This window comes from Kiloniella spongiae, from assembly GCF_001026905.1.
Classification (GTDB): domain Bacteria; phylum Pseudomonadota; class Alphaproteobacteria; order Kiloniellales; family Kiloniellaceae; genus Kiloniella; species Kiloniella spongiae.
In genome coordinates this window covers 287,791-403,133 of the sequence record NZ_LAQL01000003.1, presented here as the reverse complement: position 1 = coordinate 403,133, position 115,343 = coordinate 287,791, and the positions used below count along the sequence as shown (strand labels likewise).

114 protein-coding genes, 3 pseudogenes and 1 riboswitch are annotated in these 115,343 nt (G+C 45.0%); of the genes and pseudogenes, 60 read left to right on the top strand and 57 right to left on the bottom strand.

Translation table 11 applies throughout. The annotated features are described in order from the left end of the window. Nucleotides 1-80: 80 nt before the first annotated feature. Complete coding sequence (locus tag WH96_RS05840) at nt 81-500, bottom strand: VOC family protein (protein ID WP_047763147.1); 420 nt, start codon at nt 498-500, stop codon at nt 81-83. 124 nt (nt 501-624) lie between these two features. Beyond that, nucleotides 625-1,302 (bottom strand): helix-turn-helix transcriptional regulator, encoded by a 678-nt coding sequence (locus WH96_RS05835; RefSeq protein WP_047763344.1) that lies wholly within the window; start codon nt 1,300-1,302, stop codon nt 625-627. A 156-nt stretch (nt 1,303-1,458) separates the two neighbouring features. On the opposite strand from WH96_RS05835, the gene WH96_RS05830 reads away from it, so the two are divergent. Beyond that, on the top strand, nt 1,459-2,097 hold the full coding sequence (locus WH96_RS05830) for a hypothetical protein (RefSeq protein WP_047763146.1): 639 nt from the start codon (nt 1,459-1,461) through the stop codon (nt 2,095-2,097). A 121-nt stretch (nt 2,098-2,218) separates the two neighbouring features. Here WH96_RS05830 and WH96_RS05825 read toward each other — a convergent pair whose 3' ends face one another. From WH96_RS05825 to cuyA, 5 genes are all read right to left on the bottom strand, one after another. Next, nucleotides 2,219-3,703 (bottom strand): ABC transporter permease, encoded by a 1,485-nt coding sequence (locus WH96_RS05825; RefSeq protein WP_047763145.1) that lies wholly within the window; start codon nt 3,701-3,703, stop codon nt 2,219-2,221. Beyond that, nucleotides 3,700-4,758, bottom strand: coding sequence for a quaternary amine ABC transporter ATP-binding protein (locus WH96_RS05820; protein ID WP_245629445.1), 1,059 nt, complete (start codon nt 4,756-4,758; stop codon nt 3,700-3,702). The genes WH96_RS05825 and WH96_RS05820 overlap by 4 nt, the downstream gene beginning before the upstream one ends. Before the next feature lie 73 nt (nt 4,759-4,831). Beyond that, entirely contained in the window at nt 4,832-5,794 is a 963-nt protein-coding gene (locus tag WH96_RS05815; protein WP_047763144.1) for an ABC transporter substrate-binding protein, read from the bottom strand. A 98-nt stretch (nt 5,795-5,892) separates the two neighbouring features. Next, nucleotides 5,893-6,681, bottom strand: a complete 789-nt coding sequence (locus WH96_RS05810) for an alpha/beta fold hydrolase (RefSeq protein WP_047763143.1) — start codon at nt 6,679-6,681, stop codon at nt 5,893-5,895. Nucleotides 6,682-6,698: 17 nt separating this feature from the next. Beyond that, a complete protein-coding gene (gene cuyA / locus WH96_RS05805; RefSeq protein WP_047763142.1) occupies nt 6,699-7,709 on the bottom strand; it encodes a D-cysteate sulfo-lyase in 1,011 nt (336 codons plus the stop codon). A 157-nt stretch (nt 7,710-7,866) separates the two neighbouring features. Here cuyA and WH96_RS05800 point away from each other — a divergent pair, with 157 nt between their 5' ends. From WH96_RS05800 to WH96_RS05790, 3 genes are all read left to right on the top strand, one after another. Continuing rightward, the gene (locus tag WH96_RS05800) at nt 7,867-8,751 is read left to right on the top strand and encodes a LysR family transcriptional regulator (RefSeq protein WP_047763141.1); all 885 of its coding nucleotides are present in this window, start codon (nt 7,867-7,869) and stop codon (nt 8,749-8,751) included. 151 nt (nt 8,752-8,902) lie between these two features. Next, nucleotides 8,903-9,538 (top strand): thiopurine S-methyltransferase, encoded by a 636-nt coding sequence (tmpT, locus tag WH96_RS05795; protein ID WP_047763140.1) that lies wholly within the window; start codon nt 8,903-8,905, stop codon nt 9,536-9,538. Between the two features lie 385 nt (nt 9,539-9,923). Continuing rightward, the gene (locus WH96_RS05790) at nt 9,924-10,742 is read left to right on the top strand and encodes an RDD family protein (protein ID WP_047763139.1); all 819 of its coding nucleotides are present in this window, start codon (nt 9,924-9,926) and stop codon (nt 10,740-10,742) included. Between the two features lie 46 nt (nt 10,743-10,788). On the opposite strand, the gene WH96_RS05785 is transcribed toward WH96_RS05790, so the two are convergent. After that, nucleotides 10,789-11,280, bottom strand: a complete 492-nt coding sequence (locus tag WH96_RS05785) for an AAA family ATPase (RefSeq protein ID WP_047763138.1) — start codon at nt 11,278-11,280, stop codon at nt 10,789-10,791. A gap of 245 nt (nt 11,281-11,525) precedes the next feature. On the opposite strand from WH96_RS05785, the gene WH96_RS21185 reads away from it, so the two are divergent. The 4 genes from WH96_RS21185 (at nt 11,526) to WH96_RS05765 (ending at nt 15,359) form a co-directional block, all read left to right on the top strand. Further along, nucleotides 11,526-12,629, top strand: a complete 1,104-nt coding sequence (locus WH96_RS21185) for a DUF2157 domain-containing protein (RefSeq protein WP_053005723.1) — start codon at nt 11,526-11,528, stop codon at nt 12,627-12,629. After that, a complete protein-coding gene (locus WH96_RS05775) occupies nt 12,622-13,791 on the top strand; it encodes a DUF4401 domain-containing protein (protein WP_047763137.1) in 1,170 nt (389 codons plus the stop codon). The genes WH96_RS21185 and WH96_RS05775 overlap by 8 nt, the downstream gene beginning before the upstream one ends. Next, nucleotides 13,782-14,249, top strand: a complete 468-nt coding sequence (locus WH96_RS05770; protein ID WP_053005722.1) for a GDYXXLXY domain-containing protein — start codon at nt 13,782-13,784, stop codon at nt 14,247-14,249. The genes WH96_RS05775 and WH96_RS05770 overlap by 10 nt, the downstream gene beginning before the upstream one ends. A 213-nt stretch (nt 14,250-14,462) precedes the next feature. Then, nucleotides 14,463-15,359: a tetratricopeptide repeat protein gene (locus tag WH96_RS05765; RefSeq protein ID WP_156176709.1), complete on the top strand. Its 897-nt coding sequence runs from the start codon at nt 14,463-14,465 to the stop codon at nt 15,357-15,359. Nucleotides 15,360-15,444: 85 nt separating this feature from the next. Here the strand turns inward: WH96_RS05765 and WH96_RS05760 are convergent, their stop codons facing one another. Further along, nucleotides 15,445-16,581, bottom strand: a complete 1,137-nt coding sequence (locus WH96_RS05760; protein ID WP_047763134.1) for an alpha-hydroxy acid oxidase — start codon at nt 16,579-16,581, stop codon at nt 15,445-15,447. A gap of 121 nt (nt 16,582-16,702) precedes the next feature. On the opposite strand from WH96_RS05760, the gene WH96_RS05755 reads away from it, so the two are divergent. Beyond that, nucleotides 16,703-17,491, top strand: coding sequence for an FCD domain-containing protein (locus tag WH96_RS05755; RefSeq protein WP_047763133.1), 789 nt, complete (start codon nt 16,703-16,705; stop codon nt 17,489-17,491). Between the two features lie 28 nt (nt 17,492-17,519). Here WH96_RS05755 and WH96_RS05750 read toward each other — a convergent pair whose 3' ends face one another. The 7 genes from WH96_RS05750 to WH96_RS05720 form a co-directional block, all read right to left on the bottom strand. Continuing rightward, nucleotides 17,520-18,872 carry an HlyD family type I secretion periplasmic adaptor subunit gene (locus tag WH96_RS05750; RefSeq protein ID WP_047763132.1) on the bottom strand — a complete coding sequence of 451 codons (1,353 nt, stop codon included), beginning with the start codon at nt 18,870-18,872 and terminating at the stop codon, nt 17,520-17,522. A gap of 261 nt (nt 18,873-19,133) precedes the next feature. Then, nucleotides 19,134-19,664, bottom strand: a complete 531-nt coding sequence (locus WH96_RS05745) for a hypothetical protein (RefSeq protein ID WP_047763131.1) — start codon at nt 19,662-19,664, stop codon at nt 19,134-19,136. A gap of 110 nt (nt 19,665-19,774) precedes the next feature. Further along, nucleotides 19,775-21,295 (bottom strand): ABC-F family ATP-binding cassette domain-containing protein, encoded by a 1,521-nt coding sequence (locus WH96_RS05740; RefSeq protein WP_047763130.1) that lies wholly within the window; start codon nt 21,293-21,295, stop codon nt 19,775-19,777. 200 nt (nt 21,296-21,495) lie between these two features. Next, nucleotides 21,496-22,458: a Rossmann-fold NAD(P)-binding domain-containing protein gene (locus WH96_RS05735; protein WP_047763129.1), complete on the bottom strand. Its 963-nt coding sequence runs from the start codon at nt 22,456-22,458 to the stop codon at nt 21,496-21,498. Then, complete coding sequence (locus WH96_RS05730; RefSeq protein WP_047763128.1) at nt 22,455-23,579, bottom strand: aminotransferase class I/II-fold pyridoxal phosphate-dependent enzyme; 1,125 nt, start codon at nt 23,577-23,579, stop codon at nt 22,455-22,457. Before WH96_RS05730 ends, WH96_RS05735 begins: the two co-directional genes overlap by 4 nt. Beyond that, nucleotides 23,572-24,576 carry a threonine/serine dehydratase gene (locus WH96_RS05725; RefSeq protein WP_047763127.1) on the bottom strand — a complete coding sequence of 335 codons (1,005 nt, stop codon included), beginning with the start codon at nt 24,574-24,576 and terminating at the stop codon, nt 23,572-23,574. Before WH96_RS05725 ends, WH96_RS05730 begins: the two co-directional genes overlap by 8 nt. Then, complete coding sequence (locus WH96_RS05720; protein WP_047763126.1) at nt 24,573-25,217, bottom strand: helix-turn-helix transcriptional regulator; 645 nt, start codon at nt 25,215-25,217, stop codon at nt 24,573-24,575. The genes WH96_RS05725 and WH96_RS05720 overlap by 4 nt, the downstream gene beginning before the upstream one ends. Nucleotides 25,218-25,521: 304 nt before the next feature. On the opposite strand from WH96_RS05720, the gene WH96_RS05715 reads away from it, so the two are divergent. Both WH96_RS05715 and WH96_RS05710 read left to right on the top strand, forming a co-directional pair. After that, nucleotides 25,522-28,530: a hypothetical protein gene (locus tag WH96_RS05715; protein WP_047763125.1), complete on the top strand. Its 3,009-nt coding sequence runs from the start codon at nt 25,522-25,524 to the stop codon at nt 28,528-28,530. 380 nt (nt 28,531-28,910) lie between these two features. Further along, nucleotides 28,911-29,291 (top strand): helix-turn-helix domain-containing protein, encoded by a 381-nt coding sequence (locus tag WH96_RS05710; RefSeq protein ID WP_047763124.1) that lies wholly within the window; start codon nt 28,911-28,913, stop codon nt 29,289-29,291. Between the two features lie 33 nt (nt 29,292-29,324). Here the strand turns inward: WH96_RS05710 and WH96_RS05705 are convergent, their stop codons facing one another. The 3 genes from WH96_RS05705 to WH96_RS05695 form a co-directional block, all read right to left on the bottom strand. Further along, entirely contained in the window at nt 29,325-30,026 is a 702-nt protein-coding gene (locus WH96_RS05705; RefSeq protein ID WP_047763123.1) for a helix-turn-helix domain-containing protein, read from the bottom strand. 8 nt (nt 30,027-30,034) lie between these two features. Further along, a complete protein-coding gene (locus tag WH96_RS05700; protein WP_047763122.1) occupies nt 30,035-30,589 on the bottom strand; it encodes a GNAT family N-acetyltransferase in 555 nt (184 codons plus the stop codon). Nucleotides 30,590-30,787: 198 nt separating this feature from the next. Next, entirely contained in the window at nt 30,788-31,138 is a 351-nt protein-coding gene (locus WH96_RS05695) for a VOC family protein (RefSeq protein ID WP_047763121.1), read from the bottom strand. Between the two features lie 115 nt (nt 31,139-31,253). Between WH96_RS05695 and WH96_RS05690 the strand changes: the two genes are divergently transcribed. Next, nucleotides 31,254-32,165: a LysR family transcriptional regulator gene (locus tag WH96_RS05690; RefSeq protein ID WP_047763120.1), complete on the top strand. Its 912-nt coding sequence runs from the start codon at nt 31,254-31,256 to the stop codon at nt 32,163-32,165. Nucleotides 32,166-32,505: 340 nt separating this feature from the next. On the opposite strand, the gene WH96_RS21910 is transcribed toward WH96_RS05690, so the two are convergent. Then, nucleotides 32,506-32,667, bottom strand: a complete 162-nt coding sequence (locus tag WH96_RS21910; RefSeq protein ID WP_156176708.1) for a hypothetical protein — start codon at nt 32,665-32,667, stop codon at nt 32,506-32,508. A gap of 184 nt (nt 32,668-32,851) precedes the next feature. Here WH96_RS21910 and WH96_RS05685 point away from each other — a divergent pair, with 184 nt between their 5' ends. After that, complete coding sequence (locus WH96_RS05685) at nt 32,852-33,433, top strand: DUF6151 family protein (protein ID WP_047763119.1); 582 nt, start codon at nt 32,852-32,854, stop codon at nt 33,431-33,433. 397 nt (nt 33,434-33,830) lie between these two features. Here WH96_RS05685 and WH96_RS05680 read toward each other — a convergent pair whose 3' ends face one another. Beyond that, on the bottom strand, nt 33,831-34,370 hold the full coding sequence (locus tag WH96_RS05680; RefSeq protein ID WP_047763118.1) for a DUF1499 domain-containing protein: 540 nt from the start codon (nt 34,368-34,370) through the stop codon (nt 33,831-33,833). Nucleotides 34,371-34,555: 185 nt separating this feature from the next. Between WH96_RS05680 and WH96_RS05675 the strand changes: the two genes are divergently transcribed. Then, nucleotides 34,556-34,951, top strand: a complete 396-nt coding sequence (locus tag WH96_RS05675) for a hypothetical protein (protein WP_047763117.1) — start codon at nt 34,556-34,558, stop codon at nt 34,949-34,951. A gap of 80 nt (nt 34,952-35,031) precedes the next feature. On the opposite strand, the gene WH96_RS05670 is transcribed toward WH96_RS05675, so the two are convergent. Then, nucleotides 35,032-36,171 (bottom strand): DmpA family aminopeptidase, encoded by a 1,140-nt coding sequence (locus tag WH96_RS05670; protein WP_218045011.1) that lies wholly within the window; start codon nt 36,169-36,171, stop codon nt 35,032-35,034. Between the two features lie 37 nt (nt 36,172-36,208). After that, the gene (locus WH96_RS05665) at nt 36,209-37,009 is read right to left on the bottom strand and encodes a phytanoyl-CoA dioxygenase family protein (protein ID WP_204248134.1); all 801 of its coding nucleotides are present in this window, start codon (nt 37,007-37,009) and stop codon (nt 36,209-36,211) included. 121 nt (nt 37,010-37,130) lie between these two features. On the opposite strand from WH96_RS05665, the gene WH96_RS05660 reads away from it, so the two are divergent. From WH96_RS05660 to WH96_RS05630, 7 genes are all read left to right on the top strand, one after another. After that, nucleotides 37,131-38,033 (top strand): LysR family transcriptional regulator, encoded by a 903-nt coding sequence (locus tag WH96_RS05660; protein ID WP_047763116.1) that lies wholly within the window; start codon nt 37,131-37,133, stop codon nt 38,031-38,033. Between the two features lie 102 nt (nt 38,034-38,135). Next, nucleotides 38,136-38,990: a helix-turn-helix transcriptional regulator gene (locus WH96_RS05655; RefSeq protein ID WP_047763115.1), complete on the top strand. Its 855-nt coding sequence runs from the start codon at nt 38,136-38,138 to the stop codon at nt 38,988-38,990. A 124-nt stretch (nt 38,991-39,114) separates the two neighbouring features. Then, entirely contained in the window at nt 39,115-40,377 is a 1,263-nt protein-coding gene (locus tag WH96_RS05650) for a cysteine desulfurase-like protein (protein ID WP_047763114.1), read from the top strand. 391 nt (nt 40,378-40,768) lie between these two features. Then, on the top strand, nt 40,769-41,416 hold the full coding sequence (locus WH96_RS05645; RefSeq protein WP_047763113.1) for a hypothetical protein: 648 nt from the start codon (nt 40,769-40,771) through the stop codon (nt 41,414-41,416). A gap of 181 nt (nt 41,417-41,597) precedes the next feature. Continuing rightward, the gene (locus WH96_RS05640; protein ID WP_047763112.1) at nt 41,598-41,993 is read left to right on the top strand and encodes a hypothetical protein; all 396 of its coding nucleotides are present in this window, start codon (nt 41,598-41,600) and stop codon (nt 41,991-41,993) included. A 221-nt stretch (nt 41,994-42,214) separates the two neighbouring features. After that, nucleotides 42,215-42,766, top strand: a complete 552-nt coding sequence (locus WH96_RS05635; RefSeq protein WP_053005720.1) for a superoxide dismutase family protein — start codon at nt 42,215-42,217, stop codon at nt 42,764-42,766. A 223-nt stretch (nt 42,767-42,989) separates the two neighbouring features. Further along, a complete protein-coding gene (locus WH96_RS05630) occupies nt 42,990-43,571 on the top strand; it encodes an NAD(P)H-dependent oxidoreductase (RefSeq protein WP_047763111.1) in 582 nt (193 codons plus the stop codon). A 112-nt stretch (nt 43,572-43,683) separates the two neighbouring features. Here the strand turns inward: WH96_RS05630 and WH96_RS05625 are convergent, their stop codons facing one another. After that, on the bottom strand, nt 43,684-44,076 hold the full coding sequence (locus WH96_RS05625; RefSeq protein WP_047763110.1) for a helix-turn-helix domain-containing protein: 393 nt from the start codon (nt 44,074-44,076) through the stop codon (nt 43,684-43,686). Between the two features lie 484 nt (nt 44,077-44,560). On the opposite strand from WH96_RS05625, the gene WH96_RS05620 reads away from it, so the two are divergent. The 5 genes from WH96_RS05620 (at nt 44,561) to WH96_RS05595 (ending at nt 50,280) form a co-directional block, all read left to right on the top strand. Beyond that, nucleotides 44,561-46,042 (top strand): DEAD/DEAH box helicase, encoded by a 1,482-nt coding sequence (locus WH96_RS05620; RefSeq protein ID WP_047763109.1) that lies wholly within the window; start codon nt 44,561-44,563, stop codon nt 46,040-46,042. 82 nt (nt 46,043-46,124) lie between these two features. Then, entirely contained in the window at nt 46,125-46,691 is a 567-nt protein-coding gene (locus WH96_RS05615) for a Rossmann-fold NAD(P)-binding domain-containing protein (RefSeq protein ID WP_156176707.1), read from the top strand. 332 nt (nt 46,692-47,023) lie between these two features. After that, a complete protein-coding gene (locus tag WH96_RS05605; RefSeq protein ID WP_047763106.1) occupies nt 47,024-48,043 on the top strand; it encodes a hypothetical protein in 1,020 nt (339 codons plus the stop codon). Between the two features lie 72 nt (nt 48,044-48,115). Continuing rightward, nucleotides 48,116-49,354 (top strand): MFS transporter, encoded by a 1,239-nt coding sequence (locus WH96_RS05600; protein ID WP_047763105.1) that lies wholly within the window; start codon nt 48,116-48,118, stop codon nt 49,352-49,354. A gap of 149 nt (nt 49,355-49,503) precedes the next feature. Then, nucleotides 49,504-50,280: a hypothetical protein gene (locus WH96_RS05595; RefSeq protein WP_047763104.1), complete on the top strand. Its 777-nt coding sequence runs from the start codon at nt 49,504-49,506 to the stop codon at nt 50,278-50,280. Nucleotides 50,281-50,294: 14 nt separating this feature from the next. Here WH96_RS05595 and WH96_RS05590 read toward each other — a convergent pair whose 3' ends face one another. From WH96_RS05590 to WH96_RS21180, 4 genes are all read right to left on the bottom strand, one after another. Further along, nucleotides 50,295-50,528, bottom strand: coding sequence for a hypothetical protein (locus WH96_RS05590; protein ID WP_047763103.1), 234 nt, complete (start codon nt 50,526-50,528; stop codon nt 50,295-50,297). 72 nt (nt 50,529-50,600) lie between these two features. Beyond that, on the bottom strand, nt 50,601-52,088 hold the full coding sequence (locus WH96_RS05585; RefSeq protein WP_047763102.1) for an FAD-binding oxidoreductase: 1,488 nt from the start codon (nt 52,086-52,088) through the stop codon (nt 50,601-50,603). 132 nt (nt 52,089-52,220) lie between these two features. Next, the gene (hglS, locus tag WH96_RS05580; RefSeq protein WP_204248133.1) at nt 52,221-53,660 is read right to left on the bottom strand and encodes a 2-oxoadipate dioxygenase/decarboxylase HglS; all 1,440 of its coding nucleotides are present in this window, start codon (nt 53,658-53,660) and stop codon (nt 52,221-52,223) included. Nucleotides 53,661-53,831: 171 nt separating this feature from the next. Continuing rightward, nucleotides 53,832-54,956 (bottom strand): adenylate/guanylate cyclase domain-containing protein, encoded by a 1,125-nt coding sequence (locus WH96_RS21180; RefSeq protein WP_053005719.1) that lies wholly within the window; start codon nt 54,954-54,956, stop codon nt 53,832-53,834. A 184-nt stretch (nt 54,957-55,140) separates the two neighbouring features. On the opposite strand from WH96_RS21180, the gene WH96_RS05570 reads away from it, so the two are divergent. Further along, nucleotides 55,141-55,548 (top strand): hypothetical protein, encoded by a 408-nt coding sequence (locus WH96_RS05570; RefSeq protein ID WP_047763101.1) that lies wholly within the window; start codon nt 55,141-55,143, stop codon nt 55,546-55,548. Nucleotides 55,549-55,631: 83 nt separating this feature from the next. Next, nucleotides 55,632-55,873: pseudogene (locus tag WH96_RS21725) on the top strand (DUF6434 domain-containing protein). 112 nt (nt 55,874-55,985) lie between these two features. On the opposite strand, the gene WH96_RS21905 reads toward WH96_RS21725, so the two are convergent. Next, nucleotides 55,986-56,123 (bottom strand): hypothetical protein, encoded by a 138-nt coding sequence (locus tag WH96_RS21905; protein ID WP_156176706.1) that lies wholly within the window; start codon nt 56,121-56,123, stop codon nt 55,986-55,988. Nucleotides 56,124-56,792: 669 nt separating this feature from the next. Here WH96_RS21905 and WH96_RS05560 point away from each other — a divergent pair. Next, the gene (locus tag WH96_RS05560; protein WP_047763099.1) at nt 56,793-57,026 is read left to right on the top strand and encodes a hypothetical protein; all 234 of its coding nucleotides are present in this window, start codon (nt 56,793-56,795) and stop codon (nt 57,024-57,026) included. A gap of 184 nt (nt 57,027-57,210) precedes the next feature. Here WH96_RS05560 and WH96_RS05555 read toward each other — a convergent pair whose 3' ends face one another. From WH96_RS05555 to WH96_RS05540, 4 genes are all read right to left on the bottom strand, one after another. Continuing rightward, the gene (locus WH96_RS05555; RefSeq protein WP_162200124.1) at nt 57,211-57,840 is read right to left on the bottom strand and encodes a recombinase family protein; all 630 of its coding nucleotides are present in this window, start codon (nt 57,838-57,840) and stop codon (nt 57,211-57,213) included. A gap of 104 nt (nt 57,841-57,944) precedes the next feature. Beyond that, a complete protein-coding gene (locus tag WH96_RS05550) occupies nt 57,945-58,496 on the bottom strand; it encodes a cytochrome b (RefSeq protein WP_204248131.1) in 552 nt (183 codons plus the stop codon). Nucleotides 58,497-58,507: 11 nt separating this feature from the next. Further along, nucleotides 58,508-59,278, bottom strand: a complete 771-nt coding sequence (locus WH96_RS22310; RefSeq protein ID WP_156176705.1) for an antibiotic biosynthesis monooxygenase — start codon at nt 59,276-59,278, stop codon at nt 58,508-58,510. Nucleotides 59,279-59,306: 28 nt separating this feature from the next. Next, entirely contained in the window at nt 59,307-59,678 is a 372-nt protein-coding gene (locus WH96_RS05540; protein ID WP_047763098.1) for an antibiotic biosynthesis monooxygenase family protein, read from the bottom strand. Between the two features lie 76 nt (nt 59,679-59,754). Here WH96_RS05540 and WH96_RS05535 point away from each other — a divergent pair, with 76 nt between their 5' ends. From WH96_RS05535 to WH96_RS05515, 5 genes are all read left to right on the top strand, one after another. Beyond that, a complete protein-coding gene (locus WH96_RS05535; protein WP_047763097.1) occupies nt 59,755-60,192 on the top strand; it encodes a MarR family winged helix-turn-helix transcriptional regulator in 438 nt (145 codons plus the stop codon). A gap of 109 nt (nt 60,193-60,301) precedes the next feature. Beyond that, a complete protein-coding gene (locus WH96_RS05530; RefSeq protein WP_047763096.1) occupies nt 60,302-61,375 on the top strand; it encodes a hypothetical protein in 1,074 nt (357 codons plus the stop codon). 3 nt (nt 61,376-61,378) lie between these two features. Continuing rightward, nucleotides 61,379-62,032 carry a histidine phosphatase family protein gene (locus tag WH96_RS05525; RefSeq protein ID WP_047763095.1) on the top strand — a complete coding sequence of 218 codons (654 nt, stop codon included), beginning with the start codon at nt 61,379-61,381 and terminating at the stop codon, nt 62,030-62,032. Then, nucleotides 62,025-62,339: a hypothetical protein gene (locus WH96_RS05520; RefSeq protein ID WP_047763094.1), complete on the top strand. Its 315-nt coding sequence runs from the start codon at nt 62,025-62,027 to the stop codon at nt 62,337-62,339. The genes WH96_RS05525 and WH96_RS05520 overlap by 8 nt, the downstream gene beginning before the upstream one ends. Nucleotides 62,340-62,360: 21 nt before the next feature. Continuing rightward, on the top strand, nt 62,361-63,131 hold the full coding sequence (locus WH96_RS05515) for a hypothetical protein (protein WP_047763093.1): 771 nt from the start codon (nt 62,361-62,363) through the stop codon (nt 63,129-63,131). A 5-nt stretch (nt 63,132-63,136) separates the two neighbouring features. Here the strand turns inward: WH96_RS05515 and WH96_RS05510 are convergent, their stop codons facing one another. Then, nucleotides 63,137-63,685: a helix-turn-helix domain-containing protein gene (locus tag WH96_RS05510; protein WP_047763092.1), complete on the bottom strand. Its 549-nt coding sequence runs from the start codon at nt 63,683-63,685 to the stop codon at nt 63,137-63,139. A gap of 241 nt (nt 63,686-63,926) precedes the next feature. On the opposite strand from WH96_RS05510, the gene WH96_RS05505 reads away from it, so the two are divergent. Both WH96_RS05505 and WH96_RS05500 read left to right on the top strand, forming a co-directional pair. After that, nucleotides 63,927-64,745 (top strand): AzlC family ABC transporter permease, encoded by an 819-nt coding sequence (locus tag WH96_RS05505; RefSeq protein ID WP_204248130.1) that lies wholly within the window; start codon nt 63,927-63,929, stop codon nt 64,743-64,745. After that, entirely contained in the window at nt 64,738-65,037 is a 300-nt protein-coding gene (locus WH96_RS05500) for an AzlD family protein (RefSeq protein ID WP_047763091.1), read from the top strand. The genes WH96_RS05505 and WH96_RS05500 overlap by 8 nt, the downstream gene beginning before the upstream one ends. On the opposite strand, the gene WH96_RS05495 is transcribed toward WH96_RS05500, so the two are convergent. Beyond that, nucleotides 65,034-67,001: a PAS domain-containing sensor histidine kinase gene (locus WH96_RS05495; RefSeq protein WP_047763090.1), complete on the bottom strand. Its 1,968-nt coding sequence runs from the start codon at nt 66,999-67,001 to the stop codon at nt 65,034-65,036. The two genes, WH96_RS05500 and WH96_RS05495, sit on opposite strands and share 4 nt — an antisense overlap. 342 nt (nt 67,002-67,343) lie before the next feature. Here WH96_RS05495 and WH96_RS05490 point away from each other — a divergent pair, with 342 nt between their 5' ends. From WH96_RS05490 to WH96_RS05475, 4 genes are all read left to right on the top strand, one after another. Beyond that, on the top strand, nt 67,344-67,754 hold the full coding sequence (locus WH96_RS05490) for a hypothetical protein (RefSeq protein ID WP_047763089.1): 411 nt from the start codon (nt 67,344-67,346) through the stop codon (nt 67,752-67,754). Between the two features lie 148 nt (nt 67,755-67,902). Then, nucleotides 67,903-68,769 carry a hypothetical protein gene (locus WH96_RS05485; protein ID WP_047763088.1) on the top strand — a complete coding sequence of 289 codons (867 nt, stop codon included), beginning with the start codon at nt 67,903-67,905 and terminating at the stop codon, nt 68,767-68,769. Nucleotides 68,770-69,017: 248 nt separating this feature from the next. Next, on the top strand, nt 69,018-69,914 hold the full coding sequence (locus WH96_RS05480; protein WP_047763087.1) for a LysR substrate-binding domain-containing protein: 897 nt from the start codon (nt 69,018-69,020) through the stop codon (nt 69,912-69,914). A gap of 16 nt (nt 69,915-69,930) precedes the next feature. Beyond that, on the top strand, nt 69,931-70,809 hold the full coding sequence (locus WH96_RS05475) for an NAD-dependent epimerase/dehydratase family protein (RefSeq protein ID WP_053005716.1): 879 nt from the start codon (nt 69,931-69,933) through the stop codon (nt 70,807-70,809). 56 nt (nt 70,810-70,865) lie between these two features. On the opposite strand, the gene WH96_RS05470 is transcribed toward WH96_RS05475, so the two are convergent. The 5 genes from WH96_RS05470 to WH96_RS05450 form a co-directional block, all read right to left on the bottom strand. Continuing rightward, a complete protein-coding gene (locus WH96_RS05470; RefSeq protein ID WP_047763086.1) occupies nt 70,866-71,510 on the bottom strand; it encodes a LysE family translocator in 645 nt (214 codons plus the stop codon). Between the two features lie 126 nt (nt 71,511-71,636). Beyond that, the gene (locus tag WH96_RS05465; RefSeq protein WP_047763085.1) at nt 71,637-72,449 is read right to left on the bottom strand and encodes a tetratricopeptide repeat protein; all 813 of its coding nucleotides are present in this window, start codon (nt 72,447-72,449) and stop codon (nt 71,637-71,639) included. Nucleotides 72,450-72,549: 100 nt separating this feature from the next. Beyond that, a complete protein-coding gene (locus WH96_RS05460; protein ID WP_082130353.1) occupies nt 72,550-73,422 on the bottom strand; it encodes an ABC transporter permease in 873 nt (290 codons plus the stop codon). Beyond that, on the bottom strand, nt 73,415-74,182 hold the full coding sequence (locus WH96_RS05455) for an ABC transporter ATP-binding protein (protein ID WP_047763084.1): 768 nt from the start codon (nt 74,180-74,182) through the stop codon (nt 73,415-73,417). The genes WH96_RS05460 and WH96_RS05455 overlap by 8 nt, the downstream gene beginning before the upstream one ends. A 131-nt stretch (nt 74,183-74,313) precedes the next feature. After that, entirely contained in the window at nt 74,314-75,342 is a 1,029-nt protein-coding gene (locus tag WH96_RS05450; protein ID WP_047763330.1) for an ABC transporter substrate-binding protein, read from the bottom strand. A gap of 364 nt (nt 75,343-75,706) precedes the next feature. On the opposite strand from WH96_RS05450, the gene WH96_RS05445 reads away from it, so the two are divergent. Then, nucleotides 75,707-76,363, top strand: coding sequence for a DUF6058 family natural product biosynthesis protein (locus WH96_RS05445; protein WP_047763083.1), 657 nt, complete (start codon nt 75,707-75,709; stop codon nt 76,361-76,363). A gap of 124 nt (nt 76,364-76,487) precedes the next feature. Next, nucleotides 76,488-77,372 (top strand): NAD(P)-dependent oxidoreductase, encoded by an 885-nt coding sequence (locus WH96_RS05440; protein WP_047763082.1) that lies wholly within the window; start codon nt 76,488-76,490, stop codon nt 77,370-77,372. Nucleotides 77,373-77,475: 103 nt separating this feature from the next. Here the strand turns inward: WH96_RS05440 and WH96_RS05435 are convergent, their stop codons facing one another. Continuing rightward, complete coding sequence (locus tag WH96_RS05435; RefSeq protein WP_047763081.1) at nt 77,476-80,709, bottom strand: transporter substrate-binding domain-containing protein; 3,234 nt, start codon at nt 80,707-80,709, stop codon at nt 77,476-77,478. Nucleotides 80,710-80,921: 212 nt separating this feature from the next. Continuing rightward, entirely contained in the window at nt 80,922-83,693 is a 2,772-nt protein-coding gene (locus tag WH96_RS05430) for an SEL1-like repeat protein (protein WP_047763080.1), read from the bottom strand. A gap of 127 nt (nt 83,694-83,820) precedes the next feature. Further along, nucleotides 83,821-84,040: riboswitch (cobalamin riboswitch) on the top strand. Nucleotides 84,041-84,146: 106 nt separating this feature from the next. Between WH96_RS05430 and WH96_RS21895 the strand changes: the two genes are divergently transcribed. The 4 genes from WH96_RS21895 (at nt 84,147) to WH96_RS05415 (ending at nt 87,388) form a co-directional block, all read left to right on the top strand. Then, complete coding sequence (locus WH96_RS21895) at nt 84,147-84,359, top strand: hypothetical protein (RefSeq protein ID WP_156176704.1); 213 nt, start codon at nt 84,147-84,149, stop codon at nt 84,357-84,359. Between the two features lie 57 nt (nt 84,360-84,416). After that, complete coding sequence (locus WH96_RS05425) at nt 84,417-85,214, top strand: ABC transporter ATP-binding protein (RefSeq protein WP_047763079.1); 798 nt, start codon at nt 84,417-84,419, stop codon at nt 85,212-85,214. A gap of 25 nt (nt 85,215-85,239) precedes the next feature. After that, entirely contained in the window at nt 85,240-86,235 is a 996-nt protein-coding gene (locus WH96_RS05420) for an ABC transporter substrate-binding protein (protein WP_047763078.1), read from the top strand. A 61-nt stretch (nt 86,236-86,296) separates the two neighbouring features. Continuing rightward, the gene (locus tag WH96_RS05415; RefSeq protein WP_082130351.1) at nt 86,297-87,388 is read left to right on the top strand and encodes a FecCD family ABC transporter permease; all 1,092 of its coding nucleotides are present in this window, start codon (nt 86,297-86,299) and stop codon (nt 87,386-87,388) included. 44 nt (nt 87,389-87,432) lie between these two features. Here the strand turns inward: WH96_RS05415 and WH96_RS05410 are convergent, their stop codons facing one another. Then, nucleotides 87,433-88,236, bottom strand: coding sequence for a VOC family protein (locus WH96_RS05410; RefSeq protein ID WP_053005715.1), 804 nt, complete (start codon nt 88,234-88,236; stop codon nt 87,433-87,435). Between the two features lie 126 nt (nt 88,237-88,362). On the opposite strand from WH96_RS05410, the gene WH96_RS21175 reads away from it, so the two are divergent. Beyond that, on the top strand, nt 88,363-90,210 hold the full coding sequence (locus WH96_RS21175; protein WP_053005714.1) for an ATP-binding protein: 1,848 nt from the start codon (nt 88,363-88,365) through the stop codon (nt 90,208-90,210). A gap of 126 nt (nt 90,211-90,336) precedes the next feature. On the opposite strand, the gene WH96_RS05400 is transcribed toward WH96_RS21175, so the two are convergent. Then, complete coding sequence (locus WH96_RS05400; protein WP_047763077.1) at nt 90,337-90,702, bottom strand: DUF4440 domain-containing protein; 366 nt, start codon at nt 90,700-90,702, stop codon at nt 90,337-90,339. 128 nt (nt 90,703-90,830) lie between these two features. Between WH96_RS05400 and WH96_RS05395 the strand changes: the two genes are divergently transcribed. Continuing rightward, nucleotides 90,831-91,700, top strand: a complete 870-nt coding sequence (locus WH96_RS05395) for a LysR family transcriptional regulator (protein WP_047763076.1) — start codon at nt 90,831-90,833, stop codon at nt 91,698-91,700. 24 nt (nt 91,701-91,724) lie between these two features. Continuing rightward, on the top strand, nt 91,725-92,093 hold the full coding sequence (locus tag WH96_RS05390; RefSeq protein WP_047763075.1) for a hypothetical protein: 369 nt from the start codon (nt 91,725-91,727) through the stop codon (nt 92,091-92,093). Between the two features lie 26 nt (nt 92,094-92,119). Here the strand turns inward: WH96_RS05390 and WH96_RS05385 are convergent, their stop codons facing one another. From WH96_RS05385 to WH96_RS05350, 8 genes are all read right to left on the bottom strand, one after another. After that, on the bottom strand, nt 92,120-92,578 hold the full coding sequence (locus tag WH96_RS05385) for a GNAT family N-acetyltransferase (RefSeq protein ID WP_047763074.1): 459 nt from the start codon (nt 92,576-92,578) through the stop codon (nt 92,120-92,122). Nucleotides 92,579-92,597: 19 nt separating this feature from the next. Continuing rightward, complete coding sequence (locus tag WH96_RS05380) at nt 92,598-93,023, bottom strand: gamma-glutamylcyclotransferase family protein (RefSeq protein ID WP_156176703.1); 426 nt, start codon at nt 93,021-93,023, stop codon at nt 92,598-92,600. A gap of 158 nt (nt 93,024-93,181) precedes the next feature. Further along, a complete protein-coding gene (locus tag WH96_RS05375; protein WP_047763072.1) occupies nt 93,182-94,618 on the bottom strand; it encodes an IS1182 family transposase in 1,437 nt (478 codons plus the stop codon). Nucleotides 94,619-94,678: 60 nt separating this feature from the next. Beyond that, nucleotides 94,679-95,251 carry a recombinase family protein gene (locus WH96_RS05370; RefSeq protein ID WP_047763071.1) on the bottom strand — a complete coding sequence of 191 codons (573 nt, stop codon included), beginning with the start codon at nt 95,249-95,251 and terminating at the stop codon, nt 94,679-94,681. A 214-nt stretch (nt 95,252-95,465) separates the two neighbouring features. Continuing rightward, nucleotides 95,466-96,053 carry a sarcosine oxidase subunit gamma gene (locus tag WH96_RS05365; RefSeq protein ID WP_047763070.1) on the bottom strand — a complete coding sequence of 196 codons (588 nt, stop codon included), beginning with the start codon at nt 96,051-96,053 and terminating at the stop codon, nt 95,466-95,468. Further along, complete coding sequence (locus tag WH96_RS05360) at nt 96,046-99,024, bottom strand: sarcosine oxidase subunit alpha family protein (RefSeq protein WP_047763069.1); 2,979 nt, start codon at nt 99,022-99,024, stop codon at nt 96,046-96,048. Before WH96_RS05360 ends, WH96_RS05365 begins: the two co-directional genes overlap by 8 nt. After that, nucleotides 99,021-99,287 (bottom strand): sarcosine oxidase subunit delta, encoded by a 267-nt coding sequence (locus WH96_RS05355; RefSeq protein ID WP_156176702.1) that lies wholly within the window; start codon nt 99,285-99,287, stop codon nt 99,021-99,023. Before WH96_RS05355 ends, WH96_RS05360 begins: the two co-directional genes overlap by 4 nt. A gap of 10 nt (nt 99,288-99,297) precedes the next feature. Continuing rightward, nucleotides 99,298-100,554 carry a sarcosine oxidase subunit beta family protein gene (locus WH96_RS05350; RefSeq protein ID WP_047763068.1) on the bottom strand — a complete coding sequence of 419 codons (1,257 nt, stop codon included), beginning with the start codon at nt 100,552-100,554 and terminating at the stop codon, nt 99,298-99,300. A 142-nt stretch (nt 100,555-100,696) separates the two neighbouring features. On the opposite strand from WH96_RS05350, the gene WH96_RS05345 reads away from it, so the two are divergent. Then, nucleotides 100,697-101,551: a MurR/RpiR family transcriptional regulator gene (locus tag WH96_RS05345; protein WP_047763067.1), complete on the top strand. Its 855-nt coding sequence runs from the start codon at nt 100,697-100,699 to the stop codon at nt 101,549-101,551. A 17-nt stretch (nt 101,552-101,568) separates the two neighbouring features. On the opposite strand, the pseudogene WH96_RS05340 reads toward WH96_RS05345, so the two are convergent. Next, a pseudogene (locus WH96_RS05340) lies at nt 101,569-101,904 on the bottom strand (hypothetical protein); the annotation flags it as partial. A 214-nt stretch (nt 101,905-102,118) separates the two neighbouring features. Between WH96_RS05340 and WH96_RS05335 the strand changes: the two are divergent. From WH96_RS05335 to WH96_RS05315, 5 genes are all read left to right on the top strand, one after another. Further along, the gene (locus tag WH96_RS05335; RefSeq protein WP_162200123.1) at nt 102,119-103,471 is read left to right on the top strand and encodes an MmgE/PrpD family protein; all 1,353 of its coding nucleotides are present in this window, start codon (nt 102,119-102,121) and stop codon (nt 103,469-103,471) included. A 33-nt stretch (nt 103,472-103,504) separates the two neighbouring features. After that, nucleotides 103,505-104,503 carry a TRAP transporter substrate-binding protein DctP gene (gene dctP, locus WH96_RS05330; RefSeq protein ID WP_047763065.1) on the top strand — a complete coding sequence of 333 codons (999 nt, stop codon included), beginning with the start codon at nt 103,505-103,507 and terminating at the stop codon, nt 104,501-104,503. A 116-nt stretch (nt 104,504-104,619) separates the two neighbouring features. Continuing rightward, nucleotides 104,620-105,135 (top strand): TRAP transporter small permease, encoded by a 516-nt coding sequence (locus tag WH96_RS05325; RefSeq protein ID WP_047763324.1) that lies wholly within the window; start codon nt 104,620-104,622, stop codon nt 105,133-105,135. 1 nt (nt 105,136) lies between these two features. After that, a complete protein-coding gene (locus WH96_RS05320) occupies nt 105,137-106,438 on the top strand; it encodes a TRAP transporter large permease (RefSeq protein WP_047763064.1) in 1,302 nt (433 codons plus the stop codon). A gap of 11 nt (nt 106,439-106,449) precedes the next feature. Then, a complete protein-coding gene (locus tag WH96_RS05315; protein ID WP_162200122.1) occupies nt 106,450-107,202 on the top strand; it encodes an alpha/beta fold hydrolase in 753 nt (250 codons plus the stop codon). A gap of 239 nt (nt 107,203-107,441) precedes the next feature. Here WH96_RS05315 and WH96_RS05310 read toward each other — a convergent pair. Beyond that, nucleotides 107,442-108,101 (bottom strand): annotated as a pseudogene (locus tag WH96_RS05310) (IS6 family transposase); the annotation flags it as partial. 593 nt (nt 108,102-108,694) lie between these two features. Here WH96_RS05310 and WH96_RS05305 point away from each other — a divergent pair. Then, complete coding sequence (locus tag WH96_RS05305; RefSeq protein WP_082130349.1) at nt 108,695-109,507, top strand: DUF2189 domain-containing protein; 813 nt, start codon at nt 108,695-108,697, stop codon at nt 109,505-109,507. A gap of 106 nt (nt 109,508-109,613) precedes the next feature. Here WH96_RS05305 and WH96_RS05300 read toward each other — a convergent pair whose 3' ends face one another. Both WH96_RS05300 and WH96_RS05295 read right to left on the bottom strand, forming a co-directional pair. Further along, a complete protein-coding gene (locus WH96_RS05300; protein WP_053005712.1) occupies nt 109,614-110,066 on the bottom strand; it encodes a cupredoxin domain-containing protein in 453 nt (150 codons plus the stop codon). 51 nt (nt 110,067-110,117) lie between these two features. Then, entirely contained in the window at nt 110,118-110,687 is a 570-nt protein-coding gene (locus WH96_RS05295; RefSeq protein ID WP_053005711.1) for a DUF4142 domain-containing protein, read from the bottom strand. Between the two features lie 86 nt (nt 110,688-110,773). Between WH96_RS05295 and WH96_RS05290 the strand changes: the two genes are divergently transcribed. Next, nucleotides 110,774-111,829, top strand: coding sequence for an AraC family transcriptional regulator (locus WH96_RS05290; RefSeq protein ID WP_218045010.1), 1,056 nt, complete (start codon nt 110,774-110,776; stop codon nt 111,827-111,829). Nucleotides 111,830-111,993: 164 nt separating this feature from the next. After that, on the top strand, nt 111,994-112,362 hold the full coding sequence (locus tag WH96_RS05285) for an SPW repeat domain-containing protein (protein WP_047763062.1): 369 nt from the start codon (nt 111,994-111,996) through the stop codon (nt 112,360-112,362). Nucleotides 112,363-112,474: 112 nt separating this feature from the next. Here WH96_RS05285 and WH96_RS05280 read toward each other — a convergent pair whose 3' ends face one another. Further along, nucleotides 112,475-113,521, bottom strand: a complete 1,047-nt coding sequence (locus WH96_RS05280; protein ID WP_047763061.1) for a LacI family DNA-binding transcriptional regulator — start codon at nt 113,519-113,521, stop codon at nt 112,475-112,477. A 394-nt stretch (nt 113,522-113,915) separates the two neighbouring features. Between WH96_RS05280 and WH96_RS05275 the strand changes: the two genes are divergently transcribed. Further along, nucleotides 113,916-114,578 (top strand): amino acid ABC transporter permease, encoded by a 663-nt coding sequence (locus tag WH96_RS05275; RefSeq protein WP_047763319.1) that lies wholly within the window; start codon nt 113,916-113,918, stop codon nt 114,576-114,578. 12 nt (nt 114,579-114,590) lie between these two features. After that, a complete protein-coding gene (locus WH96_RS05270; protein WP_047763060.1) occupies nt 114,591-115,241 on the top strand; it encodes an amino acid ABC transporter permease in 651 nt (216 codons plus the stop codon). Nucleotides 115,242-115,343: the final 102 nt, after the last annotated feature.

Below are 115,343 nucleotides of genomic sequence, written 5' to 3'. Positions count from 1 at the left end.
TGGCAACCTACCCGCAAATAAAAAGCCCCATATCAGGGCTTTTTGAAAAGGTCTTAAGTGTCTTTCTGATTAAATTTGACTTACCAGCTTCCAATATTTTCCATTGACGCCCAAGGCTCCTGAACGGGCAGAGATCCATCAGTGTGTAAAAGCTCGATGGAAATGCCGTCAGGTGATTTGATAAAAGCCATACGTCCATCCCGTGGCGGACGATTGATTGTCACGCCCTGATCCATAAGCTTTTGACAGAATTCATAGATATTATCGACGGCATAGGCCAGGTGACCAAAATTTCTGTCACCTGACAGTTCTTCAGGATCATAGTTATAAGTCAGCTCTAACTCTGCTTCCGGCTGACCCGGCGCAGCCAACATAACAATCGTAAACCGCCCTTCCGGATTATCAAAGCGTCGGGCCTCGACAAGGCCCAGTTTGTTACAATAAAAGTCCATTGACGCCTCAAGGTCAGAGACCCGGACCATGGTGTGTAAATATTTCATCCCTGCTTCTTTCACTTATAGTCACGCAACATTTCGAGTTATTTCACATGCTACCCATAAAAATCTCTTTTGGAAACAGAGAGATAATCACTAAAGCGAGAGCTATAAATGCCCGTTTTAATAATCATAAACTCTTGAGGTAATCACGAAACTCCTTACCAGCTTCCCTGCGAAAACTCTCTCCCGTTCGTTGGACACTTTGCAGACGGTCAATGCGAAACGATCTGAAATCATCACTTTTTTCACACCACGCGGTCAACAGCCATACCTTCTCAAAAGCCGTAAGGCCAAGAGGACGAATAACACGTTCACTCGGCTGATCTTTCAGATTCAAATAGTGGATTTCTATAAAAGCCCGATCGCGAACTGCTGTCCTGACCGGAGAGAGAAAATCAATGGTTTCTTCTTCGGACTTTGGCTGAACGGAATAGGCCAACAGAGGCGCATCGTAATAGCTGTCTTCCATATCTTCTGGCAGGACAGCCGATATTTTGGCTGATGCGCGTGTTGCAGCATCCGCCAGCGGCTTGTCCCCACGCGCAGCAACCAGTCGCATTCCGATAATGATGGCATCCAGTTCATCCGCATCAAAATGCAGAGGCGGCAGGAAATATCCCTTTTCTATCTGGTAACCGATGCCTCCTTCCCCGCGCACAGGCGCGCCCATGGACTGTAAGGTTACCATGTCGCGGTAGATCGTCCGCAATGAAACGCCGAGTTCTTCCGCAAGACTTTCGGCCGAGACAGGCTGTCGCCTTGCCCGTAAACGATCGAGAATAAAGAAGAGTCTTTGAACACGCATCATTTTACCAAGTTAGAGAAACTACCCTGACATAAATTGTCAGGGGTATCCAGTATAACTCTATTCCCAAGTCCATGTGACAAGCTCTGTGAGAGCATGGCAACAATCAAATCAGATTATTAAACCACTGATATTTATAGAAATGGAAGTACAGGTATGTTTGAAAAAAATTTTGATTCTCTAAAGACAATGGGTTTTGCCCGTTATGAAAAACGTGATGATGTCGAAACCGCTGATATCATAGAAGCAGCCCTGAACTGGCGGCATGATTTCCTGTCCACACAGGAAGGCATTGCCATGCATTGTTTACTGGGGAATGACAAAGGCCATTTTGCTGATGCCATTATGGCTACTAGCCAACAATCTTTTATGACGATGTGCGAAAATCATCCCAAAGCCAAGAGCTCCCAAGAGTTCATGGCGTTGCTAAAGCCAGATAGCATTCGCCTGACTGCCAATACTATCCTCAAAGAAAATGCGGCTGTTCCGACAGATTTTTCCTGTATTGAATTTGGTACCTTTAACCCGAAATCACCTGACCAGTTTGACGAAAAGGTAATGTTGGAAATATCAGACAGGATTGAGCAAAAATACCTGAGTAAATTTACCGAACCCCGTGCCCACTTCATGGGTAAAGTTGATGATGCCACCTATTCCGAAATTGCCTTTGTCGAAAACCTTGGCATGGCACGCAGAATTTGTAATGGCTATGTCCAGGATGATACCTGTCTGGAACTTTTGAGTATCTTCGATCCAGAAAGCGTTGATCTAGACTTCTGGTTTAAACTCGCCTGATTTATACACACAAAAGATAACGCCCCAAAGAAGACCTTACTGACAGGGATGCAAGTTTCTTAGGGGCGTTTCATATAATCTTCGGCAATAACACCAATACTAATAGGGTATTACCAAAAGATTATTCTCGTTTTCCCTGAACAACCCGATCTAAGATCATCGCACAGAAAAGAATAGCAAAACCAGCCAGTATCCCCTGACCAACGGACGCATATTGAAGCGCTTCGAGCACATCTTCCCCAAGCCCCTTTGCACCAATCAGCGAAGCAACAACAACCATTGCCAAACTTAACATAATTGTCTGGTTCACCCCGGCAAGGATAGAAGGAGCAGCCAATGGTAAATCCACTTTGGTCAATAAATACCATTTGGTTGCGCCATAGGCGATTGCAGCTTCACGAATTGTCTCTGGTACACCACGAAGTCCCAATACAGTTAAACGAACCACAGGCGTACCACCAAAAATCATTGTCGTGACAACCGCAGCAGGTTTTCCCGTACCGAAGAAAGCAATCACAGGAATCATGAAAACAAAAGCAGGCATCGTTTGCATAAAATCCATAATCGGCCTAATGACAGCATAAAGTCTGGGGCGACGGGCGCAAAACAATCCGATAGGGATGCCGATTACAATTGAAATACACGCCGCAGTACCGAGAAGAGCAAGCGTTGTCATCGCTTTTTCCCAAAACCCGAGGAACCCCATGTAAGCCAGAAATCCTGCGACATAGATTGCGGCACTTGACCCGGCAGAAAGCCACGTCAATAACAAGATAAAGCTGGCAATGACAATCCATGGTGTATCAACAAACAGAACTTCCAACCCATCAAGTACTGTACGGATACCAAACGTGATAATATCAAAGAACCATTGCCCCGACACAATGATGAAGTCAAAGAATTGTTCGACTTTGTCAATCGCATCAAGCCTGATTTGAGGATCTGTAGGAAACTTTGAAAACCACCCCGTAATCTCGGGAAAACTATAGTGTACAACACTGATTGAAAAAACAAGACTTACAAACCCGATACTGATACATGTACGAAAAGCCCCTAATCCTGACGCAATCGTATTGTCAGAAAGCCACTCGGAAAAACGACGTTCCAATGCTGAGTTGGCAATTACCCCTTGGGCAATTTTAACAAAAATCAAAACCGCTAAACCTAAAAGAGCAACCCAGATTGCACTTGCTTCTGCTAATGCAGCCTCTGCCTGAATATCATTGATCGCTTTTTCCAATGACTCGATATTTCGTTGAAAAACATCAACATTATCTGCCTGTTTATTGATCGCGGCTTCCAGTTGTTGGCGACGAAAATTCAACGTCCCTTCTATCTGAGCAATACGGTCGTTTGCCTCTGCCCCAAGATCACCAAACAAACCGCGCCCGAGTTGAATTAAAGCAAAGGTTTCAACAATGATGAAGGGAAGTGCCCAGTTCCATAAACCACGCATACCAAACCAGATTGGCCCTAACAGCGCAGCAACCACATTAAATGTCCAACAAAAGCCGGACTTCGCACCAATCTTTTCGAAGTTTTCTTTATAATATTTTGTGTTTGTTACGACGAATTCAGTTAACAGAGTTTCATTATTACTGCTCATGACGTTTCCGTTCCTTCAATCACTGTACGTAATAAATCCGCACGTGTAACAACACCAATTCGCTTCCCGGCTTGATCAACAATTGCCGCAGGGTTTTCTGTCTCGATTGCAGCTTCGATCAATACGCCAAGGTCAGCATCTTCAGAAAACTCTTTTGCATTTTCGCTAAGGCTTCCATTTTTACCTTCATAGTCTGAAAGCGCTTGCATAACTGCGTGCGCTCGCACAACTTTCAACCTTGAAATACCTGCAACAAAGTCCGAGACATAATCATCCACGGGATTCATGACAATATCTTCTGGTGTTCCTATTTGAATAACCATGCCATCGCGCATAATTGCGATACGGTCACCGATACGAACGGCTTCATCCAGATCATGCGTAATGAAGACTGTCGTTTTGTTCATCTGGGCTGCCAGTTTCATGAACTCATCTTGCAACTGACGTCTAATAAGCGGATCAAGTGCTGAAAAAGGCTCATCCATCAATAAAATTTCTGGATCTGCCGCGAGAGCACGCGCTAATCCGACACGCTGTTGCATACCACCGGAAAGTTCATGGGCAAATTTATTACCCCATGGCGTCAAATCAACCATATCAATGGCTTTCATAGCCGCTTCCATCCGCTGATTTTTATTTATGCCTCTTATCTCCAAGGGCAAAGCGACATTATCCAAGACTGAACGATGTGGCATAAGGGCGAAATTTTGAAACACCATCGCGATATGTTCATTGCGATATTGCCGCAAAGTATTTGGATCCATGGCCATAATATTTTGACCATTTACATTGATTGAACCTGCTGTGGGTTCCAACAATCGGTTGATGTGGCGAACAAGAGTGGACTTGCCAGATCCCGACAGCCCCATAATACAAAAAATTTCACCAGGGCGTATATCCATTGTGGCATTCGCAACACCCACAACACAGTTGTACTTTTCTAAAACTTGCTTTTTGCTGATATTATTGACTTCAACGTCAGCCAAAGCTTCTTTTTCCCGTGCGCCAAAAATTTTCCATACGCCGGAAATTTCGATTGCATTTGATTGTGACACCATATCCCCCATCAATTTTCTTATAGTGTCATGCTGCCCACCAGCATGACACTATATACGTCAACCAAAGGGATTACAGGCCCAACCAGCTATCAACACGATCAGAATTTTCTGCTACCCAGCTTTTGACGACGTCTGCAGGATCGTCACCACCTTCTATTTGATAAGCAAACTCGGATACGGTTGCATCATCGAGTTGAATGTTCTGTAATAAATCCGCAATTGCAGGAGAGCGTTCAATCAACGACTTGGAATAAGCAATTTGCACCTTTTTAAGCGCATCTGCGGACATCACTTTAGACTTGGAAAACCAGTCGGGATCATCAGACGGCTGAATAGCGATATATTTTGCAGGATCGTGCTCGGGCTCTGTTAGAGGCACAATATCAAACTGATACCAAATTGCATGAGGCGCATAGCAATAAAAAGCATACCCAATGCCTTTGCGAACACTATCGCCAACTGTTGCTGTCATCACTGCCTGATCAGCACGAATTGGTTCCATAAAAGGCATTAATCCGTAATCACGAACCTTTATTTCATTTACATTAGCAGAGGCCCAGCCAGGTGCACCGATCCAAATCTCGCCCTTGCCATTGCCATCACTGTCCATCAAAGATGCTATTTCCGGGCGGGCCAAATCAAAAATTGATGTTACGTTATTTGCTTCAGAAAATTCTTTGGAAACACAAAAACTTTGGCGACCCTCATATGGCTTTTTGGACAAAGCTACTGTGCCTGCCTCGTCTACGTACTTCTTGGTAAAACTTTCCTGATTTGGCAACCAAACATCCGGGTGGACATCAATATCACCTTTACCTTGATGCATTGCCTGAAAAATACTCGCATTATTACCTGGAACCAGTTCAGCTTGGCCGCCAATTCTTGTTTCCACTACTTCAGCAATCAAATGTGCTATAGCCTGAGCACCTGTCCATGCTGGTGCACCAATTTTTACCTTTTCACTTGCCATCGCCATTGACGATGAAGCCAGTATTGTTGCGGCAAAAGCGGCTCCGAGAATTTTGTGCTTCATATTATTCTCCACTGTTCTATATGGTCTCAAGCACCGGAAGCCATTGACCATTTTATGATTGATTATACGTCATTGTAAGGCAATAAAGCCTCCGTCTTTCATTTCCTCTCCGGTAAAAACTTTCTCAGGATTGAATTAAAAAGCTCAGGATTTTCCATATGGGCGTTGTGCCCACAATCAGGCATAACAGCCAAACTACTCTCTTTAATTCCTGTCCATAGTGATTCAGGTTGTGTCCAATCATAGGATTGATCTCGATCCCCCCACAAAACCAAGGTTTTCTGGCTAATAGATGACATGGCATCACGTCCATCCCATGTTTCCATAGCCCTTAGTCCTGCCAAGGCTGTTTCAGTCGTGACATTATCGTTCAACGACGCACATTCCTGATAGCGCAGAGCATCTTTTCCATTCGTAAACCATGTTGATGCAATACGTTCTGCTGTGGCCTTTACACCATCACTTCGCAATCTTTTTCGCGACTGATCAAGCGTCTCAAATCGATTAGGCATCATTCCCAAAGGGCCTGTACCATAGCAAACCAGATAGTCCACTCTCTCCGAGGCTAATTTAGCAATTTGCTGTGCAATCATCCCCCCCATTGAATGGCCAATCAGATGGAATTTCTGTATGCCAATTTGGGAAAGGAAATTAATAATTTGGTTTGCATACTCTTCTATACTAGAGCCGGCTTTTTTATGATAACTGGCCCCGTATCCGGGAAGTTCTGGTGCAATAACATCAAATTCAGGTTTAAACGCCTGTACCTGATCTTCCCAGGCTTTTGCTCCCCCTAGATAACCGTGAATGAAAACCAGTGGAAACCCGCTACCGGCCCTGAGATGAGTGAGTAAATTGTCGTCTGATTTATTTTTAACACCGAGCACGATATTATCCCTCGCGCCTAAGCTGCTTTTTGACCTGAAAATAAATGCTGGTAAGCAAACAAGGACGCCGAACCACCAGTGTGAATAAAGACAACATTCTCATCTTTTTTCAAAACGCCTTGGCGGATCAATCCAATCATTCCAGCCATCCCTTTGCCAGAATAAACAGGATCAAGGAAAATACCCTCTTGTTGCGCAACAATAGAAATAGCTTCAACCATGCTATCTGTTGGCTGCCCATAACCAGATCCAACATAATCATCATGCGCTTTCACCACATCGATTGATAATTCTGTTTTAGTTCCAATAAGTTCAGAAGTTGCAGCAGCCAATTTATGAACATTTGCAATCTGTGCTTCACGTTTAGCACGAACAGAAATACCAATAACATCAATCGGAGCGCTCATTGCATGAAGGCCAGCCAGAATTCCCGCTTGCGTTCCTGCGCTACCTGTTGCGTGAACAATCTTATCAATCTTTAAACCTGTCGTATCTGCCTGATAAATCAGCTCTTCCATCGCATTCGCGTACCCCAGTGCTCCGATAGTGTTTGAGCCTCCACCGGGAATAAAATACGGTTTTTTGCCCTTTTCACGTAGGTTGTCGGCTAGAGCTTGAGCTTCAGCATTCATATCTGCACCATTAGGGCGGAAGTCATACTCACACTTCAAGATATCATCCAATAAAACGTTACCCGCCGCTTCATAGCCATCCCCCATGTTTTCAACTCGGCGTTCCAAAAGAGCGTGACATTCCATACCAACAACCCTTGCTGCAGCAGCTGTTTGACGGACATGGTTAGATTGCGTTGCCCCCTGCGTAACCAATGTATCTGCCCCCTTAGCAAGCGCATCAGCAACGAGAAATTCTAACTTACGTGTTTTATTACCGCCAGTTGCCAACCCAGTACAATCATCTCGCTTGATGTAAATATTGGGACCATCTAATGCGCGTGTCAGATTTTCGAGCTTTTCAAGCGGTGTGGGAAAGTGACCAAGTTTAATCCGGGGAAAGCGGGCGAGATGCATTGTAGTACCGTTCTATTTTTGATGTTGAGGTAATTAAGAAGTCATCAAATGATAGGACGATGTTTAAAAAAATCTCCAATTCAAAGATTTCATTGAATTATTCCATTATTGCATAACTCAATAATTTCAATTAGATTGCCCACTTGAAAGGCAAAAAATGGATATAAATTGGCTACGAGATTTTGTTTGTTTGGGCCGTACACTTAACTTCACTCGTGCAGCAGATGAGCGGAACATCACCCAATCGGCATTCAGCAGACGCATCAAATCTCTTGAGAGTTGGATTGGCGTTCCCTTGGTTGATCGTGCAAATTTTCCTATCCGTTTATCTCATGCTGGCGAACAGTTTTTACCTGTTGCAAAAGAAGCCATCGCACGCCTTAGTGAAGCCAGACAATCAATACGGGATCAAGATCAAGGGAACATCAAGTTTGTCCGTTTTGCTGTTCTTCATACTATTTCTGTTCATTACTTGGCCCCACGCATTGAAAAACTTGAACAATCTACAAAGGATTTACGGATCCGCGTCATCTCCGACAGCTTAAGTACCTGCTGTCAGCTTCTTGATGAAGCAGCATGCGAGTTTTTACTTTGTTATCGCCATGCAGAGGTAAATCCCGTTTTGGACGAAGCAAACTTTGCCCGCAAGGATATTCTTATCGATCAATTGATACCAGTAGCCGAAAAGAAAACAGCTGAGTTAAATCAATGGGTACTACCTGGTAGCCGTATGAAACCTATTCCATATCTAGCATATGAAAGCAGTTCTTTTTTGGGAGAAGTCGTCGAACACATTATTGGTAATAAATCGGCCCACCTGGATATACGATATATGGACGGACTGGTAGAAGCATTAAAACGCCGTTTAATAACTGGCGGAGGCATCGCCTGGATGCCTTATTCTGCAATTAAAACTGAATTAGAAAATGGTACATTGGTTTCTGTTGGGGGCGAAAAATGGGAAACGCCTCTTATACTATCACTCTATTGCGCACCTGATAAAATAGACACGATTGCAAAAGAGGTATGGAAACAATTCTAAAGTCAGTGTTTTAATAACGCATTTTAATAGCTTTCAGTTTTATCAATCAAAAAGATCATAGTTTACGCTATCAACTCAACTCTCTACTTGACCTCAAGTTAACTTGAGGGAGTAGAAGTTATGTGTATCGAATATCTAACGGACACCTACAATGGAAGAAGACTTTTGGCATTACAGATGGCAAAATAATCAAATAGGGTTTCATGAACCAAAACCCAATCCAAGATTGATCGACTATTTTCACGAACTGGGCCTAAAAAACAAAAGTCGTATTTTTGTTCCCCTGTGCGGTAAAACGCTTGATATTCAATGGTTATTATCCAAAGAACATCAGGTCGTTGGTGTAGAGTTAAGCGATCTCGCAATCGCCCAGCTTTTCGACAGTTTAAGTCTGGAGCCCGAAGTAACACAATTGGGAAAGCTGAAACATTATTATGCAAAAAACATTGATATCTTTGTCGGCAACTTTTTTGACCTCACAGGGTCAATCCTTGGACAGGTTGACGCGATATATGACAGGGCGGCCCTTGTCGCCCTGCCAGAAGACATGCGGCAGAAATACACAAAGCATCTGATAGAAATTACGAATGAAGCACCACATCTATTGTTAACCTATCGCTATGATCAAAGCCTGACTAACGGGCCGCCTTTTTCCGTTGATCAGGATATGGTTCAAACCTACTATAACGACCATTATTCTATAAACCTTCTTGGCTCAGAGCCTGTTCCAAACGGGTTACGTGGTCAATTTCCGTCAACACAAAGTGTATGGATACTAAAACCATGATTGCCCGTATCTAGACTGCGCGTTTCGATCTTGGAAAAGCTCGTGTTTTAAAAGCTTACGCAGGCAAAAAATCGCTGCCATTTCTTAGTAATGTCAAAGGTAATTGCGGCGTTCTCTTTCTAACCCTCGACGACGAATGGCAAACCATTACCTTTTGGCACGATGAAGCCGATTATCTGGCGATGGAGGCTGATCCGGCCTACCAAGCACTCAATCAGGGAATCTTGAACATCGATGCAATCAGGGACGTCGTTAGCGTCAAAATATTTAATGTTGATGCTTCCAAAGCCGTTGCCGACCTCTAACTCTGGTCAAAACAGATATTATCCGTCATAAATCGACCAAATGACCAACAGGTCCTATTCCTTTAAAGATCAGGCAGCTTATGGAAACGTGGTATTATTGGGCAGATAATCAGGAATGCGGCCCTGTTACAAAACTGGAACTCTACAAACTCTTCAAAGCTAATGTTATTGCCGGCTATAGCTTTATCCGTCCCCAAGACAGTGACGAATGGCTTGCCTATAAAGAACTCAAAATTCGCAGAAGTGATTTCACCTGGGATGAATTAAACGGGCCCGAATTAGACCAAGAGAAATTCGACGAAGCTGCCCCTTCGGTAACAACATCAGCGGACGTTCGTAATACTGTCCCTGACGGCGTGTTACAAGACAATGTCTGGAACGACGTCTCACCACATCCCTGGAGAAGACATTTTGCCCGCTGGATTGATATATCAATTTATGGAAATTTGATTTTCTATCCTCTTATAGCGCCCTACAGCCCCGAGCAGCTGACAAATTTATTACCGCTACTTTCTCTTACCCAGCTATTAGCGATCTCTTGCTTAGTACCTATGATTTTATTTGGCGCGGTTGTTTTATTCAATACCGCCTTGTCTGGCGTAACAGGAACAACTGTTGGTAAATACCTGCTTGGCATCAAAATACTTAATAAAGATCATTCCCCCCTCAGTATTCTTCAAACACTCAAACGCGAGGTTTTAGTCTTCATCAAAGGCTTTGCACTCGGCTTGCCTGTTTTATCAATTATTACCCAGATGTACGGGTACTTTGACCTCACAATGGATAAAGCGACATCATGGGATAAAAGCATGAACACGGTTATTGTTCACCGAGAAAATAACGGCCTTCAATTTCTGATCTGCATTATCTCAATCAGTTTATATCTCTATTTTGCCTAAAGCCCTTACTTACTTATCTTATCTTGCCTGGTTCTATTCACTTCATTCAAGCAACAATAACAGCTGTCTTGCGCTCATCGTCATCCATAGGCTCGAAAATCGTTTCGCAGAAATCAAAAATCTCGCGAGAGACTTCGAATTGAAAGGTTTCCGTCTGCGCTTCGTTACGATGGCGAACACGGTCCCAACGGGTTTCTTTATCCACATCCAAATAATGTACCTGATAGTCACGGCCATGATCCCGAAGAAAACCAACTACTCGTTCCCGTTGGCTTTTAGCAAAGAAGCCCAAGTCCAGAATAACCGAAATTCCCTTGTCCGTGACTTTCAGCGTCTCGGCAAGTTGCTGTTTTTCACACCGCTGCGTCCGTTCAAGCGCCCATGAATAAAGTGGTGGATCAGGCATATCCATATTGAAAAGCGTTTTCATCCATTCATCGACAGAAAAGACAATCGCGTTTTCCCGTGCAGCCAGCTGCGCTGCATAGGTGCTTTTCCCCGCACCCGTATTTCCGACAATCAAATAAACACGCGCCAACTCTCAGGCTCCTTAATGAAAATGTTGAATTTTGGAAGGGTACGCTTTGGTGTTTGTAACGCTGATCGAAACAACTGACAACATTGATACAAAAAGAAAATTGACCTTCGTTCTCCAACCAAGGATGATAAAAGAGCTATCTGTATACGCTGTTATCATTAGATTATAATTTCTGAGAAGCTTGTACAAAAAGAATACTGCATACAGCCCTTGATAGATTATCCAAGTTTGAGAAGCATATGAGTATGACAGATCAAATTGAACCATCCCCACGATCACTGGATCAAATTCCGGCAAATCGTGCCCTTGTTGATCAACTCTACAGTCGTGGCAAAATCAATCGGCAGGCCCGGAACGAAGCATTAAAACTGCTTATTCCTCATACTCAATGGGGTGTTTGGGCGTCGCGATTACTTCTCGGGCTTGGGGTCTGTTTGGTTCTGTCCGGCATTGTTTATTTCTTTGCCTTTAACTGGGCGAAGCTATTACCGGCCCATAAACTCGGCGGTATCCAGTTTGCGATCATTGCCAGTATTATCAGCGCCTGTGTCTGTGGCTTGAGCCGTCTTTCCGGGCAACTATCCCTGATTGCTGCCAGTGTTTTTGTCGGTGTATTCCTTGCTGTCTTTGGACAAATATATCAGACCGGGGCAGATGCCTATCAACTTTTTATGGTCTGGTCTTTGTTGATACTGGGTTGGACAATCTTGTCCAACTTTGCGGCGCATTGGGTTCTGTGGCTCGTGATAAGTAATGTCTTTTTTGTCCTTTGGTGGGATCAGATTGCTCTCGGTAGATCACTGGTAGGACACGACTGGGCACTTCTGATCTTGCCGTTTCTTGCTTTTTTCAACGGTCTGGCTCTCTGTATACGAGAATTTTTATCCAACAAACCTTCGTACTCTTGGCTGGTAGCAAAATGGACCCGTTGGATTATTCTTATCCCGATCCTGACGACACTGAACATCCCCATTGTCCTGTTAATCGTCGATCTGGATCAGGCTTATGACAGTGCTTTTATAGGATCTTTTATAGGCATACTTGGTCATATCGGCGTGTACTTTTATTATCGCAAGATAGTGAAAGATATTTGGTCATTGGCGGCAATCACTATTTCAACTTTGATCATCGTTGAAACACTTGCCATCAAAATTCTGTACGAAGCTCTCAGGGATGAAGATGAATTAGGCCTATTGCTGATGGGGATAGTTACAATTGGTATTATCACTGGCTTTACCATGTATCTCCGAGGATTGACACACACCCTGCACAAAGAAGTAACAGAAGTCGAGAAAGTGAAAAAAGAAGATACGGGGCCAAACAAAGAAACGGGAACCGCAGATGCCTAATCCAAATACAGTGCGTTCTAAAAAACAGATCTCTGCAGCAGACCTCGTTGAACATCTTGCAACCAAAAATCTGATTACCGATCGCGATGACATAAACAGCTTTATTCAGGATCAGGAACAGAAGCCGGACATTCCAATCTATCTGAAAATTCTATCAGGCATCGGCGCCTTTATCGCCGCGATCTGTTTTATCGGCTTTTTGATGCTGATTGAGATCATCAGCTTTAACAATACAGAGACTGCACTAATTACCAGTATTATATTTATTGCAGCGGCAATAGGGCTATATGCCTTCACAGCCGAAGATAGTTCAACTGGGAAAAACTTTTTTCTACAGGTTTCTTTTGCTCTGATGGGAACAGGTAAATTCCTTTTTATTTTTGCAACGGTTGAATGGTTCGGGGAAAGTCTGCTTGCCATTGCTTTGTCTTCATTTTTTATAACAACTCTGACCTATCCATTCTATCGGCTCAACGTAGAACGCTTTATGTCATCTAGTGGGGTGTTGATCGTTATTCTGCTTAATATTCTGTGGGAAAATGACATTGTCCTGCCGCCAGACATCGCCTTTAACCTTTTTGTGCTGCTCCAGCTTATGGTTGCCGGTTTCCTTCTTCTCCATCCAAGGGTTCCAGCTCTTTTTCAGCCGCTATCACAAGCACTGATTGTCAGTCTTTCAATCTCGGTTCTCTTTCTGTCATCGCACAACGAATTTAACTATCTGGATAGTCCACTCTTTATCTCTCCCCTCATCAGCAACATCCTGTTTGCCATTGCCTTAGTTCTATTGATTATCTGGGCCGCTGGCGGGAAAGAATACGTAAAACACGAAGCTGTTATTGTCGGGATTATCGGCAGTATCTTTCTTGCCATTCTTTCTGCCCCCGGCATTCTCTTGTCGCTTAGCCTGATGATTTTTGGCTACGCCCGCCACGACAGGCTCTTTACCTTGCTTGGCTTCCTGCTTCTGCCCGTCTTTCTCTGGCTTTATTACTACAATCTCGACATTACCCTGCTGCAGAAATCAATCGTACTAGTCACCAGTGGGGGCGTCATGATTGCCGGAAAGTTCTATCTGAAACTCCGGGGGTGGGATCGAACAGATCCCCCGTCTCCAAATGCGAGTGAAGCTCCAGGTAAAGGAGACACATCATGCGTCTGAAAATCATGATTGGCCTGACGGTTCTTGTTCTTATTGTGTTGAATTACAGCATTTATCAAAAGGAAGAGATTATTGACAAGGGCGAGACCGTCTTACTGGAACTGGCCCCGGTTGACCCGCGCTCCCTCATACAGGGGGATTATATGCGCCTGCGTTATGCTATTGAAGACGATGCTTTTAAAACAGCTTCATCCGTAGATATAAAAAGCGGGTATATGGTTATTAGTGTCAACGCACAACAAATTGCCAGCTTTGTCAGGCTCGAGGACGAAACCCCACTGGCGGATGATGAAAAACGCCTCTACTACCATAAAACCTACGGCGGCGTGAGAATTGTCCCGGACTCTTTCTTCTTTCAGGAAGGACATGCGGATAAATATCAGAATGCAAAATATGGTGTTTTTAAATTCGATGACAGCGGCAACCACATCCTGACCGATCTTGCAGATCAACCTTAATCAAAAACTAAATCCTTAAATGCACGTCTTTATCGCTGTCTCAAGTCCAGCTTTGGAAATCTGTGACTTTTTTGAACCTTTTCAAACCTGCATCCGACGTAACGATTATGAAACCTTATATAATCAGGAAACAAGCGTGTGAAAAACTCTAGAAAAATCTCCAAATTAGTTCCGACAAACGTTCTGCGTTCCTGCTTAATTGGATTTACCATTATGACAACTTCCCCCACTTTGGCAGACGCGCCAAAGCACGAACAGGCATATCAACAAGGCACCCAAGCTTACGATAGTCAAGATTATGAAACTGCCTTCAAATTATTGCTACCGCTAGCAGAGCAAGGTGATGCACGTGCCCAATACCAAATTGGCGTTATGTATCGGTTTAGCGAAGGCGTTAAATTAAAGGAAGGCGAAGCTGCTATTGTACATCAGGAAAAGGCGAAAGAATGGTTCACAGCTGCTGCCAAACAGGGAAACCCAGACGCACAGGTCAAGTTGGCAGACCATATTCTTCTCTTTTTTGAAAATCCCAAAAAAGCAACCGAAGCATTGGCTTGGTTGGAAAAAGCCGTTGCTCAAGACCATGCTTTTGCAAAGTGTGAGCTTGCTGACATTTACTTCGAAGGCATCACAGATGATATTGCCTCGGGTACGCCTGTTGATAAGGAAATTAAACCTGATCCTGACAAGGCAATCGAATTGTTAAATTCCGCAGCAGAACAAAACAGTATATGTGCATTAAACAAACTCAGCAGAATACACCAAAAGGGAAAATACGGCATTCCTGTTAATTTAACCGAAGCTCATAAATGGCTTGTGAAAACAGCCGAGCTCGGAAATACAGATTCAATGACGATGGTTGGCGATAACTATGCCAACGGTCACGGTGTAGAACAAAGCGATTTACACGCTTATATGTGGTATCACACTGCTTCTGAGATCACAGGAGATTCAAACAAACCAACACCTGAGATGATTGCATATGGTATTGTTTATGTCGATCATAACGCTGAACGCCTCAAGCCGTTAGACGAAAGAATGCCCTCTGACAAAATCACAGAAGCAAAGAATCTATCCCGACTTTGGATTGACGAACACAAACCCAAGTAAGGTCATTATTATCCACGATTTTTATTATTCCCCTACTAAGGATTATGTCTAACGACATAATCCTTTTTCTTAAGCAGCAAGAAAACTATTCCCTTAAAATAGATCGATCCACATCCTTGATATCGCGTTTACCACACAGGGCCATGGTGATATCCATTTCATTGCGGATAATCTCTATCGATTTAGTCACGCCCTCTTTTCCCATGGCCCCCAATCCATAGAGAAAAGGCCGCCCGATATAGGTTCCCTTTGCCCCAAGTGCGACGGCTTTCAGCACATCCTGTCCAGAACGAATACCACCGTCCATATGGACTTCAACTTTATCGCCAACGGCCTCAACAATTTCTGGCAAGGCTTCAATTGACGAAATTGCTCCGTCCAATTGGCGCCCGCCATGGTTAGAAACAATGATAGCATCCGCTCCGGTTTTGAGAGACATTCGGGCATCTTCGGGGTCAAGAATACCTTTGAGGATCAGCTTGCCGCCCCAGCGCTCCTTGATCCACGCCACATCATCCCACGAAAGCTTGGGATCAAACTGTTCAGCTGTCCAAGACGATAGGGAGCTAAGATCTTCAACGCCCTGTGCGTGCCCCACGATATTGCCAAAGGTACGGTTCTTCGTACCCAGCATTCCAAGGCACCAGCCCGGGCGTGTTGCCATCTGCCAGATATGATGTGGTGTAAACTTTGGCGGTGTGGAAAGTCCATTGCGTAAATCTTTATGACGCTGCCCCAGAATTTGCAGATCGAGGGTAAGAACCAGCGCAGAACAACCCGCGGCTTTGGCGCGATCAATCAACCGCCCGGCAAAGTCCTTGTCCCGCATAACATAAAGCTGAAACCAAAAGGGCTTACTTGTTTTTGCTGCTACAGCCTCAATAGAACAGACAGACATCGTCGACAGCGTAAAAGGCACCCCCGCCTCTTCACAGGCTTGCGCCGCCAGAATTTCGCCGTCTGCGCGCTGCATGCCCGTCAATCCTGTCGGCGCGATTGCAACCGGCATGGAAACATTTTGCCCAACCATTTGACTGGCAAGGGTCCGATTGGTCATATCCACCGCAACCCGTTGGCGGAATTTAATTTTCTGAAAATCACTTTCGTTGGCGCGATAGGTTCCTTCGGTCCAGGACCCGGAATCAGCGTAATCAAAAAACATCTTTGGCACCCGACGTTGTGCCATTTTTTTCAAATCAGCAATTTCCAGAACCTGTGCCATAACATGCCTTCCTTGTTCTTCCGACAGATGAGATATTGACATATTGGATAAATAATTTTACCAATTATGTAAAGTGGTAAAATATTATTACCAAAATGACCATAACAATCGTTCGAGCAAAATGGCGCTTAGAAAAATACGTTCTGAAAAACTGTCAGATACCGTCGCAAAACAGTTGGAAAGCTATATTCTAGAAGGTGTTTTGCCACCGGGTGAATACTTACCGGCAGAGCGTGATCTTGCCCAACAGCTTGATGTGTCTCGTCCATCCTTGCGCGATGCCTTGCAGAAACTCGAAGCTCAGGGATTATTGGAAACTCATCAGGGCGGCGGTACGTTGGTCAAAAATTTCTTGGGTCCGTCCCTCACCAACCCTTTGACCGCAATTTTTCAAAACCACCCTGATACCGTAAATGATTTTATGGAATTTCGGGCCATATCTGAAGGAAACGCCGCCTATTACGCGGCCCAACGTGCTACGGATGCTGATCGGGAAATACTCACCGCCTGTATAACAGCCATGGATGCCGCACATGAAAAAGGCAACCTGGAACTGGAAGCCAGTATCGACGCAGATTTTCACATGAACATCGCCGAAGCCGCCCACAACGTCGTTCTGCTGCACGTCATCCGTTCTTTGGTAGAAGTCCTGAAAAAAGGTGTCTTTCTAAGCCGCAAACAACTCTATACCCATCAAGGATCACGAGACCGCCTGCTTGCCCAGCATCACGCCATATATGACGCCGTGATTGCCGGAAAACCCGACGAAGCCCGTCAAGCGTCACAAGATCACCTCGCCTACGTCCAGCAAGCGATCCGCGATCTGGAGCGTGAAGACCACCGCATCGAAGTTTCAAAGCGACGTCTGGAGCGCTTTATGGAAAAGCAACGGAAAGTTAAAAAAAACTAAGTCCCATCGTTTTGTAAGCGCGTATTATTTACCCCGCCGTTGCCTCTTTAGTCTGCACGTCTTCTTCTCTCGACTGTCTTGCCTTGAATATTGGCTTCAACAGATAATCCAGAATAGTTTTCTTGCCTGTTAATATTTCCACATTGGCGGTCATACCCGGAATAATTTCCAGCTCTTTGCCTTTACTGACAATTTTATTGTCATCAGTGCGCAGATAGATCCGGTAAAAACTTTCGCCCTCTTCATCTTTGATCGTACTTGCCGATATGCGTTCCAGCTTGGCTTTCATCCCGCCATAAACAGAAAAATCATAGGCAGAAACTTTGATCGTTGCAGCTTGCCCCTTCTTTAAAAAGGCCCGGTCAGATGGGCGGATTTTGGCTTCAACGATCAGCGTATCGTCCAAAGGAACGATTTCAACAATATCTTCGCCACCCCGGATGACACCGCCAACCGTATTTCGCTTCAACTCTTTGACAATACCATGTACCGGCGATTTCACATCCGTACGCCTAACGGTATCTGCCCCGGCCTCCATACTCTCGGTGACTGATTTCAACTCTGATCGCGCCCTGTTCAGTTCATCAGACAGTTCAGCTTTGGTCGTGAGGATCATTTCCTCTATGCGCTGTTTAGATTCCAGAACCGCATCCCGTAATCGAGGCAAACTAACACCAAGGGTTTTGATTTCCCCCTCCAGATCCACAGTTTCCCGGTTCAGGCGAATAAGTTGAAGGCGCGGTAGAACACCTTTATCAACCAAAGGCTTGGTAATATTATATTCTTGTCGTGCAAGGCTAAGAGAGTTTTTCAGTTGCCCGATACGGCTGTTAGCTTCGGAAATCTCTTGTTCTCTCTGTCTTGTCTGGTTCTCAATCACCTGGATCTGTGAAGATTGCTGATTATTTCGCGCAGCATAAAGTGCCATCTGGTCATCAACTTCATCAGCCGATATCTCCATTTGCTCTGCGCTATAGGTCAATGGTACGCCATTCAGTTCGGCCGTCATGCGTATAACCGATACTGAAAGTATTCTCCGCTGACCTTCCAGATCATCGGCGCTTGCCTGTGCCGACGAATTGTTGATCCTGACCAGAACACTACCCTTTTCAACAGTATCTCCCTCTTTCACCAGAATTTCAGAGATAATCCCGCCTTCAAGGTTCTGAATAATCTGTGTTTTTTGGGCAGGTGTAAAATTTCCTTCCCCTCGGGTAACCTCATCCAGTTCGGTCAAAGATGCCCAGACAAAAAAAATGATAAAAAAGAAAAAAGTCAGAAACGTTAATACATAGGCAACTTTGCGCCCCTTGCGAAGCTCGGCAGATTGCAAATCTGACATAAAGAGCAGATCTTCCTCTGTTCTGGACATGGAAGACATAATCGTCTTTCCCTTCTGTCATCTAATTTTATTAAGAGGATCTGCTACAATTTTTAAATGGCGCAGGACGTATAGTCGGCGTGTAGTCGGCGAGTTCTGTGCGCCCAAATATCTCCCCAAAGGCTATACCCCTTCTGCCTGAAAGGCGAGACATTAATATAAACCAACCACATAACTATGAAGAATTAGATAAGGGATCATCATGAAACATGGATTGAAACGGAGTAAAAAACTGTTACTTACCAGAGTTGAAAACCCATTTCAGTCCACAACAAAGCTATTGATAAGCTGATCAAATCCCTGTTGAACCAGATGTTTATCTTGGTCAGATACCTGGGTAAAAATAATCACATAATCTCTATCAGTTTTCATTTCATAGAAGTCAGAGGTATGGGGAACCTCGACACTGGCCAAAGTAATCGCAAACTGATTGCGAATAGCCCTCGCAATATTCTCTGTATTGTCAGGTGTAAATTCAAACACCTCTCCCCTGTTTCGCGAACCGACGGGCAACTCGTCATTGAAACTTTCAATAATCAAATCAATATAATCTTCAAGTTCGATCCTTACCCCATTATAAAATAGCGAGATCCCCGCAACAGCATCCCCGGATGATTCTATGCTGATGTAGCGAAAGTTTTCTTCGACAATGTCCTCCACAACGGTCCAGTTTCCGGGTAGCGTAAAACTAACACCATCTTTAGTGTAGGCTTGACTGTTCGATAAGTCAGCTTGCTCTTCACAAGAGAATAGAGCGAAAGCCAATAACAGCGTACAAATATTTTTCCACATATAAGCAATTCTCTTTATCAAAATTATTCTAAATTAAACCGGCAGATTAGAGCCCCCCTTCAGCATCACTCGCTCAGTCTACCCAACTCCCTAACTGTACTTCTTCACCCCTAAAGTTGCTCATCCAACGAAGCTGCGAAGAAATCTTCCGGGCCATCAACTTCTTTCAGCCGCTTGTTTTCAATCAACCAGTATCTGGTGCCTGTGTTTCGGACAAAGGCCCTGTCGTGGCTGACCAGAAGACAGCTTGCGTTATGGGCTTGAAGCTCTTCTTCCAATGCTTCCTGCCCTTCGATATCCAAGTGGTTTGTCGGCTCATCCAATAGATAAAAATTCGGATTGCGAAGCCTTAGATCCAGCATCGCCAAACGCGATTTTTGTCCGCCGGATAGTGCACCGATGGGCTTGCTTTGCATATCCAGATTAATGCCCGCACCGGCCAGCAATGCAATGGCCCGCTGATCACCGACATCAAAGCGTTCCGTAATCACCTCTGTTGGCGTTGCTTTATCGTCCAGTTGGGACAATGCCTGATCGGAATATCCCATCACAACGCTTGGGGTAGATTTGATCGTCGGATGTTCCCCCATGACAGCCTGTTGCACCATACGGATCAATTGTGTTTTCCCTGTCCCGTTTCGGCCAAGCAAAACAATACGGTCCCCCCGCTTAATCCAAAGAGGCGGTATCTTAAATAACACTTTCCCATCGGGTGCCGTGACCTCCCCCTCTTCCAATGTAATCAAAGCCTTGGCATGGGTATCGGAATTGACAAGTTTAATAGCACCGGCTGACTTATCCTTATAAGCGGCTTGGGATTGCTGCTCTATTTTATCCGCACGCTCTTTGAGTTGCTTGGTTTTGGTGATCAGCAAATCACTACCGGAATTGACACCGATATTCTTGAGCTTCGCGGCCTGCCGTCGAAGCTGTTGTGCCTTGCGACTATCGTTTTCAAACTGACGCTCTTTTGCGGCATCACTTTCATCCAATGCAACCCGGGCCTGACTATAGGACAGCGCAAAACTTTGCGACTGATCTTCCCGCAGAAACAGCGTTCGGTTGGTCACCGCATCCAAAAAAGCACGGTCGTGACTGGCTACCAAAACAGGCGTATCCCGAGCCACAGTCCCTAACCAGTTCTGAAGGAACCCAATACGCGAAAGATCAAGATGGTTGGTCGGTTCATCCATCAACAAGAGATCAGGCTCACTTACCCATACCCGGGCAAGTAACATCACACGCTGCCAGCCACCGGACAACTCTTGGACCAAGCGACTGTGTAATTCCACAGGAACCGCTAAATCATCCAGTACAACATCCACGCGCCAACTTTCGTATTCTGCCTGCTCTGAGGGCAAAGCCGAAAGCACTGCGTCGTAAAGACTTTTGTCCATAAGTTCGCCGGGAACATTTTGTTCCACATAGCCGACTTTAAGTCCTCTTGCGCGGGTAATATCTCCCTCGCTCGGTTCCAACCAGCCTGCAAGGCAACTCAACAGCGTGGATTTCCCGCGTCCATTGGCAGCGACCAAACCGATATGATCACCCTTGTTGATGGAAAAATTCAGGTTAGTAAAAAGCGGCATACCAAGGGTAATGCCCAGATCTTTGGCATTTAAAAGCGTCATGGTTGTCTCGAGAAGCGCAACAGAAAGAATTGTAGCACTACCTTTACAACATAAGCCCTTCGCCCGTGAGATAGCCCCCATAAAAGATTGGGAAAGGCTGGGAAAGGTAGAATTATACGGCGATCATGCAACCATAACTCCAACTTTTCAAGTGTTTAATACACTTGCAACTTAAATTCCTTGCACCTAGAACCAAGGGCTTAACGACCTTTCTTCCGCTCCCAGACCAGTGATGCCACGGCGATGTCTTCGGCGGCAATTCCGGTCAGGTCAGCGATAGTAATGTCATTGGGACTTAACCGCCCCTTCTGCTCCCCCGCGAGAACCTGCCCCAATGAAACAGCGCGATCTTGCGAGATTAAACCACTACGCACTGCATGCCCCAGATCACCGTGATGGACACATTGGGCAAGGTCATCGACCATAATGACGGCAGCCTGTTCAAACAACGCCGCATCCAGTTCTTGTTTGCCCGGATTATCCGTTCCCATGGCAACGATATGAGTACCCGGTTGTACCTCGTCTTTCAGCACCAATGCTTTTGGCGACGGGGTCGTTGTAATGATGAGGTTACACTGCTTCAGGAGATCTTTTACTTCTGGGGCAATGCTGACTTCATACCCTTGCGCGGTCATGTCATTGACGTACTTGGCTACCTGTTCAGGGTTACGGCCATAAACCACAATAGATTTCACACCCAACAGACGGCATGTCCAATGTGCCTGTAACCGCGCCTGTTCTCCTGTACCAATAACCCCTAACACCTTCACTTTATCCGGCGCGCCCGCCTGTGCTGCCAAAGCCCCCGCTGCTGCAGTGCGAACATCCGTAAGCCAGCCTTTGTCATCCAACACACAAACAGGCGCACCCGTTTGTGCACTCAGAACCAGCATCATACCGCTATTGGGGGACAGGCCAAGCTTTCCATTATCCCGAAAACCACTCGCGATTTTTACAACAAAAGTATCGGCCCCTTTTTGATGGCCATATTTGATGTGGCACTCCCCAACCGTCGGGTTATTAAGTTGCAAAATACCCGGCGGCGGCGAGTTCACGTCCCCGCGCCCATGGGAAATAAGAGCTGCTTTTACAGCAGAGAGGATATCATCCTCACTCAGACAGGTTTGAATTTCATCCAGCGTTATGATCGGTAATGTGTTCATGTGTTACTCTTGAGATAAGCACGGAAAGCTGCCAGACCTTCATCTATATTTTTGCGTCCGAAGCCAATGCGAAAACGGTTCCAGGTGACAGGCAACAGATCAGATTTATAAATCCGTGGCGGCAATAGCAGCACACCGGATTTATTGATCAGATTTTCACAAAAATCATCCGTTGTGCCCGGCCCCTTATAAACGGGGAAACCAACACAACCGCCATCTGGTACCTGCCAGTCAAACAGATCGGGAAACTCATCAAAAAAGGCCGTCAACTTGTCCGCGTTTTCTTTCACCAGCTTGCGGTTGGTCGCAAGGATCTGTTCGCGAGACCGCAGAGCAATGATAGACAACCACTCGCTCGGCCCGGAATTACAAATGGACAAGTAATGCTTGTAACATTCCATTTGTTTCAAGAGATCCCGATCCTGACAGGCAATCCAGCCCACCCGCAATCCTGGCAAGCCATAGGCTTTCGACATTACATTTAATGACAGTGCTTTTTCATAGACATCTGCGGCGTGCGGTAACCGTAAACTCTCGTCACGTTCAATGCCTCGGTAAACCTCGTCACTGAACAGGTAAATGCCATGCTCGCGGCAAAGTTCAATCAGGCGATCAAAAGAGCTGCGCTTTAGAATGGCACCCGTCGGGTTGTTGGGGAAATTAATGGAAACCAGCTTTGTATTGGGTCGGATTGCGTCTTCCAATGCATCCATATCCAGTGACCAGTGATCATTCGGATCAAGAGGAACACCCGTCACTTTGCAGATATCAAGAGGGATTGTTTCCGCCGCCTGATAATTGGGCACGACAACAATGGCATGATCTTCTGGCTTCAACAGAACCCGCATGGCCACATAGACACCTTCTTCAGCCCCCGCAAAGCATAGGATGTCTTCCGGCGCTAATCCGTTATAAGTATTGGCAACCTCTTGTCGTAATAGCGGATGCCCAAAGGTTTCTGTATAGCTCAATGGCAGATCATAAAACGCCTCGCGATCTTCTTCACTTGCCATTGCTAAAAGCTCATTGATGGTCATGCTCTGAATATCAGATGCCGTCATGTGATATCTGGCTTTAAACTCCCAATCGGAAAAGAAGGTTTCCAGTGAAAAATTACGCATTGTTTTTGCCTTCCCCAACTGAGTTAAGCACATCACAAAATGTTTCGTAGCCGATATTTCGTCCACAAATCACAACCGCGATCTTCTTTCCCTGATAATCGCTTCCGGTTTTAAGGGCCGCAGCAACGGCAACACCAGCAGAACCCTCAATAATAAAGCGTTCATTGGCAGCGACATCGCGCATGGCCTGTGCGATGTCGTCTTCGCTTACCAACACATGACGATCAATAACTTTCTGACAGATTGGAAAGGTAACCGTGCCCTCTTCAACACCCCCTGCAGAGCCATCGGCAAGTGTATCGGCTTCCCACGCATCATAAATCTCGCCTTTTTCCAGACAGTGATGCATAGACGCCGCGTTTTCAGCCCAACACCCGATAATATCAACATCAGGCAGACGTGATTTGAGATAACTTCCCACACCGGAAATAAGCCCGCCGCCACCAACACAGATATAAACAGCCGCAAGGTCAGGACATTGCGCGGCAAGTTCCAGACCAATTGTTCCCTGCCCGGCAATGACATCCAAATCAGCATAGGCGGAAACATAGGTAATGCCCTGCTCTGTCGCCGCCGCTCTTGCGGTGCGCTCACTATCCACACAGGTGCCGTTGACCAAAACGGTCTTCGCCCCCATTCGGGTGATGTTCCCATGCTTCAAAGGAGACACGGTATCAGGTAAATAGATCGTGGCTTCCACATCACCAACACGGGCCGCTTGGGCTGTTGCCATCCCGTGGTTCCCAGTTGATGCCGTTGTGATTCCCTTTTCCCTTTGTTCATCAGACAGTGTCAGAACCTTGTTCATCGCCCCGCGCATTTTGAAAGACCCGGTGCGCTGTAAATGCTCGCCCTTGAGCAAAAATGTTGTCCCTGTACGTTCACTAAAGGATGGCGCTTCGTCCAGTGGCGTTTCCCGCACACCGCCATCCACAGCCTTAATACGCTGATTAGCCGCAGTAATTTCCTCAACCAGGTTACGATCATTTATGATCATGCCGATCTCCTTTGTTCTTTTAGATATTTGTAAACCGTGGCGCGCCCAAGCCCCAGACAACGGGCGACATAATTGGCTGATCCCTGCCCCTGAAAAGCCCCTTTGGCTTCCAAAGCAATGACCAGATCTCGCTTTTCACTTCGCCCAAGTCCTTGCAGGCTTAGCCTGTTTTCCTGTAGCCAATCCTGAATAGAAATATTGATCCGCTCATGCCAGTCATCACGAAAGAGTGCGTCAATCTTTTCGCTTTCTTTTTCACCATTTCCTTCTACTTGACGGCCTTCTTCCGGTGCACCCAGCATCATCCCAAGAACCTGATACATCCGGTTCATTTCCGACATGTCCAGATTTATACAGATCATGGCTTCGGCCTGACCGTTATTATTGCGCATGACAACACTGATAGATTTGAGGATCTTACCGTCCCAATTCACCTTGCGGTACGGACCTAACACACGATCCCCCTCGGCAAATTCCACCTCGTCCATATGGGACGGAGATCCAATTTCCCGGTTGGAATAGTTGTTCGCCAGATAAACAATCTCTTGGCGTTGCAAATCATGTATGACGACTTCGGCATGGGGAAACATTAATGCCGCCACCCCATCTGCCATAGATTTATAGTTATCAAAATTTTCCATGAATAGACATATAGTCTATATTAAGAATATGAGTCTATAGTTTTTTACAAAACTTATTTCATAGTCGTATTTCGGGTCTAAAACCTGGTCACATACCCACCGATTTCCGCGTAAAAACATTGGACCGTTCTGATACAAACTTTGCCCCTCATGAGCGACGATTACAACTTAATCCAGTCACAAAAAACCCGCATTTCAATCCCGTTATCTGGCGCTTTAATAACACAGCATTACAACACGCCATTTCGACCATCATGTCATAGCATTACCCTAATGAAGTTTAATAAATTCAAAAGGATAATTAATGAGTACCAAAGGATCATACGACGCATTCAGAACAGCTCTTCTCGCTTTTGAATCAGGATGGGATCGGGTGCGCTACGATGCCGGTATAATCACGGATGCACAGCTGGACCAATGGGCCCGCGGACCTGTCGAACAGTTCTATCCGCAATACGATAAATGGTCCGAGTTAAATAATCAGGAATGGGAAACCATGTCCTATCGTTCCATGAACACACTGGGCTTTGTCGGGTATCAGTTCGGCGAAGCTCTACTGATTGATTTGGGTTATTATGATGACGACGTATTCTACGGGGCTGGTGCAGCGACAAACACCTGGGATGGAACATGGACAGGTAAAAACGGTGTAACATCCCTCCGGGATTTCACCACCAAGGAAGCGCAAGAAATCGCCATACGCGAAGCCTTTGGCCACAACCTGAAAATTATCCAGGACGGCCTGTCAAACAAAGGCGAAAATTTGGACGATTATATCGGCACGACGCGAAGCTATGTGCAAAACGGGGAAACGGTGGAAGTCACTCTGACCATGACAGGGATCATGGCAGCCGCTCATCTACGCGGAGCTTATGGCACCTTGGCTCTCTTGCAAGGTGGAAATGTATCCACGGATGAATTTGGCACCTCTATTCTACGCTACATTGAACAGTTTGGCGGATATGACGCCCCGACGACTCAAGAAGCCATTGCCTACTATACAGATCGTCTGACGGGCGATGAAGGATTGGGCATTCCCGGGGAAACACCATCCGGGGGAAATACCAATACCCCCAATGGCTCTGATAATTATGGCGACGCAGACACATCCAAAGAAGATGCTGATGTCGTCATTACCTGGAACTGGGGGCAAAACATACTGGTCACTAATTTCAACCCTGAGAACGATCGTATTTTCATTGACTGGATTGGTGCAGATGCAATTGATGTTAGAGAAGAAAATGGAAACACCGTTTTCTCTGTTCCATCCAACAATCAAAGCATTACATTACAGGGCATTGGCCTTACCGATCTTTCCTCAAAAAACTTCACCATTCTGGATAAAACCGCTGCGGATGAAATTTTAGATCTGATCAAGAAAGACACAGGTACTCCCGGTAATGGTGATAATGGTAATGGTGATACCACTCCTCCGACAGACAATACCAATGGCGATCATACACACCACCCCGCTCAAATGGTTATGATCGGCCTGGAAAGCGAAAGCCGCATTATTGCTGATTTCGCCCCCAACAAAGATATGCTTCATATTCTTGAAGGTGTCACAGGAGACCGTTTCGAGATTTCCGAACTGACTGGACAAGGTGTACAGATCGTAATTCTTACACCTGGTGGGGATGTCTCCAGCACAACTGTACTACAAAATATTACGCTTCAAGATCTTAAAATAAGTAATTTTTCAGTCGCCGAACAAACCACATTCAACGAAGTTGTTACAGCAATCAATGCTGTGATCTCTACCCCCGGCGAACCTGTTGATATAATCCCGGATACGGACGGATCTCATCCCCCTGTTATTCTGGGGAGAAGTGAATTGGGGGGACGTCGGTTTGAAGTAAATGCCTTTGCCGACGACATCGTTGGTTTCAATCCGGATAAAGACACTCTGGATTTTGTGAACCTGTCCGTGCACGGGATGATTGTTACAAAAACACCGGATGGACAGGTTGCCCTGGATAATCCCTGGAACCACGACCTGCAAATCTTGCAAGGTATCTCTTTCCAAAACCTTGACGTTAAAAACTTTGGTATTGTCGGGAATGAACATTTACGACAAGACATTGGTGGTGTTTTGTCCTGGGAAAAGGGACTGGGTCCACGTGAAGCCAATACTGTGTACATTCGTTCTCATGAGTATGGCGCAAACCAGATCATAAATGACTTTGATCCTGACACCATGAAAATCAGCTTCCTCTATTATGGCACCCGTGAGCGATTAAGCGTTCAGGACACCAAAGATGGTCTGGTTATTAAAACCCTGCCAAGTGGTCAGGCTTTTACCTTTACCGACGTCAAGCTTGCTGAACTGGCGCCTGGGCGTGTGGAATTCCATTTTGATCAAGTTCACGAGGACAACCTCGAAACACCTTTTGGCTTTCGACAAGAAGATGTCACATTGGTTGACCGAACCGTTCTCTTAACGCCGCAGGCTCCCACAGGGGAAACAACAGATGGCTTCCAGACACGTGAAGGCATCATGACGCCGCCTGCACCCAATCCTGATACAAACATTCCAAATCCGGATGAGCCAGATATCAGTGAGCCGGACAATACGCCTCGAAACGGAACTGCGAATGTTACAAAGGAAGCTGCAGATATTGTCATCACCTGGCAATGGGGACAAAGAGAAAACATCGAAGATTTTGATCCGGCAACAGACACGATATTTATCGACTGGATTGGTGTGGAAGATTTGACGGTTGAACAGGCCGGAAACGACACTGTCTTTTCTCTTCCACTCAACAATCAAAGCGTCACACTCAAAGGTGTTTCACTCGTAGATTTATCAGAGAAAAACTTCACTATTCTTGATAACGATACAGCAAAGGAAGTATTGCAAACGATAAAAGCCGCCCCGACGAATGAACAGGAGAATGAACAGGCCAATGAACAGGCCATACCTGAAGATCATAATCCCCAAGACACAACGGCTGCATCTCAACCACCGGAGCCAACCCCGAGTTCTCTTACAGAACCTGACAATGAAGGTGACCAGATAGAAATTGGCTGGAAATGGGGCGCAAAGGAACTTATTTCAGATTTCAATCCAGCAACTGATACGATTGATTTCGGCAACATGAGCCTAAGCCATCTTGATATTCTCGAAGATGGAGACGATCTTGTGATCAATGTTCAGGGGAATGGCGGGCAAAGCTATCGATTGGAAGGAATACAGGCTGAAGACCTGACAGCGAACAACCTGGAAGCTGCGCCGTACAATACCATAATCACCAGTAGTAACGGCATTATTGATCAGCTCACTTCGCTTGGTTTTGACGACTCAATAACTTAGTTTTTGGGGTTGTAAAACGCGCAATCCTTTCAAACTCACACCACGCTAAATCATCAGAAACAATTTTGCGTGGTGTGTCTTAGACAAGATGGTATCGCCGGGTTATTACAATTGCGAAAGAGCAACGTTCGCCCAACTTTCCCACCAATAACCAATGCAGATCAACCGGTCCCTTTAAACTGGCTCTTTGCATCTGTTGGTTAAAATTTTAAGTTGTTTATCTTATGAATAAAAAATATACTCGTTCTCATATTGTTATGTGAAAGCCTCACAATAACAATCCGTCGGCTCAACCTTCGGCTTCATCAAATTATTTACCACTGATCACCCTGACGAATTATAACCGCTGGGGATCGATAGATGACCGCTGGGATTTTTAGGTGCCGATAATAAATAATATCCACACGAGTAATGTCACGATCGGTGTAAATATTCGCTACGCGCGGCTATTGAAAAACCTGTCTAAATCAGATCTGGCATACAAAGTCGGCGTTAAAGATCACTATATTCAGCAATGCGAAGCCGGTGAAACCGAAATTCCTCCGCCCCTTTTACAAGACATCGCGAATGCTCTCGGCGTTACTCTTTCTGCTTTTATAAATACACCAAAACGAGCTCCGGCCAGTAAAGAGAGTTATCTGTCAAAAGCACTCAAAGCCATTAATGAGCTAGAAGATTCAATCGCACAAAACCGGGAAAACCACGAGCACAAATTAGCCAAAACATCGAATTCAAATACCCGGTCAAACGATCCTATCTAAAGTTCTGACTTTAAATTTAAAAGTTACAGTAGATTAATCCGAAGTATTTTTGTGAAGTTGTTTAATTATTGCACCGGTAAAAGTGGTGACACCTTCCTTTTTCGCAATTTTCTTATGATGGGAAAACAACGTATTCACGGAAATCCCCAACATTTCAGCCATTGCCGCATTAGAGAGTTCAGGCTGATTAATCTGCAGCTTCAGAATTTTTTGCTGGATAGGAGAAAGCGTTATGTTTTCTCTGCTCAATTGCCGCAATAACGTATGTCCCGGATAAAGTTGCTTATCCAGTTTATCCGCCGCCAAGGCCAAAACACCAGAATATTTTTGATACAACTCTTCGACAGGACGATCCGTTGTCAGAATTAAGGCTGATTTAAGATTACAACGCCCTGAGAATACAACAACACCATCCTCCATTCCAAAAAATTTCCATAAACTATCCGCGAGTTTTGCTTGTTCATTTCCCACAAGAATGGAACGACGAGCCTCAGCAAAAGTATAGTTTCGATGCCATTGATGAATAGCTCGAGCAACAGGACAAAAACGATATATCTGTGCTGCGTAGTAGTGCTCTTGAAATCCTTCGGCAAGATGACCTTCCCAGTTATCCATAATATCGGGATACCACCGTTGAAAGAACAAGCCATTAAAACCCACATTTAAAATAAGATCACTCGTTTCTCCAGGCGTTTCCGCCTGGAGAATATCTTGTACAAATTTTAGCTCTTTCACACTTATGTTTATCCTTGCGCTTGAGCAAAAACATCTGGAAAAGCACGAACAGCCTGTCGCAGAGAAACTTCCTCCCTTACTTTAACCTTGCCCTTTATTGTCTCCAAAGACAATTTAATCGGCACATATTCATGTCCGCGATAATTAAGAGGCTCTTCCCCGGTTGGCTTAAAACCATACAGCTTCCAAAACCGCATTAGCTTTGGATCTTCGACAATACCAATCACAGTTTTTAGGCCCATCATTTCTGTGTATCTCTTTGCGTTTAAAAGCAAAGATCGAAAAATCCAGGGATTTTTCTCTCTAGCCTCCTTCAACACAGAAAGGCGTTCCCAAATTACCGTACCACCTTCGTCCATAGAGATAATCCGAATTCGCATCGTGCCACAAATTCTCTCGTTCCATCGCGCAATTAAATGGACAGAACACAAATCATTTCCATCAAATTGTTCATCTTCCGGCTCTCCCCCTTCAGCCATAAAAACTTCACGCCTTATATCGTAGGCACACTCTAACTCTTCCAAGGTCTTAACAATAGAAACATCAATAGCGGATTTAGTCATCATTTTATCCTAACGTTTAAGTGAACAAACACTCGTTAGAATAAGGCGTGAAATTAATTTCTTTAGCTACACATCATGTTTTATTCGCACTGGTCGTATAATCAGAAAAATCTCCCTATTCACATCAAGAATTCACGGAATCTTTTCCTTATGAAACAGGATGACTTAATAAATTGACGGAAATAAAAAACGCCCTAATTACCCATCTGACCAGATCGCAAGTTCATTGCCGTTTGGATCTTCAAAGTGAAATCGCTTGCCGCCGGGAAACTCATAAATACTCTGTTTAATAGCACCACCAGCCTGTTTCACCTTGGCAAAAATCAGATCCAGATCATCGCTGTACAGGACAACCAACACGCCGGGGTCTGTAACCGAACGCTTGCTTTCACCGTTAAAACCACCCTCGATACCGGCACCGGAAAAGCTGATATAATCCGGTCCCCAATCCTGAAACACCCACCCGAAACAAGCCTCATAAAACGCTTTTGTTTTGGATACATCCCGTAAAGGGAACTCAATATAATTAATATGGTTGTTATTGTTCATGGCAATATACCTTCATTGATAAAGTAATTTTTTTACCTCTCAATAATTATTATCAAGTTTTTTATTTTGGAATAAAGATGTATATTTGAAAGACATCTTCCATATATGGTATAATATGATGCGCTACAACGCGATGGCAGTTTTCGTTCACGTCGTTCAAACCAAAAGCTTCACCAAGGCCGCAAAAGAACTTTCCCTTCCCCTCTCCACAGTAAGCCGGAAGATCACTGAGCTTGAAAAATCTCTTGAGACAAAATTACTGATGCGAACAACACGTACCGTTGAATTAACAGATATCGGCAAGATTTATTATCAACACTGTCACGAAGGCTTAGCACTATTCAATTTTGCAAATCAAACACTTCGCCAACAAAGGTCAACCGAACAAGGGCAACTTCATATATCTGTTCCTCCCAACCTAGCTGAACCGCTATTCCTTCCAATTGTCAAAAAATTTCAAAACCAATACAAACAGGCAATGGTAAATGTTTCCATTTCAGAACGGTTGTTAAACTTTGAGGATGACAAGCTTGATTTATCTTTTCGGGTAGCCCTACCAGACAAACACGATCATGTTTTCGTGTCACTACTAAAATATCGCCACATCCTGATCGCAGCACCAAGCTATCTCGCTGTTAAATCCTCTATAAAACAACCAAATGATCTAAAAAAGCATTCGCTAATCGGCTTTGGGTTTCATAATAAACCAGAGCTAACCTGGCGATTGCAGAATAGCCAAAACACCTATGAGCACTCTTTCTCTCCCAATTTATCAATAAACGATTACATGGGGGTTATTGAAGCAGCAAAACTTGGGATGGGTATTGCCGAAGCACCATCAATCTTGTGTTCAGAAAAAATTGACGCAGGAGAGCTCGCCAAACTATTACCTTCATGGCTTTTCCCTGAAATAACACTTTTTGCTGTTCATCAGGGGCCGCAAAGTCTTTCTCGCCTTGCAAGGTTATTTCTAAACCTTTGTAAAGACCAATTTCAGATTAAAAGACATGAACTAACCGTTGGATAGGTGTTTGATATTGTGCATTACCAAAAAAACATACACCATAACACTTCAACCTTTTGACGTTTTTCCACGAAAATCCACAATAGTGTAACGTACTACAAAACACACAGAATACCCCAAATATAGCCCTCAAGAACCTACTGATATACAACCACTATTACACTTATATAAAATTCCGCTTCTCAAAAGAAGTATTTTCAGGTTATAGTATATGGAAAGTTGTTGACGTGAGTGCGTTACCTGAGTGTTTAACGAAACCACTAGGGGGACAACAAGATGACTGATCATACAGAGGGTAACGGCCTCATAGATCAGAATTCCATCTCTACCAGTACCAGCCCATTCAGGCTTTGCTTTTCTTCCCCGATTTTTCAAGAACGCGCATCACTCCCCTTATCTCTCTTTGCTCTTCGTTTGTTCCATCATAACGGCGAAAATTCTTGCCGGTTTTTTCAATATTTTCGAGACACCGTCCCCAAGAATTATATTCATTACTTTGTTTCACGACTTAAAACCTCCCTACCCTGAGCAAGTATAGTTTGTGTCAACTTGCTAACTTCCCCGGCTTCCCTTAGCCGGGGATTTTTTTGTCATAACGGTCATATCAAGCTCTCTAAAACTATTGTTCTTATTCGATAAATCATTACTATCTCTATTCATAAATGAGATAATATTTCATAGGTAAAACCATGACTGATATCGCGCTTGAATGTTCTTGCGGCAAGGTAAAAGGAGTGGCGCATAAGATCTCTCCGACAACTGGACGGCGCGTGATTTGTTATTGCAAGGATTGTCAAAATTTTGCCAGAGAAATCGGTCGCGAAGGGGATGTACTCAACGCCCACGGTGGCACCGATATTTTTCAGATCACGCCTTCTCAAGTGGAAATTACAGAAGGGCAGGATCAGCTGCGTTATTTGAAGTTATCGGAAAAAGGTATCTACCGCTGGTATACCGACTGTTGCAAGACACCCGCAGGGAACATGGTTGGGCCGAAACTCCCCTTTGTGGGCATCGCTCATAATTTTATCAGCTGCGGTAATGATCGTGACAAAATTCTGGGACCTGTTCGCTATTCAGTTATGGAGCAAGGTGCTGTTAAACCCGAGGGCACTGAAATTAAAACAATGCCACCAGCCGAAAAGTCAGCAGAGAAATTCCCGATTGGCCTGATGATTAAAATTTTCACACGACTATTCATTGATAAAGTCCGGGGAAAGAACAGGCCAAATGCCTTTTTCAAACCCGATGGAACGCCGATTTCAGAATAACATCAGCACATTGTATTGCATCTATTAGCGGTTAGATAACAAGAAAAACCGTTATAAAATTCAGTCTTGCAAGTGACCGGATACAACTAAACCGAATAAACGGAACACACAGATTATTTTTGTTTCTGACGACCCACTTTAACAGAAATACGGCAAGGTACCTCAGGTTTCGGTCCGACAGAAATCTGGTTTAAATTTGATAAAAGAGAAAATAGCGATTTTAAAAATACCATTGTGATCTTCCTTATTACTTTGCGAATTAATTATTCCGAACTTTGTACTGTAAAGTCACAGGCCTCATAATCTTGCGAGCAAATTACCAAGGAGCACACCCTCGTTTAGAGATTTCAGTATTTTAGAAAAATTTTAAAATAGCTTTAACAGAGGCGTAAATAATTCAACCCGACATCTGAGAGAGCCAGTTTGTAATTCGCTGTTCGTTGACCCCAAAGTCGCTTTTCCCATAGTGGGAACGGCTATAGATCGCCAGTGTCGAGGTTGTTGATCCCAGCGGAATAAAGCGAATTGTAATACTATCAGGATAGCGCATCCATTCACTACGCTGAATAAAATCGTACTGTAGGTTTTCATCGTCCACCACAGTCTCAAGATCCCCCAGTTCCGCACTCGGCGCTATCCAGGGTTCCGTACGGGGCTGCTTCTTGATAAATGCCAGCCACTCGGCCTTTAACTCGTCAACAGATAGATTGTAAACTGGGCTTTCGCGATGGGCTGATGCCTGACAGAGTTTTTTTGGGCAGACCAGAAACTGATTTGGTGTTGGTGCCAACGACAAGGTTGCAAAATCAACCTTCTTTTCTTCAACCGGACCGAAGACAAGTTCAAGACCGCGATCACGCCCAATAAAAATCAATCCCACTACTATGAGAAAACAAATCCCTACCAATAGCCCCATAAAAACTTTTAGAAACATCATGCCCGTTTTCCTTGTCCAAACTTTCCTATCCTGGCTTTTTCGCAAAGCATCGAGATGGGTTGTTAAGATGGCATTAAATAAGAATTGAGTTCTCCTTAACACTTTACAGCTATTCTATTGCTGAAAAGAAAAAGTAATAACTAAAAATATAATAATTCAAACTGGATAGCGAGGAAAACAAACCAATGTCACTAAAATTTTCTTCGGCCTGTTCACCAGACAACACCGCCCGCTATTCAAACAATGCACCCGATGTTTTTAGTCGCGGAAGCCTGATGTTCACCTATGAGCTTTTACGCAAACACAACCCTGAACTAGCGTTAACCATACGCAATATTGTCCATGGGACGCCTCTGGACAAATCCGATCAGGACATCGACAGTCAAAACACGGACCACTTTACGGTAGATATCAGCACGCTTCAGGTCCGGGCCATCGTCGAAGGTCTTGTTGCTCAGGATATCCCATCGCCCTCACCAGAAAACATGGGAAAAGTGATCATGGCTAAGGCATTGATCGATGAATGGGCTAAACTTGCCCGAAAAATGCTGCAGGAACGTCCCGAAGAACAAGGCAGTTAATCATCTGCTCACCCCACTTGTCACTTAATAAACAGGCAGAAAATCCCATTCATCTAAGCCCTATAATTTAATTTTCTCGTTCAAGTTTTCATCAAATTTTTAAGAGCAGAATGCGGTAGTGCTGGGACGAAGTTCCCGTCACGACCTTCCATACCTTCATTGGCAACCATTGAATTGATTATCGCTTCTTCAGTTGAACGGATAACAGCTTCAAACAGGAAATCCAGATCAGCATCCGGAATAAAGGCGGCCTTTTGAACCGCTGGTTTCGTGTCCCCCAAAACATCACCATTGGCTGTTGAAAAGGCCAGGAAGATATCACCGGAGCCATGCGCACCGATCCCGCCGGTTTTCCCCATACCCAAAGCCGCCCGACGCGCCAAGCGTTTGAGTTGATGGGGAAGCAACGGCGCATCCGTCGCAATAATACCGATAATAGAACTCAGCTCTGTGTTGACAGTATTTTCAATCATCTCTGGTTCTGACAGAACTTTACCAATAGGATGTCCCAGAATTGTCAGATCATCTCGTTTGCCAAAATTGGATTGTACAAATGTGCCGACAATATAATCCTGTCCCGCATATTCAACCCGACGCGAAGCCGTACCGGACCCGGCCTTAAAACCAAAACTCTTCATACCCGTACCACCGCCGACACTACCCTCTTCTATCGGACCGGATGTGGCGGATTCAATGGCCTCGAACACGTGCTCGTTCGTGACATGAAACCCGTTGATATCATTTAAAAACCCGTCATAGGTTTCTGCGGCGACAGGCAATCCAAAATCATCCAGAAATTCAGCAGGGTAATTCTGACTGGCCCAGCGCAACGTGGCATCACGGGTCAAGCCACAGGCATGGGTGTTGGTGATGGTAATCGGCAAGGTCAACAAGCCGACTTCTTCCAGATAGTGCGAAGACGTCAGCTCACCATTGCCATTAAAGGAAAAACATCCTGCAAAAACAGGTGTACAGGCCTCTGATTTCGGACGTGGCAGAATGGCCGTCACACCCGTTCGCACAGGGCCTTTTCCAACCTTCAAGGCTCCCTGTCCTTTTATCAGGGTTGCATAACCGACACTGACACCGGTGACATCAGTGATCGAATTGTGCTGGCCTGGTATTCCCGGAAACTGCAAACCAAGCCCCGCTGCCCTCATTTTCCCCGAAGGTGTCATCGTCTTACTGTCAAAGGCATTATCAGACGGGGTATTTGGCATGGCAGACCTTTATATTTTGACCTGAGATTGAAAGTTCTTAGCCATTCAGTATCGTTGGAAACCAATCTTCACGCAACTTTTCACCCGCTTTCATACCGTGTCCGGGAAAAGGCGGTGATGTTGGACCGGCCCGTTCAACATAGCGAGCATCATCCCCAAGCAACCTGAGGGAAAAAGCCCGACGACGACAGGGCGCATTATTTCCGCGCGCGCCATGCAAAATTTTATAATTAAAAGCAACGGCATCGCCCGGCTCCATGGCCCATTCAACAACCTTCATGTTTTCTGCATCGGGGTCCGGCACCGGCATATAGATATCCTCACCGGCATAAAAATCTTCTTCAGACAACCATCGTGTCGGTAAAACAGGTTTTTCCCATTGATGAGAGCCAGCAACGCACCGCAATGAAGCCTCGGTCACCGGGTCTAAAGGTGCCCAAAAGCTCACCGTCTGTTGCCCTTCGACAAAATAGTAAGGTCCGTCCTGATGCCACGGGGTTGGTTTCGATGTTCCCGGTTCTTTCACCAGAACATGATCGTGAAAAACCTGAACACTTTTAGACTGCATCAAATCAGCAGCAACCGCCGCGACTGGGGAATGCCGGATCACATTTTCAAATTCAGGAATACGGGTCCAATTGCAATAATCATCAAAAAACCGCCCCTGCTCTCCTTCTTTAAGGTTTTCAGCGGCATAAGGTCCGGGATCCGCCATATTGGTTTCAACCCCCGCCCTGAGCTCTTCAACATGATCTTTGAAAAGACCTTTGATGAGAACAACACCATCGTGTTGATAGTCATCAACATGCTTTTGTGTGATTAATGGATGTACCATCATCTTAACTCCCCAAACAGTTATGCCTTTAGATTTAGTAAATTTGGCCTGTTTTTCTGGAAAGAAGAATGAAAGACTTATATAATAATTTCAAATAATGATTACTTAAGATTAACATAACCTCATGTTATATATTACACTTCGCCAAATGGAATACATCGTCGCGATCGCAAAGGCAGGCAGCCTCACAGAAGCCGCCCAGTTCCTCAATGTATCCCAACCCGCGCTCTCTGTCGCGATAACACAGGTAGAAACACGTCAAAGGCAAAAAATCTTTATTCGCCGCAAAGGTTCCCCCATTACCCTGACGACCTATGGTAAATCCTATGTCAAAAGCGCAGAAAAACTGCTGACAGAAGCGGCCCGTCTGGAAGATCCCGATGCCCATACCTTCCATGATCTTTTGCCTATAACAGTCGGCTGTTTCGAAGATTTAGCACCAAGGTATCTGGCCCCGATACTGACAAACCTGAAACAACATTTCCCCGAATTAAAGATCACGCCGCAGGTTGGAAACTTTGATACGCTGGCCAACAATATGCAGAACGGTAGTATTGAATTTGCCCTGTCTTACGATTTGGGCCTAGATGCCAGCTTTGACAAAACAATCATAACGACCTTGTCTCCACATGCTCTGATAGCACCCGATCATCCTCTGGCAAAGGCATCCGCGCTTAATCTGGTAAATCTAGCCGATACGCCCTTGGTTCTGACTGATCAGGGACTTTCTATCCACCATATGATCCGGCTTTTTCAAAATCAGGGGCTTTTGCCAAAAGTCGCCCACAGGGCCGCCTCACTGGAAGTTATGCGCTCACTCGCAGCAAACGGCGAAGGGATCGGTATCAGCTATACAGTCCCACCTACGAACCAGAGCTATGACGGCAAGCCCCTGAAAGCGATCCCCATCACCGACCCGGAAGCCAAAGAGCCCATCGTACTCGTGCGCTCAGCCCTAAACCCCTTAATTTCACCTGTACCAGCCGTCATGGAATCAGTTCTCGCATCAATCAAAGATGTTACATGAAACTTGTCTCTCATGCCGATAGACAGCCTCAAAGATCTTGATATACTTTCGATACGATAACAAACAGGTATCAAAACAAACTACGCGCTGGGGAGGTCATAGATGTCAGATGAAATTGTACAATCAACAGGCTTCAAACCTGACCCTGGCTATGCACATTTCAACACCTCTCTTTGGGTAAGCGCACTTATTGATAACATCGGAAAAACGAATTTCTTCCCGTGGGTCGCAGAGCAGTTAAAACATGTTATCCCCTATGAATTCTGCATGATCTTCCAATATGAAAAAGAACAGCGGCCACAGGTTCTCTATGACGGTTTAAGTCCGCTGGGATATCGCGATGGCCTAAAAAACTTCCTGCAAAGCACCTGGCAGATCAACCCATTTTACCACGCCTGTCGCGAAGGTCTGAAGCCCGGCCTGCATACGATGGAAGCCCTGTCACGGGAAATTTCGTCACGCTCTTATGCAGAAAAATCCAAAAGCCCTGACGATTACAAAATGCGCCCTGATCAGATGGAGGAAATCGGCTATGTTACCGATGGCTGGCCGATGGGTATGCAGGAATTAATGCTGGCTATTCCCCTGCCCGGTGACGATGTGATTGAAATATCCCTGTCGCAAAAGGTCGATCACAGAGATAAAAACGCCCCCTTGCTTGAACGCTCACAAGAGCTGGTGCCCATTATCATCAGCGCGATCAAAAAACACTGTGAAGCTCTGGGCCTAACAAAAGAGACCACGCAACAAGCTTTGATACCGGAACTCTGTGATCTTACCCCCCGTGAAGCTAGCATCATGGATCTCATTCTCTCTGGCCACGGATCAGAAGCCATTGGCTTAAAACTTGGCATTGCCTTACCAACGGTCAAAACACACAGACGTAATCTCTACCGCAAACTCGGCATCTCATCACAAGCAGAGCTTTTTGCGTTAAGGTTACCCAGGCCTCACTAAGAACTGGCCCCGCTAAGAACTAAATGACCGAAACATCCCAAACTCATCCTTTAGGATGATTGTTTGATCCCGAAAGGCCTGACAACAATCCTTCCAGAATAATGTGGTTTCTGAGGATTAAAACATGACCTTCCCGATTGAAAACGTTCGCGCGCAATTTCCCTCTCTGTCCCTGACCGATAACATAAACGGTAAAGAGCAAAGGCGGATTTATCTGGATAACCCTGCCGGGACACAGGTAACATCGCGCGTTATCGAGGCCGTTTCCGACTGTTTTCTCAACGCCAATGCCAATCTTGGCGGATACTTTCCAACATCAATTGCCGCAGAAAAAGTTGTTGATGATTGTCATCTCGCCATGGGGGATTTCATGGGCACCGATGATCCCGGTGAAATCATTATCGGTGCTACCATGACAACACTGACCATGCACATGTCGCGTAGTATCTGTCGTGATTTCAATCCGGGAGATGAAATCATCGTTACCCGTATGGATCACGAAGGCAATGTCGCTGCTTGGCTCGAGATTGCGCAAGATCTGGATCTGGTCATTAAATGGGCCGACTTTGACAAGGCTAGCTGGAAGATCGAACCCGAACACATCAAAAGCCTGATCACCGATAAAACAAAGCTTCTCGCCCTGAACTATGCCAGCAATCTGACCGGGGCCATTAACGACGTTAAATCCATTATTGCAGAGGCCCATAAATCAGATGTGCTGGTTTATGTTGATGCCGTTCAACTGGCCCCGCATCACCAGATTGACGTCAAAGATCTCGACTGTGATTTCCTGATCTGTTCGCCCTATAAGTTCTTTGGCCCTCATATCGGGGTCCTCTGGGGCAAGCGATCCTTGCTTGAAAAAATGCACGCCTATAAATGTCGCTGTGTGCCCGAAACGCTGGCGACCAAGTATGAAACCGGCACCCCCGCCATTGAATTGTTGGCTGGCTTGACCGCCGCCATAGATTATTACGCCTGGTTGGGTGGCGAACTGGGCCAAACCGGATCTCGCAGAACCCAGATGGCGGCGGCCTTTAACGCCGCAATAGAATACGAAGAAAACCTGACCAGCCAGCTTATCGAAGGCTTGCAAAAAATTGACGGCATCGAGATCTTTGGCCCTACGGCACAGAACCAGATGAAGGCGCGGGTACCCACAGTTTCTATCCGCCATAACAAGGTAAAGCCGGATCCTCTGGCAAAAGCGTTAAGTGAAGAAAACATCTTCGTCTGGAGCGGCCATAACTATGCCATTGGTGTTGTTGAAAGCCTCGGCATTCCAATGGACGAAGGTATTTTGCGCATTGGCATCGCCCATTACAACACTGCCGAAGAAGTACAGACCATCCTTGATTCTATCGAAAACATCGTGACCAACGTCTAACGCTTTACGGCATCCGACCGCAAAATATAAAGCCCTCATACCTTCTGCCTCCCCTACGATATATGGTAGATGTATTATGAGGGCTTTTCGTTATGAATTTTTTCCGGATTATTCTCATCTGGACCTGCTCTCATTAAAGTGAAGGCAAGTCAAATCCCGTGACTGGCCCCATGACTGATTTATAGGCCATACTCATCGCCCAAGAGAATGACACACCTGTTTCAGTTTTTTACGCCAACGTTTTTTAGCTCAATAATTATAGTTATTCAGATTAACTTTGCTCAAGGCGTGAAGAGAAAAGTGTAGTTTTAACCTACATGAAAGATCAAACAACTATCAGAAAAGTTAATATGAACGACTATAAACCGCATAAAACGGAGATATTCATACCATGACAATATCAAAAACCTTCGCCGTCGCCGGAACACTCTTCCTGATGGCAATGCCACAGGCAATAGCAGCCGAAGATCACCCTATGGGCTTCTTTGTGACATCTGTCGGATCTGGACAAGGCGCTAATCTCGGTGGTCTGGAAGGGGCAGATGCCCACTGTGCCAAGCTTGCAGAAGCTGCGGGTTCAAAAGGTCGTACATGGCGGGCCTATCTGGGCACACAGGAAGAAGGCAAACGCGGTGTCTCACCACGTGATCGCATCGGCCTCGGCCCTTGGTATAATGCTCACGGTGTCCTGATTGCCAGTGACGTGGACGAGTTACACCTCAATCCCAATATCATCAAACGCACCGCCGTTGATGAAAACGGTAACAGGGTCAACGGGCGTGGCGACAAGCCAAACCAGCACGACATTCTCACCGGGGCCATGTCAGACGGTACAGCCTATTTCCCACGGGATAAAAATGATCACACCTGCAGCAACTGGACTAGTTCCGGCGAAGGTGCCGCAACTGTCGGGCATCATGATCGCCACGGCGGCGGCAACATATCTTGGAACGCCGCCCACGACAGCCGCGGTTGCAGCCAAAGTGACTTGACCAAGACGGGTGGTTCCGGTCTGTTCTACTGCTTTGCAGCGGACTAGAAGAAATTTGGTAAGACAGGCCCAGAAGGAACTTATCCCGATGGGTCTGTTTTTACACCTAATAAATCGCCGAGAAATAACCTGATAACCATCAAGCGAACTTCACGTATATGTGTTTTGTTTTAAATCCCTAAAACAAACAATAGTAGTTTTCGGTTTAGTCTATAGCAGGAAACTTATAATGAAATGGATCATGGCTTTGTTTGCCCTCTCCGGGATATTACTTTCCGGACAAACAGCAATGGCGGAAGAGACAGCCCTTAATACCGCACAGATCAAAGAACTTCTTGTCGGGAAAACTGTTGAAGGCATTCATTTTGGATCTCACACCAGACAGTATTTTTCCAAATCCGGATTAACACTTTGGATAAAGAATGGAGACGCCGAACCTTCCGAAGCACGCTACAAGGTTGAGAATGATAAATACTGTTCCAGTTGGACGGGCCTTTGGGCAGAGCCTGAATGGGGATGTTTTTCTATTCATCACGATAAAGATCAGGGACTTTACTACTACATTTCTGACGATTTCCGTGCGCCATTTATTATCGGGAAAACATTTTCTCTCGATGCAAATTAATCAATCAATTTAAAGTTGAAGGTTCAGCCTGGCCTTATTTGATCATTTTGCCTCTTCACGAAAGCCAAGATAATTACTCAACATGATGCCCCCAATAAACGCAGAACATATGGGACCTCGCATTCTTCATTGGGTTATTCAGCCACGGGATTAGAAATATCTGAATATTTTTGATCCTGTGGTGTTAATCAGGTATCTCAATTTCAAAGGATCCCTGTTTGATGCAAAAAATAATCTACTCCCCAATAGTAATGACTTTACTAACCTCTGTTGCACTTTTTTCATTAGCCTTCTTCTTGTCCATCCCTCCATCGTACGGGAATGAGACAATTACTGCGACAGCAAAACTTAATACTGCCGATGGAAAAGGCGCAGGTTCCGTTAGGCTTGTTGAGCTACATGACAGAGTACTTTTACAAGTTGATATTAAAGGAATCACCCCAGGCACACACGGCTTTCATATCCATGAAACCGCAAGCTGTTCAGATAACTTTAAGGCAGCCGGCGGCCATTTTAATCCTTTTGATAAAGGACATGGTTTTGCTGGGAACGGCAGCCATGCTGGCGATCTCTCCAACATTATTGCAGATACAAATGGTATCGTAAAAACCGACGTTTTTGCCCAAGCGGTTACCTTGAAAGAAGGGTTAATTAACAGTCTTATGGATAATGATGGTTCTGCAATCGTCGTTCATGAAAAAGCAGATACTTACGGCGATGCAGCTGGCGCAGGCTCGCGCGTCGCATGCGGTATCATCAAGAAAGTATCCTGATTTTTCTGATCAAGAAGTTGCCGTAGCAGTCAAAGCGACCTGGCTAAAACCAGCGGTTCCGATCTATTTTAGTGCTACATAGCGAATTAGAAGAGTTTTAAAAGGCAGGCCTATTAATAATCTCAACCTGATGGGTCTGTCTTTTTAATTTATGACATATTGCTTCTACGTCATAAGACATTCAAAATCTAAAATAATACTTTTCTAATCCGGAGAAAAAACTGTGAAGTGCCTGGTTGTTATAGCGCATCCGTTAGAGGATAGTTTGTGCAAACATCTTGCAAACGAGACAATCGCGCATTTGGAAACCAAGGGGAATGAGATCACGGTAAAGGATCTCTATACAGAACGCTTTGCGCCACCCCTCACTCATGCCGAACGACAGAGTTATTTTGCCGAAAGCTTTGATAGCACTGCATTGGAACAGGACCTTACACAGCTAAAAGAAACACAGAGCCTTGTGCTGATCTTTCCGACCTGGTGGTTTGGTTTTCCCGCGATACTCAAAGGCTGGTTTGATCGGGTATGGGCGCCGGGGCATGCTTATGACCATGCAGATAACAACAAGGCTATTTTGCCAAAACTCGATAATCTGGTTGAGATGAAGGTCATAACTACCCTTGGCTCACCTAGATGGGTTGATCTGTTGATTTTACGCCAACCTGTACGGCGGGTTCTTAAAACTGCAATCCGTGGTACCTGTGCGCCCAAATGCCGTTTCCAAATGCTTTCCCTTTACGGTAGCGAAAGCCTGAGTAAAGAAAAAGTGGATCGTTTTATCCAGAAAATCAGAAAACGGTTTTAACCAAACACTTCTGAAATCTAGATGACAAAACAATCCACTTTAGAAAAAAAGTTCTGAGAATAATTTAAAACTGGCAACCGATTAAATACCGATGCCGAAATTATAACCCAAATTATACTTGGGCAGCGTCCTGTTCTGCCTGATCATCTTTAATGCCACGTTGAACGCGGTTTACTTCGCTGGAAATTTCAAAAAGAAGTTGCACCATACGCTCGTGCATGGATTGCAGGCGGGTAATTTTGCTTTGCAGGTCAGCCGTTTCAATAACTTCAACATTCGGCGGCAGGCTGGTATTGTCTTCAGACCCTTCCAGCAACCAAATCATATTCACACTCAATACACCGGCCAGCGCCACAAGCTTGTTGGCACGCGGCTCCGAACGGTCACTTTCCCAATTATTCATGGTCGAAACTTTAACACCGACACGGCGCGCAAGCTGGGATGCACTCAATCCCTTACTCTTACGTGCTGCCTCGATACGTTCGCCCATTGTGATATATGTCATAAAAATTTCCTAATATAATTCAACTAAACATTCATTAAAGAACCTAGGGGACGATCACTCATATGATAAGAACAACACAGAGTGTATCCCTTTAGCACTACCCAAAGGGATACACTCTCACCCCCCTCACCACAAGAGTAACTTTCAAATAAAAAGGGAAATCCCCCCTAATCAATTGATTTTAAGTATTTATTTTTAATGTTTTCCTTTAAAATCATATCAACACCGAAGATCAATCTTTCACTCAACAATCAGCCTGCATCTTTTTCTTTTCTTTACCTATCCGGTTTATTCTTGCCGCTTGAAAACAGACATCATGCAAACATTGATACATACATGAACCCTGAACACAGCCCCTGAATACGTCACAAAAAACAACACCCAAATACTGCTTTGGCATGGCTGCCCCGCAGTATCGTTGATTGACAGAGAGGCTATTCAGCTATAGTGAAACCGCACTCTTTTAATTTGAAATTTGGCGATAATGAGCAATTTTTCCGATCTAGGTCTTCGTGACCCTATTCTCCGTGCAATCAAGGAAGGCGGTTATGAACAGATGACGCCTATCCAGTCACGGGCTATTCCCAACATTCTGGAGGGAAAAGATCTGATTGGTGTCGCCCAGACCGGAACCGGAAAAACCGCGGCCTTTTCATTACCGCTGATACAATATCTGCTCAAAGGCGAAGGCAAACGCAAGGCCAAAACAGCAAGATCACTGATCCTTGCACCAACACGTGAGCTTGCCATCCAGATTTCTGATAACGTCCGTGACTATTCCAAATATCTGCACTTGCGCAGCACCATCGTTTTTGGTGGCGCGTCAGAGAAACCACAGATCAAGGCAATGGCCCCCGGTGTTGATATTTTGATCGCAACACCCGGTCGTTTGCTTGATCTGATGTCTCAGGGCCATATCAAGCTGAACGAAGTTGAATTCCTAGTCCTTGATGAAGCTGACCGGATGCTCGACATGGGCTTTATCCGCGACATCAAAAAGATCATCAAGGAACTGCCTGATAAACGTCAAACCGTCCTGCTTTCTGCCACCATGCCAAAGTCTGTCACAACATTGGCCAACACTATTCTAATCAACCCCGTCCGTGTTGAGGTTGCCCCTGCGGCCACCACAGCTGAAAAGGTTGAACAACATGTGATGATGGTGCCCAAAAGCCGCAAACGTGACTTGCTGGGACATGTACTCAAGGACGACGCAATCAAACGGGTTCTGATTTTTACCAGAACTAAACACGGCGCGAACCGTGTTTCTGAATTTTTGGAAAAACTGGGTATTACATCTGCCGCTATTCACGGCAATAAGTCTCAAAATGCCCGTCAACGCGCACTGGCCGATTTCCGTGATGGCGCGATCCGTGCGCTTGTTGCCACCGATGTTGCCGCACGTGGTATTGATGTGGATGGGGTGACTCACGTCATCAACTTCGAACTTCCGAACGAACCGGACAGCTATGTTCACCGTATTGGTCGCACAGCGCGTGCTGGTGCCACAGGTATCTCCTATTCCTTCTGCGATCACGAAGAACGTGCTTATCTGAAAGATATCGAAAAGAACATCCGCCAAAGCGTGCCAGTTTTTGAAGATCATCCTTATCACGAAGAAGGCATTGCCGCAGCCCCTGCTGGCAGCTCAAAAGACGGTAAGAATGGTGGACGACCAAACCGGAACGCCCGTAACGGTAAACCCAGTAACGGTAAGCCAGGCAACAAAAGTCGCCGTGGAAACAGCTCAAAACCAACTGGTAAATCAAAGCCAACTGCCGGAAGGCAAGATGCTAAACCGAACCAAGACAAATCGGGTCAAGGTAAGTCAGGTAGTAAGCCCAATAATAACGCCGATAACAAATCAGGTAATCGGGCAAACAACCGTCCAGGTAACAGACCAAGCAACCGATCTGCCAACAAATCCAGAAACAGACCCGGCAATAAGAGCTCTAACGCTGCTTAGCGTTTAAAAAATTATTTTACTCAACAAAAGCGTTAACAGCCTATAACCTAAATATTATTTTAAATATTTAGGTTATAGGCTGTTGCACTTTCAAAACACACTACAAATAGGCACCACAGGTATGTTGTCTGCCGCAGGTCTGTGGTTGGCTGAACATTCCGAGCAAACAACGATTATCTCTAGAAATCCAGCCCCCTTTGTAAACCAACTAAGAGATCAAGGTTATCAGGCCAAAGGTACGAGCTGTAATTACAAAATACCCCAGCAACGACAAAATTTATCCAAAACTCTCAACCCAAATAAATATGATCTGATCCTGCTCTGGATACACCAGGATGGCGCATCACTGCTGGAAGAACTATCCACTAGCTGCTGCTCTGACATCGCACGCATCATATGGGTCGTTGGCAGTGATTTTCAAAACCTTGAAAAAGAACATGCCAATAAAAAATTCGAGCGTTCGACCTTGCCGGATAATGTATCTCTCCAAATCGTCATCCTCGGTTTTCAGGTGGAATTGGGCAAAAGCCGATGGCTTTCTCATCAAGAAATTAGCCAAGGGGTAATTAGAGTAATAAAAGCGCCTCAGGAAAAAGAAAGCACTATCGGTCAAACTGAATCGTTATTGGCCCCAAATCAGGATAAGTAAAGTCTTCATTTTTACAATCACGGTCTTATGATTTATCCTGATCAGCCAATGATATACGAACATACTGATAAAAACCGGCATAAGAACGATCTGATAGATTATTCTGACAACTGCCATTCTGATAACGGACCAGAAAGCAACCATTACAATCAGAAACAGGGCTGCAACAATTCCTTCCAAACTTGATCCCTTTCTATAAGCCTTATAATAAAGTGGCCTTGATTTTTTTAATTTCAAACCAAACAACACACGCAAGGCTTGCAAAGCCTATTTTTTAAGTGTCTCATTCCAACCCGCTTTATTTTTCAAAGTTTTCCTTGAAAGCATATTCCATGATTATCAAAGCAGCTCTTGTAGGCCTTGGTTCGGTAAATCAAAATCTTTTGACAATCCTGATCAACAAGCAAGAAAGATTACAACGCGATCATGGTATCTGCTTTCAGATTGTCTGTATTTCCGATAGCTCGGGCGTCGCAGTCAACATCGATGGTTTTGGCGCACAGGATATTATTGACAGAAAACATGCCGGTGAAGGTGCCTCAGCCTTTCAGGGTTTTAGAAAAGATGCCAACATTCAAAATGTTTTAGCGGACACAGAAATTGATCTGGTTTTCGAAGCTTCCCCCGTCAATCTAAAAACAGGTGAACCCGGCCTTGGCATCACACGCACAGCTTTGTCCATGGGGGTTTCAGTCGTGCTTGCCAACAAAGGCCCTGTCGCACTTGCCTATGAAGAGCTACAGAACCTCGCGAAAGAAACCGGTGCGTCGTTGGAAATGAGTGCCACAGTCTGCGGCGGCTTGCCAATCCTCAATATCGGCAGACGTGATCTGATCGCTGGTGATATCAACAAGCTCCAGGGTATCTTTAATTCCACCAGTAACTTTATTCTGGATGAAATGGCAACCGGGCGTTCTTATGATGATGCCCTGGCAGAAGCACAGGAACGCGGCATTGCCGAAACCGACCCCAGCCTTGATGTTGGTGGCTGGGATACCGCAAACAAGCTCGTCATTATTGCCAATACTATTTTAGGACAGGCTGTTACTCTCGAGGATGTTGATGTCACAGGCATCGAAAATATTACCGAATCTGACCTGAAAGCCGCTCAGACTGAAAACAAACAAATCAAGCTGGTTGCTACATATGAAAATGGCAAACTATCAGTTAAGCCCCTCGCCTTGCCACAAGACAGCTTCCTCGCCCATTGTACAGGCTGGGAAATGGCGGTGGAACTCCACACCGACATCTACGGCATCATGTACCACAAGCTATGGGAGCGCGAACCAGTACCCACTGCGGCATCCATGTTGCGCGATGCTGTGAACATATTTGCAAAAAAAGCTTTTTAAACCTCTCCCCTGTGCGTTTCTCTTAGTGTGCTTCAACAGAAAATTAAACTTTTTACAGAAAACGACTAAATAATGCCCCGCCCCCAAAAGCCACATGCCGAAAAAGCATCCTTAGAAAATGCATCGCTAAACAGGCAAGCTTATCTTATTTTACTTCTGCTTTTTACCGGGGTCTTTTGTAATGCCATGATCGTGCCCTTTATGGGCTTTTTCATCATTGATGAACTGGGTCGTGATCCTTGGGAAATCAGTATCTATGTTGGCCTTGTCAGCGTCCTGTCTCTATTAATGAACCGGCAGTTCGGAGAACGCTTTGACAAAGGTGCGCGGGTACGTCCACTGATTGCCATATCTGCAATCGCTTTTCTAACTGCAACGACAACGCTTTCTCTTTCTCCTTCCTATGGGGTGATCATCGGCTTTATCAGCATTTGTTTTAGCTTCTCAAATGCTTCGACATCTCTGATGTATAGCTTTGGTAGAGCTTATGCAGAGCAACAGGGTATTGCCATTACCACCTATAACTCATATCTGCGCAGCATGACCTCGTCTGCCTGGATGATAGCCCCTGCACTTTCTTTTTTCATTGCAGGACAATGGGGCAATAGCTTTGTTTTTTATACCGCGGTCTCTCTCGCATTTTTGTGGGTTATCCTATGGTTCTTTGTCGTGCCATCAGATTTTACTGCCGCAGCTAAAGAGCCCTCATCAGAACAAAATTCTTCCGAACACAAATCTCTCAATCAGGGTTTATGGCTGGCTGCAGCCGCTTGTCTCTTTATTTCCGGCGCACACATTCTGACCAGCGCTGCCTTACCGCTCTACTTCACACAAGAGGCAAACCTTCCAACCTATGCCCCGGGTCTTGCATTTACCCTCAAGTGTCTGACCGAAGTTGCCGTTATTTTGCTGATCCCCTATGCCATGCAAAAATTCAGCGCCAGAACCGCACTCTATGCCGCAACACTGATCGCCATGCCGACCTTCTATATTCTCTCACAGGTAGATAGCTTACCCCAACTCGTCCTAGGGGCCGTGTTGGAAGGACTGTACTACGGCATTTTTGCCGGTGTCAGTATTACTTTCGTCCAAAGCTTCGCTAATGGTCGTCTGGGTCGTGCCACCTCGCTTTATATGAACAGCCTCTTTCTCGGCGGTATGATGGGCAATGTATCTATGGGCTTGATCGCCAGTGCCTATAGCTATCAAACAGCAATCCAGCTATCACTCGTGATCATCACCATTGCACTAGTAATCTTAATCGCATCCCGACGCAGTGATCGGGTTGTGGACAGAGGCCTGAGTGTGTAAATCGCTTAAAAAAGTAAAACTCTACTCCTAAGTCTTCTCTCTAACGAACTCTTCAAAACGTCTCAACTTGCCTCATTATTAAATCACTAAGGATTTCCCTGTATCCTGACCAATATTGCATTCATTAGATATTATTGTTCAGGGAAGAGATGAAGAAGTTATTTGTAGTATCTATCGCACTAGCCTTGTCCCTGACATTTGGTACATCTTCTTCATATGCAAAAAACTACAGTGTTTGCACCGTTGAAATTCCGGGCGGTATGACAGAGGATAAAGAAGGCCCACAGCCGTTGTTTAATTTCTATCAGGAAATTATCAAACGGGTTTCCGACAAAACAGGACACGCATTCGAACTGCAATTCGCACCGGCCTTGCGGTGTCAGAACCTGTTTTTCAAGCGGGAAATAGACATTATCTGGCCCTATATTATCAGTGGCGATACAGACCGATTTAAAGAAGCCGGATATACATTTTTGCCCATCTATTCCATGCCAATCATCATGGGCGGGTATCATATTTTCACGAGAAAAGAAGACCCTGTTGCCCACCAGATTGCTGATTTGGAAGGTAAAAGTGTTGTAAGCGCCAGAGGTTATGGCATTCCTGTCGAATTGGAAAATAATGAAAAAATAACAAAATCAATCACGAATGGTAACGAGCTTATTCCCAAAATGATCCTTGGTGAAAGGGTCGATGCCGGTATTATCCAGACAGGCTGGATACCAACACTCAGGGAACAGGGGCTGTTGGAAGGGCTTCACCACAGCGACGTGATTGATTTTTGGGGTGGCTCTTTTACCTTTTATCCAGACGAAGAAGGCGTGGAACTTATGAATACCTTCTCGACCACCATTCTCGAATTGGTTACAGAGGGAAAATACCGGAACATGATGACAGGTGCGCCCTATTATATTCCCAATTATTAGGTTTAACGGGTACTTTAACTATTTCCATAATTCGCACCTAAAATAAAAATCCAAAGAAGGGGATGAGAGACAAAGCCAAGTATGCGCCCCCAAAATATTGCCCAGTCAGCACCATCAGGCACGTTTGCCAGCATATTTTCCATGAACTTGGTCGTAACGGTAAACCAGCCGACTATCAAAAACCGTAAAATAGAAACATACACGATTTTTGCTGCAGCGAATATCACAACAAGTAAAATAGCTTTCATCGTCCCCCCAATCAGCAATCATAAGCTGCAGATTAATAGAGGTTGAGATGACGAGACAAGAGCTAAAACCTTCTAACCCAATTTCACATCGCCCAGTTCACCGGGAGACAGGGCGCCCTTTATTTTCCCAGCCAGCTCTTTCACTTTTTCAGGGGTATAGAGATCATAAAAACCCTGGTTACTGCGTCCTATGGCGTGTTCGGCAGAGAAACTGCCATTGTATTTTTCCACAACGATCTTCACGACCCATTCGCGTAAAGACGGCATAAAAGCCGTGTCATTCAAGCGAGGATCATCCTGTGGTATCGAGAGATTAAAGTGCAGACCACCATCCCCCACATGACCAAAATCACAGATCCATACATTCGGAAACTTTTCCGGTAGCTCCTGTGCCATAAAGGCCCGGAACCTCATCAGGTCGCCACGTCGGAATGACACGTCAAAAGCCACCAGTTTACCCGCGTGTTTCACGCCTTCGGATAGGGCATGCCGCAAGGCCCACATTTCTTCAGGGCGTCCAATAAAGGCATTTTCTAACGGTGCCTCTTCATCTTCCCAGATTTCAGCCAACACCACTTCCATTAATTCGTCCAGGTTCTGTTCACTTTCACGCTTGGCCCAGGTCCGGGACAATTCAACCAGCAACACATAATCAGGAACGTCGCCACCCGGGAAAGGATTACGCAAAGACGGCACATGATCAAAGGCGGCACGGATTGCGTTTGCTGACATGCCTTCGAAAGCAGTCAGATTGGTATCACAGCGTTGCTCCATTTCCAGTAATAGCTTGAGAACTGCCGCTTCATCACGAGGCACCAACAGTGCAGCCGTGGATTGTTGCGGCAACCTGACGACATTCAATACGGCTTCTGTAACCACGCCCAAAACACCCGTTGTACCAATAAACAGATGCTTCCAGTCGATGCCCGTATTGTCCTTGCGCAAGCCGGACATAAAATCTAGTTCGGTCCCAGCCTCGTCGGCCAAGACAACCTTCACCCCCAAGGTGTTCTGGCGCACATCACCATACCGCAAAAAACGGGCTCCGCCTGTATTGGTGGCGATCATACCGCCTATGCGCGGATCAGCACCGAGATCTATGGGGAAAACATAGCCCTTGGGCTCGAGAAAAGCATTCAAGTCAGACAGACGGACACCTGCGCCCACCATGACCGAACGGTTTTCTTCGTCAAAGATAATCTGGTCTGAACTATCCGTTCCCATCTCAGAAGTCCTGATCAGGCGATCAAAACTGAGAACACCTTGTGTTCCCGAACTATCAGGTGTCGAGGCCCCGACCAGCCCACTGTTGCCAGATTGCGGAATAAGGGTAATCCCCCGCCCGTAACAATAGGCTAACACCCGGGATGTTTCTTTACTGTTCGCCGGGCGCACAACAAAAGCTGCCTTTCCCGCGCCATAACGCACACAGGTTTCATAAACGGCAAAATCATCCCCGCCATGACCGTCTGGCCACATCAGTCCTTTTTCACCAACAATGTCTTTCAGGGCGTCAAAGTCTTGTGAAGCCACAAAACTTTTCTGGGACAAGGATGTCATTTTAATAAACTCTGACTTTTAATAAACAGTTGGGGTGCCCCTAACTCGACAGCTACAGGGCACCCGTTAAGATGTAGAACCATGTTATAGGCAAAGGTATTTTACATAGCCATGATTGATTATGCCGCTACTTTACGCTGCGACCGGGGTTCCGCTCTTCAGAGATTTCTCTGATAGCTTTTCAAGACAGCGGTTCAAAGATGCCTGCTCCAACTCGGCATAGAGAGCCAGTTCGTCCAGTACCCTTGCACCCAGTGCCTTTTCGAAAGCCTCCTGACTTGGGTTGCTGTAAACGACCTCTGCCCCACCATCGCCGAGATTGGATTGAAAAATACCCGCGGCTGACACTGGCAGAAAATCTTCATAAACAATAGGATCCATACGCAAGATGCCTGCTTCCAGCAAGCCATCAACCGTGCCGGACACCCCCACAGATTTAGCAATAGTCGCGCCCTTATCAGTCAGAGAATATCGGAAGAACGCCAAACCTTCGGCGCGCAGTTCCTCGTAGCTATCAGGGAAAGCCGAAAAGTTTTTAACCAAAAGGTCTTGGTAAGTCCCCTCACCAGCGCGCACACCTGCACGGGTTTTGTCCAGCAACTCGTCATACAGCGCCCGACCTTTCGGGGTCAGGGCAGTACCGCGTTGTTCAATCTCGCCAAAACGGGCGGTGTGTGATCCCTCTTCCCATTTGACCTCTGTCCCTTTTCCGCCAACCTGCTTGAAAAATACCTTTTCTTCCAAGGCCTTGAATGATGTCTGGCGTAGCAGGATCGGGCAGTTACGTTGCGGTGGCCCTTCGATAACAGCTTTGGGATCAATTCCCCGTTCAGGCATGCCGACCTGAACCGCATCGATATCCAGCGTCCGTGGCGTCAAATGGTTGATATGGGGGCCATGAAAGCTAACGATATCTGCAATCAGGCGGTGTTCGTCATGCAGTTTATTATAAAACTCCTTGTCGATATTTGCCTTGCTATGCCAGCGGAATGTTTCCAGGGCCTCAGTAACAAACTGTGTCGCATCTTCAGCATCCAACCCGCCCTGTGTTTCGGCACGATCAATCAGGTTTAATGCCGCAGTCGTAAATATTTCACGGTTATCCAGAACCTCTTGCGCCGCTGCGCGCAGTGCTTCGTCTTCGATAAGTTCCAGACGCAACAAGGATGTAAAAATTCTGAAGGGGTTCCGGTTCAGATCAGCCTCGTCAACCGGGCGAAAAGCAGTGGAATGCACGGGGATACCCGCAACAGACAAATCGTAGTAACTGACTGGCTCCATCCCCATCACAGCAAAAAGACGACGCAGAGTAAAAAGCTCTTTTTCAGTTCCAACACGAATAGCACCATGACGTTCTTCGGTAATACGATCCAGCCCGTCTGTATGGGTTAGTTGTTCGTGGAGACCTTTGTCTTGTTCCAGAACAGCCGCATTGACATCTGCGACAAGATCCATCAGCTCGCCATAAGCAGGAACTTCTTCCTTGTACATTGTTGACATTGCTTGCGAGAACTGAGCACGAATTTCATTTTTTGCTAAAAAGATGTCGGCCTGGATATTATCATTTGTCATTACTTTATCTCCGAACACAACTATTGTTGCCTTTGCTCGCTTAACGAGCCTTAACCTATATTCTGGTCAGGAGATAGCATTTGTGCAGATGCGAAGAAAAACGATATCTTTTCATTACTTCATGAGTTTTATGAATAAATACACAAAAGAAACGGCGCGACAGTCGATTGCCTAATCAGGATCAATTCCACCATACACGCTAATGGCTTCTTCTCGCCCCCTGACCTTGTGCGTACCTTCATGACAATAGTAATCGCGCCAGCTTTTAAGTCCCTCGGTTTCAGCTTGCTTGAGAACATCTTCACTGACCAGAACCCGTTTGTCGAACTTGCGGCACAGTTCCTGAAGCCGGCTCGTTGTGTTGACTGTATCGCCAATCACCGTGAAACTCATGGACTCTCGAACACCGATGTCCCCCAAGACCACTTCACCGTAATGAACCGAGATATCAGCGACAATTTTTTGGCGACCTTGTTCAATACGTTTCTGATTCCAGCGGTCCAGCTCTTCCGTCATGTCATAAGAACATTTCAGGGCATTGACCGCATCTTTGTTTCCTGCTTCAGGCATCCCAAAGATTGCCAGTAATGAGTCCCCCGCGAAATGTTCTATCGAACCGTTATAAGAAAAAATTACTTTGGCCATTCTGCTATAGAAAGATTGCAAAATAGCCACTACGCGTTCTGGGTCCAGCTTTTCTGCAATGGTTGTAGAACCCTGAATATCAATAAACAACACCGCCACATTCTGACGGCGCATCTGTCCCAACGGATTATCATGATCAGATAGATGCTCTGCAGTTTGCGGTGAAAAATATCGGGCGAGATTGATCCGCTTTCGATTTGCCTCAGCTGTATCCTGCCGGGCTTGTATCAACTTGTTCTCTGTTTCAACGCGCTTTGTGATATCGCGCTGTACGGCGACACAACAATTTGCCTTCCCATCCTGCCCAAAGGATCCTTTTCGTTCTGGAACGAGGGAAATACACCATTCCATCATGAACTCAGACCCATTCTTGCGATAGTTGATGGTCTGGCCTTGCCAGATCTCACCCGCGGCAAGGACTTCTCTCATATTATCAAAAATGCGATGGTCCGTTTTCTCGCCCTGTAAAATCCTAGGGGATTTGCCCAGAATTTCGGCACGAGACCAGCCTGTCATTTTTTCAAAAGACTGATTTACATAAATAATTTTTGGTCCGGGAGTATCCAAATTGCAATCGGTAACAAGAATACTGTCCGTGGCGTATTCAAGAACGTCATCAGCATTAAACTCTGCCGTTACAGACTCTGTCATTCACCTCACCTATTGGGAGAACTGGAATACCTATGCGCGTAACTCAGTGAGAAAAGAATATTTTCTTTTATAATAGATATCAATTTAGTCTATTGTCATGATCCTGTCTTAAAAAAATTAAATCCTTTCACCTATATGCCAGATGCCTCTTGTCATTGACGACATAATTTTTTGAGAAATAATCATGCCTGAATCATTCGATACACTTAACAACCCCATTGGTGCAGTTACCTATACGCCTGTTAATGCAACTGATAATATCGCTAGAAACCCAAACGGTACTCTACTTGCCCACTGGGCATTCAGTGCTCAGGAAGGCATTGATGTTGTTTGCAAGGGTATTGCTGTTCCATATGTTACTGAGAAGCACGATGCCGGGGACGACGCCCCTGAAAACGACCCCTTTATTGGGGATTATAAAATTACATATGCTGGCCCGGATGGACAAGAGAGCGATCCGTGGGATTTGGTAATCACACGGGAAGGCGAGATCTATCATGCAATCTGGTCAAAAAATGACGTCGCGCATTACCATGGCATTGGCTTTATTTCACAGGAAAATCTAATCTGTGGGTGGCGACCAGTCACATAATTACACTCGGTTACATACCCAATATGGGCAGTCAAACAAGGATTACTACACGATAGAGACAATTTGATAGCCGGGAAAAGCAAATGAGCAAAACCGAAAAAAAATCACCAAAAAATATTGTAGAAAATATTAATTGGCATTCATCCCAATTAACCCGTGAGACACCAATCACTGAAAGCTACAAACACACCCAGAATGTGAGACGCTTTATGAAATCGCAATGCGGGAGGATTTTAAATTCAACAGAACATTTATGAGTTGGATTAAAAACGGAGATCCTAAAACACTCGGAGATGTCGCCGATAAATGGTTACGCCAGAACTAAACACACACTAAGTCGGAACTAATTCAGATTACATCAAGAAAAGATGTCGCAGATCAATCCTTTCCCAAACTACGGTTCGTTCAGTTCAAGTTCCAGCAATCCCACTTTTTGGTTAATCAAGCTTTCTGGTTGGTTTTCTGTCGTGCCCTCTAAAGCCCGCGCTTAGCTTTGACCAAAACCTTGCCAGACGAATGCGTAGAGATAAGAACGGCACCAATGCCGCATTATCAGATGTCTCATCCCAGAACATTGCGTCCTCCCCGACTTTATTCTGAATAATTCATATTGCTTGTTTTAGTTTATTTAAAAACATTACGCCTGTTATGTGACTCTAATGTTGCACTTTTATGAATTCGCCTTCAATCAGGCAGGCAAAAAAGATAAAATTGTGCTATAGTAATCTTGTGTTTTTGATTGAATTCATCAAAAACATGCAAAAACAAATACTTGTTTCTCTGCTCTGAACAATTCTGAGAGACGATGTAGAAGAAGCTCAAAAACCCTAAGTTTTTTTTGTTAATCTTCTACTGACGACACTTAATACCTGGTTTTTATAATGTCTGGTTTTTATCAATCGGTGAAATCACAAAAAATTACGTCATAACAATTACACCATAATAAAATCAGTCGGACAGGAGGTTATCAAGATGTTTCCTTCAAGGTTAAATGCCTTTAAAGCATCTCTTTTTACGTTTATTTTGGCATATTCTGGTACTCCACAAACACATTGAGCACCCTGTTCACAAGGCTTGGAAAGACATTTGTTACTTTCGTGACTTCGGAAGATATCCAGAGCCTCTTTTTGTGCGGTTTCTTTCACTAACGTTTTCAGAGCGGTTTTATTTGTTGTTGCCTTGCAAGTATTTAATCTCACTCCCAAAGGGGTAGAGGTTTATAAGGGCTTAAAGGAGTTCAAATCGTGACCTACAGTGCAAAAAATCTTAGTGAAGCTTTGGGAAAAGAAATGGCACATGGCTACCGTGCGCGTAAAATTGCAAAGCTCGCGGGCAAAATCCACCATAATCATCGTAGTGAGCTTTCCCGCTATCTCGATTGCAAGTTGATGCAACTTACAGCGATGGAAGAAGGACCGGAATTCGAGTTTTCAGAAGGCGAAATGCAGCATCTTATATCTGAATTGCGAAGTCATTAAGCACTGCCTGAGTATCCTTGAGCAAATATCCAAGAGATTTTTCAAGTCACAAGGTAAAATAGCTCCCTAAACGGGCTTCGTGTGACCTAACTCGGGATGATTTATCCCAGTGTGTATTAATCAGGGTACATTAATCAGTATGAGTTGACCTATATGATCTTCCCACGCCGTTGATCTTTTCTGATCAAATCGACAAGGCTTTATCCAACTCAAGCTCTTTAAGGCGGTGCGACAGGGCATTTGTGCTAACATTCAAAGCTTCTGCTACAGCAGATAATGTTGGTTTTGCACCAAATGAACTTGATGGCGACAAAAGCACAAGTGCTGCTTCGATATCCTGTCTAGAAAGCTCTTTTGACTTGTCTTCTTTACAAGGTTTAATTTTTTGTTTTTTTAGATTTCCCGATTTGGTGTTTCGGGGTTTGGCACTTGCCATAACTTTAAGCGTTCGCTCTATGGACAAATCTCTCTCGTTATCAGCCAGAGCCGCAATAAAACCATGAAACATCTTTCCCAGCGGTGTGCCGGAATTCAACCCCTCGCATAACGATTGAAAATAAATCTCCCGTGATTGTAATTCCTGAAGAAAAGTTATCAAATCAACCGTGCGACGTCCAAGCCTATCCAACCGCCAGACCACAAGACTATCCCCCGCCCCAAGTTCGGCCAGAGCATCTTCTAACGCAGGACAGATGACCCGATTGGACGACAGAATTTCAGAAAACACCTTGTCACAGCCCTCGGCCTTCAGGGCTGCAATCTGCTGCTCTAAATTCTGCCCTTCCCCGGACGTCCGTGCATAACCGATTTTCATCTCGCCACTCATTAAACCCATACTGAACAGGATGAGTTTATATTATGAAACAGGCGTTTGAAACAAATTGAAATCGGCAGCTAAAAACGAACAGCATCACGCGTCTAGTTGCTATCTGTATTTTTGCCAAACCACATTCTACGGAGCGTAATATCGCGCTTGATAAAATGATGATAAAGGGCTGCACCAGCGTGCAAAACAAACAGAACGATTATTAGGCGTGCACCAATACCGTGCGGGATACGAGGTGGATACCGTGTGAAATCAGGTAAAACCCCACCTTCACCACCAAAAATCACAGATCCAGCGCCCGATAAGACAAACATTCCGATGCCGCTAAAGGCCATGCCAAAAATGAGAAGATAAAACAGAAGATGTACACCCTTTGCCAATTTCTCTTTCAAGCTCCGATCATTTCCAAGGGCAGCCGGTTTCGTATCAAAAAACCACCACCAGAAAACACGTAATAGTGTCAGCAAGAAGACCGTTATTCCAAGTGGCACATGGGCACTAAGGATCTCGGCTTTTATATCCAAATCAAGTGTGTTAGCTGCCTTAAAACCAGTCCCAACCAAAGCGAGAATTAATAGTGCCGATAACCAATGAATGGATACCGCAACAAGGCCGTAATTCGAATTGGTACTTTGAATAGACATACTCTCTCTCCTTAATCGGCACGGATTACTTTGTAGAGCGAAGGATTAGGAACAAGGCCTTCCAGTGGCTTAATTCCACTTTCGGTACCCAGTGCCTTGCTGGCTGCTTTGAATGCGTCAACACTCTCCCATTGTGCCACGTTAATAAGCATATATTTGGCATCAGGAAGGATTGATTGATGCAACGCCGTGGAAACATACCCCGGTTGACCGCGCATGAAATCAGCCGCTTTGTCCCAAAACTTTACAGCTTCGGCTTCTTTGCCAACTGGCACGATGAATGCGTTAATCAGTGTAACGTGTTCATCCTCTGTAACCGTCTCATTCATTGCGAGAATAATACGCAAACGGGACATAAACTGTTTTAGGTTAAGGGGCTTTGCCAGATCTTGCTGTCCAACATGAAAGTCACGCTCTGGAGAAAGCTTTTGTTCTTCCAGAGACAACGCCCCATCATTGTTACGATCCCAGGTTTTAAATATACTTTCCCGGGCAGTTTGATATTCAACGAGTTTATTTCGGCTTTTCGCTAACTCGTCCCATCCCATATCCCAGACAAGATACTCTTTAAGAGTAACGACACCATCATCGTTACTATCCATAGACAGCATGACAATATCTTGAAAAAGCTCAATTTCTCGTAAGGAAGCCCTGCCATCATGATTTGCGTCGACAGAATCAAACGTTGTTTGATTTAAATCCTCTAGCTCCTTATCAACAGCAAAAGCAGATGTAGAAACAAAGCTGGCAAAAATAATACTGACTAAAAATAGAGTTCTCATAACCTTTTCCTCTTTTCTTTAAGGATAATCAGGCAACACAATGACCGCCAACCGCGATTTTTTTGAATAGATGGGGCGCAGCAACTGCGCTGGCCGGATACTCTGCGATACGTCTTTGGAATTCAGGCTGGGTAAAGGCATTTCTGAAACTCTCAACGTCTTTCCAAATCGCATAATTTACAAAGGTCGAGCTACCGGCGATCCCCTTGTGCATTTGTGTAGAGATATACCCAGGCTGATCTTTCATAAAATCTGCATCATAAGACCATGCCTTTAACAAAGCGCTCTCATCCGCAGGATCAACGGTGAACACATTAATGAGTACAATCGGTCCTTCTTCTGATCCCATCTGATCAGCAAGGGTGACGATATTGTCGAGTTCTTTGAATTTTGCAGTCATTTGCTTCTCCAATTTATATAGCGTACTATGTTTATGTAACACTACATAGCATGCTATTCAAGTATAAAGATTCATTATGACAAATTGGAAAATGAAATCAGCGGGTTACTTGACCAATCATATGACGAGACTGTTCTTTCAGGGGTTGCGAGATGAAATCGCTCCGCTGGGAATTGCCCCTGCTCAATTCATGACTTTGCTGGAAGTGTGGAAAGCAGATGACCTGACCCAGAAAGATCTTGTCGAAAGATTAGATGTAGAACAGGCAACAATGGCGAATACGATCACCAGAATGGAACGTGACGGATTAATCGAACGCAGACCAATGCCCAGCGATAAAAGAGCGAAAGCAATTGTCGCTACTGAAAAAGCAAAGGCAATTCAAAAAGATGCAATCGACGCAGCTATGAGAGTTAACCGTTCATTTCTCGAAGTCCTAAGTCCTGACGAACAAACACAGTTACTTGACCTGATGCGCAGAATTGTCGAAAACAAGACACAGTCAAAGGGTTGAATTTCATTATGAAACAGAATTCTGAAGTGAAGTTTGTTTATTTGTGAAAATCAAATTATCCACCTAAACTACAGATAGCCTAGAACTTAGATATTGAGCCATTAAATCTATGAAAAAACTTCTTATCGCTCTCTTTATTCTCGCCTCAATCGCCAAAAACTCCGCACATGCCGTGGAGCTTGACGGAGCCAATGCTCCCCAATTTAAAGAGGCCATCAAGGCTTGGCTGGATGATGATGATAAAACCTCTCTTCCACTTCTCGCTGAACTGGCAAAAAACGGAAATGTCGCAGCACGATTAACACTATCAGGGATAGAGCGCATACAGGTTCAAAGCATTTCAAAATACTTCAAGTCTTTAAATCGTAAAGAACAAAGATCTCTGATGCGATCAGAAAAAGGCTTATCCGGAACTTCGTGGGAAAGAGTAGAGGCTGAAAAAGGCAATTCATTCGCAATAACCATGCGAAAAATTCAAGAGCCACTTGTACAAGAAAGCACTATCAGAGAATTAATAAATATTGGCGAACATGAAGCCGCCTCAAAAGCGATCTCACGTATGCCAGGATATGGTACAACAAAAGAAATAATATCTCTGGCAAATGATAATCTCGTATCTTACGAAAGACGACACTTAATCTGGCAATCAGCAGTTTTGACGTCTGATAAGAAATATATAAACGAAGCCAAACAAGAACTCAAAAGAGGAAACCCACTTGCTTTAATGAGCGTGCCGTACAAAACAAAAGACCAACGTTTTGAACAACTAAGGAAAGCTATATATCACGGATATTTTGTTTCACCTTTTATTAAACAAAAACAAGCAAAAGAGTTAAAAAACTGGACAATGGCAACCCCAGTTTTCAGACCTATTAAATCTCTATGTCGTGCAGAATGTCCATCCCAATACAAATCTTGTACGATTATGGCGAATCAATTAATCAGCAGTTACGATGTCATTGCGGGCCATGATACACCTTTAGAATCTGTTATTTCGCAAAATACGTATTTAAAGAGTAAACGCTCAAGAAACACTTTATTACGCTACATCCTACAACGCAGAATATATAAAGATCTAGAAGGTAATGTTCTTTATAACTCACACCATCAACCAACATCACCGGAAGATATTCGTGCCGCCAGTAGTTGTTTAGCAGATAAACTTACCGCGCTAGAACATTAAACCATGACAGAATTAACATTGATCAGGCACGGACAGGCTCACTCCAGTGCGAGGGATGAAAAGAGCTATGATGCGCTAAGTGAACTGGGATATGCCCAAGCCAGATGTTTAGGATACTTTATAAGCCAATCCCACCAATTTGATCGCATCATCTCAGGCACTATGAACAGGCAAATTGAGACAGCAAAATCACTGGCATTATCTAGTATTCCCCACCATATCGATAAAAGATTGAACGAATTTGATTTTTTCGGGATCGCCAAACATCTGGAAGACAAACATGGCTTAGTCAAACCCGACACTGATATTGCCTTCCAAGCTTATATTCCCGTTTTACTCACAAAGTGGAAAAATAATAGTATCAGCAGCAATGTAGAATCTTATGTCGATTTTCGTACTCGTATATTGGAAGCCCTAAAAGAAATAGCCGAACAATCTGACAGTGCTTTAATAGTAACATCAACAGGCGTCATTTCTACACTAACTGCCGTCGCTTTGAATTTAGATATCGAGGCAAAAAGCAAAATATTCTTAAACGTATCTCACACATCTATGCACAAATTTTCATTTCGTAACAATGAATTACATCTGCATCAATTTGGGGCAACACCCCATCTTGACGTGCATGACACACTTCGAGAAAAAACCTATGCTTAATTTTGATGCAAAAATTAAATTCTTAACGGCATCAGAAGGAGGACGCGGATATCATGAAGGGAAAGATGCTCCTTTGGCATCAGGGGCTTGGCAACATGTAAGTCTCAGTTGTGGCATTAACGGATGCAAAGTGCATTCTCTAGAAGGGTACACCGAATATAAACCGGGAAAGACATATCTTGTGAATATGGATTTCTATTGCGTTAAACACGATCATGCACCTGAAATAACAGAAGGGCGCCATTTCTTTATCCAGGAGGCATCCCGTGTTACCGGGTCGGGCGTTGTAACCAAGGTTAATGATTGAGCACAGAATTAAGAGACTTAAATGATTAACGTACGTAAGCGTATAAAATTATGGTTGTTTTTGTGGGTGCTTTTTACATCTTCGTTTCTTCTTTCTGGCTATGCACAAGCTAGAGATGTAGATCAAATAGGCTATCCTGACCTTGAATATAATACACTAGAGAGCTTCTATGAAAGATATCGAAACGATGAACGTTATAAACTCTTAAGACAGTATTATTTGACAATCTATAACAGTGTTCGTTCTGTCGGGCTGTCCCCAAAAGAGATTTCTTTACCCAGGCCTACTTTAATTAAAGTTAGTGATAGTCACAAAGGCATCATCTTGCCTCTCATACAAGTCACTCAACGTGAAAAGCAGCGACACATCATCTTGAATATCACACAGGCACGGACTCTTGCTGAGGCATGGCATCAAAAGTTTCCACAAGGACCGTCAGAAGTGCTTGGCACTTATGTGATAAATGCTAAAGAGTTCGGAGAAATGGCTTATGGTTACGATAGATTATTCGCAGTTAAGCCTGATTTGGCAAAAGCTGAAACTGATAAATTCAGGAATAATATACCAAAGCATTTAGTGTTCGTGTCTAAGTTAGTTGGGCCAACCACTCGAAACGAGATAATGCCTCCGACTGTTTTAGCTAGATATCGTATTGAGAAGTGTGTTGGGAACACACTTCCTTTTTTGGATCTTTTTCTCAAGGATGCCTTTAATGCATTTTTGAAAAATCAGATTCAACAAGACCCAGAACCTACTTTAATCAAGTTTATTCCAGAGTGCGTAAAACAATAAATACTTCACCCCGGGTTTTCCATAATCAGGACGAGCATTGCCTTATCTGACAGGGCTTCGTAGGAGTGCTTTACATCCGCAGGATAGCGGAAATAATCGCCTTCGGACAGTTCCTGTAAATTGTCCTCGGGGCCAAGGCGGACCTTTCCACGGCAGATAAAGGCATGTTCTACTGTGCTTTGTGTATGGGCCGCAGCCTCTCTTACCGATCCGCTTTTAAGATAAACCCGATAAAAATCCCGTCGGCAAGATTTGGGGCAATCGGCCAACAAGGTAGAAGAAAGCCCGGATAGATCAGACGACAATTGATCTTCTTCATCGGCCCTGATAATTCTGAAATCTGATTTTGGTGTCTCGAACAGAAAGCTCAGCGGTATATTCAACGCAGAAGCGATAGCCCATAGAGTTTCAAGGCTGGGATTTCCTTGCCCTCCTTCCAGCTGAGACAGGGTTGATTTAGCAACACCCGCCTGAGAAGCCAAGGCAGACAAGCTCATCTTGGCACGTGTACGTTCTCGTTGTATCGCCTGCGCAATTAGAGATACCGGGGTCATGCTTTACCTTTGCTCCCTCAATTTTGTTCCGTATAAAAAACAAACGTTCTATTTGACGAACGACATATTATTGTTCATTATACAGAACAATATTCTTGTTTAACGAACAAAAGTCAAGGTTTTCGACCTTTATCCCGACCAAGCTATTTGGAGCATCCGTGATCAAGCGCGAGAACAGTTACAATAAATCAGGCCAATAAACTTTGATCAGTGAATTTGGCTTTTGTTAAGAGGAAGTCATATGAGTGATAAAACATATGCGTCAGAGGTCATGGTTCCCCCCGATGAAACACAGGAAACAAACCCAGAAAAGAAACCAGAAAAAAAATCAGAAACACACCTTGAAATAAGCATGGCATCGGACATAAAGGATGGCATCAAAGATGTCTCTCCCATTCTGTTTGCCATTGTTCCCTTTGCCGCCGTTTTTGGTGCGGTCGCCATTGAAAGCGGATTGAGTTTTGGGGAAACTATGCTGACCTCGTTGTCAATCTATGCCGCGGCCAGTCAATACGTCATGATAGATCTGATGGGTCAAAATGTGCCCGTCTGGTCCATTGTTCTAGCGGTCTTCGCCGTAAATTTCAGACACGTACTCTACTCGGCATCAATCGGGCGAACAATGGGGGCTTTTTCAACGCTTCAAAAGGCATTGGCTTTTTTCCTGCTGGTTGATCCCCAATTTGCCTCTTCTGAATCTCGCGCCGCAAAATCGGGCCTTAGACCTGCTTATTATTTTGCCTATGCAGCGATGATTTATTCCACATGGATCGCGGCCAATTGCGTTGGCGCACTGTTTGGTTCGCTGATTGACTCACCCGCAACCTATGGGCTGGATTTCATCTTGCCCCTTTATTTTACAGGCCTTGTCGCAGGCTTTCACAAACGCCCGAACTTCGTCCCCGTTCTTGCCATTAGTGCAAGTGTCTCATTACTTGCATGGTTCACGATCGGAAGCCCCTGGCATATTACTCTTGGCGGCATCGCCGGATTAATAACCGCAGCAGCGTTAAGCAAACCAGTTAAACACAAGATGGAAGAGGAAACAGCAAATGCATGATACTACGATTTTCTTAATCCTGGCCTGTGCCCTTGCTACCTATGCGACCCGAACAGGTGGTCACTTGGTCCTTTCACGCTTTGGTACCACACATCACCGTCTTGAAGCCGCACTAGAGGCCGTACCTACTGCTGTTTTGGCCGCACTGGTTGCACCATCAATGGTTATCAACGGTCCTGCCGAAGCTATTGCCATTGCTCTCGCGGGCCTCATCGCCCTGCGATATTCACTGGTGCTTAGCGTCCTGTCAGGTATCGTCTGTCTAATAGTGTTACGGGGTGTCCTGATTTAGGCATAGGCAACCATCTGGCCATCTTCGATTTTTATTCGGCAGGTTACAGGGAGGCTGAACTTTACAGTTGTTCCCTCACCCAATTGACTTTCGATGATGAAGCCCCCCTCGTGCAAATCGATCAAAGCGGCTGAAATCGCAAGACCCAAACCTGTTCCTTCGTGGCTGCGTGTGATCTGTCCATTGGCTTGCTGAAAGGGCTTTAATACTCCGGATAAATCTTTTTCAGCAATACCAATCCCTGTATCCCTAACTTCAAAACAGATATCTCCTGTCTCTTCTTCAAGAATACTAAATTGCATCTCTCCGCCTTCTTTGTTGAATTTCACTGCATTGGACAAAAGGTTGCGTAGAACCTGTTTAAGTTTTTTTGCATCAGCATTTAAGTAAATATCATCTTGCAGATCCGCAGGTATAAACCTGATATCTTTCTTTCGGACCTCTTTTTCAAAGGTACCCGTCATTTCCTTGTTACAGAACGTAATCAGGGATTTCACATCAAAAGCATCTTCACTTAATTCCATCGCATCGGCTTCTATGCGCGAAAGATCCAGGATATCGTTCAGGATTTCCAAGAGCCGATTACCGGACTGGTAAATATCCTGCGCAAAATCAGCGTAGTGTTTATCCTCATCCTTTTGCAGAGCCGTCTGAATGATTACTTCGGAAAATCCATTGATCGCATTCAAAGGGGTACGTAACTCATGGCTCATATTCGTTAGAAATTGCGATTTTGCTTTGTTAGCTTCTTCCGCAACAATCTGTGCTTTTTCGGCCTGCATCTTGGCTTCACGCAACTTCTTTTCAGCAATATAACTTATCGATATATCACGTCCTGTCCCTCGATAGCCGGCAAAGCTGCCGTCATTGTTATAGTACGGGTTTGCGGAAAGCGATTGATAGTGTTGGCGATCTTCCTTGCAGATATAGCTAAATTCCATATCGCGGAAACAGCCTTGTTGGGTCATAACCACCAGATAGTCATCGAGGTTTTCAACACGGATACGGTCATGTTTCAGCGCGGTCCAGTTTTTTCCAACCATGTCTTTGGTTGAAACACCTGGAATATCCGGAAAACCATCAGACACCATCGTAATGTTTAAATCCTGATCCGTTTCCCAAAACCAGTCCGATGCCGAGTTGGCAAAATCGGTAAAGCGCTGTTCGTTCATTGCCCGTTCTGCCACGCGAAGATCAGAAACCCGAGACAGAAGAACATTCAGAGCCGTAACCATTTCCCCGAATTCATTTTTAATCTGGGATCCTGACATCGCAACACGATCCGTATTCCCCGGATCTTCTTGCGCCCTGACAAGATGGCTTCGTAATTCCAAAAGCGGGTTAAGAACCATACGACCAAGGAAAACAAGGGCTACAACAGATATTGATATAGAAAGAAGAAGAACCAATCCGATTATACGCCACGTAAAGGCAGTCAGCTCAGCCGCTATCCAGCTCGCATCCAGACGGCTTATCACAACAAACGGTAATCCGGTTTCTTGCGGTAACCACACTGTATCATAGCGGGTTTCATCACTGTTCAAGCGGGCCCTTTCCTGATTTTGCATATAATCGGTTAAGCTCAATTCCGGTATTTCACCGAATGAACCAATCTTTTCACCACCTTCATCATAAAGAGTGCCGCCTTTGAAACGCGTAATTCGGGAAATTTTCTCACCCGTGATCAGGGGATTTTCCTGTTCAGCACCACCTGTTCCCAGAATGGATCGCACGTGATTCTGAAAACCGGTAATAACCGCCGTTTGTCCTGTGTCAGCCAAACGGGCGAGGAGATCACGTTTAAAATTATTATAGGAAGGAACCAGAATAACTGCTTCAACGATCAGAATGCTCATAAAAATGGTAATCGCAATTCTTGTCGTCAGCTTGCTCCGGCTAAGTGCCAGAAAGCCGTTCGTTACGCTAGTTTTTTTCACGGCAGGTGCCTGTTCCGCCTTACTCATTATTCGGCCTTATTTCTTTTATCTATATTTTGCGTACCTTTGACAAATCACCCTCACCATAAAACCTCCGTTGCACTGATGGGGCATGACATGTCACAGGACGTAGATTCAGTATGGTTGGCGACACACTGATGCGAGGCATTTAATATAGGGATTAATGATTAATCTTTCCCCTGTCACACGATCACTCTTTTGTGACTGTTAAAGGCTATACCAGTGTTGATTTTCCAAAGCCTTGATCAACACAGACTTTCAAGGCACAAAGCGAAGACCAAATGAAAAAAGCAAAGAAACAGGCATCACAGATAATTTCACCCACAGCCCAATAAGGTTCTATTGTCTATGAACATTAAAGAATACAGGGATCCCCATCCGAACCCTTGGCTTGGGGATGGGATTTTGAACGGGGTTCTAAACGGGGTCACCGAGCTTCTCTCCACCGCTACCTATAGCCCTGAGAACTTGATCATCGCAACAGAAGAAAAACTCAAGGTGATGCGCAAAATTATGGATAAAGACAAAACCTTGTGGGGACGGCTGCAAAATAAATTTAACGGTGAAAAACCGGATCGCATTCTGGTTGACGGCGGCATGTTGGTTCAACTGTTTGAATTATCAAAACAGAAATCGCCTTATACAATTACTCCAAGCCACCAATACACAATTCCCTATTCTGACCTCTATGAACTCTATAGAAAACTCCTACTGGTTCTTGCGCCGGAAAAGGCCATAAGACTTGGTATAAAAGGTTAAAACCGAATTCTCAGATCAATTTTTTAGTCAAACAAAACAATTCTGTAATAATGCCGGGCTATTGTCCGAAGTGATATAGGCAGTGATAGATCCCTGATGTTGGCGTAAATAATGCCATCATTAATCAGACAAGAAGAATGTCCCGCGAATGAAACCAAATCTGGCAGAACGCTTTTTACTGGATGAATGTAATCCAGAGACAAAACGGATATTGGAAACAGAAATCGATGAAATGATTTCCGGGCGCGGCCCCCGTTTTCGCGAACACCATTTCAACCTCTATGACATCAAGCTGGATGCTGTACGTCGCAAGGTCGGTATTTTTGACATCTTTGATCCCAAAGAAAGTGGTCGAATGGAACTGGAAATGTTCCACTTTCGCCTGCTCCTCAAACGCCTGACCAGTCAATCTGTACCTGATAGCTATGGGAAAACAGGTTCAGGGGTTCTCAATTTTTTGACATCCAGTGCCAAAAAGCTTTCGCCGCGGAAAAACAGTATTGCCTTTAAGAACAAGGTTCTAAAGAAAAAGCGTGAAATCTATAGCCTTTATGAAACCACGCCGTCTCTGCCCCGGAAAATCACTACACTTGGTCTAATTGAGAACAATAAAAAAATCACGCTGTTGGTCCAAAACGACCCCAATGGACAAGAAGAAACGGCATCAGAGCAAAAAGCACGTTTTTGCATCTGCTTCCCCAAAACCATAAGTTATCGCCAATCTACAGAAAGCTATCGTCTGCGGATGCTCGCAACCATGGACCCATCCCTTGTTGCCTCAACTGGTTACGGGCTTTTTACAGTGGAGAATTCCAAATTTTTCAAATGGCTGGACAAAGAAAGCTACAATCGTTTTGAAAAGCGAGCGCCAACCCATTACTTGCTGATCACCCACCACGAGGTTTACGACATTCTCAGCTACTACCCGCCAGAGGTAACAGAGCTTCAACCAGACACCCTGTCCCAACAAGATAATGATATGGAACAGGGCTTTTCAATCTGGGATCTGGTATAGCGAACCATATTTCAATTCCCGCACTATTTCTGACAATAAAAACCCTTAATTTCCGGGATCGTTTCTACAATCTGTTTTCTTCTGATCACTATGCTCATACCGCAAGGTCAGTAACAAAATTGTCTGGTTCAAAGCATCAAATATCTTTTTCAGCATTTTCTCTTCTCCTTGCGCTTCCTATTTAAGGCGCGCTTGCGCCGAACTGACAAACGAGTTATGGAGTTAGTTCGAATAACCTGAGGTTATGCATGAAAAGAAACCTTATACCATGGGCTGCGCTGCGGAGTTTTGAAGCTGCGGGTCGCCATGAAAGCTTTACCGAGGCTGCACAGGAACTTTTCGTTTCTCAAGCAGCTATTAGCCGACAGGTTCGTGATCTGGAAGCACAATTGGGCAAAAAGCTTTTTAGGCGCGAACACCGCCAGGTACGTCTAACCGCTGAAGGGTCACACTTGCTCGCAACATTAACACAGTCATTTGATGCTATTGGCAATTGCCTGAATGAAATAAACGATACGACGCCCTCCTCGGTTCTGACAATTAGTATTGAACCATCCTTTGCATCCTGTTTGCTCACGATTTTCAAAGAGTTCAAGGATGCACACCCTGAAATTGACCTGAACCTGGAAGCAGATCACAGATTAATTGATTTCAGGTCTCACGATGCTCAACTAGCGATCCGTTTTTCACCAAGCGATCAAACATGGGATGGCACACAAAGCAAACATCTGTTGGATGTTGAGGTAACTCCGGCAATCTCACCCAAATATATCAAAGCGAACATGCCCTTAAAAAGCCCACGGGACCTTCTTCATTATACTTTACTTCATGAAGACAATCGGGATGACTGGAAAAAATGGTTTGCTCCGCACAAAATCAACTCTGGCGAGATCGAACGCGGTCCAATCTATGATAATGCCGCCCTGATTTTGCAGGCTATTATCGACGGCCATGGTGCTGGCTTTTGTGATCGCAAGTTTATAAGGGAAGATCTAAGCTCAGGCCGCCTGATAATCCCCTTTGAAAGCTCTTTTTATCAAGGCAGCTATTGGCTAGTCGCCCGTGACTTCGCCAACCTACCCGAAAGCGCAACCAGTTTTATCAACTGGTTTCTGCCACGTATGAAACGATTTAGCCAAGACTAAAGGCATAAGAGATCAAATGAAAATACTTGTCATTGGTGGTACGCGTTTCTTTGGAAAAAACCTTGTCTCTGCACTGTTAGAGCAAAAGCATGACGTCACCATACTGAGCCGAGGCAACAATGACATTCCCTACCCGCAAAAAACTTCTCATATAAAAGCGGATAGAAATGATTTTACTGATGCCCTTAATACAGAGAGCCATTGGGATGTTGTTTATGATCAAATTTGCTATTGTACGAATGATGCTATCGCAACCCTGGAAGCCATAAAAAACAAAACAAAAAAGCTTATTATAGCGTCTTCTGAAGCCGTTTATCCTGACGGTGCGAATATGAAAGAAACCAATTTTGATCCTTATAAATTCCAATATGAGTCGGGCTTGCGTTCCCAATTCACATATGCAGCTGGGAAACAGAACGCTGAAGCATTTTTATATCAGAATGCAAAAATTCCTGTTATCGCAGCAAGGATACCTTTTGTTTTTGGTGAAACAGATTACACCAACCGCCTGAGGTCTCTGATTGATGCGGTAAAGAATAAAACACCTCTATACGTCCCGTGCCCTCAAGCCAGTCTATCAATTATACATGAAACAGATATAGCGAACGCTTTAGCTGCTCTGAAAGAGATCGACTATAACGGACCGTTCAATGTCGCGCCGTGCGCTCTCATTACCGTTCAATCTTTACTGGAAAGAATAGAGGCCGTTGTGGAAAGGGCACCAATAATCGAAAACAACATATCTCCCAATAGTTTTTCATCCGATTTTTTCGTTCCTTCAAGCAGATCCCTAAACCCGGAATTGGCAGCAAGTTATGGATTGCAGGTTCCCGATATCGAAGATTGGCTTATGCCTTTGATTAAAACTATTCATAACCAATTCACATCCCACTAATAAGCAAAAATCCGTTTGAGTTACGACCAACCTGATTTAATTGCTGGGCATCTATCCTATCTGCTCAAGGCAAGCCGTGTTGCCAAGCCAACAAAGATAACACCAAGCAAGCCGTCGAGGTGCCTGCCTAGGTTCTGAATTGATTTCAGTCTTTTGCCAAGTGCCTGCCCAACCTGGCTAAAGAAGAGAGAAAATCCACAATTTATCAAAAGCGCAAAGCTGGAAAGAAGAAAACCGAGAATAAGAATTTGCGTGGTTAAGCCCCCTGTTCCGGTGGTAAATTGAGGCAGAAACAGAGAAAATGACAGCAGAGCTTTTGGATTTAATAAATTACTTAAAAGTCCTTTGCTCACCAGATCGTATTTACTTAAAGAAGTATCATCAGGCTGATCAAGTGAAAGTTGTTCATTCCGATACCAGCACAGCAAACGTTTATAGCCTAGCCATCCCAGATAGCACGCACCGACAATCTTCACGCCAAGTGCAGCACCTGGCATTGCCTGCATAAGTTGCCCCAGACCAAAAGCAACCAGCAATGTCTGGATAACACCGGCAATAAAAATCCCCAGCGAAATCATCAAGCCAAAATGAAATCCGCGCGTAGAAGAATAGGCCGTAATCAAAACCAAATCAGGCCCCGGTGCAATGACCACAAAGAAAATTGCCGTCAAAAACAACGGCAAAACAGATACATCAATCATCGCCGGGAAATCCTCATCTGAAAAAGATGGGCAGTAATTTGATGCGATTATGTGTTTATGACCAATGAAATTTTTTGATGACTTAGATAAGAAAACATAAGGAGGAAATATCAGTTAGATTTGAATTTACTCTTTGAGTTTATTACATGCCTTAACGTAATTAAAACCACATGACAGCTTATAATACTTCCTAGCTTTGGAAAAACTCTGCTCCCTGCCACGACCAATAAAATACATAACTCCAAGGGAATAACATCCTGCCCCGTAATTTAAGTCACATGCCTGAGAATATAGCTCAAATGCCATATTGGCATCCTTCTCAACACCTTGTCCTTTAAAATACATATTTCCTAAATAATTACAGCTTCTGGCAATATCTTCTTCACAGCCAGTATTAAAATACTTAGCAGCTCTAACATAGTCTTGATCTACGGCATCTCCCTTTTTGTATATTCTTCCCGCCTCAACACAGCTCTGTTTGACTCCACTCTCACAAGCAATATTAAATAAATTCAAAGCCTTCTCACCATTCAGTTCGACGCCTTCTCCGCCGAGGTAACGAATAGCGAGTAAATGACAACCCAGTTGATACTTATTCTTACAGGATTTCTGAAGATATATAACAGCTTTACTTAAATCTTTCTCAACCAATTTGCCTTCATAGAAAACATGGCCCAAGTATGCACAACTGTGATAAAAATTAAGATTGCAAGCTTTGACGTACAGTTCTATTGCTAAGCTACTATCTTTTTCAAATCCTGCGCCTGTCTCATAATTATAACCTAAGCTAAAACAACCTTGTCCAATGTTCTTTTCACAAGAAAACTTAAGAAATTCATTTTGTATATCTTGAAGATAAGATGCCTTACTCGGCAAAGGAAACAAAAACAAAGTAACGGCTAATATCATCCCAAAATATGTTTTTAAATAAAGATGCATAGAGATAAAGTACTCAACTGAAATACAAAAAGTTACTATTATTAAATTTTACAAAACATAAGTTAAATTTTCAATTTTTATAGTTTCTAGAACTTCCCCCTCACATCCGCCACCGCAGTACGCGCTTTTCAATCAATCCGATGGCTGAATTCACAAGTACGCCAAGGATCGAGAGAATGGCAACACCAGTGAAAAGCCGTTCGAGGTCATAGAGTGATCCTGCCTGAAGGATATAGGCACCGATGCCGTATTCTGCGCCTAGCATTTCGGCGGCAACCAGCAGGATAATAGCAATGGCAAGGGCGATCCGCAGGCCGGATAGAATGCCCGCCATGGCCCCCGGCAAAACAATTTTGCGCACAATGGAAAACCACGCGAGGTTAAAGCTTTGCCCCATACGGATCAGACCGCGATCCACATTGTCCACGGCCCCATAGGTGGCAACAACCATCGGCGTGAAAGTACCAAAGGCTATCAGGGCGTATTTGGAAGCTTCGTCAATGCCAAACCAGATCACAAAAAGCGGTAACAACGCGATCTTTGGCACAGGGAAGAGAGCTGCGACCAAGGGAACCAGACCAGCCCGGACATAGGAAAACAGGCCAATGGCAATGCCCAGACTAACGCCCAGTACAGTCCCGATGGCGGCCCCGATGACAAAACGGGTCAAACTCGGCATCAGATGTGTCCATAACAACCCAGAACTATAAAGCTCGACAAAGGTGTTGAAGACATCCGATGGTTTGGGGATCGTCAGGGCCGAAATAAACCCGATCCGGGTTCCTGCCTCAAGAAAGGCAATCAGGACGAAGAACACCACAAAGCCCATCCAAGGGCGGGATACCGGGGCAAATCCGCCGCCCCGAAAGGGTACAGGTTGTTGTTTTGTTGCCAAATGAGAGCCGGGTGCTTGTTTTGTATAATCAAAATTTGACTTCGCACCTTTTGAATCTGGCTTTGAATCATTAGGCATTGATCAACTCCGCATCGGCGGCCATGGCCTCATCCCGCATCATCTGCCACAGGGTATTTTGTTGCTGCTCCAGATCCGGGTCGGCATGTCTGCGTTCAGACAACGGCTTATCAATCGTCACAACTTCGCGAATTTCCCCCGGACGGCGGGAAAGCACCACAATCCGGTGCCCCAAACGCACAGCCTCAGCCAGATTGTGTGTTACATACACGGCGGTAAAGGGCTTGCGGGTCCAGAGCGAGACAATATCATCCATCAAAAGCTCGCGGGTTTGGCTGTCCAGCGCCGACAAAGGCTCGTCCATCAACATAACCGCTGGGTTAACTGCCAAGGCACGGGCGATGGCGACCCGTTGTTTCATACCGCCGGAAATCTGTTTGGGAAAAACATCCGCAAAATCGCTGAGTTTGCAACGCTCAAGAACATTATTGATGATATCCTGGCTTTCGACCCGACTAATCCCGTGATCTTCCAGAACCAGCGAAATGTTGCCCGCCACGCTGCGCCACGGCAACAGGGCAAAATCCTGAAAGACATAGGTCAATGGATTAAGGCACCCTTCGGGCACATCACCAACCTGAAGAATGTCGCCCAAAGATGGTCGTTCCAGCCCGCCGATCAGGCGCAACAGCGTTGATTTCCCACAACCAGACGGTCCGACAATACAAACGATTTGCCCCGAAGCAATATCCAGATTTATATTGCGCAGAACTTCTCTCTCGCCGTAGCTGTGATGAATGCCAGAAAGCTTAATATCCATAACACCAACTTGTTATAATTATATGGAAACAGCGGAGCATAAACTCCGCCGCTTAAAATTCCTCGCCAACAGGCTGTCTGACAATAGATCGGCTGCCAATAGACCGTCTACTGGCAAAATAGATAAAGCTCTTAAAGTGTCTTTACGTAGCTGGTATCAATCAGTTGATCCAAACCGATTGTACCGCTTACCAGCTTTTCAGACTTGAACCAGTTAAGCTGCTTTTCGATGGACCCCACATTCATTGCCACGCCTGGGTTCAGGCGCATTGATCCGTTGATAATGGATTTAGCGGCCTTTTCTCGTGGCTTGTCGGCATAAACATACTGGTGGATCAAATCGACCATTTCTGCGCGGCCCGCGTCCCCCAACGTACCATCAACCATGGCGGCGTTATAGTCGGCAATGCCTTTGCTGTAGGCGGCAATAAAGTTCCGTGTCATTTCCGGCTCTTTCGCCGCATTTTTGGCAGAGGTAAAGGCCGTTGTGACCTGATAATCCGGCAAGTAATCAGATACATCACCAATGATGTGTACCGCGCCTGATCCAGCTAGTGGCTTGGCAATATGCGGGACAATAGACCAGGCATCAATCTGTCCGGTTTTCAGCGCTCCTATGATGGCTCCGACTTTCTGGAGCGGCTTGAATTTCAGGCCAACGCCTTCCTTCGCAGCAATTTGAGATCCCATGTAATGGAACGATGATCCGGCTGTGGTCATGCCAAAGGTCTTGCCATCCAGCTTGTCCGATGATGTTACCCCCGCCTTGAAGGCCGCATCAGACACCAGTATTTTCTGACCATCAATGCCCTGTTCTTCTGACAAAACGCCGCCGATAACCTTGATCGCGCCTTTGTCCGCCAGCGAAATCAACCCGCCAGAGATTGCGGTAACCGCAAAATCAACATCTCCGGATGCAATAGCAACGGCCATTGGTGTTGCCGCCTGAAAGAATTTCAGTTCAACATCCAGCCCCATTTCCTGAAAATATCCCCGTTCCAGCGCGATAAAGCTGGCCGCATGACTGGTAAAGCGAAGCGCGCCAACGGTAATTTTACGGTTTTTGGCAACAGCAGGTGTTGCCAGTGTGGATGCAGCGATGGTGGATGCAGCCAGGGTGCCGCCCATCAATGCCAGTGCTTCACGACGGTTCAGTTTCATTTTTTTGCCTTTGTTCACTAAGCGCAGATTTCATTTCCTGGTTTATCAAGTATCCATCCCTCACAGAATAAATCTGTCGGGAATAGTGGGAAATGAAGCGAGTACAGATTGTGTTGACGTAAAGAAGAGTTATTCAAGAGAAATTAGTGCCTAAAATTGCCCATTTGGTCAAGTCATGCGGTGTGAAATCTGCATTAAGCATTAGAAAAAGCACTCATAATTACCAATAAAAAACTTAACCTCTTAAATCGTCAAACTTCGTTCATTAACGAAGCATTTTATCCAAAACAAATGATAGAACAGAGATCACTATTCGGTTTATCTGGCTTTGGCTTATTCAGCTTTAGCTTATGGGAAATATTCTATGCTACTCAACTATCTCTATGAAAACTTCTACGAAGAAGCCTCTCTCCTTAAACAGTCTCAAGTTTCACAAGAAGAGCTCCGGCTTTTGATCTCACAAAGAATAGCGCCGCAGCCATCTTATGTAATAACCGCGAACCTGAAAACGATCTCTTTTGTAAGTCAAGACACACTTTCGGAAACCTGCCGTTTTTATCCCAAAACGTACCCGGAGTGGCTCAACATATTAAAAACCAAAAACCTGGATACCGAAGACATAGCCAAGAATTATTTTAGACAGGCTTATCAAAAAGCTCGGCAAAACTTCTTTGAAAGCGAACAGGGCAAGGACTTACTAGAAGAATATCCGGCTTTATCTGATTATTTGACAGCTAATCATTTTAACGAGACATGGAACCATTTCCTGGGTGGTGTCTTTGGGGTGTGCACACGGGAAAACTTGCCAAGGGGTATTTTTGAAAAGCAGCTTCTCGTTCGTTTTATCGATTATATGAAACAACACCACAGCCCTGCGAACATATCTCCGCTCAGCAAATCACGACTGGAAACTGCCGTTGCTTATCTGAACATGGTAGAAGCCGACTTTGCCCCCCACGAGGTTCCCATCACGTCACGCCAAAGATGCATCAATGATGTCAGGAAAAAGTACAGGATTTAGCCTGCTTGTTAGCTCTTTCACAAAGAAGCCTTGCACCTAACACTTTGGCCGATAAAATAAAATTCTCGTTCAAGGATACCTATCCTTCCTGATAATCTCCTTTCCTAACCCAAGGGATCATAACATGGCGCGCATTGCATTTTTAGGAATCGGCCTGATGGGCACAGGTATGGCAGGACAGCTTATTGATGCAGGCCATGAAGTCCATGTGTTTAACCGGACGCGCGAACGTGCCATGCCATTGGTCGAACGCGGGGCCACACTGGCAATATCCCCTGCGATGGCGGCACAGAATGCCGATGCGATCTTTGTTATGGTGGGGGATGACGTGGCCTCAAAAGCAATGTGGATGGGACCGGAAGGTGTATTGAGTGCCGACCTCAGGCCCGGCACCCTTGCCATAGAGTGCTCGACCCTTTCCCATGACTGGGTCGAAGAACTGTCCCTCGCCGCAAAAATGAAAGGGTTAGATTATCTGGACTGTCCTGTAACCGGACTGCCTGATGCTGCCGCTAGCGGCCAACTCACCCTCTTTCTGGGAGGCGATCAAAGCACAATTGATAAAGCTCGTCCCTTTCTGGAAATCATTTCGTCAAACCAGCTTTATTTTGGCCCCATTGGTTCTGGCACAGCCTATAAGTTGATCGTCAATCTGATGGGATCCATACAAATCGCCGCGGCGGCTGAAGGCTTAGTCACGGCTGAACGCGCAGGATTAGATCTAGATCTAGTGGCAAAAGCACTCGGTACGGGTGGATGTGGCAGTCCCCAAGTCACACGCAACGCCCCCCTTATGGTTCAGGGAGAGCACGAAAAAGATGTTCTCTTCTCGACCAAGTGGCGACTGAAAGACACAGATTATGGCTTGAAGTACGCTCACAAACTTGGGTTAAGTCCCCAAATCGGCTCTGCCACACTTGATGCTTTCCAGGCCGCAATGGATGATGGTTATTCTACCTCGGCTGAAACTAAGGTGATCGACGCCTTGCGCAAGCGTTTAGCAAAATAACACTGCGCCAATAGATAAGAATATAGAGGATACAAGCACAATCCTGTGCCCTTTCCGGTTCGAGCGAAAAAATCTGTTTTTCCAGAATATTCTTCTTAGCGTATTAGCTCTGGATGACACGGCTGGCTGGGATAATAAAGCTCACCGTTGTGCCTTTGCCCCGCGTGCTTTCCACTTTGATTGCCCCGTCGTGAAGTTCTGCCATACGCACACAAAGTGTTAGCCCCAACCCAGTGCCTTCAGAAGATCGTATCAGGGGATCTTGTCCACGATGAAATACTTCGAGGATATCATCAATTTCATCTTCGGGGATACCGATGCCCGTGTCTTTAACAGAGAGAACTATTTCTCCAGCCTTTGTCATATGATCAGCAATAGTGATTTCCCCACCGTCAGGCGTAAACTTGATCGCATTTTCCACCAGATTAATCAGTATTTGCTTCACATGACGAACATCAACCCTTACTTGGGGAAGAGCGCCCGACGCATGCCAGTGAATTGTTTTCTTGGGGCTATTTATCTTTCCTTCGATTAGACCTTTAACAATGTCAATCACTTCACCAGTGGACGTTACCTCTTCGTTTAAGGACATTTCGCCCAGATCAATAACCGATAAATCCATCAAATCATCGACGAGTTCGAGCATGTGTTGCCCGGCCGATTGAATATGGTCCAGATACTCTGCGGATTTGTCTTCACTCACTTTTTTCTTTTTGTTCAGCAGCATGAATTCTGTGTAGCCGATAATGGCATTCAACGGTGTCCGGAATTCATGGGAAAGGTTGGTCAGAAATGTATCCTTTGCCCGGTTGGCCCGGTTGGCACTCTCTTCCGCTTTCCGACGCTCTTTGACTTCATGAATAAGCCGGGTGTTATTCTCTCGCAATGCTTTGCTTTGCGCATCCATGCGACGTTGCAAGTAGGTGTTCCACCCGAAAAACAGGATCAGAATGCCCAGGCTTCCCGCTGCAATTTGCCAAAATATGGTGTAATCCGGTTTCGGTTCAATCTGCAATCCGATCCATTTGTTTCTGATTTCACGATGCTTTTCATCAGGGATTGATTGCAGCGCCTTTTTCATAATAAAGGCAAACTCGGGCCAATCGCTTCGTATACCCATGCTGATTTCATTAATGAAGGGCGTCTGCCCCGCAACCCGTATGTTCAACACCCCCTTTTCACGCAAAGTCTGACCGGTCACCAGAATACTGCCTATATAGGCATCAACCTCTTGCGCATTCAAAAGCTTGATACCCTCGGCAACCGTTTTGACCTCAACCAGTTCCAGCCCCATATTACCGGCCCGAATATTTTCGGTAACAGCATAGTTTTCAACAATTGCAACTTTCTTGTCCTTAAGGCCGGCAATACCGTCAATGTAGGGAACATTATCAAGAGCAAATATAACGAGAGGTAATTGTAAATAAGGATCTGTAAAGGTACTGTATTCCTTGCGGGAAATCGTCGGAGTAGCGGCAGAGAACATATCAAGTTCGCGATCTCTCACCATCTCTACACTGGTTGCCCAGTTGTACTGTTTACTAATTTCAAAAGTAACGCCCAAACGCTCGGACAATTCGTTCAAATAGTCAATTGCAACACCCTTAAAAACGCCGTTTTCATCGACGTATTCAATTGGTGGAAATTCCAGATCGGCCGCAACCCTGATTACTGGATGTGCCTTGAGCCAAGTCCGTTCTTCGCTGCTCAATAACAACTTGCGCTGTGGGTCCTCGACCCAGTATTTTAAAATCACACGTTGTTCTGAAAGCGAGATATTATCCAATGCCTTTTGCAGAATAGCCTGTAAAACCGGGTTATCGTTTCGAACAGCAATCGCATTTATGGAAGATGTCTCATCCAACTTTCCATGTTGGGAAATATTATCAATAAGCTCGTTACGGATAACATACATTGCCGCGGCCCTGTTCCCGATATAGGCATCGACCTGTTTTTTTGTTACCGCGTCCAATGCATCACTGGTCGTAGGGTAGCTTTTTACCTTGATCAAAGGATGGTTTTTAACCAACTGGTTCGACAGAAAAAAATCTTCTTCCAAGGCAACAGTTCTTCCCTCTAGATCGTCCAGGTTTTCAAAATATGAACTGTCTTTATGCGCGAAAATTACGTGAGGTACATTGAGGTATGGTGTCGTAAAAAGAAGTTCTTCCCGGCGCGTTGCAGAGGGGGTAATATCCATCAGCGCATCAATCTCTCCCCGTTTCAATTGTTCCAGCAGTACTCCCCAATTACCAGGAACAGTCTTCACAGCACCGTTCAAACGCTTGTTAAAAAGATAGAGAAGATCAACACCAATTCCCTTTGGTTGCCCTTCCTCATCAATGTAATCCATCGGCGGCCAGGCATTCATAATACCAACCTTGATTTCCGGATTATTCAGTAACCACGCCTTCTCCTTCTCATTAAGAACAAAGGACGGCGTTTGATTATAGCGATCAATAATATCGTCGAGTATTGGTATCCAGTTAGACGTAATCCTGTTTTTTTTACGTAACGGCATTTCATTCAAGACTTTGTCAATAATCCCGACAAGTTCCGGCCAATCTTTGCGCACCGCAAAACGCTGCCCGTTATTACGCAGATCATACTTGCTGGCCACGCGCAGGTTAACCAATCCGTATTCCTGTGCCACATAGATACTCACCCCCAGAACACCGACGTAAGCATCCGCATCATCAATCGCCACAGCCTGTAGCCCCTGTAGCGGGGTATCAACATAAACCGGAACGATATCAGGATAATCAGCCAGTACCCGCTGTGTCGAAGTATAGTCTTTAACCAAGGCAACACGCTTGCCGATAATATCGGTTGGGTGTTGAATATTTCGCCGTCCGACCTGAGATATAATAACCAGTGGCGTATTGATATAGATTTGCGAGAAATTCAAAAACTCGTCACGGTTTGGGGTTTTTACCGCCGTTGCGATAACATCTATGGTCTTTTCTTTCGCGCCACCAATAATTTCCGGCCAGGTCAAATCGGGGATGATCTCGAACTTCAACCCCGTCTCGCTTTCGATATGTCGAACAAAATCCGGTGCTATACCGCGATAACTTCCCTCGGTTTTTTGAAAACTATAGGGTGCGTAATCACTATCAATGCCAATACGAACAACGGGATGTTCTTCAATCCAGCTTTTTTCTGCTGGTGTAAGATCTATGGCAAAAGCCGTTTGAGTGAGAGGAATCAAGACAAGGAACAAGGCAGCTAAAAAGGTGCAACACATCTTGCGAAAACCGGGCACATAGCCCCCCTGTTCTCCTAAGAATGCACCCCCAACAACCTCGACACAGTTGCGCCACCAAATCCCAGACACGTTTTCGGCCCCCTGATTTTGATCAACCCCTTATACCGCCACCTTTTAAATAGATCGCTTTCAGTAAAATAATGCAACCAAAAGTAACAACAGTGCTATTACAGGGCGCTCTTATTTTTGAGAACCCGAAGAAATCGTGTGTAATGTTAATCAGTATGCTTCAGCCGTTATTTTTCATATTTCACAGCTTGTGCTGACATACTTCCTTAACCTCACAGATCTTTCATCAAGCAGTCCAGATGGTTTCCAAGGGTACAGGCCTTATTCATATACTCTTTTGCCTTGGTTAAGCTCTTACTCACACCACGCCCTTTTTTGTAAAGTTTGGCAAGCTTGGAACATCCCCTAGCCAAATCATTTTCACAGGCTTCACGAAAGATAGATGCGGCCTTTTTACTGTCTTGTTCCACTGGGCCACCAACATCATAGATATCCCCCAAACCAAGACATCCTGTGGGTTCACCAGCATCACAGGCCTTTGTAAAATAAGTATAGGATTTATTGATATCTTTCTCAACCATATGACCGATAAAGTTAAACCCTCCCAAAACTGAACAACCTTCTGCCCAACCTATTTCACAGGAATGTTCCACCAGGCCAATACCTTTTTTAACATCTTTTTCGATGCCATATCCCATGACCTGCATCATGCCCAAACTGTAACATCCCTTGCCTTCCACAGCATCACAAGCCTTCGAAAACAGGGGAACGGCTTTTTTAAACTCGGGTCTGTTTTCACCTGATGAAATCTTCAACATTCCGGCCCTGAAATAACTGCTCGCCAGATTAGAACACCCCAGGGAGTAATCAAGATCACAGGCTTTTTGATACAGGTTATCCGCTTTTGTCTGGTTCCATTTACCAATGCGGCCATTCTCATACAAAGTACCCAGATTATTACATCCGTCCCCGACATCTGCATCACAGGTACGACGATATAAATCTTCGGCCTTTCCAGTATTTACATCAGTACCCGTTCCAGTATCATAGGCCCACCCCAAACCAAAACAGGACATCATTTCATTGCGATCACACCCGCTTTCGAACATGTCAAAGCCTCGGTCAATATCCTGGCCGACGCCATCACCTTCAATATACATCCATGCCAGAACCTGACAGGCATCCGGTTCTTTTTCAGCACATGCCTGAGTGAAAAGATTAGCAGCTTTTTCTTTGCTTTGTTTGACGCCTGCACCATCATAATAACTGCGGGCTAGAAGAGAACACCCCAACGCATCCCCTCCGTCACACGCGGTTTTGAAATAAGAAGCCGACTTTACGAAGTTCTCTTCAAGTACGAGACCTTCCGCATGATACATGCCCGCAGTTGTACATCCGTCGGGCAACCCTTTCTGACAGGATTTCTCATACATCGACACAGCAATTAAACCGTTCTGCGTTGAGCCATTTCCTTCTTCGTGCAAAACGCCCAGATTAAAACACGCCGATGCTATATCCAGATCACAAGCCTTTTCATAAAAACTGATGGCCTTTGCATAATTTTGTTTAATCAGAGTACCGTCGTCATAAAAAAAACCTGCATTAAAACAGCCCAGACCATCGCCATTATCACAGCCCAAGAGAACATATTTCAATGCCTGATCCACTGATTGATCAAGGCCATCACCATCTTTGTAGAGAATACCCAGATTGGTACAACCATCCCCAAGCTCCAGATCACAGGCGCGTTGGTAATACTGTGATGCTTTACGATCATCTTCTCGGACCAGTGTTCCCTCATCATAAATACTTGCCAATCGCATACACGCGTCAGCATAATCATCATCACAAGATTTATTGAAATAAGTAATCGCCCGATTTATATCAACTTCGCGTCCCAGACCTTGTTCCGCAGCCATACCGACGTTAAAACACCCAACATTATACTCAAGATCGCAAGATTTGTTATACAGTTGAAGTGCCTTGGATAGATCTTTGACACCTTCTGTGCCATTTTCCCAAAACCAGCCCAATCTGTTGCAAGAAGTCGCTTCTTCGCCATCACATCCTATTTTATAAAGCTCTAACGCTTTATCTTTATTGGCAGAAACACCAAGACCATTTTCGTAAAACCAACCAAGATTACTACAGGCTAATGAATAGCCTAGATCACAGGATTTTTCATAAAACACAAAAGCCTTTGTCAGGTCTTTTTCAAGCCCCTCGCCATATTCATAAGACCAAGCCAGATTATTGCACCCAAGTGCATTTTCAAGATTACATGCTTTTCGATATAACGTAATAGCTTCATCAATATCTCTATCGAGAATTTTTCCCTCGTCGTAAAAACCCGCAAGATTGGAACAGGCTGTACCTTCATCTGCATCACACGCCTTTCGGTACAACCCGATACCTTCGTCAAAATCCTGTTTGACACCTATGCCGTTTGTATAGATCCACCCCAGAACAGAACAGCCCAACGCTTCACCATATCGGCATGCACGGTCATAAAGCTCTATCGCACGATCCATGTTTTTGGGTAATCCAGAACCTTCTTCGTATAGCCGCCCTAAACGATAACAGCCCAACCCATCATCCCCGCCACAACCAAATTGATAATTACGAAAGGCTGCCTTGAAATCCACATCTGTACCATCCCCGTACTCGTAAAAATTTCCCAAATTGGTGCAGGCATAATATTCATTTGCATCGCAAGCTTTGCCATAGAATTTTATAGCCTTGTCCGTATCTCTAGCCACGCCATCACCCGTGTCGTAGCTCCATGCCAGACTATAACAATCCCAGCTCTCCCCCTGTTCGCACCCCTTTCGATAGTTCTCAATGCGAATAGTGCTATTCAACGCACTCTCGGGGGCATGATCCTTGTTATATCCAAGGCATTTTTCTGTATTATTTTCAGCGCAAATCCCACGATCACGAATATTGCCATCATTAAGGCCCGCGGCTTGTCCTCTGTCAGAAAAAGAAACAACCCCAGCAAAAATAATAACAAAAAGTACGATTGAAGACAGTTTTCGCAACACCAAGTCCCCTTATTGATATTTATTCTAGTAATAGTTGCCTTGACTGTCAGAAACAAGCCTGAGTCCTAATAATTTAAAACTGCAAGATGTCGTTTAAAAAATCGCCTTGATTATTCCCCCGAACTTTGACAGCATCCGCAGCGATGGTTTCTGGATATCAAAGCTGAGTCCGGGATGAAAAGGGAACACGGTGCGGTGTAACCATCAGGTGCCAATTCCGTGACTGCCCCCGCAACTGTAAGCGGCGAGCCACTCTGAGATTAACCACTGAACCAATCTGGTTCGGGAAGGTTCAGATGTTGCTTCGACCCGCAAGTCAGGAGACCTGCCATCTTTGTCGTAAACGCTAACCGGGCGGGGTGCCTCGGAAAGGGTGATAAAGATGGTTATCCGGCGCAACAGCCGCGACCTGATATCCCTGTTCCATCCTCTTGTCCAGGCACGGAGGGTGCTATGGAAACCACAACAAAGAAAAATACCGCAAATATATTCGACCTATTGTCGTCAAACGATCCCAATAGGCCCGTCAAACCCTATACAAAACCATCAGACATGAAATTTAGGGTTTCACTCCCTTGGGTTCCTGAACGCTTAACTATCACACAGAAAATCCTGAAACCAAGCCAGTGTATTTCTGCTCTTGCGCTACCGGATTATTGCGGGTAGGTAAATATAGTAATGTTATAACATAACATATAATCATTAAAACATTAAGACATAATAATGAAACATGCGTCACTTCAGGCCCCTACATCACTTCAGGCCAACGACCTCTCTTGGGGTCCAAAGGGGCAACCTGACCTTTTATCTAATATCAGCTTTCATGCTGAACCTGGCCGAATACTGGGGGTTATCGGCCCCAACGGCGCCGGAAAATCAACCTTACTGCGCCTGCTCTATCGGTTCCATCGCCCCCGCAGTGGGCAGGTATCGATAGATGGCCAAGATCTCTGGCAACTGTCTCCCCGAACTGCAGCACAAAAAATCGCTGCCGTTCTTCAGGAACAGCCGACAGATTTTGCCCTGAGTGTCGGGGAAATCGTTGCCCTGGGCCGCACCCCTCACAGGCGTGGATTTTCACAGATCGGTTCGCGGGATAAAATCATTATCGATACGGCCCTTGCAACCTTGAACCTGCAGGGCTTTGCCAAGCGATCCTTTGGTACTCTGTCAGGTGGCGAACGACAGCGCGTAATGGTTGCCCGTGCTCTTGCCCAGGAACCCCATGTTCTGATTTTGGATGAACCAACAAATCATCTAGATATTCGTCACCAACTCGAAGTGCTCTTGCTGTTACGTAACCTTGATATGACCATCATCACCAGCCTGCATGACCTCAATCTGGTCGGGCAATATACGGATGATGTTCTGGTCCTCGCCGATGGCCGTTGTCTGGCCTTTGGTCCTTCGGATCAGGTTCTCACTGAACAATTGGTTGATCGCGCCTTTGGCATAACCAGTCGGATTGAACGACTGATGCCAAGTAATCAATCACACTTCACCTTTCATCTCGAACCTTGAATTTATACTTTTCACGGAGAAAATAATGCATAAAAAATCTCTTTCCTCTTCTGGTCATTTTCCCGGCTTTTTATCCGGTGGTATTTTATCACTAACACTGACTGCCACTGCCCTTCTGTCTCCCTTACAAGCCGCAGCAGATCCCGTAACGGTTCCAAGCTGCAATCGCCAGGTTACTTTTGACACGCCGCCAAAGGCTGCTGTTTCCAACGACGTCAATCTGACGGAAATGATGCTGGTTCTTGGCCTTCGCGATCGCATGGTTGGCTACACAGGTATTTCCGGTTGGAAAACGCTGGATGAAAAAATGCGCGATGGTGTTGCCGAGTTACCGGAACTGTCTGAAAAATACCCAACAAAAGAAGTGTTGATCGGGGCTGATGCCGACTTCTATTTCGCCGGGTGGAACTATGGCATGAAAGTCGGGGGTGAAGTAACACCGGAAACCCTTACGCCTTTTGATATCAAGGTTTATGAACTGACTGAATCTTGCATCCATATCGGAGAAAAGAACAAAGTCACCATGCAGGATATGTATAATGACCTGCTTAATCTAGGTGCGATTTTTGGCGTCGAAGAAAAAGCAAAAACACTTGTTTCGGAATATAAAACAGAGTTATCCAATTTTGAAAAAGGTTTGAAAAAACCAGCCAATCCACTACGGGTTTTCGTTTATGACAGCGGCGAAGATAAACCCTTTACCGCCGGTCGTTATGCCATGCCAACAGCCATAATCGAAGCAGCTGGTGGCACCAACATCATGGATGATTTTGACAAAAGCTGGGCGACAGTTGGTTGGGAGGCTGTGGTAGATCGTAACCCCGAAGTTGTTGTGATTGTGAACTATGGCAATGTTACAGCCGAGCAAAAAATCGCTTATATGAAAAACAATCCCGCCTTTGCCAATATTGATGCGGTCAAAAATGAGCGTTTTGTGGTTCTGGAATACGTCGAAGCAACACCCGGTCCCCGCAATATCGAAGCTGTAAAGAAACTGGCGACAGCCTTTTACGGTTCATAGACGAACAGGCACCGAAAAGTAGCTATCAAGGCGAATAGGTATCAAAGAGAGATCGACAAAGATGAGCAGTATCACACCACAAGCAGGGAAAAGGTCGAACTGGACAACACAATCTTTATGGAAAGTGTTTCTGAATGACAGAAAGTTTGCCTTTCTCATGATTTCAGGGCTTTGCTGTCTTATCTTTTCGATCTCACTTGCCGTATCTGTAGGGGCGATCCCCGTCCCGCAGCAAACCGTTTGGTCCATTCTGATTAATAAACTTAGTTCTGGCACCCTTGAACAAAGTTGGTCTGCTGGGCGCGAAGCTATTGTTTGGGATATTCGTTTTCCCCGGGTTATTCTCGCCGGATTGGTCGGGGCCGGATTGGCCTTGGTCGGAGCAACCTTACAAGCTGTCACGCGAAACCCACTGGCAGATCCGCATCTTCTGGGGATCTCTTCCGGGGCAGCTTTTGGTGCCATATTGGCGTTATTACATACAGGCCTCTTTCTCGGCCTGATCACAGTACCGCTGTTTGCCTTCATCGGCGCACTGGGTGCATCTGCTCTGGTTTTACTGGTGTCACGCATGACATCAGCAACCTCGGCAGACCGCTTGATCCTTGCCGGGGTTGCTGTTTCCTTTGTGGTTATGGCCGGGGCTAATATCCTGATCTTTATCGGCGATCCTCGCTCAACCCACACGGTTGTCTTCTGGATGCTCGGCGGTCTTGGTCTCGCCCAATGGTCACAGCTGCTCTACCCTCTGATAATTCTCATCATTGGCGGTCTGTATTTCTGGCTGAAATCCACTGAACTCAATGCCATGACAGTCGGCGATGAAACTGCCTCGACATTGGGTATTCCTGTTGCCCGTTTTCGCCTGACGATCTTTGTGGTCGGGGCCCTTGTCACCGGCGTCATGGTTGCCTTTTCCGGTATGATCGGTTTTATCGGTTTGATGGTGCCCCATATCCTCCGACGTTTTGTTGGTGGTAACTATCGTTATGTTCTGCCCGGATCGGCACTGGTCGGTGCAATCTTTCTAATCTGGGCCGATATCGCGGCGCGTACCATCATGGCCCCCGAAGACATGCCCATCGGCATCATAACCGGCCTGATCGGCGGCCTGTTCTTTATCTGGCTTCTGGGGCGCGGACAACGGCGTTAGGAAGAGTAGATTTTTCACTCCATAGAGCCTGTTGTCAGGAGCTTTTAGATAGTTTGTTCCCTTAATAATACCGCTGACAAATCAGCGAAAGAAACTTTGTTCTGAACCGGATCACCCTCACCCGCAAAAGAAAAACCGTCAAAACCTGCTTGATCCATAGGCGTTTGTGAAAGCTGCGCCGCCGGATCTTCCCAATGCTGCAACTCAATCAAGCTATAGGGACGACGCCAGAGCCATTCACGATTGGCAACGGCTTTCAGATCAGGATCGGGAAGGTTTTCTTCATTCCAGCTATAGAAATAGAGGCAAAATCCTCTGTCACTTACAGGCTGGATCGACATCAAACGCATCCCCAGTTTCTTTTCGAAATAGTGGCGTGCCGGAAGCAGATCGGTAACTCTCAACGTAATATGCGCCAGAATAGCTTGGTCTGCTATTGGATGACCCGATGGGTAAGCGCCGGGGTCAAACTGTGTTCCATTACCCTCAAATCCCTGTTGCAGCAATTCGATGTGAAAGCCTTTGGGATCAATGATCTTTGTCATATAGCCAATATCTCTGAACTGATAGGGATCACTTAAGACCACACTTCTTTCCCGTAAATAACTGACGACCACATCCAGGTTCTGTACCGTGATACCTATTTTCCAGTAAAAATCTTTTGGCCCGGTGTCATAGGCGGTAACCTCTGCTTTTTGAAAGACCAGAGAGTTTTGCGAAGCATCAAAACTGAAAGCCATTCTGTCCCTATCTTGATGAACAACTTTCATCCCCAACAGGCTGCCATAGAACGCACCAAGATCAGTAAAATCCGGCACCCGGAAATGTGTAGCAGTAATACGTTTCACCTTGAAATACCTTAATTTAAGAGAGAATTAACTCTGCGCTTTCTATAGTAGTCACAAATATTACTGCCTGTAAGTCCTTGCACAAATATTTGTGATTTACAGATGGGAAAACATAGGGTTGTCATATTGTTCAGGTTGCTTCGATATTTTTCCATTACAAGTGCATTGGCTATTTTGCTTGTGACCTTCATCCTGTCTTTTCTGTACTGGGAAAAAGAAAACACCCAACTAACAAACATTATTGAAACCCAGAATGTTGCCCTCGCGCAGTCCTTTGCCAATATCATTTGGCCCCGTTACAGCAACTATGTGAATAGCGTTTCGGGGCTTGACGGGGACAACCTTCGTGTTCGCCCCGAAACCTGGGATATTCACAGACGGCTCAGATCACTGACCAAAGGCACACCCATCCTGAAAATCAAAATGTATGATTTAAATGGCCTAACCATCTATTCATCAGAATTTGCACAAATTGGTGACAGCAAAGTCGGCAACACCAACTTCGAAGCAACGCTGGCAGATCAACAACCCCACACAAAAAATTCCTTTCGTGAGACTTTTCCGGCCTTTGAAGGCGAAGTAAAGAACCGCCATTTGGTCGAAAGCTACATCCCGATCAAGGGCCCGGACGGCGAACTGGAAGGGGTCTTTGAGCTATATAGTGATGCCACCCCACTTATCGAACATATTGAAAAAACCACTTTTCAGGTCGTAACAGGGCTTTTGCTTTGTTTCGGGGCGCTCTACGGGGTTCTTTTTCTCATCGTTCGTCATGCTGACAACATTATGCGCAGACAGCTCAATGACATCCACAAAGCTCAAGAAGCAGCGACCACGGCCAATGCCGCAAAATCCAACTTCCTCGCCACCATGAGCCATGAAATCAGAACACCCCTAAACGGTGTTTTGGGTCTTGCTCAGCTATTGATGGATACAGATCTGAACAAAGATCAGCAGAAGAAAGTGAAAACGATATTATCTTCGGGCGAAACACTTCTCGCGATCATCAACGATGTGCTGGACATGAGCAGGATCGAAGCAGCAAGCATTGAGCTAGAGGAAAAAACTTTTGATCTGCAAGATCTTGTCACCGTCATCGCCACTCCTTTTCAAAGCCTGATTGACAACAAAGGCTTAGAGCTAAGGGTTACTTATAGTATTGATCAAGCCCCCATACTCAACGGTGATCCCGTCAGGTTACGGCAAATTCTGTGGAACTTGATCAGCAATGCAATTAAGTTCACAGAACAAGGCACGATTACAGTTTCTATCAACAGTCTGCCCCGAAATGATGTACGGGTTAAAGAAGTCAAAGATTGCGCCTTTCTTATTTCAATCATTGATACAGGCCCCGGCATTGCCCCCGACAGGGTAAATTCCATTTTCGCCCCCTTTACTCAGGAAGATACTACTATTAACCGCAAACACGGGGGCACAGGACTAGGTCTAACAATTGTAAAACAGCTCACAGAGCTTATGGGCGGCGATGTCTTCATCGACAGTGAACTTGGACGGGGAACACGCTTTGATGTTGTTCTTCCATTTATGGAATCAACAATAGAAGATATGGACAGTCCCCTGATAACAACGCCCAAACGGCAAAAAGCTATCAAGGTACTCGTCGCAGAAGACAATGATCTGAACGCGACTATTGCCATTGCCTTCCTCAAAAAATCCGGTTGCGAAGTCAAACGCGTCGAAAACGGTAAAGAAGCTGTGGACGCCGCACAGGAAGGTTGGGCCGATCTGATTCTGATGGATATCCATATGCCCGAAATGAACGGCATGGAAGCCACAGAAGTTATCAAAGCAACTGATCACGGCAAATACCTGCCCATTATTGGACTTACTGCCGAAGCTTTCCTTGAGCGACACACAGAGTTCCTAGAAGCTGGCATGGACGATGTTCTAACCAAGCCCTTTACCGAACAGCAGCTCAACGAAACATTGGATCGGTACCGTGAGGCTTCATAAATCTTGTCATTGATAGCCACTTTATTTGCTAGAACAACTATCCACCAAGAAGTATCTTATTTCCAATCGCCTCGTCCCTTCCGTTCCTCTCTCCCTAATGAATAGGTTTTTCCCCTCTAATGATGATTATCCCTGGGCTTCAAAATGATCTTCGCGCAGTACCATGGTGCCATCGGCCTGAAGCACCCAGAGCTCTCGTGTGATAACCCCGTGTGCTTTGTTCATCTTCCAGCCACTGGTCAAAAGAGCTGACGTTTCGTCAAGAACCGTAATTTCCGGCCCCAAATAATCAACCCCCGTAAAGCCATCATTGATCAGGTTCTGCCAAAAAGACTGAATTTCAGTCTGCCCGGTAAAGGTTCCAAAAGGCTTGGCAACCATAATGGCATCGGTTTCGTAACAAGCGGCACAGCCCGCCGCATCACCTGCATTAAAAGCTGCTTTCCACTTTTCGCTGGCTTTTATAACCGCTGCTTTTAGATCTGTTGTCATCTCATCATTTCCACAAATTGCATTAACCACGCTAGAACCATCTGGTTCGTTTCAAGATCTTTATTGCATGAGAAGGCAAAGACGATAAGATAGAATTAGATGATTACATAGTTTAAGAAAACTAAACAATGAAACCCAATGTGCACGACATGCTGACCTTTATAGAAGTCGTCGACACGCGATCTTTCACCACGGCATCCATCCGTTTGGGGCGTAGTAAATCCGCCATTAGCCAGACCATTTCCCGGTTGGAAGCAGATATGAATACCCGCCTGCTTCAACGCAGCACCCGTGCCCTGACCCTGACAGATACAGGTGCTCGCTTTTATGATAGCTGCCTAGCGGTAAAGTACGCCTATGACAACGCGCTGGAAAGCATATGGGAAGACAAGGATAATCCACAGGGCACTCTTTCCATTACGGCCCCTCACGCGCTTTGCGCCGCTGTTGTTACGCCGGCAATCAAGCTCTATCTTGATCGTTATCCCCGAATGTCAGTCCGTCTCCTAGCCGAAGATGCCTCTGTCAAATTGATAGAAGAGCATATTGATCTCGCCATTCGTGTTGGCAAACTGGCTGGACAAACCGCCCGTGTGACCAAGGTCGGTACTCTAAGCGAAAGTCTCTATGCACACCCTGATTATATCCAGGCTCAGGGCGGCATTCCAAACAACCTGAACGATCTGGAAAACTGGGATCATATTGCCAATGAATGGCAGGGAAACCCCGTAACCTATACCTTACCCAAAGGCGTTTCTTTTAAAGTTCTGCCTCGTGCGCGCTGTAATAGTTTGCCCGATATCCTCAAGCTCACCCAAAATGGCCTCGGAATTGCCAGATTACCCGACATCGCGACAACATCAGACGAAGCAAGCAGTTCTCTGATCAAAGTATCTCCCCTTGGTGACGCCCCGATCTATGCCCTGCACCAATTTGACACCAAACCGCCACAACGGGTCCGCGATTTTATCACACTCATCCGCGAAAAATTGCGGTAAAATCTTTCTTTTGGGAATGAGCTTATGAAAAATAACAAAACGACCTTGGCGAGCTTCCTTATTATCGTGATCATCGCGATTGGGGCGGGCCTTTACTCTCAGCAACCAGATCAAATGGTTGAAGATGAAACAGTACAGAATACAACGGCAGCTACGATATCTCCTGAAGAGAAAACCGCACTGCAAGCAACGGCCTTTAGCTTTGTTGAAACAGCGGAAATCTATGTTCAAGACGGCCATAATTTAAGGTTAAAAGAACCTCAGCCCACTAATTGTAAAAAGTGTTTTACCTTCGTTTTCGACCACTACGGCGATCCCGGCGGGCTCTATGAATTAACCGTGCGTATCAACGATGCTGGACAAGCCGAGTGGGTGGAAGAGCAGGATAATTGATCTAGCGATTAAAATACCCGACACACTTAATACTGTTTTGCCATTTCTGTCGTTCCAGACCAGCCCAGATGCTCATAAAGCGGACGCCCCTTACTGGTTGCGTGAAGGATTGCATAGCTAATGCCTCGACGTTGAAACTCAGCATCTGCCATCTTCATTAAATCCGTCGCAATACCCTGACCGCGATAATCAGGTTCAACAAACATATTAAGGACATATCCCCGGCGATCATCCTGCGGATGCCAAGGATGTGGTGGCCAGTCGATAACCATCAAACCAATACCACCAATGGCCTCATCCTCGCTTTCAACGACAAAGCCAAAATAGCGCCCATCATTTAAACGAGGCTCTAACCATTCACGAAAAGGCAAATCCATCGCTGCAAGCTCTTCTTCGCGAGGCTTTCCACTTGCCTGGAACATCTTATGCCGATGTTCACAGATCAGATCGAGGTCCCGGTTTTCAATTGGCCTTGTTATTAACATTCTATTTCCCCCATCAAAACTAAACAAAAGACCTGATATGTTTTAGAAAATCATCTGGAAATCCTAGGGCAGTTGTTAGTTCCAATAACTTTTGCGCATACGCACTGTTGGTACCACAGATCAGATTGACGGGAAGGTTGTAACAGGTGACTTCTTCCTGTATGCCGTCTTCATATTCGACAGTTAGTTTCTCTGGTCTGTATTCCTGAACGTTTTCCTCGGCATAGAGCTCACGAACTTTCGCTTGTTCCAAAGTCATGACAACACCGTATGATCTGGCCCCCTGTTCTTTCACAAGTGAGGCGCGTTCACCTATTTTGAGAGCAAAGTTATCCGCCCGCGCTTTCTGCGAAAAAATAGGTGTTATTCCCTTTGTTACCAGCAAGTCTTTGTCCATAAACAGACCAGACCGTGTGAAAACTCCTCGTGGACTTATATTTGTCATTTCAAGTCCGTAAACTTTTGAAATAAAGATATAGGCAATTGATCAACAAAGGCTTCCCTCTGTCCGAAACCACCATGAAATCTCGTATTTTGCTGTAAAAGAGGCGTTATTTTTTACAATAATGCTTAATATTTAAAAATTGAACGAATTTAAGCACTTTAGGTTTCTAAAGCCGCCAGTAATCCTTTTACGCCGACAAGGTTGATAGCTCGTCTCATATTGTACGCCAAAGCGGTCAAGCTGAATTCTCCACGCACATTCTCTAATCTACATGTTAAAAATGCACCCTGGTTCATCCATTGCTTAATCGAACCAAAGGGATGTTCAACAGAGCACCGCCGCAAATTCATCATCTCGGGGCGCTTTTTTAATCTCTCGGCCATACGATCAAGAACTGCTTCGTTCTCAAATCTAGACACTTTACGAAATCTTTGATTTGTACACTGTGATCGCAATGGACAGACTTTGCAGGCTGCACGGTTACAATATGTTAAGCGAGTATTATCTCGTAACTTACTAACATAACGCGTGGATAATTTTTGTCCTGCCGGACAGATATAAAAATCACCCTTTTCATCAAACTGGAATACTTCTTTTGAAAAATATCCCGCGGCTACAGAAGACCCACGCTGCGGTTTGGATACATAAGCTATAAGGTTATCGTTCTCACAGGCTTCTATATCTTCAATTTTGTAATACCCTTTGTCTGCAACAACTTCAATTTTCTCAACACCGAGAACAGAACGAGCTGGCCCCGCTGTTTTAGCTAATAACCCTAGGTCAGAACCATGATTAGTGACCTCTTGCTCAACAATCAGGTTATGTTTGCAATCAACAGCTATCTGCGCGTTATAACTAACCCGATGACCTGTACTCCCTCCCATCATGCGACGGCTGTCAGGATCGGATAGAGAAACCTGGCTTTCACCTGTCTCTTCCAATTGTTCAAGAAGCACTTTGTGTTGATTTTGTCGGGCCTTAATACCCTTGATCTTATCTGTAAGGTTTCCATCATTTACACAATGATTAGTTTCAACATCGTCCTTATCAACTTCATCAAGACGCTTTAAATAAGTATCAAGCCGTTCGTCAGCTTCCTTAATCATCTTGGATAGAGATACACGTGTAAAATTGTTTGCCTTACTATTGACGGCTTTAATCTTTGTGCCATCAACAGCGAGTAGCTTTCGTCCGAAAAGATCAAGTTTTCGACATATAAGGACAAACTCTCGAAACACTTTTTTAAAACAAGAGCGGTTGTCACGGCGAAAATCAGCAATTGTCTTGAAATCAGGTTTCAAGTGTCGCAATAGCCATATCACCTCTATGTTTCGGTGGGCTTCAATCTCTAGTTTCCGGCTGGAGCGTATTCTGTTCAGATATCCATAAATGTAAAGCTTTAAGAGATCGGCAGGATCATAGCCTGGTCGGCCTGTTGATTTTGGTTGCACTCTTGTAAAGCCGGCTTCTTTTAAATCCAAATCATCTACAAAAGCATCAATGAATCGAACTGTATTATTTGGGCCAACATAATCATCAACCCTTTCCGGTAATAAGAGTAACTGGGAGCGAGAGCTTCCTGATATATGTGTCATGCATCAATATATCATGTGGAATTACATTCAGGAATCCCAAAACCACATATTTAATCAAGCTCAAAACTTAATGCCTCTATGCCTTAAATAGCTATAAAGCGTGGCTTTACTGATACCAAGGTTTTCCGCGATACTGGTTACAGGCAACTCACCTTCTCTGTATAGAGTTTCTGCTGCAATGGCTTTTAACTTGGCTTCTTCAGATAGGCCTTTTGGTCGTCCACCTGTCCGGCCTCTTGCTCGAGCAGCTTTAAGTCCGGCTTGAGTTCGTTCACTAATGAGATCCCGTTCAAACTCGGCAAGTGAAGCAAAGATATTGAAAACAAGTCTGCCTTGCGGGTTGGTTGTATCAATCGGATCATTCAGGCTTTTAATACCCACTCCCTCACCAACGAGTTTATTAACGAGCATGATCAGGTGCTTTAAGGAACGTCCAAGTCGATCCAGTTTCCAGATAACAATAACATCATCTGCACGAACCAGATCTAAAAGCTTATCAAGTTCCTTCCGCTCAGTTTTGGTACCACTGACAATTTCCGAAAATATTTCCTCGCAACCAGCTTTTTTTAATGCATCAATCTGTAAATCCAGATTTTGCTCATTAGTGGAAATACGTGCGTAGCCAAATTTCATGATTTAGTTAAACAAACTCATATGAAGTATAAAAATTAAACGTTGTTTATGTAAACCAGTTTTTTATACACCTGATCATCAATTTTGGCAATTGATACGTTAAGACAGAATAAGTTCAGAATAACGGTCGTTAAAGTAAACTATCATTTTTTCTTTTGGGGCTGCCCCAAAAATTAATTTCAATCATAATTTTTGAAATTTTCAGTAATTTAACTCAACTCTCTAGGGCCATAATATTAATTCCGTAACTCAGAGCGGCATCATAGAGATATTCGAAGATGCTCACAGCCCAGGTCGTGGGGATAAATAGATCAAACTCCTGATCGTCGGTTCTATGAAACAACACTGGAATGTGGTGAATACCAGATTGATAAAACCCCCCAACAGGAAATATAGTCAGGTCAAAGTCTAATGGAGCAATGCGTTGCAGGACTTTTTCAGCAGCAGCCCCACTGAGGCATAGGCGGCACCTTGCATGACTCAAATCGACAAATCCAGCTTGTGTCATGTCTATTTGGTCGGCTATTTCAAGAAGCTCCAGAGCTTCTGCATGATGCACCTGTACCCGTGTTGGAGCGATCCTGTATAGAGTGAAACCTCCTGTGCTTCTGGTAGTGTTATATGCGAGTGGTTCCAACAAATCAAAAGTTTGCAAAATTACATCAGAAAAAGCCTCCCAACCGGCGAATTGTGCTAATCCACCTATTGGCTTTTCACTTAGTGTTACGCCAGCACTAGCCGATAGCCCTCCGTATAACTTCTGTGTCATTGCCGTTGTGAGTGGCGAGCGATATTCAGCCATTCTGTCGAACTCCTTTCGGATCAAAGAAATTTGGTGAGGTAACTTTGGCGAGTTGATCTTGGCCCTCTAGAAAATTGATCACTCGGATCATGTCTCCATGGCGATGCTTTCCATTGGCAAGGAAGCCTAAAGCCACATATTTTCCGAGTGCAGGGGAATATGTGGTGGACGATACCCACCCCAAACCGTGATTGGTTGTTTCTCCTTTCAAATCATAAAGGAGCGCTCCCGATTTCGCGCCTGTATCGCCCAAAATTTCCAGACCGACAAGTACAGGGCGATCTTCTGCCAACAAGTGTGCCCTGTTGCGCAAGACTGATCCAATAAATGGTTTCTTGCTTGATGCCATCCCATCCAGCCCAATGTCACGTAAAGTTGTACGCCCATCAAGTTCAGGTCCAGCAACATGTCCTTTTTCTATCCTGAGCGTACCCATGGATTCGGTGCCATAGGGAAGAATGTCATAAGCCGCTCCGTCCGAGAGGATTTTCTCCCAGACATACTCGCTATATTTTGATGGAACATAAACCTCATAAGCAAGTTCACCAGAAAAGCTCATCCTATGGATGCGACAAAGCACCCCGCCGATTTCAGCTTTTGTGAAATGATTGTTTGGTAATGCATCAGCACTTAGATCAATTGAGCCGGAAGCTGACGATAGGACAGCCCGGGATTTTGGACCTGCTATGGCCATAGCTGCCCACTGATCAGTAACCGAAGTCACATGTACTTTGAGATCTTTCCACTCGGTTTGAAGCAACTGTTCGCTAAAAGCCAATACTTTGGCAGCATTGGCTGTAGTAGTGGACATGAAATAATCATGTTCTCCAATACGCGCGGTAGCCCCGTCATCTAGCACAATTCCATCTTCGCGTAACATCACACCATAGCGAATACGTCCAATTTGCAAGGTTTTCCAACCGTTTACATAAAGACAGTTCAAAAACTCGGCTGCATCGGGGCCCTGAACCTGGATTTTGCCAAGAGTAGATACATCGACGATACCTACATGATTGCGTACATGAGCGGCTTCTCGTCGACAAGTGTCATTCAGAGTTTCTTTTTGTTTGGGATAATACCACGGACGTAACCACAAACCAGCTTGTGTGATCTCAGCACCATGTTTCACATGCCAGTCGTGCAATGGAGAATATCGTGTCGGGCTAAAGTGGTGTCCAGAATCATTAGCAGCAAGTGCACCAACTGTCGTCGGCGTAAAGGGCGGACGAAACGTCGTAGTTGCTGTTTCAGGGATAGATTTCCCCTGTAGTTCAGCCATCCGTGATAAGGCTGGGAAGTTTGATAATTTGCCTTGATCTGTGGCCATACCTGTCGTCGTGTAGCGTTTTAGGTGCTCGACCGATACATATCCTTCTCGATGGGCCAGATCGATATCGGATACTGCAACATCGTGCTGAAGATCGATAAATGCTTTACCATAAGACTTACCGTTGGCCTCCATGATACACCATATAGCAGAAATATCAGGCGCCCAGTGATCAGAATTTTCGATCGGAGCTTTTAGTGGCGGAATGGTTGAGTTTTTTGCCCCGGCCTCTGCTCCTTGTGCAATAGTATCCTGTAAAGACGGAGCAGCAATTGCACTTCCAACAGGTTTTAGGTTTTGAAGCGCATTGATCTCGGGCAAAAAAGACCATGATTCATAATCAAACACGGGCTTTTTCTGCCTATGGCTCCAGAGGTGAACGACAGGAGACCAACCGCCAGAAACAGCAATCAAATTACAATCAAGAGTTTGGGTGGATCCTGTCGCACAGCCATTGTCATCAACCGGGACGATTTTCGCTCCCTTGACACGCAAGCGACCCACTGCTGTCAATACACCATGACCAGTTATAACTGATCCGCCAGCAGATAAAAGCAAAGAGCGAAGATTTTCAGATGGATGCTGACGTACATCCACCAGTATTACCTTTGCACCAGCCTGGGCTAATTCAATTGCGGTTTCATAGGCACTGTTATTGTTCGTTGCGACGACTATAGATTCACTGGCCAGAACGGCATAGCGATTCAAATAGCTGCGCACACCTGATACCAGCATGACACCTGGCAGGTCATTGTTACCAAAGACAAGTAAACGCTCTACTGCGCCAGTCGCCATTACCGCGCGCTTTGTTCTGATCTGCCAGTAAATCTGTCGATGTTGGTTGTCAGGTACAAGCTCTACGTGGTCCCAAACTCTTTCAACAGCGCCATAGATATCATTGTCATAAGCTCCAAACACTGTGGTTCGTATTAAGATTTTCACATTATCCAATGCCTTTAGCTGCTCGACAATATTGGATAACCATGTATCACTGTTTTGCCCAGCCGGATTGGATAAAAGAGAACCTCCTAATTCAAAATCCTGCTCGATCAAAACCACACGTTCGCCGGCTTGTCCTGCTGCAAGTGCTGCACTCAATCCTGCCGGCCCTCCTCCAATTACGAGTACATCACAAAATAAGTGGCTTTTTTGATATGTATCGGGGTCGGGTGTATGCTCTCCTTGCCCCATACCTGCTGCTCTACGGATGATTTTTTCACAGCCCATCCAGAACGTAGTTCCACGAAAGGGACCTATAAACGTTTTGTAATAGAAGCCTGCGGCTATAAATGGCGCCAAATAGCGGTTCATCGCTTGAAAATCAAACCGTAAACTGGGCCATGCATTCTGTCCGTAAGCATCTAAACCAGCAAAAGCTTCCTGCGTCGTTATTTTTGTATTTGGCTCTGTACGTGCACCCGATCTCAATTGTACGAGGGCGTTGGGCTCTTCTACCCCAGCAGAATAGATCCCGCGTGGGCGATGGTATTTGAAGCTTCGGGCAATAATAGTTTCATCCGCAGCCAGTAAAGCTGAAGCGAATGTATCACCGGGATGTCCGATGACTTCATGACCATTGAAATGCATTGATAAGAGTATGTTTCGGTTAATCCTGCCGCCGCTTGGTAATCTGCGCGAAGTCATGTTGGAAATTCCTGAGCCAGATTGCAGTCATATATTTCGTGTGTAGCTGTATTGCGTTCCACAATTAACCACTGTCGGCATCCGAGAACGTGGTGCCAGAATTCCTGATGCCGTCCACGGGGATTATCACGAAAGAATACGTAGTCGACCCAGATTTTCTGATCAGTTTCGCTCATTGGGGGCCGCTTGACAGTTGCGTCGCCTAAGTAATTAAATTCTGTCTCATCCCGCACCCCGCAAACAGGGCAATTAATTCGAATCATCTTGCTACTTTCATTGCAGATTTGGTTGGGGGCCGTGTGCTTTTTCGTCTATTTGGTATCCGCGTTCGAAACGTGATAGTGTGAATTCGGCGGAGTCTTTGTGGGGTTCGTCCTTAGCAATAGTCCAGGCAAAACACCAACCACCAGCAGGGGTTGCTTTAAACCCACCGTAGCACCAACCACCATTCAAATAGAGGCCTTCAACGGGTAGTTTTGCGATAATTGGCGAACCATCCATAGTCATATCCATCGCACCTGCCCAGTGTCGCAATAGCCTTTGCCGCGAGATTGCCGGTACCAATGATTTTGCAGCGGCTAAAGTGTGGCCGACGATCGGTAACCCGCCGCGTTGTGCGTAAGAATTATATCCATCTAGATCTCCTCCTAGGACCAAACCACCTTTGTCGGATTGGCTAATATAAAAGTGCGCAGCACCAAAACTGACCACGTGATCGATAAAAGGTTTAATAGGCTCGGTCACAAACGCCTGTAATGCATGTGTTTCAATTGGCAGTCGCAGATTTGCCTTTTCAACTAAAACAGTCGTATTTCCCGCAACGGCTAGACCAACTTTTGGGGCTTTTATACTGCCCTTTGTTGTTTCAACGCCCACGATCCGATTTTCATCCCAGAGATAACCCAATACCTCGCAACATTGGATAATATCTACTCCTAACTGGCTGGCAGCCCTTGCGTATCCCCAAGCGACAGCGTCATGGCGTGCTGTTCCCGCGCGCCCTTGGAAAAGCGCTCCAACAATTGGAAAGCGAGCTTTGCCCGAATAATCAAGGTATGGCAGTCTTTTCATAACTTCAGCTCGATCGATTAAATCAGCATCGATCCTATGAGCACGCATAATATTACCGCGTCGACGTAATCCGTCCATTTGTCCAGGAGAATGTCCCAAATGAAACTGACCACGTTGTGACATCATGACATTGAAATTAAGTTCATGGCTGAGATTTTCCCACATCCTCATTGAGCGTTCATAAAACATGGTATTGCCTGGTAACATGTAGTTTGAACGTACTATGGTGGTGTTGCGTCCGGTGTTTCCACCTCCGAGCCAGCCTTTTTCAATCACAGCAATATTCCGTATGCCATGCTCTTTTGCCAGATAATATGCTGTTGCCAATCCATGGCCTCCTCCGCCAACGATGATTACATCGTACTGAGGTTTGGGATCTGGATCACGCCACGCACGTTGCCAGCCACGATTACCATTGAGTGCGTTTTTTAAAATCGAGAGCGCAGAATAGTGGGTCACGCGAGGAATCTCCTGGCTAATTAATTATTTAATTTCGAACGCTACATAATTAAAAAAAATATTACAAATGATATTTTTGTGCAATTGGACTTTTTCGAACATTTATTGTACCAAATGCTACAGATTTAAAAGGATGTAATTAATGACAGGAATTAGTGAGCAGATTGTTGCAAAGTTACACAATTTGCCAAAAAAGCTGGAAATTGCGGCAAAATTCGCTCTGGATAACCCTGACCGCATGGCTTTTGGCTCGATGAGGAGCGTTGCTGGCCAGTGTGGTGTTTCATCGCCTACTATGCTGCGACTTGCGCGTTATCTTGGATATGAAAGCTATGACGATTTAAAAGCGTTGTTCCAATCTGAGTTGGCCTCGAACAGTTTCAGTAACCGAGCGGAAAGGTTATTTCGGGGAGGTACGACTGGCGACGAGAACCCTTTGATCAGTCAGCTTCAGGCCGCTGCAATAGAAAATATTAATGCTGGATTTCTGCAAAACTCTTTTGAAACTCTGGAGGCTATTGCTGAAGTCATTCGGGTTTCAAATACAACACATATTGTAGCCACAGGTTCAATGGCGTGGGTCGCCGGGCATTTAGAAAACACTGGAAGTATTGCTTTCTCTGGGTTACGTGCTACGCGACCAGGAGTAGCGAGCGCGATTGAAACCCTTGGCGTTCTTGATAAAAATGATGCCGTTTTGGGAATCGCGATTGCACCGTACGCGAAAACAGCAATTGAAGCTGTCCAGTATGCGCGTGAAATCGGAGTGACCACGATTTCAATCACTGATCGTCGAAGTTCTCCGTTGGCTGCATTATCTGATTATTGTCTCATTGCTAGGACTGAAAGCCCGCACTATTACTCATCTATCGTATCAGTATGTGCTCTTGTTGAAGCAATTCTCGCTATTGCTGTTGCAAATAGCTCAGGCCATGCCGTAAAGCGAATTGAAAAGGTTGTTAGTCTGCGGCAGAGAAGTGGATCTTATATAGACTAAGGGGCTGTCCCAGATAATTAGTTTATATATCTCTTAACCCATTGGTTCAATTTCCTTACTTGATCCATTGGGTTGTTGTTATTGAAGCGCCACTCACATTCTTTCAAAAAGAAGGCAAAATGCCTCTTTGGAACACCGTTAAATTTACGCATGTGTCGCTTTGCTCTCCCCTCAGGTATGCAAGCACACCCTTCCGGGCAAGGGATCCCAAAAATCTTAAAGCCATTAATGTGGTTATACTTGTCAGCAAAGAGTTCTAAATGATTAATACGATAGTGTTTGAAATCAGATACATCAAGAGCATTATAACCTTGCCATGTATCTGTATAAACGATGCTATCTGGAGCAGCCCTTAGACTAATATTAAATCTTAAAAATAACATTTGACACATGTTCGTTTAATTTGTAGCATTTGATACATAAAATTGGTTGCGAGACAGAGACGCATGATGATTTCGACATTTTTTAAGAAAATGACCCGTTCAAGGTTGCTGTTAGGTCAGGCAGCGAACGTTGATGTTTGTCATCAGAAAAGCTTTCAAGAAAGGCAGTTCGAAAAAATCGCCAATGGATAGTCAACTCCTTGCTCGTCAATTTGCCGTTTGGGGTAAAGAGCTTTCTCTCAATGATGTGCCTAAAGTTGTTAATAGATGTGCCAGGCGTGCAGTGCTCGACACAATTGGTGTCATTGCTGCTGGTTCAGTTCACGCTAAAGTCAGATTACTTGCAGAATGCGTTGCGCTCGCAAAAGGTAATTGTTCAACTGCAACGCAGCATCAAACTGACGCAATTGCGGCAGCGACAATTAATGGGATGGCTGGTCATGTATGGGATTATGATGACACAAGCTATACCGGGATAACTCATAGTTCTGTTATTACCCTCTCGGCTACTTTGGCAGTTGCTCAGGAGATCAATGCATCGGATGAGGACGCATTACTCGCGTTTATCATTGGATCAGAAATAAGCTATGTTCTTGGTGATATCTGCAGCCACAATCATTTCATGCAAGGTTGGTGGGCGACAGGATCGTGTGCATTGATCGGTGCTGTTGCGAGTGTATGCCGTTTGTATGATATGGACGAGGAGCAAACAGCAAATGCCATAGGTACGGCTGCTGTTACTGCCGGAATCCAACGGGCTATTTCAGGTACTGACGCAAAACCCTATTTATGTGGAAATGTTGCCGCTCAGGCAATTAACTTGGCGCGAGTAGCAAAGGCTGGCTTAACCGGCCCTCAAGATGCATTTGAGCAGAAAAATGGATTTTTCGCCCTTTTGAACAATGGCCACTCTTTATTCTCGCAAGTTGAAAGCTTGGGAGACCGTTGGAGACTTGAAACGCCTGGATTGCTTTTCAAAACCAGCCCGGTTTGTTCGGCTGCTCATGCGATGATCGAAATAACAGCAAAATTGCTTGAAGAATCTGATAAAACTGCAGATGACATTGTATCAGTAGAGGCTGAAGTGCCCACGTTGGTTCATGCGAGCTTGGTGTTCATATATCCCGAAAATGCCCAACAGGCACAATTTTCTCTTCCCTACTGCTTTGCCTGTGCGGCTGAACACGGGCGAGTTCGACTTAAAGATCTGCAGTTAGCAGAGATTCAATCTGATAGAAAACGAGCGCTAATGGAGCGGGTAACAATCCGTGTCGCTGAGGATCTATCATCATCGCCGATGCGGGAGAAATATCCTGAAAGTACACGCCTAACAATATTATTTGCGGGAGGGAAAACAACAAGTGGGTTCTGTGGGGAAGCCTTTGGTATGCCAAATCGCCCGTTGACTGATAAAGACTTGATCAAAAAATTCAATGATTGCCTCACATTTGCGGGCTGTTCTTTGAAAACTCCTGATTTATGTACGTTTGAAATTATAAAAATGGCAGATCACGCATTCCGCCTAACTGCCCAATAAAAATAAAAAAATTAAACAAGCATGGAGACTATCATGAAACTTACAACCAAATTAAAATTGCTCGTATCAGCAGCAGTAATTGCTGTCAGCGCTAATTCTGTCACAGTAAACGCCGAAGAGTTGATACGATTATCCACTTACGTCAATGAGGTCGATATCCGCCACGAAGGTTTCCAGCATTTTGCGAGCCTAATAGCCGAAAAAACCGAAGGTCGAGTTCGCATGGAAATTTTTCCTTCAGCAACATTGAACGGATGGAGCGAAGGTATCGACGCAGTTCTTGGTGGTGTGGCTGACGTTAGTCACATCTCATATGATGATCGCTTACCTTGTTACCGGGCGGGTGCTTTTTACCCTGCTTCAGTCAATCTCGAAAATCAGATAGAACTCGATGAAGAGATGACAGAAATTTTGTCGGAAGAGGCGGCTAAAGCAGGTTTGGTGAATATTTTCTCATCAAATTATTCGTATGATCAAGAGTGGTGGTTTCAAAAGGAAAATGTGAATCTGAATAAACTGAACGGACTTCAGGTTCGTTCTATCGGCCCTTTGGTTAGCGAGATGATTGAAGGTTGGGGTGGTAGTCCGGTTTTTGTATCTCCTAAGGAAGTATTCCAGTCTGCTGAACGAGGTGTGGTTGACGGAATCAATATGGGTGTTGCTACTTATAGTTCGTGGAAACTCTGGACCGTCATGCCGCACATGATTAATGCAGACCTGTTCTATGGCAACGTCATGTATATGATGAATAAAAATAAGTTTGATAGCCTTAGCGCTGCAGATCAACAAGCCATACTAGACGCAAGCCGTGAAACCCAAAAATGGTTGAAACCGCGCTATGAAGCTTGGGTAAATGAGTCTGTTGGGGATGCTGTTATGAAGGGTGGTGGGTCTGCCCGATCCCTTACAGAAGAAGAGCGTGATATGCTTTTAGCCTCGATTCAGCCTTTTTGGGACAAGGAACTAACTAATACTTGCGGAAAAGAAACTGCAGACAAAATTCGCGCATTGCTGGCCAAGCATCGGCAATAATCTATGCAAAGAAAATGCGCTGATATGCTTCACCCACATATCAGCGCATTTTTATCTACAGGCGTCACGATATTTAATAGAAGATGCTTTTACAATTACAGCATGGAGCAGAAGCCATGGAGCACATTCAAAGCAAAGTCAATTACATAGAACGGCTCGGCCCTATACTAGCAGGAATTGGTGCTATCATAATAATCATTCAAACGATCTGGATCTCGTATGGTGTGGTTATGCGTTATGTTTTTAACAAGCCTGACCTTTTCGTAACTGAGGCAACTGCTCTTATGCTTGTGCCTTGCGCCTTTCTTGGGTTGACCTACGCCATGCAGCAAGATGCTTTACCTAAGGTAACAATAATTTCCAACCTTCTGCCAATTAGGTTGAGATTTATTATTACCCAGTTGAATCAGTTGATCATGTTGTTGGTCGGAGGCTTCTTTGCTTATTCTGCAGTATCAGCATTCTTTCGAGCAAACAAGTCAGGTGCCGCGTCTGAGGTCCTTAGCTGGCCTCGAGCCTGGTTTTGGATGCCGACAGCACTGGCATTAATTATTTTCTGTATTGTACTTATTGCAAAAAATTGGACATCTCGACGGGAAACCTCTTCTACTCATACAAAAGAGGAAAAGTGATATGGAATGGTATCATGTCGGTGGCGGGCTACTTACCTTGCTCATGGTTTTGATTTCACTTGGGGTACCTCTGCCTTTTGCATTGGCAGCGGCCTCGTTACCCTTTCTTTGGTTGATTCAGGACTTCAGCACTTCACTTATAAGTGTTGAACTGAAAATCTGGGGCGTTTGGGTTGATTACATTTTATTAGCGGTTCCTTTATTTGTATTTCTTGGTGAGTTGATTGCCCGCTCGACAATTGGTCCTAATCTGTATCGGTTTATGCATCGAGGTGTTCGTGTGCGTGGGTCGGCAGCTTATGGCAGTATCGGTGCTTGTGCAGGTTTCGGTGCCGTATGCGGTTCAAGTATGGTCGGTTCGTTAACAATCGGTAGTGTCGCGCTGCCTGAGATGTTGAAGTTGGGATATGGCAAACGTCTTTCTGCAGGCGTCCTTGCTGCAGGCGGAACGTTAAGTGTGCTCATTCCTCCTAGCTTAATTCTTCTATTTTACGGAATCGTTGTCGATGTCTCGATTGGTGATTTATTTATTGCAGGTATTCTGCCCGGAATCACGCTGACGACCATGTTTGCTATTGTTGTGGTTGTTTGGGGAATAATTAATCCAGAATCAATCCCTAGAGTAGATAATGCTCTTCGTATGCCATTATTTGAAATTATGGCAGCTGTTCTACCAATTCTGGTTATAGGATTGGTGATAACAGTGTCGATTTATGCTGGTATAGCGACACCTACCGAAGCTGCGGCAATCGCAGCACTTTTGACACTTATAATTGCAGTTGCTGTTGGTAATCTCCGATGGGAAGGACTCAAGAGTGCTCTTCTGGCAACAATGCGTACCATGGGATATTTGGGTCTGCTTTTGTCCGCAGGTACACTCTTTGGTTTTGTGTTGACCTATCACCAGGTACCTCAACAATTCACTGAGGCCTTTCTGACACTGGCACTTGAACCCTATATGGTTTTGGCAATGGTTATTGCATTTTACCTGGTTGTAGGTATGTTTCTGGAGCCTGTTTCAATTACATTTATCACGTTACCGACATTGTTCCCGTTGATTAGCTCGGTCGGGTATGATTTGGTTTGGTTCGGCATCATCTACACGATCACCATGGAGATAGCTGTTCTTACCCCGCCTGTCGGATTGAATTTATATGTGATACAAGGACTCGCCCCTAAAGAAATTGCTCTCAAGGATGTGATTTTAGGTGTGCTTCCATTCATAGGGGCCTTGGCGATTCTCATTGCCCTTCTATTATTGTTTCCGCAGATGGCGTTGTATTTGCCTGAGTTGGCGAGTTGAGGATGTCTGGTATGCTTAACTATCATCGATACGGCACTGGCCCGACGTTTGTCATGCAACACGGATTTCTTGGTGGAGGTGGATATTTTGCACCTCAGATGGCAGCGTTGGGGCACTCATTTGATATTATTGCCCCTGACCTGCCGGGGTTTGCGGGTAGTAATACCCAAGATGCAGTCAACTCAATTAAAGCTCATTCAATAGCTCAACTCCGTTTGTTGGATCAATTAGGCATTGATAAATTTAATCTTCTGGGACATTCGATGGGAGGAATGGTTGCTCTGCAAACTGCCTTGGATTATCCGGACCGTGTTGAAAAGCTAGTGCTTTATGCAACTAATAGCTCAGGAAATTTACCGGGAAGATTCGAAACTTTCGATGAAACAGCAAAAAAAGTTGAAAGTGGTGATGTGAATAGTATCTCCAAATATGTAACGGCGACATGGTTTACTGATTATGAAAAAGCACCGATGTTCCCTTTTTGTCTCTCCGCCGGGACGGGCGCCACAACCGAAGCGGTAATAGGAGCACTTAACGCACTCAAGGAGTGGGATGTCAGTAAACGCTTACACGAGTTGGATATACCGATACTCGTAATTAGCGGCGATAAGGATCGTTCATATGCGGTTGATGGTCTTGTACAATTAACCAATACTCTCAAAAATGCTGAACTTTGCCTACTGCCAAATGGCGCGCATTGTGTTCATCTGGAACAAGCAGATTTGTTCAATGCAACAATCGCTAAATTTCTTCTAACGCGCTAATCATTTTTTGGTGGTCAACAATTTATAGAACCTCTAAGATCGGTTATTAACACTAAGGCGTGTCATCAATTAATGCTTTTCAGACTTCACGCAAATGTAAAGGCTTTGTTGCAAAAACTTAACTTGGTCGAAAAACTCCTTTTTCGAGACGGATTTCAGGCATAAACTCCAAGCAATCGGTTAATGAATCTGGCCTCTGCTATTGGTCCTGTTTCATCGTGCAGCCAGAATCTAAACTAGCCCTTTTTAAACATCCTCATGACTTCAAACCCCTTAATCGTGGCGTAGGCCGTTTTCATGGTTTGGAAGCCAAGGGTGGGCTTAATTAATCGCTTGAGTTTGCCATGATCTCCCTCAAGCCTGTTATTCAGGTATTTGATCTGGCGATGCAAAAGCTCATTAAGGATCTTGCCTTCAGCTTTCAACTCCCTGATAGCTTCTCCATATGTTGGAGCCTTGTCTGATGAGATCGATAAAGGGACATATCTCTTATTACGTTTGAGGGCCTTGCTAAGGAAATGCTTGGCTGCTTTGGTGTTGCGCGTTGCGGACAAGTAAAAATCGAGAGTATCTCCGCCCTTATCAATCGCTTGATACAAGTACTTCCACTTCACTTTAACCTTTATATAGGTTTCATCCACGCGCCAGTAATAAGAACGACTTCTCTTGAACCACAGGAGCTTCTTTTCAAGTTCAGGAGCATAGTCCTGAACCCACCGGTAAAGCGTTGAATGATCAACCTCAACTCCTCGTACCACCATCATTTCTTCAAGCCTTGCTCGTCAGGATCATGGAATGGCCTGAGAGAGATCTCTATAGCTGATACCGTACTTACAATACCAACGGACACATTGAAGGATGACCGAGCCATGATAGTGACGCCACTTGAACTCAGACATCGAGAAATCCCGCTAGGAAAATGAAAATCTATTGAAGAGTAACTCTGAGTGAATTTTTTGCAATAGAGCCCCAAATTTGCGTATCTAAGTCATCTCCTTAATATTTTGCTCCCTCGTAGAAAATGGCATTGTTTTCAGGCTATTATCATTTGAGATTTAGTTTTCACACAGTCTGAGACCGTAGAAAAACACCTTCATGGGGCAATCTCTCTTTTAAAACTCTTAGACAAAAAAACCTTAAAACAACTGGGCTTAAATAGAAATGAGATCATTGATCTTATCCTAACTTAACCTTCGAAACTTGTGACAAGAGACTTTCGTCGTATTCATTTTCATCCCGCACTCCTCACAATCGTTCACTTGACTTTGATCTCAGATGATCGGCAACAAGATGACGGAATTGCTGTTTTCGTGTACTATAGGCAATAGATAAGCGGATAGCGGCCCGATTGGGCGGCACAAGAACCGCCTTTACAAAATGGCAGAATGTTTGTCCCTGCCCTTTTAATGGGCGTTTAGCTGTCGTCTAGCTGTAAAGTTATATCAAGTTATTAGTGCTGTTCGCGAACCCACTGGTTCAGGAGATAAGACTAATGCCGAAAACAGCAACTCAATACGATCCTGTTGTCGATCTAGACAGGACAGCCGTGAAAAGCATCCCTAAAATCAACAAAATCACTGTCGAAGATCTCATGGATGTTATCGCCAGGGGTCTGAATGATTTCAAACAAAAACCCAGCCATATTTTACTGCTGGCTATAATCTACCCCATCATTGGTCTTCTGGCTGCCCGTATGGCTGCGGGCTACGATATTATCCCTCTGATTTTCCCCATTGTCTCTGGCTTTGCCCTGCTAGGCCCCATTGCCGCATTGGGCCTATATGAGCTTAGTCGTCGTCGCGAAAAAGATATGAGCCTGGCATGGCGTCATGTCTTTAACATCTGTCATTCCCCCGCCATTGGATCCATCAGCGCATTGGGAATATTGCTCACGGTTATTTTTCTTGTCTGGCTGGTCACTGCACTGATGCTTTTCAAAACCATTTTCGGCACCGCTGAGATTACCTCAATCGGTGCCTTTATCAGTCAGGTTCTGACAACTTCTGCTGGATGGAATCTTATTCTTATCGGTTGCGGGGTTGGTTTCGTCTTTGCTGTTGTTGTCCTTTCCATCAGCGTTATTTCTTTCCCCATGCTGCTGGACAAAGATATCAGCGCCGCATTGGCCGTACAGACATCGGTAAAAGTTGTTATGACTAACCCTGTTCCCATCGCCGTTTGGGGGACCATTGTTGCTGGTTCAATGCTGGTCGGGTCGATCCCGTTCTTTGTCGGCCTTTGCGTGGTGATGCCTGTACTGGGGCATTCCACATGGCACCTCTATCGCAAGGTCGTTGCTGAATAAACACTATGCTGACAAGATAAAAACCATAGGCTTTATAAATCAACGTCCGAGTACAGAAACTGAGCCGCAAATACCTGACAAAAGGAAATAGCGGCTCAGTTTTTTTTCAGGCTTTTTCCCTTAAGCGGATTTCCCCTCTCATATGGGGATGAAAGAGGCAATAATACTCGCCAGCCATGTCTTTGGTGACAATCAGTGTTCGACGTTGATTTAAGGTAAGTTCTTCTGTATCCCAGCGACCATCAAGAGCGGTCGCAGTATGAGGACTGATATCACGATTGATCCAACGGATCTTATCCCCCGGGCAGACCTCAATTACGTCAGGCACAAAGACGAGATTACGAATTTCCACCGTATGTTCCCGGCTGTTATCAGCTGCATTTGTCAAGCTGGAAAGCCCGGCCAACGTGCTCCCCCCGACGAACACGCCTGTCGAGATCCGAGTTGATGCAACAAGAACGCCTGTTGCACCAACCAAGTTCATTACACCCGTCAAAAAAGAGCGCCGTTCAGATTTTTTTTGATTTGTATCTCCCTTGTTAGTTGTATTCCCGGACATTACAGCATCTTTCGTTACAGGATTTTTGATATATTTTTTTGGTGAGGGTCCTTACTTCAGCTTCTTCACCATCATTTCCGCATGCCCCTCATGAACTTTGAAGATCTCAAGCCCTTGTTTGAACAACGCTTTTACTTCTTCATTTTCGATATTGGGAATAAAGCTGTGCTCAACCAGTTCATTGACTGCCTTGTGATAAGCCAGTTCATTTGCAGCATAAGCCCGATCAAACTCGACGCCCCGTAATGCCGCCAGATCGGTGATGATCTTTTCAGAATTTTTATTCAAAGTCTGGCTCAGGAAATTATCCTGTGCCTGCGCACCAAGCTTGCCAAGAAGGTCAAGCGCAGCTTTGTTAACCGCTTCATGATCCCGGATCATGGTTTGGGCAAACTTCCGTACCTCGGGGTTATCAGACAAGGCCAAGGCCAGATGCGCATACTTGATATCAATGTTATCCGCACTGTAGGCAACGTGCGCAATCTCCAAATCATTCAACTCAGCAGGATTTTCCGCTACAGCAGGCGCTGTGAAAGCTATGCTCAAAGAAATAGCACCCAGAGCTAAAATCTTCACGGTTTCACCACCTAAGGCTTGGACAACAGAAGTTAGTTTCTTCATTTTCTTTCCATTCATTCTCTATAAATTCAACAGGAACAGGAAAGACTGAATTAGTTGAACTGTGAATGCCTGAGAGTTCATTTTATATGGCAGATCGTTCAAACCGCTGGACGTCACTTCAAAGCTTGCACATAGTTAAGCAACAACGCCCCACATACGCGGCTCTGTTTAAGGTCGGAACACAAAGTAGTAGAAAGGTTTGGCTCATGCTGGATGCACTTAGCGATATTCTTACACGTCTTTCCGTGAAAGGTACTCTCTACTTTCGCACTTCCTTTACTTCTAGATGGGGATTGGAAGTTCCCCCCTTTGAAAATGCCGCCCGTTTTCACTTTGCCCATCGGGGAACCTGTAAGGTTATGATCAACAAGACAGGCGAAAATCTGGTTCTTGCACAGGGCGATCTCGTCATCATCCCGCACGGTGCCAGCCACAGTCTCTTTTGCGAGAACACCTCACCCCACGAAATTCTTCCACTGGATCGTGTTCTGGAAGAGTCCGGTTACAAAGGGGACGGCGTATTGGTCTATGGCGGCGGTGATATGGACAAAGAAACTCAATTGATCTGTGGCCATTTTTCCTTTGCCAAAGATGCAAGGCATATGATCTTTGATCAGTTGCCCGACTATATCCATATCCCTAACTATGGCGAAACAGCCGGGAAGTGGATGGAAGCAACTCTGCGCATGATTGGTGATGAGACCGGCGGTTCAAAATTCGGCGGCGACCTCATCGCTCTTAAAATGTCCGAAGTTATCTTTGCCCAGGCGATCAGAACCTTTATAGAAAACCAGGGATCAGATATCACAGGCCTTGCTGCCTTTGCCGACCCGCATATATCCCGTGCCCTGAATGCCTTCCACAAAGCACCGGCTGAAAGCTGGTCAGTAGAAAGCCTTGCCCGTGAAGCCGGGTTGTCGCGAACGTCTTTTGCACAACATTTTGCCAAAAAGATGGGTGTCACCCCCATTCAATACCTGACATCGTGGCGCATGCAAATTGCCCGACAGGGGTTGGTTGAACAAAAAATGAATGTCGCTGAAGTTGCCGCCTTGATCGGTTATGCATCGGAATCAGCTTTTTCCCGGGTTTTCAAAAAAGAAGTGGGCGCATCCCCGGCAGAATACAGAACAGCCCACTAGTTTGAACGATCAGGCATATTTGCTGAACTATCTGAACTTCATCGTCCGAAAAATTCCCTTACATTGATCTTATGAGTTTTGAACCACCTTCCCTCTCATGAGGTAAAGGTCCCTCAAAGAAAGTCCGAATTTATCAACGGATTTAAATGTAAAGGATGCATATAATGATACCGCGTTTTGTCACCAAAAATATTCACGCTTACCTTGATTACCCCGTTGCGGTCAGCCTGATCGCCCTGCCCTTTATTCTTAATCTCGGCAGCAGTCACCCGGTTGCCCTATGGCTATCCGTTATCACAGGTGTGGCCGCCTTTATTCTTACCCTGCTGACCGATCACCATCTGGGTGTGATACGGGTTCTACCCTACAAACTCCACCTGACCGTTGATTTTGCCGTTGGTGCTCTCTTTGCCCTGATCCCCTTTATCCTGAGCTTTAATGGTATCGATGCCATTTACTACTGGGCAAACGGCCTCGCCGTTTTAGTTGTAGTCGGATTACATAAACCAGAAGAGACTATGCAGTTGGCATAATTTTACATCATAAAACCTGCATACTTTAAACGTCCGGCTGTCATCCTATTGATCGATCAGAGAATAAGGGTACAGCCGGATTTTTAGTTCCATATTATTATGTAAGCAGTATTTAACGAATTGAATGAGCACTATCAAACCAGGCTGTACCTTGCAGGTTTTCACGAGTAACAATTTCAACAGGTAGAAAGTTAGGCTGTATCGTTTTACCGTTTAAATAAGCGATGAGATTATTTACGGTATTAAAGGCCGCTGTCCGCATGTTTTGATGAATAACAATATCCATAGATCCTTCCAGCAAATATCGATGAGTTTTAGGCGTAAGGTTATGTCCGATAAGTATAATTTCATCATTAACACCAACTTCTTTTAATGCTCTGACAATACCTTCATTGCCACCTCCGACATTATATACCCCTGTCAGCTCTGGCGTTTTTTTAATCACATTGATCAATTCCTGATAATTTCCGTCGATATCATCGTGACCAGAATAAGCACCGATGACATCAATTTCCGGAAAATCTCGTCTTAATATCGTTCGGAACCCGATCTCACGATCTTCATGGCTGTGATAAAGTTGACCGCCGGAAATTATTGCAATTTTCCCCGTCGTTTTTAACATACGCCCCATAAGAAAAGCTGCCGTGCGACCAGCTGCACGATTATCAACACCGACAAATCCAACCAAAGGTGCATTTGTTAATCCAGATAAAAGTGCCAAAGTTGGTATTTTATAAGAAGCCAGTTCATGTACAGCATCCCGAACATGTGGATCATCAAGAGGTTGGAATGCAACGGCATCAATTCCTTGCCCAATACAAGCCAGTAATTTTCGAGCCAATATTTTGGGTTCCATTTTCTTTGTAAAAATGCACTCAATTGTCGCGTTTCCCTGTGCTCCGACATCCTGAAAACATGATGCAAGATATTCAGTCGAAGGCCCCGCACTATCCGGGAGTAAAACCTTTAGTCTCCAAGGGCGGGATTGAATAATTTCGTCACCCTCTGTTTCAATCGCCAACTTTGCCTGTAAAACACGTTGTTTGGTTGCGCTCCCTACATGCTTTCGATCATTTAAAACACGGTCGACCGTCGCAGTGCTCACACCTGCAACTCGAGCAATTTCAGAAATCCTGGCAACACGATTAATTTTAATCATTTAATACATATAACCCTGGTCAGCATCATCAACGATTATAAACAATCATATCACATCAAAAAATAACATCAAAAAAATATACTTCACGCATTTCAAAGATATTTTTAAATAAAAGCCCCCTAAAACAAAATAATAATATATTGATTTTAAATAATTTTTATAGATTTAATTCATATAAATTCAAAAAATACCCAACATTATTTTAAACATCAAATTACATCAATTTGTACAAACTGATTGATTTGAAAATCACAACTGTCACTATAAAAGAAATCAGATACATCAAAAAAATAAACGCGTATCAAAACAAAAGCGAAGAACATCGCACAATCAAATAAGCATAAAAAACGTCATACCCTCAAACATATGGCGATAAATCTTGGAGGAAAACCGCTTGAATCAATTAGATTTTGGCATTGTGATCGAAAGATGGGACGAGCTTTTGCACGGCGTTGCATTGACACTAGCCCTGTCGACAGCCGGAATAGTATGCTCATTGATCATTGGTGTAATCGGCGTTGCCATGCACCGTACCAAGAATCCTTTGCTGCAAGCCCCTGTCATTGCTTTTGTTGAATTAATCCGAAATACCCCGTTCTTAATTCAACTTTTCTTTTTATTTTTTGCTCTTCCTCTTTTGGGCGTACGCTTGAACCCGACAATTACTGCGATTATCGCCCTCGCCATAAATGGTGGAGCTTATTCGATTGAAATTATTCGTGGCGGCGTTGAGTCAATTCCGCGTGGACAGATAGAAGCCGGGGCCGCACTCGGATTATCTTCGACACAGATTTTCCGTGACATTGTTTTAATTCCAGCTCTAAGAGCAATCTATCCCGCTCTTTCATCTCAATTTATCCTTTTAACACTCACCTCTTCGGTTTGCTCTTCAATTTCAGCAAGTGAGCTCACTCACTTTGCCCAAAGAATTGAATCTGAGACTTTCAGAAGCTTCGAAGTGTATTTCACGATCACCGGTCTTTATCTGTTGATTTCGTGGTTGATCATGACTGCGCTTTCATCAATTGGCCGCCGCCATTTCAGCTATCCAAACTAGTGTGTAAATAAAATGAACGCATTTGGCTTACCAGAAATACTCTTCCTTCTTCAGGGCTTGAAGTGGACAGTATTGCTTACAATTATCAGCTTTATCGGCGGTGGTGTCATTGGCTTGCTAATAGCGCTGGCACGTGTCAGCACCTCACCGGTTATTCAGCGTTTGGCCGCGGCCTATATTGCCCTGTTTCAAGGTACCCCTCTATTGATGCAACTGTTCATCATTTATTACGGGTTAGCTTTGTTACAAATCAACGTTGACGCATGGATTGCAGTTTCCTTTGCCTATACAGCGCATGCCAGTGCCTTTTTAGGTGATATCTGGCGGGGCACCATTCAATCGCTACCGCGTGGACAGACCGAGGCAGCAAACGCCCTTTCCCTTGGATACGTTTCTCGTATGCGAGATATAATCTTGCCACAAGCTCTGAAGATATCATTGCCTGCCACGATAGGCTTTGCGGTACAATTAACCAAAGGCACATCACTGGCTGCCATCGTAGGCTTCATCGAACTCGCGCGCGCCGGCCAGATTGTTTCAAATCTTATTTTCCAACCCCTTCTGGTCTTCGGGATAGTCGGCTTAATCTATTTCGCGATCTGTTGGCCAATGTCAATTTGGGGAACACGTATGGAACGAAGAATGTCCCGAAATCACGCATAATTAAAAGCACGGATAAAACGAGTGCTTACCCGTCTCAATAAGCACAGACAATATTCTGTTTGAAACACTCGAACAGCAAAAGGCAGCTCAGGCTGTAATAAA

Bases quoted from the DNA above. Each gene is read 5' to 3' on its own strand.
- WH96_RS05840 (WP_047763147.1), bottom strand. From the start codon at position 500: ATGAAATATTTACACACCATGGTCCGGGTCTCTGACCTTGAGGCGTCA.
- WH96_RS05835 (WP_047763344.1), bottom strand. From the start codon at position 1,302: ATGCGTGTTCAAAGACTCTTCTTTATTCTCGATCGTTTACGGGCAAGG.
- WH96_RS05830 (WP_047763146.1), top strand. From the start codon at position 1,459: ATGTTTGAAAAAAATTTTGATTCTCTAAAGACAATGGGTTTTGCCCGT.
- WH96_RS05825 (WP_047763145.1), bottom strand. From the start codon at position 3,703: ATGAGCAGTAATAATGAAACTCTGTTAACTGAATTCGTCGTAACAAAC.
- WH96_RS05815 (WP_047763144.1), bottom strand. From the start codon at position 5,794: ATGAAGCACAAAATTCTCGGAGCCGCTTTTGCCGCAACAATACTGGCT.
- cuyA (WP_047763142.1), bottom strand. From the start codon at position 7,709: ATGCATCTCGCCCGCTTTCCCCGGATTAAACTTGGTCACTTTCCCACA.
- WH96_RS05800 (WP_047763141.1), top strand. From the start codon at position 7,867: ATGGATATAAATTGGCTACGAGATTTTGTTTGTTTGGGCCGTACACTT.
- tmpT (WP_047763140.1), top strand. From the start codon at position 8,903: ATGGAAGAAGACTTTTGGCATTACAGATGGCAAAATAATCAAATAGGG.
- WH96_RS05790 (WP_047763139.1), top strand. From the start codon at position 9,924: ATGGAAACGTGGTATTATTGGGCAGATAATCAGGAATGCGGCCCTGTT.
- WH96_RS21185 (WP_053005723.1), top strand. From the start codon at position 11,526: ATGACAGATCAAATTGAACCATCCCCACGATCACTGGATCAAATTCCG.
- WH96_RS05775 (WP_047763137.1), top strand. From the start codon at position 12,622: ATGCCTAATCCAAATACAGTGCGTTCTAAAAAACAGATCTCTGCAGCA.
- WH96_RS05770 (WP_053005722.1), top strand. From the start codon at position 13,782: ATGCGTCTGAAAATCATGATTGGCCTGACGGTTCTTGTTCTTATTGTG.
- WH96_RS05765 (WP_156176709.1), top strand. From the start codon at position 14,463: ATGACAACTTCCCCCACTTTGGCAGACGCGCCAAAGCACGAACAGGCA.
- WH96_RS05760 (WP_047763134.1), bottom strand. From the start codon at position 16,581: ATGGCACAGGTTCTGGAAATTGCTGATTTGAAAAAAATGGCACAACGT.
- WH96_RS05755 (WP_047763133.1), top strand. From the start codon at position 16,703: ATGGCGCTTAGAAAAATACGTTCTGAAAAACTGTCAGATACCGTCGCA.
- WH96_RS05750 (WP_047763132.1), bottom strand. From the start codon at position 18,872: ATGTCTTCCATGTCCAGAACAGAGGAAGATCTGCTCTTTATGTCAGAT.
- WH96_RS05745 (WP_047763131.1), bottom strand. From the start codon at position 19,664: ATGTGGAAAAATATTTGTACGCTGTTATTGGCTTTCGCTCTATTCTCT.
- WH96_RS05740 (WP_047763130.1), bottom strand. From the start codon at position 21,295: ATGACGCTTTTAAATGCCAAAGATCTGGGCATTACCCTTGGTATGCCG.
- WH96_RS05735 (WP_047763129.1), bottom strand. From the start codon at position 22,458: ATGAACACATTACCGATCATAACGCTGGATGAAATTCAAACCTGTCTG.
- WH96_RS05730 (WP_047763128.1), bottom strand. From the start codon at position 23,579: ATGCGTAATTTTTCACTGGAAACCTTCTTTTCCGATTGGGAGTTTAAA.
- WH96_RS05725 (WP_047763127.1), bottom strand. From the start codon at position 24,576: ATGATCATAAATGATCGTAACCTGGTTGAGGAAATTACTGCGGCTAAT.
- WH96_RS05720 (WP_047763126.1), bottom strand. From the start codon at position 25,217: ATGGAAAATTTTGATAACTATAAATCTATGGCAGATGGGGTGGCGGCA.
- WH96_RS05715 (WP_047763125.1), top strand. From the start codon at position 25,522: ATGAGTACCAAAGGATCATACGACGCATTCAGAACAGCTCTTCTCGCT.
- WH96_RS05700 (WP_047763122.1), bottom strand. From the start codon at position 30,589: ATGACTAAATCCGCTATTGATGTTTCTATTGTTAAGACCTTGGAAGAG.
- WH96_RS05695 (WP_047763121.1), bottom strand. From the start codon at position 31,138: ATGAACAATAACAACCATATTAATTATATTGAGTTCCCTTTACGGGAT.
- WH96_RS05690 (WP_047763120.1), top strand. From the start codon at position 31,254: ATGATGCGCTACAACGCGATGGCAGTTTTCGTTCACGTCGTTCAAACC.
- WH96_RS05685 (WP_047763119.1), top strand. From the start codon at position 32,852: ATGACTGATATCGCGCTTGAATGTTCTTGCGGCAAGGTAAAAGGAGTG.
- WH96_RS05680 (WP_047763118.1), bottom strand. From the start codon at position 34,370: ATGATGTTTCTAAAAGTTTTTATGGGGCTATTGGTAGGGATTTGTTTT.
- WH96_RS05675 (WP_047763117.1), top strand. From the start codon at position 34,556: ATGTCACTAAAATTTTCTTCGGCCTGTTCACCAGACAACACCGCCCGC.
- WH96_RS05670 (WP_218045011.1), bottom strand. From the start codon at position 36,171: ATGCCAAATACCCCGTCTGATAATGCCTTTGACAGTAAGACGATGACA.
- WH96_RS05665 (WP_204248134.1), bottom strand. From the start codon at position 37,009: ATGATGGTACATCCATTAATCACACAAAAGCATGTTGATGACTATCAA.
- WH96_RS05660 (WP_047763116.1), top strand. From the start codon at position 37,131: ATGTTATATATTACACTTCGCCAAATGGAATACATCGTCGCGATCGCA.
- WH96_RS05655 (WP_047763115.1), top strand. From the start codon at position 38,136: ATGTCAGATGAAATTGTACAATCAACAGGCTTCAAACCTGACCCTGGC.
- WH96_RS05650 (WP_047763114.1), top strand. From the start codon at position 39,115: ATGACCTTCCCGATTGAAAACGTTCGCGCGCAATTTCCCTCTCTGTCC.
- WH96_RS05645 (WP_047763113.1), top strand. From the start codon at position 40,769: ATGACAATATCAAAAACCTTCGCCGTCGCCGGAACACTCTTCCTGATG.
- WH96_RS05640 (WP_047763112.1), top strand. From the start codon at position 41,598: ATGAAATGGATCATGGCTTTGTTTGCCCTCTCCGGGATATTACTTTCC.
- WH96_RS05635 (WP_053005720.1), top strand. From the start codon at position 42,215: ATGCAAAAAATAATCTACTCCCCAATAGTAATGACTTTACTAACCTCT.
- WH96_RS05625 (WP_047763110.1), bottom strand. From the start codon at position 44,076: ATGACATATATCACAATGGGCGAACGTATCGAGGCAGCACGTAAGAGT.
- WH96_RS05620 (WP_047763109.1), top strand. From the start codon at position 44,561: ATGAGCAATTTTTCCGATCTAGGTCTTCGTGACCCTATTCTCCGTGCA.
- WH96_RS05605 (WP_047763106.1), top strand. From the start codon at position 47,024: ATGATTATCAAAGCAGCTCTTGTAGGCCTTGGTTCGGTAAATCAAAAT.
- WH96_RS05600 (WP_047763105.1), top strand. From the start codon at position 48,116: ATGCCCCGCCCCCAAAAGCCACATGCCGAAAAAGCATCCTTAGAAAAT.
- WH96_RS05595 (WP_047763104.1), top strand. From the start codon at position 49,504: ATGAAGAAGTTATTTGTAGTATCTATCGCACTAGCCTTGTCCCTGACA.
- WH96_RS05590 (WP_047763103.1), bottom strand. From the start codon at position 50,528: ATGAAAGCTATTTTACTTGTTGTGATATTCGCTGCAGCAAAAATCGTG.
- WH96_RS05585 (WP_047763102.1), bottom strand. From the start codon at position 52,088: ATGACATCCTTGTCCCAGAAAAGTTTTGTGGCTTCACAAGACTTTGAC.
- hglS (WP_204248133.1), bottom strand. From the start codon at position 53,660: ATGACAAATGATAATATCCAGGCCGACATCTTTTTAGCAAAAAATGAA.
- WH96_RS21180 (WP_053005719.1), bottom strand. From the start codon at position 54,956: ATGACAGAGTCTGTAACGGCAGAGTTTAATGCTGATGACGTTCTTGAA.
- WH96_RS05570 (WP_047763101.1), top strand. From the start codon at position 55,141: ATGCCTGAATCATTCGATACACTTAACAACCCCATTGGTGCAGTTACC.
- WH96_RS21905 (WP_156176706.1), bottom strand. From the start codon at position 56,123: ATGTTCTGGGATGAGACATCTGATAATGCGGCATTGGTGCCGTTCTTA.
- WH96_RS05555 (WP_162200124.1), bottom strand. From the start codon at position 57,840: ATGAAAATCGGTTATGCACGGACGTCCGGGGAAGGGCAGAATTTAGAG.
- WH96_RS05550 (WP_204248131.1), bottom strand. From the start codon at position 58,496: ATGTCTATTCAAAGTACCAATTCGAATTACGGCCTTGTTGCGGTATCC.
- WH96_RS22310 (WP_156176705.1), bottom strand. From the start codon at position 59,278: ATGAGAACTCTATTTTTAGTCAGTATTATTTTTGCCAGCTTTGTTTCT.
- WH96_RS05540 (WP_047763098.1), bottom strand. From the start codon at position 59,678: ATGACTGCAAAATTCAAAGAACTCGACAATATCGTCACCCTTGCTGAT.
- WH96_RS05535 (WP_047763097.1), top strand. From the start codon at position 59,755: ATGACAAATTGGAAAATGAAATCAGCGGGTTACTTGACCAATCATATG.
- WH96_RS05530 (WP_047763096.1), top strand. From the start codon at position 60,302: ATGAAAAAACTTCTTATCGCTCTCTTTATTCTCGCCTCAATCGCCAAA.
- WH96_RS05525 (WP_047763095.1), top strand. From the start codon at position 61,379: ATGACAGAATTAACATTGATCAGGCACGGACAGGCTCACTCCAGTGCG.
- WH96_RS05520 (WP_047763094.1), top strand. From the start codon at position 62,025: ATGCTTAATTTTGATGCAAAAATTAAATTCTTAACGGCATCAGAAGGA.
- WH96_RS05515 (WP_047763093.1), top strand. From the start codon at position 62,361: ATGATTAACGTACGTAAGCGTATAAAATTATGGTTGTTTTTGTGGGTG.
- WH96_RS05510 (WP_047763092.1), bottom strand. From the start codon at position 63,685: ATGACCCCGGTATCTCTAATTGCGCAGGCGATACAACGAGAACGTACA.
- WH96_RS05505 (WP_204248130.1), top strand. From the start codon at position 63,927: ATGAGTGATAAAACATATGCGTCAGAGGTCATGGTTCCCCCCGATGAA.
- WH96_RS05500 (WP_047763091.1), top strand. From the start codon at position 64,738: ATGCATGATACTACGATTTTCTTAATCCTGGCCTGTGCCCTTGCTACC.
- WH96_RS05495 (WP_047763090.1), bottom strand. From the start codon at position 67,001: ATGAGTAAGGCGGAACAGGCACCTGCCGTGAAAAAAACTAGCGTAACG.
- WH96_RS05490 (WP_047763089.1), top strand. From the start codon at position 67,344: ATGAACATTAAAGAATACAGGGATCCCCATCCGAACCCTTGGCTTGGG.
- WH96_RS05485 (WP_047763088.1), top strand. From the start codon at position 67,903: ATGAAACCAAATCTGGCAGAACGCTTTTTACTGGATGAATGTAATCCA.
- WH96_RS05480 (WP_047763087.1), top strand. From the start codon at position 69,018: ATGAAAAGAAACCTTATACCATGGGCTGCGCTGCGGAGTTTTGAAGCT.
- WH96_RS05475 (WP_053005716.1), top strand. From the start codon at position 69,931: ATGAAAATACTTGTCATTGGTGGTACGCGTTTCTTTGGAAAAAACCTT.
- WH96_RS05470 (WP_047763086.1), bottom strand. From the start codon at position 71,510: ATGATTGATGTATCTGTTTTGCCGTTGTTTTTGACGGCAATTTTCTTT.
- WH96_RS05465 (WP_047763085.1), bottom strand. From the start codon at position 72,449: ATGCATCTTTATTTAAAAACATATTTTGGGATGATATTAGCCGTTACT.
- WH96_RS05460 (WP_082130353.1), bottom strand. From the start codon at position 73,422: ATGCCTAATGATTCAAAGCCAGATTCAAAAGGTGCGAAGTCAAATTTT.
- WH96_RS05455 (WP_047763084.1), bottom strand. From the start codon at position 74,182: ATGGATATTAAGCTTTCTGGCATTCATCACAGCTACGGCGAGAGAGAA.
- WH96_RS05450 (WP_047763330.1), bottom strand. From the start codon at position 75,342: ATGAAACTGAACCGTCGTGAAGCACTGGCATTGATGGGCGGCACCCTG.
- WH96_RS05445 (WP_047763083.1), top strand. From the start codon at position 75,707: ATGCTACTCAACTATCTCTATGAAAACTTCTACGAAGAAGCCTCTCTC.
- WH96_RS05440 (WP_047763082.1), top strand. From the start codon at position 76,488: ATGGCGCGCATTGCATTTTTAGGAATCGGCCTGATGGGCACAGGTATG.
- WH96_RS21895 (WP_156176704.1), top strand. From the start codon at position 84,147: ATGGAAACCACAACAAAGAAAAATACCGCAAATATATTCGACCTATTG.
- WH96_RS05425 (WP_047763079.1), top strand. From the start codon at position 84,417: ATGAAACATGCGTCACTTCAGGCCCCTACATCACTTCAGGCCAACGAC.
- WH96_RS05420 (WP_047763078.1), top strand. From the start codon at position 85,240: ATGCATAAAAAATCTCTTTCCTCTTCTGGTCATTTTCCCGGCTTTTTA.
- WH96_RS05415 (WP_082130351.1), top strand. From the start codon at position 86,297: ATGAGCAGTATCACACCACAAGCAGGGAAAAGGTCGAACTGGACAACA.
- WH96_RS05400 (WP_047763077.1), bottom strand. From the start codon at position 90,702: ATGACAACAGATCTAAAAGCAGCGGTTATAAAAGCCAGCGAAAAGTGG.
- WH96_RS05395 (WP_047763076.1), top strand. From the start codon at position 90,831: ATGAAACCCAATGTGCACGACATGCTGACCTTTATAGAAGTCGTCGAC.
- WH96_RS05390 (WP_047763075.1), top strand. From the start codon at position 91,725: ATGAAAAATAACAAAACGACCTTGGCGAGCTTCCTTATTATCGTGATC.
- WH96_RS05385 (WP_047763074.1), bottom strand. From the start codon at position 92,578: ATGTTAATAACAAGGCCAATTGAAAACCGGGACCTCGATCTGATCTGT.
- WH96_RS05380 (WP_156176703.1), bottom strand. From the start codon at position 93,023: ATGACAAATATAAGTCCACGAGGAGTTTTCACACGGTCTGGTCTGTTT.
- WH96_RS05375 (WP_047763072.1), bottom strand. From the start codon at position 94,618: ATGACACATATATCAGGAAGCTCTCGCTCCCAGTTACTCTTATTACCG.
- WH96_RS05370 (WP_047763071.1), bottom strand. From the start codon at position 95,251: ATGAAATTTGGCTACGCACGTATTTCCACTAATGAGCAAAATCTGGAT.
- WH96_RS05365 (WP_047763070.1), bottom strand. From the start codon at position 96,053: ATGGCTGAATATCGCTCGCCACTCACAACGGCAATGACACAGAAGTTA.
- WH96_RS05360 (WP_047763069.1), bottom strand. From the start codon at position 99,024: ATGACTTCGCGCAGATTACCAAGCGGCGGCAGGATTAACCGAAACATA.
- WH96_RS05355 (WP_156176702.1), bottom strand. From the start codon at position 99,287: ATGATTCGAATTAATTGCCCTGTTTGCGGGGTGCGGGATGAGACAGAA.
- WH96_RS05345 (WP_047763067.1), top strand. From the start codon at position 100,697: ATGACAGGAATTAGTGAGCAGATTGTTGCAAAGTTACACAATTTGCCA.
- WH96_RS05335 (WP_162200123.1), top strand. From the start codon at position 102,119: ATGGATAGTCAACTCCTTGCTCGTCAATTTGCCGTTTGGGGTAAAGAG.
- dctP (WP_047763065.1), top strand. From the start codon at position 103,505: ATGAAACTTACAACCAAATTAAAATTGCTCGTATCAGCAGCAGTAATT.
- WH96_RS05325 (WP_047763324.1), top strand. From the start codon at position 104,620: ATGGAGCACATTCAAAGCAAAGTCAATTACATAGAACGGCTCGGCCCT.
- WH96_RS05320 (WP_047763064.1), top strand. From the start codon at position 105,137: ATGGAATGGTATCATGTCGGTGGCGGGCTACTTACCTTGCTCATGGTT.
- WH96_RS05315 (WP_162200122.1), top strand. From the start codon at position 106,450: ATGCTTAACTATCATCGATACGGCACTGGCCCGACGTTTGTCATGCAA.
- WH96_RS05305 (WP_082130349.1), top strand. From the start codon at position 108,695: ATGCCGAAAACAGCAACTCAATACGATCCTGTTGTCGATCTAGACAGG.
- WH96_RS05300 (WP_053005712.1), bottom strand. From the start codon at position 110,066: ATGTCCGGGAATACAACTAACAAGGGAGATACAAATCAAAAAAAATCT.
- WH96_RS05295 (WP_053005711.1), bottom strand. From the start codon at position 110,687: ATGAAGAAACTAACTTCTGTTGTCCAAGCCTTAGGTGGTGAAACCGTG.
- WH96_RS05290 (WP_218045010.1), top strand. From the start codon at position 110,774: ATGGCAGATCGTTCAAACCGCTGGACGTCACTTCAAAGCTTGCACATA.
- WH96_RS05285 (WP_047763062.1), top strand. From the start codon at position 111,994: ATGATACCGCGTTTTGTCACCAAAAATATTCACGCTTACCTTGATTAC.
- WH96_RS05280 (WP_047763061.1), bottom strand. From the start codon at position 113,521: ATGATTAAAATTAATCGTGTTGCCAGGATTTCTGAAATTGCTCGAGTT.
- WH96_RS05270 (WP_047763060.1), top strand. From the start codon at position 114,591: ATGAACGCATTTGGCTTACCAGAAATACTCTTCCTTCTTCAGGGCTTG.